Origin of the sequence: Brevibacillus sp. IT-7CA2, from assembly GCF_949767855.1 — a bacterium.
GTDB lineage: Bacteria > Bacillota > Bacilli > Brevibacillales > Brevibacillaceae > Brevibacillus.
In genome coordinates, this window is record NZ_CATKQT010000053.1 from 1 (window position 1) to 115343 (window position 115343).

Here is a 115343-nt window from a genome sequence, read left to right on the forward strand (position 1 = left end):
GTGTAATGATCCTGCGAGTCTAAGTGTTCAAAGAAAATAATGTTTTTGACTGAGAAAATATAGTATTAGACTGACTTTCGGACATTACGCTAACGGGAGTCAGTCTAAAACTCTATTATCAATGAACATCTGTCCGTTGATCTAAAAATGGATGCTAACAATACCAGGCCTGATCATGATTATGGCAAGCCTGGTACGATGATGACACTTAATTTTTGAATAGAATTTCGCCCACCTGTGTGGAAATGTTGAGCGTTGCATTCTCGGATTGAGCCTCACCCACATATCCATGGAGTTCTTTGGAAACAACTGATGTGGTATTTGTTGCTTTTTCAAGATTAACCTGATTATCAATATTTCCCATTTCTGTTGATAGATTTACATATATGGGTGCTAATTGATCCGGTATAGCGAATTCGACGTTTCCAAGGTTAGTAGATATGTTACTGCTTTCCTTGCCAATTACATCCGTTACGGTGATGTTGCCAGCATTGCTGCTCACATTTAAATGTTGGACCGACAATTCTGACTCAATGAATATGTTGCCAACTTCATTATCTATCTCAAGGGATTTGAAGTCTTTATAAGGAAGATGGATCGTTAAGGATGGCAATGGCTCCGTATTTATGAACTTCTTTTGTTCCTGTTTAAGCATAATCTGTAATGTTCCATCTTGGATCGACGTAGTCACGTTGGTATCCATTCCTTTTGAATTGCCCTTGGATAATTCCCATTCTGCTTGATTGATTTGTTTGTCTCCTATGACTTTAACTATAGCAGCGTTACTCTGAATTTTTAGGGAATGAATGTTAGTTACATCTATTTGAGAAATATCCCCTTTTACTGCATTCGAGACATTCTTAATGTCCGATGTTTCTGAATTTGCAATTGTGTTCGTCGGTATAGTAGCGTTTTGCTGGGACGAACTTTGTGTACTAGTGACGGAGGATTCCTTCGTACATCCAGCGATTCCGATACTGGCAGCGGCCAGGAGAATCATTGCTAACTTCATGTTGTTGTTCAAACGTTTATCTTCCTTTCTTCTGCATATGCTAAACAGATCGTCATTTCAAATTACGTGATCCGTTTGTGCATTAATCGTACAGTGGTCAGAAAGACTTGGTAACGGACTTTGGCTTGAATAAGAACTGGACTTAAGTCTAGAAAGAGCCTCCGTCTTTAAACCTAGAGGTACATGATGAATCGAATCCTTGATGTTGATAGAAATTAACCGTTTACTCGGTATACTCATAGAGTTATGCTATGAATTGCAACTTGTAAGACTAGGAACGGGTGAATTTACCGCCAAAAGGACAGCTCGTATGGCAATATGATTAATCATCGTATTTCTAACGATTCCCGTTAGCAACTTTAAGCAACTTCATGAGGTTAGCCAACAGAACGTTGTCTAAAATCGGCTACTGAATTAACTTAACGGCAGGTAACTATAAGCGCCATTAATAGTTCAATGGAGCAAGAAGGTTGAAGAGGAGTAGGAAATTGAATATGGAATATTTTAAATATTTCTTTCAGATTCTATGTATAGCCATTTTTAAAGATGTTTCAGGGGTAACGCTCAGAGAAATCGAGTCGCCCTGAAACAACTCACAGAGAAAAGAAAAGGAAGTCGCGCATATACGCCACTTCCTTTTAAATCGGGAGATCCCGCAGTGTGGTACACGCATAAAAAGGCAACATTAATAATTCCCCTTGCTTTTATTATAAAGTGCACAAAAAAATAATGAGTTTCGTTCAACCAACGGGATCGATAGCGTAATAAAACAGCGGCGAGTCTAAGACTTTTTTTCAGGTCTTAGGTCGCTGCTGTTTTATTATTCGGGTTCAGTGAGTCAACAACTCCAGTCTATTACATTATTTTCAACGAACACTAAGACTTTGAACACATCTCACCGTTGACAAAGATAATGATAATCATTATCATAATTAATGGTTGATTGGAAATCATGTCCATCATCCTTTCTCATTCGATGTAACACCTAGAAAAGTAAGGGGGAATTTTTTCATGCGTCTTATGAAACTACCAGTGATGCTTGTATTTATGTCTGCAATGCTGCTACTTGCTGCTTGCGGTAATGCGGGGTCAACTGCACAATCTGGTTCCAACCAAGCTGCTACAGCTCAGCCTGACGCGGCGAAGCCGGCTGAAGAGCAAGTGCGCACAGTGAAGCACATGATGGGAGAGGCGACTATCAAAGGCACTCCTAAGCGTATCGTTGCATTGGAATGGAGCTCAGCAGAGCATTTGTTGGCTCTTGGTATTCAGCCTGTAGGGATTGCAGATATTCCAAATATGAAAAAGTGGGTGAAACTCCCTGTGGAGATTGCTCCAGAAGTAGTGGATGTAGGGAGTCGTACTTCACCAAACCTGGAATCGATCATGATGTTGAAGCCAGATTTGATTATCGGTATTAAACGAAATGTAGAAGCGAATTACGACGAAATGAGCAAAATTGCCCCAACGATTGCTTTTGATACGAATCCTGCTGAAGGTCAGGGATCACAGTATGATCGAATGATTGAGATCTTCAAGCAAATTGCGGATATCACGGGTAAAAATGCGGAAGCCGAAGCCGCTTTGAAAGACCTCGACAAGACTTATACGGAAGCAAAAGAAAAGCTGACCAAAGCTGGTGCAGATAAAGTTCCATTCGTCCTTGCAATGGGCTACAGCAGTCAAAATGCGGTAGAATTCCGCCTGTCTACGGATAACTCTACAGCAGCAAGCATCTTGATTAATATTGGTCTGACAAATAAGTATAAGCCTAAGAAATTTGAGCAAACAGGAATGACACTTGCAGATGTGGAGGCACTTCCAGCGTTGCAGGATGCGAATTTCCTCCATATCATTCAAAATGATGACAACGTGATTGAGAATCAATTGAAGAACAATCCAGTTTGGAACGGTCTTACTTTTGTGAAAGAAAATCGCGTCTATGCTCTGGGCGGAGACCTGTGGCCATATGGTGGTACCATGTCTGCAAAGATTCTCGCGAATAAAGCTGTAGATCTGTTGGCAAAATAATGAGTTTAGCCAAAAATAAAATGTTTACACGAACTGACATCACTCCAGCCACTTCCTCACCAAGAGGGGGCTGGAGATTGTTCTTGATGTTAGGGAGTGGACTTGTCGCTCTGTTAGTGCTTACATTTGTCAGTTTGACACAGGGGATGGCAGACATTTCTCTGCGTTCTGTCGTACAGGCCATTATTGCTCCGCAAGACATTTCCGATCACCATATGATACAAGGTGTCAGGCTTCCAAGAACGGTCATGGGGCTTTTGTCTGGTGCAGCATTGGCTATTGCCGGAGCATTGATGCAGACGGTGACACGAAACCCGCTCGCTTCGGAAACGACACTGGGCGTAAATGCGGGTGCCTATTTCTTCGTGGTGTTCGGGATGGTTTTTTGGCCATCATTCTTGCATGAACACCCGCTTCCATTTGCAATGGCGGGCGGAATACTCGCAGCCGTTACCGTATATTTCATGTCTGGCGGACGCAAAGGTTCGCCAGTACGTGTGGCATTGTCCGGGATGATTGTCACCTTGGTGTACTCCTCCTTGACGAGTGCCATCATCTTGTTTAACGAAGAAACGACAAATGGCATTTTCCTCTGGGGCTCAGGCTCCTTGAAGCAAAATGACTGGTCGGGTGTAGAATTCAGTTGGCCTTGGATTGTAGTTGGGATTTTGGTCAGCTTTTTCATGGCCAGGCAACTGGATGTACTTAGTTTTAATGAAGAAACGGCGAAATCATTGGGGCAAAAGGTGGCAAAAACACGGCTTTTCACCATGTTTATTGCGATCTTTGTTACGTGCGTCAGTGTCAGTGTGGTCGGGCCAATCGGTTTCATCGGACTTGTGGCGCCGCATCTGGTGCGATTGTCCGGCATCACGCAGCATAGATGGCTGTTACCGCTCTGTGCCATCTGGGGGGCAGCGCTGCTTGTAGCTTCCGATACGATTGCACGTATGCTCATCAATCATTATGGTGAACTTCCGGCAGGAGCCATCACGGCAGCTATTGGCGGACCATGGTTGATCTGGCTGGCTTTGCGTGTCTCGCGCAGTATGAGTGCTGGAACTGGAGGCTCGATGAGCGTCGGAGGAGCACAACGTAAAGTTTCGTATCCGTTGATTGTGTGCACGCTTTCTGTGCTGCTCGTGGTCGTTTGGATGCTCAGCTTGTCTAGCGGAAACTTGTACCTGCCGTGGACAGAGATAATCGCTATTTTCATGGGACAAGGAAACGAGATGTACAGTCAATTGGTGTTTGAGCTTCGAATGCCGCGACTGTTAACAGCGATGTTGGCAGGTGTGGCACTCGCGATCAGCGGAAGTCTCATGCAGAGTGCAGTACGTAATCCGCTGGCTGATCCGCAGATTGTCGGTGTCACGAGCGGTGCGGGTGTAGGGGCGATTATCGTGCTCCTCGTGTTTCCTCAACTCTCGGCTTGGATGCCGCTTGGGGCCGTTGTAGGGGGCATCATCTCTGCTGCGATTGTGTACGCGGTCTCTTGGAGAAGAGGACTCAATCCAATCATCTTGACGCTAGTAGGTATTGCGGTTTCTGCCGCAGGTGCCGCTTTTATCAATATTTTGATCGTACATTCCATGATCTTGGCAGCCCCTGCACTCACTTGGCTGGCAGGAAGTACATATGGGCGGGGATGGATGGAAGTAGGTCGCCTGTTGCCTGCGATCCTCGTCTTAGCACCGATCGCGTGGTGGTTAGGACGTCGGGTGGACCTCTTGTCATTTAACGACGAGAGCTCGACGGGATTGGGGTTAAAGGTACGGATGACGAGGTTGTCTGTGGCAGTCATTGCAGTGCTGCTCGCTTCAGCGGCAGTTGCCAGTGTCGGAGCCGTAGGATTTATCGGTCTTCTCGCTCCGCATGCGGCACGTATGCTGGTTGGACCTCATCATCGCCGTGCAGTTGTCGTCTCAGCCATGCTTGGAGCTGTATTGCTGGTTGCTTCAGATTTGCTGGGAAGGATCGTCATGATCCCGAAAGATATTCCGGCGGGGGTCGTGGTGGCGTTGCTAGGCGCGCCATATCTGTTCTTGCTGATGTTCCGGTCGACTCGTTCCTCACAATAGACAGGCAGGTACTTGCCAAATAGAAAGATCTCCAACATGATGAAAGTAGAACAGGCTGATTCTGGTAATCAGCTTGTCTACTTTTTCTTGCTATTTCCGGTGATAGAAGGATGTGAATCTGTTGACGATTAATCAAGATTATCCTGGCTTTTTGATGACCGCCTTTCGCAAACAGCGATTGAAAAATTTTCACCTGCGTCAGGTGGAGGTAAACACCCATGTCCTTTGCTATGTGGCAGAAGGAAGTGCAGAGATTATGGTTGATGGTCAAAAGCAGGTGCTCGACGCCGGAAAGCTCTTGTTGTTGCGCCCGACGACGAAGATAGAAGAATTGCGGTGCCAATCAGGACCGTTGCACATATACAGGCTGCATTACGTGGAAGCGAGACACGATCAGCACGAGATCGCTCCCGAGAGGAAAGAAGTCAAGGTTTTGGCTGTCTCTACTCCCGCCTCATTTCTGACGGTATTGGATGAGCTCTCGCAATTGACACGGAAGCGGGACTACTCTTCTTTTTTGCGGAGCCAAGCGCTACTCTACGAGCTGCTTGGTGTTGTTCATGATGAACAGAAAAAGAAAGAGGAAAAGGGCATTGGATCGATTGAGGAGACTATCACCTACATGCAAAAACACTACCGCGAGTCACTGGAATTGGGAAGCTTGCCGAAACTGGCGGGGTTGACCCCCAGCTCATATTGCCGTGCTTTCAAACGTGCGACGGGAATGACACCCGGGGAGTATTTGACTGGGTTGCGGATGGAGCATGCCAAGGAGCTGCTTGCCCATTCTGGAGGAAGTGTGAAGGATGTGGCTCGTAACGTAGGTTATGCCGATGAGCTGTATTTTAGTAGACTGTTCAAAAAACGAGAAGGATTGTCGCCGCAAATTTATATGAAGCAAAGTGACCAGCGGGTAGTCGTGGTCAGCAAGCTGTTTTTGCAGGATCATTTTCTTGCGATGGGAATTCAGCCGATTGCTGCCCCCTCCTTCCCGAACTACTTTGAAACGAGGACGGGCTTTCCTTCTTATTTGCAGCAAAAGCTGCGCGGGACAAAAGCACTGAATGCAGAGCAGTTGATCGATCCGAAAGAGATTTTGACCTTGTCGCCTGATGTGATTGTCAGGATGAATTTTTTCCACAATCGGGAGGCAGGAGACTGGGAGAAAATAAAAGGAACGGTCTCCTTTGACGGCTATCCGAACTGGATTGACTACCAAACCAAATTGGCAACGCTCTTCCAGAAAGAGAGTCAGGCAGAGAAAATCATCAAGCACATCGACAAAGTGGAAAAACAAGCAAGAGATGCACTTTTGCCGGTTACACGCACGGGTGAATGGACGATGATTCGCGTGCTGAAGGATGAAGTGCGCCTGTATGGCGTAGAGGGGCACGCCCTCGCTGACTTGTTTTATTACAAGCTTGGATTTGCGCCTGACCCGAATGTGACCCACGCGGCCTATAAACCAAATGCGCTCAACGATCTGATCGAATTGAACCCGGAGCGAATCATCGTGTTCTGGAGTGAACGGGAGCATGTGGCAGCATTGTGGAACAACCCAATGTGGAGAGACTTGCGTGCGGTGCGGGAAAACAAAGTGTACCATCCCGCCAATCATGAATGGGACCCATGGGGACCGTATGGCAGAGAGCATACGATTCAAAGGAGCACAGCGTACTTTCTCCAGGTCGGACAGGGGTAATCTGGTCCATGGCAATTAGACAATCACGTCCATAGAAAAGTAAGAGGAGTCTCTATATACTATCAATTGATAATTGTTATCACTAAGTTGATAAGCAGAAGTGGGGGCATTCTCGATATGAAAAGTAAGACCAGTTTACGTACCATGCGCCACATCATGACCAGCTTCTTCGCGCTGTGCTTGCTGGTTGTCCTTGCCGGTTGCGGAGGCAATGCCAATCAAGCTCAACAAGCGCCAGCTGCATCGGGCACGACGACTGAGGCTACTCCAGCACCAGCCGATTCCAATGAAGTACGTGAAGTGAAACACGCAATGGGTACCACTCCGATTAAGGGAACACCAGAACGCGTGGTTATTTTAACAAATGAAGGTACTGAAGCCTTGCTTGCACTTGGCGTTAAGCCAATCGCTGCTGTACAGTCCTGGGATGAAGATCCTTGGTATCCTCACATCAAGGATGAAATGACAGGCGTAGAAGTGTTGGGCTTTGAAGACCAGCCGAATCTCGAAGCGATTGTAAGTCTGAGCCCTGATTTGATCATCGGAAACAAAGTACGTCATGAAAAGATTTACGATCAACTGTCCAAAATCGCTCCAACCGTATTCTCTGAAGAGCTGTCCGGAAGATGGAAAAGCAACTTCACGCTCTATGCAGAAGCCCTGAACAAGAAGGCGGAAGGCGAGCAAGTCCTGAAAGAATTCGACGACCGTGTAGCTGCTGCGAAAGCAAAGCTGGGTCCTAAAGCTTCTACTAAAGTATCCATAGCGAAATTCTCCAAAAAAGGCGTACAAATCTATCAAAAAGATACCTTTAGCGGTGTGCTGCTCGATCAGCTCGGACTCGCACGTCCAGCTTCCCAGGACGTAAACAACTTTGCAGAAATGATCAGCGAAGAAGGTATGTCCGCTATGGACGGGGACATCCTGTTCTACTGGGTAACGGAGCCAACGAAAGAATCTAAAGACATTGAGAACAACGCGAAAAAATGGATGGAAAGCCCAGTCTTCAAATCTCTGAATGTGGCGAAGACCAATCAAGTTTACCAAGTAGACGAAACGGTTTGGAACAAAGCAGGCGGCATCAAGGCAGCGAATTTGCTGCTCGATGACATCGTGAAGCGCCTCGATGTGAAGTAAATCAAAAAGCGTCAAAGCGAGAGACCTCATCCGAAGAAAGGATGGGGTCTCTTCGCACTCCCATCTTCCTTTAATACGGCCGCTCTCGTATTGCGGGCCTGTGAAAATCAACGAGACTACCCTTGAAGAGATCATAGAAGCTTTTCAAGATTTACAAACGAGGAAAATGGGGAATACTAATTTCTAAGAAACAATGAAATCAATCAAAGGAGCGGAGTTCAGCAATCCTTTATGCGCTGGTTTCTTCCTTTTTGCTGTAGTTTACTCGCCCCTTAATTTTCCAGATATATATTCAACCATGACATTTGTCATGTCCACGACTTGACGTTTATGACTACAGCGGTCAGACGCTATTTCCTACAATAAAGATAGAATATTGCGTCCGGCGAATTCACATGTCCCTGTGCGCATCAATCGAGGAGGAAACAATTGATGCATCAAGCCAACATTGCCCAATTGAAAAAGAATGTTGCCCCCTTTGAAAAAGCAGACTTGAAAAAGAGTATCCGACAGCTGATCAATACACTAGTTCCGCTGATTCTACTCTGGTACGGTGCTTATCTCAGCCTGTCTGTGTCTTATTGGCTCACGCTGCCTATCGTCATTGTCGCAGCCGGCTTTGTCATCCGTACATTCATCATTTGCCACGATTGCTGCCACCAATCCTTTTTCAAAAATCGTCTGGCGAATGACATCGTTGGTACGATTACCGGTGTGCTGACCCTCGTCCCTTATGAACAATGGAAAAACAGTCACAATATTCACCATGCAACGAGCAGCAACCTCGACAAACGAGGCGTAGGCGATTTGTGGATGATGACTGTCAATGAATATCTCGAGGCTTCTACTTGGCATAAAATCGCTTATCGGCTGTATCGCAATCCGATCGTGATGTTTGGTTTGGGACCTATTTTTGTCTTTTTGATTCAGTATCGTTTTAATGTGAAGCGAGCTCGCCGTAAAGAGCGGTTGAATACGTATTTGACGAATGTGCTGCTGGTCGGTCTTTATGCGCTTTTGATCTGGGCGGTTGGCTGGCAAGCATTCCTGTTGATTCAAGGTCCGATCTTTTTCGTCTCTGGCTTGTTTGGGATTTGGCTGTTTTATGTGCAGCATACGTATGAGGATTCGTACTTTGAGAACGATGAAGAGTGGAGCTACGTGAAAGCGGCAGTAGAAGGAAGCTCCTATTACAAGCTGCCGAAGGTTTTGCAATGGATCACAGGCAATATTGGCTTTCACCATGTCCATCATTTAAGCCCGCGCGTACCGAACTACAACCTGGAAAAAGCACATAACGACACACCGCCGCTTCAGATGGCAACGACGATTACACTGGCGTCCAGCGTGCAGTGCCTGCGTTTTCATTTGTGGGATGAGAGCAACAAGCGGTTTGTGAGCTTCAAAGGCTTCAAGCGGTTGGCTGCTGCTCAATCGGAAGCAATCATAGATGCACTCCAAGGCTCCAAACCGAGTTTGGAAGGAAAATAAGCCTGCCATAAACCTTTGAATTCCGATACACTTGAGAGAGTGGAAAAGAAAAAGGTGGGCAAGCATGCAAAAGCAGAAGTGGTATCACATTCTACAAAAAAATACGGGCTTGAGCCCTTATGTGTGGGTTGTCTTCTACATCCTGCCATTCTATTTCATCTTCCGGTCCTCTTCGACGTACGAAGCGGTGATCGGAATCATCATGATCATTCTGTTTTTCATTTGCTATGTATTCTCCTTCCTGTCAAAGGGCTGGCTGATTTACTTTTGGACCAGTGTGCAGATTATCATATCCGTCGCCATGACCTTGATGTTCGGCTATGTGTATTTCTCGCTCTTCCTGGCGTTTTTTATCGGGAATATCGAGAACAAGATCGGCTTTGTTACGCTGTACACGGTTCATTTGATTAGCACCACCATATCGGTCAACATCGGCTTTTTCACCAAAAACGTGCAATTGATTGGCCAGCTTCCGTTTGTTTTGGTTAGCATGATTGCTGTCATTCTCTTGCCTGTGACCACGTACAACTGGAATAAGCGAGAGAAGCTGCAGGGAGAGCTGGAGCATGCGAACAAGCGAATATCGGAGCTGGTCAAGCTCGAGGAACGCCAACGCATTGCCCGTGACTTGCACGATACGTTGGGGCAGAAGCTCTCCTTGATTGGGTTGAAGAGCGATTTGGCGAACAAGTTGATTAACAAAAATCCTGCTCTGGCAAGAACAGAGCTGGAAGAAATCAGGCAAACGGCCCGAATCGCGTTGAAAGAAGTACGGGAAATGGTCACGCAAATGCGTGGGACGCGGCTAGAAGATGAGATGTTTCGGATCAAGCAAATTTTCAAGGCGGCGGAAATTGAATTCGTGCTGGAAGGCGACACGAATCTGACCAATACTTCGCTGATGACAGAAAACGTGTTGTGCATGTGCCTGAAAGAAGCGGTCAACAATATTGTGAAACATAGCAATGCCAGCGCCTGCTCCATCGTCATCGAACCCACTCGTACCGATCTCGTCGTAAGTGTAACGGACAATGGGATTGGAATGGCGGAGGAATTGGTCTACCGAGGTAACGGTTTGCGTGGGATGAAGGAACGGCTGGAATTTGTCAACGGAAGTATGGAAATCCAGTCCTCGGTGTCTGGAACACAGCTAGTGATTCGGGTACCCAACGTCTTCAAACAACCGGAACAGGAGGCGGGAGGATGATTCGCATTGTCATTGCAGAGGATCAGCGGATGCTCTTGGGAGCCCTTGCTTCCCTGCTCGATTTGGAAGAGGATATGAAGGTCGTCGGAAAAGCAAGTAATGGTGAGGATGCCGTCAAGCTCGTGCATCAGCATCAACCCGACATTTGCATCATGGATATCGAAATGCCGGTCAAAAGCGGATTAGACGCTGCTGAGGAATTGAAAGGCAGCGGCTGCAAGGTGATGATTCTTACGACCTTTGCCCGCCCAGGCTACTTCGAACGAGCACTGAAGGCAGGTGCAAACGGCTACTTGCTCAAGGACAGCCCGAGCGAAGAACTGGCTAGTTCGATTCGTAGCATTATGGCAGGGCGACGGATCTATGCTCCTGAGTTGGTCGATGAAGCATACGGGCAGGAAAATCCACTGACGGAGCGGGAAAAGGAAGTCCTGGTCTTGATCGCAGACGGGAAGAACACCAAGGAGATTGCCAGCCAGCTGTACATTACGACAGGGACTGTGCGGAATTACATCTCCGTCATTCTCGACAAGCTCGGTGTGAGCAATCGGATCGAGGCGATTATGCATTCAAAGGAAAAAGGCTGGTTTAAGTAGCAGACCAGTTGGAGGAGGCCCTTTCTGTTTTGGCAGGAAGGGTTTTTTTATGTGGTATATAATACACATAATGAATGTAATGATTGATGATCTGGTATATTTAGTATGATTTCATCCACTATCGTATATGAAATGCTATTAGCATATTTTTTTATAGGTTCCATCGATATGGCAAAGGGAGGCTTAAAGTGAATCTAGAAACCGATGATCCCAAACAAGTTGTTTTACAGGTTGGAGGGGTATTAAAAAAAATTCGTAAAGAGAAACATTTGAGCCTTGAAGATTTATCAGAATTATCCGGTGTGAGCAAGCTGACACTTGGAAATATTGAACGTGGAGAAACCAACCCAACAATCGGGGTGTTGTGGAAAATTTCGAAATGCTTATCTATACCACTCTTGGCTTTATTCTCAACCGATAACAGTGTGAATGTGTCCAGAGCTGGGCAGGGACTCAGAATTGCTGGGGATAATAAAGATTGGGTAATTGAGCCAATCTTTCAGAACGTAAGTAATGAAATTGAAACGTATAGAGCTTATTTACAACCGAATAGCTCATACTATCCAGAGAAGCATCACCACAATACAACGGAAATTGCGACGGTAATGTCAGGAACCCTTTCCATCCATGTAAATAATGAGTCATACACCTTGAATCAATATGATTCGATTAGTTTTTGTGCAGATGGTACGCATTCATATATAAATCAATCCGACGATCTTGTTGTGATCCATATTATATTGAAATACGGGGTCTAAAAATCGATTCCCTGTATTCTCATAGACTACGACGACTATGACCCTTTATCGACCGAATGGTTGCTAGAGGGATATTTTTTGTTGTGATTTATAAGAGATGATAGATATTGGACAATTATTGTTCGTTATACTATAGTATACGTTATCTGTTATTAAATATATTATAATATGCTATTTTACTACGGTTACGAATTAACTTCTGTATCCACTCTAATAGACTAGGAGGGAAAATGATGAGCACGGAAGATATAAAATCAAATCCAAGTGTTACTAGATCAGCAGTTTGGGTGGTTATTGTAGGGATAATATTTATTGCAGCTAATTTACGGGCTCCTTTAACCTCGGTGGGGCCTCTAGTTGGTCTTATTAGGGACGATGTTCATATTTCGAATACGCTGGCAGGTATGATTACCACGTTGCCCCTACTAGCCTTTGCACTTTTTTCTCCTTTTGTTCCTAAATTAGGACGAAAGTTTGGAGTAGAAGTCATGATTCTAATTTCCATCATCCTTCTTACTTTTGGGGTTATTTTGCGTTCCCTCTCAGGAATCGCTACTTTATATATCGGTACTGCTGTTCTTGGATTGGCAATTTCCGTTTCTAATGTATTGTTGCCTAGTCTTATTAAACGAGAGTTTCCTGGACGCATTGGTTTAATGACTGGTGTATATTCCGTTTCTATGAATTTATTGGGAGCAATAGCATCTGGTATTAGTGTTCCCATTGCAGTTGGAATAGGAATTGGATGGCAAGGGGCATTGGGTATATGGGGCATTCTTAGTTTGGCTTCTGTATTATTTTGGTTACCTCAAATGAAACGCAGCAATAGGGAAACAGCCGCTGTTCAAAATCAATCGGTTGATAGCAGTGTGAATTTATGGCGTTCCGCACTAGCGTGGCAAGTCACCTTGTTTATGGGACTCCAATCTATGGTTTTCTATGTACTTATCACATGGCTACCTGAAATCTTAAAACAGCAAGGATCAAGTTCAGATCAATCTGGTTGGTTACTTTCCGTTATGCAGTTAGCCTTGCTTCCATTTACTTTTGTCGTTCCGATTATCGCAGGGCGTATGTCCAGTCAACGTTCATTAGTTACGATTACGACAATTTTGCTTTTAATGGGAACGCTTGGATTACTTTACGGAAGCTTGAATTTTATTGTTTGGTGGATCATCATGCTAGGAATTGGTGGAGGTTTTGCATTTAGTTTATCGATGATGTTTTTTGGCTTACGTACTGAGAATGCTCAACAGGCTGCAGAACTATCCGGTATGGCTCAATCAGTTGGATACCTACTTGCTGCAATAGGCCCGACCCTTTTCGGATATCTGCATGATGTAACGGATAGCTGGACTGTTCCACTTCTGCTTTTGGTTTGTGCGTCAATCTTACTCTTTATATTTGGTCTAGGTGCAGCTAGAAATCGTTCTATTGGTTCAAAGGCATCGATTCCACCGAGTACAATACCGCCAAAAGCGATGTAAGCAAACCATTTCACAGGTACGGGCATGCTATGGAAATCGGCGGATTTGCTCGGGAGTCCATCTTAGATCCGCTTACTTCTCCAACGAATAATAGCAGTCATTCACCTTCTTACCTGCAATTTCAGTGCTTTCGGGCACAATTTTATCCAGCTTCATTCCAGCCTTCTCCAAAACGCGTCGTGAAGCCACATGCTCTTCGGAACAAACAGCCGTAAATTTTTTGAATCCAAAAGTATCCACAGCAAAATCAAATACGCGTCTGATTGCTTCCGTTGCATAGCCCTTGCCCTTGAATCCGTCCAGTATGATGAAGCCTACTTCCGCAGTGAGAGTTTCTCGGTTACGGGTGCAGAAGCTAATCAAGCCAACGTCGTTACCTGAGTCGGTTTCACGTATGATCCAGGTTAGCCAGTGTGTCGATTCGAGGCTCCACGGAGCGAGTTCTTTCTCAAAGTTACGGCGGATATCTTCATCGCTCATGGTCGCTCCGATATGCTCCATCAGTGTCGGGTTGGAATAGATGGAGCGGATCAGATCCCAATCGGGTAATGCCACTTTGGTGAGAGTCAGGCGCGCACTGAGAATTTGATTGTTCATAGGGATTCTCCTTTGGCAATTGTAAGGAATATTTATAATAGTATACGCAGATGAATGAGAAGGAAAGGAGTCTATCACCAAGAGTGGGGCTGTTCATCAAAAAAGGCCGTCGACTTTCTCGACAGCCAAAAGAGTTCCTTGCATTGTCTTTTGTGTAGGCAATCAATGAGTTATCGACTATAGATGTTTCTAAGCTCATTGATGTCGTTTTGGGTAGGAGCAGTGATTCTCGTTAACCAAGAGTTATTCATGATCGAGTGATCCGACCTATGATTTAGCCGTAGTACATGTCCAATCTCATGAGTAGCCAAGGCTTCTAAATAAGCGGCGTTTCTGTTGCTCACTCTGTTCCATTGGATGACTGTGCCACCGGTAACTCTGGAACCATTCGATTGCCACCAGCCAAATCCATCATACCCCCTCGCATAGCCTTCACCTAAGGTAATGGGAGCATTTTGTGTTGGTGTTAATGAAACAATGCCTGTGTTGTTCCAATTTCGTATGGCATTTTCATAGGCCTGTCTGAGAGCAGGGATATTTGTCGTAATCGTTACCTGATACGAAACTAAGACCTTGTCTTGATCGGTTGCAGGTGGGTTTCCATTAATAAAAGCAGAAGCAACATAGTACTTCACGCCGTTTTTCTCGTAGAAGAACCATCTATTATCAGGGGCATTTGTCCAAAAGTCATTGAGCGAGGTACCTCGGGTCCAACCTGAAAATTGTACGCGGGTATTTGGTTGAAGCTTGTCGATGATAGTAGCAGAAGTAGTCGGTCCGGTACGGATATTGACAGGGATCGAAGCGGATACACCGCTAAAATCCACGCGATATTCGGATTGATCCTGTGCGTTTGTCGGCATAACAAAATATCCATTTACAAGAGTGACAAGAGTAATAGTGAACAATAAAAGTTTACCCAAAATTCTTTCTAACATCATGAGGCTCCTTTCCAAGCAAGAGTTTGTACAGTTCTCTGCGGACCTCCTTTTCATATGTTTTTGATTACAAAAACAATTTCATTCCTACTAGTCCATCTCTTTTAAATAGTTTGAAATTGTTTTTCTAATGGTAAAGTACATATCCAGTATTTTCAAGTTAACCACAAAGAATTTACAATATTGTCGTTTTTTACCGAATTTTTGATGAACGGTAGGAGTTGGAGTCCTCAGCCTGTGGCCAAAGAGAAAAGGAAACAAGCTGATGTCGATTGAGTTTCGACGTCAGCTTGTGGACGGGATGTATGCCATGTACCTAGCTATTGAGGATGCGGTTATCCAATGATTCTGATTAGCCTATAGACGCTTGATCAGGTTCATATTCCCCGAACTTCTGATCACAATCCATCCGTCAGGAATAGGCGAGCCTAGCATCACCCATACCTCCTGACCAGAAGAAACGTTGTTAAGATTTTTAATCAGGTTCATAGTCCCAGTACTTCTGATCACAACCCATCCGTCAGGCATAGGGGAGCCGAGCATGACCCAAACTTCCTGATTAGAAGAGGCGCTGTTAAGATTTTTAATCAGGTTCATAGTCCCAGTACTTCTGATCACAACCCATCCGTCAGGCATAGGGGAGCCGAGCATGACCCAAACCTCGTAGCCAGCAGGAGCATTGTTGATATCCTTAATCAGGTTCATATTGCCAGAAGATCTGATTACGACCCAACCGCTTGGAATAGGGGAGCCGAGCATGACCCAGACTTCCTGACCAAATGCGGCATTTTTGATTATTGTTTTTGCGGAGGCTGGCGCCTTCTCCTGTAGAGGCAGAGCTGCCCCTTGGGCTTGTGCGGCTACACTTGGTACAGCGACAACTGAGCTTAGTGTCAGGATGATCAAGGCTTTTTTTAACATGAACATCAACCTTTCATGATAGTGGTAAATGTAGCTCTGAACAGAATAATGAGATGGATATCATCGCTCCTCCCCAAAAACACCTATATATACCATTTTATAGGATATCTATTCCTTTTACTTTAGGAGATATTGTCGAATGGTAGACAAAGTAGTAAAGATATTGGTTCACTTAAAAAGAAAAAGAAAGCACCCAAAGAGGGTGCTTTCACAGGCTGTCGAGAAACCCCCAGTCTGGATTTCTCGGATTAAGATAAAAAATTTTGACCTTCTAGATTCGCTTCTAAGGCGTTTTACGAAGGTGGGGAGACATATTTGTACCCCCTAAAATGGCACAGAAAGTCCCCTTTTTTGCGAAAGGGGACTTTCTCAACACTCTGAGAAAGCACCCAAAGAGGGTGCTTTCACTTCACGGAAGATTTAACGCGGTCTGGATATTTTGCTGATCGAATTGAATCTGCTCGGTAACATTCCATGGATGGTACCAGCCACGCTCAATCATGTACAGGCTGATCTTTTCGTGCAAATCGATTGCTTCTTCCAATTGCTTGGTGAGTGTTGCCTTAATTTCTGGGGTGCCTGTTTCTGTCAGTGCCATCGCATAGTTTCGCACACCGCTCTTTGCGGAGATGAGAAAGTCCATGGCAAAAGTCATATCCGCTTTCTCCGGCATGTTTAGCGCATTAATGGGATCTTGATAATCGTTGTTCATCAGATTTTCACCTTCAGTTTATGATGGGGGTCGGACGAGTTTGCGGTATCGGTGCCTGGAAGGGTGCGTGCTTGTAAATAGCCTGAAGCTCCGCGATTGCTTGCAAGGATTGCTCTACATCTTTTTGCATCAACGCTCGTAAATCCTGATCAAATACGATGCCTTGCATCAGCTTGGATTTGGCGAGGCAGAGTGTTTTGAAGTTAAGTACTTCATGAATATCCAGTGATTCATGGGCAGCCAGCGTCTGTTTATTCATAGTACAATTCTCCTTTTGGACGTTTTAACAGTTCTATTCTGTCCTATGTACTACTTGATATTCGAAAGAAGTCTGCCGATGAAATTAAATTTTTCGAATAATCTGGACGAAAGGAGAGGGGTGTGCTACAAATAAAGCTAAGTTTAATTTGTAAATCCATTGGAGAAATTAACATCGCGTTTACGGTAAATAAAGGAGAGACGAGCATGGCAAAAGAAGAATATGCGATTGGGCTGGACCTGGGTGGGACCAAAATCTTGGCTGGTTTGGTTGATCGCACAGGAAGGATAATCGCACAAAAGCAGCTGCCGACCTTAGCGGAAGAGGGAGAAAAAGCAGTGGTCGAAAGGGTGTTGTCTGCTACTGATGATGTCCTATCAGCAAGCAGCATCGATCCCCAAAAAGTACGCGGCGTAGGAGTTGCTTCCGCTGGAGTGATTAACAGCGCGAACGGTGAAGTAGTATTTGCGAGCAATCTAGGCTGGAGAAATGTACCGATTGGCGCCCTGATCCAGCAGAGGTTCGGACTGCCCGTCCGGCTGTTCAATGATGCGAATGCAGCGGCAATCGCGGAGTGGCTATGGGGCGCAGGAGCTGGCATGCAAAACATGATCTATGTCACCGTCAGCACAGGCGTAGGGGCAGGAGTGATCAGCGACGGTCGATTGGTTTCAGGGCGGGATGGGAGTGCGGGTGAGTTCGGCCATATCTCGATCGATTGGAACGGACCGCCATGCCGCTGCGGCAATCGAGGCTGCCTGGAAAACTACGCATCGGGTACTGCCATTGAAAACGCAGCTCGCCACAAGCTGGCAACCACAAATGAGCCAGTCACGGCCAAAGCAATCAGTGAGGCTGCGCTAGCAGGAGATCCTTTCTCCAAGCAACTCCTCAAGCAAGCAGGGTATTACTTGGGAGTCGGAGCAGCCAATCTGATCTATTTGTTTAATCCGGAGGTAATTGTCTTCGGAGGTGGAGTGATGAACGCTTCTACCATACTCATACCGGAAATTGAGAAGAGCATGAGGGAGAGATGCATCCCTGGATTGGCGCAGGAGGTGCGTGTCGTTCTTAGCCAGATCGGGGTAGAAGCTGGAGTGATGGGAGCGGCAGGGGGGGTTTTGCGCTAGATCAACCAGGAGAGAAAACACCAAATTTTTAATCGAAAAATGTATTGCAAAAATTAAAACAATTTTGTATTATCTTATTAATTACTCCACTGAAAAAACTAATTAACAGATGAAAAGCAAGGAGGAAGACAACATCATGGCAAAAGTGAGAATTGCGGTGATTGGTGCAGGATCAATTTCAGACATGCACTTGCAATCGTACCAGCAAAACGAGCGTACAGAAATTCGGGCCGTCGTCGACTTCAACGAGGAGCGCGCTCGGGAAAAAGCACAGAAGTACAGGGCCGAAACCTACTACAGCAAGCTTGAGGATGTTTTCACAGATGAACAGGTAGACGCTGTGAGTATTTGTACGTGGAACAACACGCACGCAGATATTGCCATCGCTGCCCTTAGAGCGGGTAAGCACGTGCTTTTGGAAAAGCCTTTAAGTACAACAGTTGAAAGCGCTCTCCTGATAGAGGAGGCCGTAAAAGAGAGTGGCAAGCTGCTCCAGGTAGGTTTTGTGAGAAGGTACGATTCGAATGCGCAATTGCTCAAGCAGTTCATCGATGCGGGAGAGCTGGGGGAGATTTATTACGCGAAGGCATCCTGTCTGCGCCGTTTGGGCAATCCGGGAGGCTGGTTCGCTGACAAGGACAGATCTGGCGGAGGTCCACTCATCGATCTCGGCGTGCATGTCATTGATCTGTGCTGGTACTTGATGGGCTGCCCAAAAGTAACGACAGTCAGCGGCAATACATACAACAAGCTGGGCAATCGCGCCAACGTCAAAAATCTCTCTTTTTACAAAGCAGCTGATTACGATCCTTCCCAAAACACTGTCGAGGATATGGCCAATGCACTCATTCGCTTTGAAAACGGAGCGTCCCTTTTCGTGGATGTGAGCTATACACTGCATGCGAAAAAAGACGAGTTGGCCGTCAAGCTGTACGGGGACAAGGGAGGCGCAGAGGTGGAGCCAGAGCTGTCCATCATTGCAGAGAAGCATGACACGATCCTGAATGTCAGCCCGCAGATGGATAAATTATCATTTGATTTCAAGCGAGGCTTCCAAAATGAGATCGATCACTTCATCGCATGCATTTTGGGTGAAAAAGAAACACTTAGCCCAGTACAGGACGGCGTGGAGATGATGAAGATTCTGTGCGGCATATACGAATCAGCTGCTACCGGAAGAGAAATCGTATTTACCCGATAACCGGCAGGCTAGACCTATCCATGGACATCCAGATACCACCCATAGAGTAGATGAAGACAAGGGGGAAAAGAAATGAAAAAAGCATCGTTTTTCCGAACCGCATCCGTCTTACTTTTTTCAGTGGCTTTACTTTTCGGATGTTCCAGTGGCGGTGGCAGTGGTAGTGGAACTCCGGCAGCTTCCAATGGGGGGACAACGACGGGAGCGCCGCAAAAGGATCAGATGGTCATCGCCGTAAACGAAAACTTTATCACGATGGACCCGCAAAATACAGGGGATGCACTGTCATCAGGTGTCCAAAGCGCGATGTTTGAAGGGCTTCTGATTTATGACAAGGATTTGAAGCTCATGCCAGGTCTGTCAACTGAATATTCGGTGAATGAAGACGCGACAGAGTACACCTTCAAGCTCCGGCAAAACGTGAAGTTCCATGATGGCACACCATTCAATGCCGAAGCGGTCAAAATCAATTTCGACCGGATGAGTAACAAAGACAACAACTTGAGAGCTTATCGAAACTACAAATACATCAAGTCCACAGAGGTTGTCGACGAGCACACAGTGAAAGTGACGCTGAACCAGCCGTTTTCCGCGATGATCAACAAGTTCACGACCGGAATCATCAGCCCGGCGGCTCTGGAAAAATACGGTAAAGACATTACCAAAAATCCAGTCGGTACAGGTCCATATAAATTCGTGGAATGGGTACAGGGTGACCATTTGACGGTAGAGCTGAATCCAGATCACTGGAACAAGGGAGCAGCCAAGGTCGGTAAAATCGTCTACAAGCCCGTTCCTGAAAATGGCTCCCGCGTAGCCATGCTGAAGACGGGTGAAGCCGATGTCATCTATCCGTTACCTGAGCAGCAAGTAGAGACACTGAACGGAGCAGAGGGAGTAAAGGTAGAGCGCACACCTTCCACTATCACCCGCTATGTCTCGATCAATATGCTGAAAAAGCCGTTTGACGATCCACGCGTTCGCCAAGCCATCAACCATGCAGTGGACAAGGACGCGTTCATTAAAGTCGTGAAATCCGGGTATGGCGCACAGCTGGAATCCGTGATGTCCCCCACAATTGCCCACTATGCGAAGCAAGGCGCCTATGAATACAACATCGAAAAAGCGAAGCAGCTTTTGAAAGAAGCAGGCTACGAGAACGGCTTCACAACGGACATCTGGGGCAATACGAACTCAGATACGATGAAGGGCATGCAATTCATTCAGCAGCAATTGCAAAAGGTCGGCATCACCGTTGAAGTGAAATCGATGGAAGAAGCGACGCTGTCCGATGAAATCTACGGCATCAAGTCTCCAGAAGAAGCAAAAATGAACATGTGGTACGTAAGCTGGTCCTCTGCTGATCCAGACAATGCGATGCGTTCGTTGTTTAGCAGCGAGAACTTCCCGCCTGCGGGAGCGAACACGGCTTTCTACAAAAATGACCTTGTCGACCAAAGCATCAAGGAAGCAACACAATCATCAGACCAAGATAAGCAAAAGCAGCTGTATGGCGTCGTGCAAGAAAATGTGTTTAAAGAAGCACCATGGATTTTCCTCGCAGTCGATGAAATTTTGTACGGAAAACGCGCGAACGTGAACGGTGTTTATATCACACCAAGTGGCGGCATCTATGTAAGAGAAGCGACGTTCCAATAATACTTGAAGCAGCGTTCGGGCATTGTCTGCCGCTGGGCGCTGCTTTTCTTTTAGGAGGAACCGTACCATGTTCCGTTATATCGTGAAGAGACTCATCGAGATCATCCCGATTATTGTTGTCGTGTCGTTGCTCATTTTCTTCTTTATCCATCTGGTTCCGGGTGATCCTGTTCGCTTGGCGGCGGGAAAAGAAGCGACCTTGGAAGAGATCGAGCGGGTGCGTCAGGAGCTGGGCTTGGATAAGCCATTACTTACCCAGTACGTCAACTACATGCAAAACCTGCTGACAGGAAATTTGGGACACTCCCTGAAGACGGGGCTTCCCATTAGCGATATGTTTGAAAACCGTTTTTCTATGACGATGACGTTGACATTTATGAGCCTGGGCTGGGCCTTGGTGCTCGGACTGCTGATTGGGACGATCTCTGCTGTTTTCCGCAATAAATGGCCGGATTACGTAGGGATGCTGACGGCGATTTCTGGTATTTCCTTGCCTGGATTTTGGCTGGGGCTCATTCTCATACAGGTTTTTTCTGTCACGCTGGGCTGGTTTCCTACAGGTGGGGTCGAGAGCTGGAAAAGCTACGTGCTCCCCTCGTTAACCTTGGGAGCAGGAATCATGTCGATGCTGGCCCGATTTACACGGTCCTCCCTGCTCGAAACATTAAAGGAAGATTTTATCCGAACGGGTCGGGCAAAAGGGTTGAAGGAATCCGTAGTCGTTCGCAAGCACGCCTTGAAAAATTCGATGATTCCGGTCGTGACCATCGCCGGATTGCAATTCGGCTTTCTGTTGGGCGGATCGGTTGTCGTGGAGACGGTGTTTAGCATTCCGGGTATGGGGCGTCTGTTGATCGATTCCATTGCTTTTCGCGATTATCCGGTCGTACAGGCAGTCATCCTGTTGTTTTCACTGGAGTTCATTCTCGTGAATCTGCTGGTAGACATCTTGTACAAGGCACTGAATCCGAAAATCCGTTATGACAGCTAATGGCAAGGAGGTGACGTAAATGGAGGTAGTAAAAGAAATCGGGCATAACGTTGTAGTTCCCACGGAAAAGAAATCCCGAGCCCGCGAGTTTTGGAAGAAGTGGAAAAAGCAAAAGACAGCTTTCTGGGCTGGGTTTTTTATCTTGTTTTTGTTTGTGATAGCACTGTTTGGTCCGTGGATCGCGCCGTATGATCCGTACGAGCCGAACTATGATGTGACGTTGCAGACTCCTTCCATGGAGCATTGGGCAGGGACAGATGAATACGGACGAGATATTTTGAGCCGCATCATTGTAGGAACGGGTATCTCTCTTGGAGTCAGCTTTTCTTCTGTGGTGGTCGGCGCAGTGGTTGGAACGGTATTAGGTTTGATTAGCGGATATTACGGCGGGTGGCTGGATCGCCTCATCATGCGGTGGAGTGACGTCATGTTTGCTTTTCCCGACTTGCTGCTCGCAATCGCCATTGTTGCGATCCTCGGCCCGGGATTAACGAATGTCGTCGTAGCGGTCGCGGTGTTCAGTATCCCATCGTTTGCTCGTTTGATTCGCGGCAATACATTGGCTGCCAAGGAAGCGGTGTTTGTAGAAGCAGCGCGGTCCATGGGGGCCAAAAGCAGCCGGATTATTTTTCGACACATCTTTCCAGAGACCGTCTCCAGTATGATCGTCTTTTTTTCCATGCGGATCGGTACCTCGATCTTGGCAGCATCCAGTCTCAGCTTTCTCGGTCTGGGGGCAAAGCCCGAGAGTCCCGACTGGGGGGCGATGCTCAGTATGGGGCGTGATTATCTCGCCACTTCTCCTCATGTGGTCATCATTCCCGGGATTGCGATCTTTTTGACCGTGCTGGCGTTCAACCTGGTTGGGGATGGCTTGCGCGATATTTTGGACCCGAAAACGAAGAACTAAACGAGGGAGATGGGGCAGATGAGTGAGAACATCATTGAAGTAAAGCATCTGCAGACACAATTTACGAGAGACAACCAGAAGACAGTCGTCCTCGATCATGTGAGCTTTCATATAAAAAAAGGCGAGGTGCTTGGACTGGTTGGCGAATCGGGCTGTGGCAAGAGTGTGACCTCCTTGTCGATCATGCGCCTGTTCAAGGACACGACTGGTGAGATTACCAATGGCGAGATTGTTTACAACGGTACGAATTTGCTTTCGATTTCGGAGAGTGATATGCGCCGTATTCGCGGAAAAGAAATCTCGATGATTTTTCAGGAGCCGATGACCTCACTCAACCCGGTGATGAAAATCGGAGAGCAATTGATGGAAGCCATTCGTTTGCATCTCGGCTACTCCGACCAAAAGGCGCGAGAACAAGCAGTGAGCATGCTGACAAAGGTAGGCATTCCGCGACCAAGCGAAATAATGGGAGAGTATCCGCATCAGCTCTCTGGCGGTATGCGACAGCGCATCATGATTGCGATGGCGATGTCCTGCAATCCCAACCTGTTGATCGCCGATGAGCCAACGACTGCACTCGATGTTACGATACAAGCCCAAATCCTCGACGTCATGAAGCAGCTTCAGGCTGAAGAGCATATGTCGATGCTGTTGATCACGCATGATCTCGGCGTCGTGGCAGAGATGTGCAACCGTGTCGTGGTCATGTACGCAGGGCGTGTCGTGGAGGAAGCATCTGTTTACGACTTGTTCGACGAACCCAAGCATCCATATACCAAAGGCTTGATCGGCTCTGTCCCCAAAATCGGGCAGAAGCGCGCGCGGCTGGATTCGGTTCCGGGGAACGTACCGACACCAAACAATATGCCGAAGGGCTGCAAATTCGCTCCGCGCTGCAAGGATGTCATGCCTGTTTGTTGGGAAAAGGAGCCCGCCATTACGACGGTGGGAGAGGAACGTTCTTGCCGCTGCTGGCTCTATCAAGAGGAAGGTAGGGATGTTCATGTCTAAATCACTGGTCGTGGTAGACGGTATCAAAAAAACGTTCCCGATTGATAGCGGTCTATTAAGCAGCAAAAAAAGCGTAAAAGCCGTAAATCACGTTTCGTTCGAGATCAAGGAAGGCGAGACGTTCAGTCTGGTCGGAGAGAGTGGCTGTGGCAAGTCGACGACAGGGCGCTTGGTCACAAGGCTTTTGATGCCAGATGAGGGTAAGATTTGGATCAATGGAGAAGAAATCTCCAAGATGAACGAAACGAAGCTCCGGGAAGTGCGCAAGCAGGTACAGATGGTTTTTCAGGACCCATACGCCTCACTGAATCCACGGATGAAAATTCGCGATGTGGTAGCAGAGCCTCTTCTCATTCATACGAAGCTGTCTACTCAAGAACGGGATCGGATTGTCGCCGAAATGCTCGAGGTCGTTGGGCTCTCCAGCTATCATGCGGAGAAATTCGCCCATGAATTCAGCGGAGGGCAACGGCAGCGCATCGGAATCGCTCGCGCCTTGATTTTGAAGCCGAAGCTGATCGTCGCGGATGAGCCAGTCTCTGCTCTCGATGTGTCGATTCAATCGCAAATCTTGAATTTGCTAAAAGATTTGCAGGAAGAATTTCATTTGACCTATTTGTTTATTTCCCACGATTTGAGCGTGGTCGAGCATATTAGCGACAAGATCGGCGTGATGTATTTGGGGAGTCTCGTAGAATCCGGCCCGAAGGAAACGATTTTTGCCAATCCCCGGCATCCGTATACAAAAGCGCTGCTCTCTTCAGTTCCGATCCCTAATCCACGGGCGAAGCGGGATCGGATCATTTTGCAGGGAGATGTACCGAGCCCAGTGAATCCGCCGTCAGGCTGTCTGTTTCATACTCGCTGTCCGTTCGTGATGGACATATGCAAGACGACACCACCTGCATTGCGGGAAGCGGCAGATCGAGATCATTTTGTCGCCTGCCATTTGTAATTTGACATAAAAGGGATGGTTACATGCGTAGGACGGGTGATTTAAAGCTGATCCAAGAACTGAATCGCTCCATCATATTAGATACGATCCGTCATTACGGCCCCATTTCCCGGAGTGAAATAGCGAAGCGGAACAAACTGAGTCCTACTACCGTGACCTCGGCTGTCAGTGAGCTGATTCGTGACTCGTTCGTATGCGAGGTGGGAACAGGAGAGTCAAATGGCGGACGAAAACCGATATTAGTCCAGTTTTCTCCTGATAGTCGCTTTCTGATCGGCATTTCGATCTCTGGCTCGAAAATTACGATTGCCGAGATGAATCTGGAAGCTGTGGTGAAACGAAAGGAAGTTCACTCGATCAAGCCGTACCAAGGGGAGAGCGTTCTCGCTTATTTGATGGACATCATTGAGCAATTTTTGCGTGGAGCCGCGAGTCTGGAGACATGCATGGGAATCTCGATTGTCACACAAGGCATCGTGGACTCGGTCCATGGGGTGATTCGCTACAATCCAAAGCTTCGCTTGCAGAACGCCCCTGTTAAAGAAATGATCGAGCAGCGTTTCCAGATGAAAACCTGGCTGGATAACGACACGAATGCGTATTTGCTCGCCGAGAAGACTATCGGGGATTTCAGTCATTATCAAAACATGCTGTATGTCACGATTGGGGATGGATTGGGAGCCAGTATTTTGATGAACGGTGCCATCTACAGGGGCTTTAAAGGCGGGGCCGGTGAGTTCGGTCATACCACGATTGATCGGGCAGGTGTGCGGTGCGACTGCGGAAATGTTGGCTGTCTGGAAAATTACGTGAGCTGGCCAACGATTTACTCCAAGCTGGTCTCCTCGCTTGCGAAAGGAAAGACGAGCAGCATCTCGGATTTGGTGGAGCAGGATGTTGGCCGGATTACTCCTGCGGTGTTTCGTCAGGCTTTGGCAGAGCAGGACCCGCTTGCGGTCAGCATTTTGGAGGAAACCGCTTCTTATTTGGCTTCGGGGCTGGTCAATCTGATTCATTTGTTCAATCCGGAGGTCATTATTCTGGGCGGCGAGATTGCCTTCGAAAATGAGCTGTTGATTGCCAAAGTAAAAGACTACGTAGGGGAATACGCGCATGGAATCCTGACGGAGGAACTGGAGATTCGGCCGAATTCGTTGGGTGAAAATGTAGAGGTCGCAGGAGCTGCCGCTGTTTTATTGCAGGATACGTTTCAGTTTTCGCTATAAGAGGGTTGTGTCGAGCAGTCCACAAAGCTCGAGGAGAGGGGGAGCGGGATCATGGTAAAAGTTGTGGTCGCAGGGGAAGCGGGAACAAGCGTCAAAGAGTCGCAAGCTTGGTTTCGGATCACAGAGGCAGAGATTGTAGGTGTGGCGGACAGCTTATCTTCTTTGCGCGAAATCTTGCAGGGAACAGAAGTGGATATCGTGGATATTGGCTCGGTTACGGACAGCACTGACCCATGGGTGACGCTTGCTGCCCAGGCGGGAAAGCATATTTTATGCGCAGAAGGTTCTGCTCTAGGGCGTGAAGGAATCAGTTTGTGCGATCAGCATGATATCATGCTGCAATTCGCAAATACGCTGCGTTTTGCTCCAGAATACGAGCAAGCGCACGAGCAAATAAAGAATGGGGCCATAGGCAAAGCAGGTGTCATTCGTGTAAGAAGGGGCGCTCCAACATCGTCCCAGAATGCCGACAAATGCATTTTTCAAGCGCTTGGAATGCGTGAATTCGATTGGCTACGCTGGACGTTCGGCGAGGTTGAGCGAGTGATGGCGCGAGAGGTCAAGCACACGAATGAGCCAGGACAGATCGTCCATTATGCGCTGGTCATGCTCCGAATGGCAAGCGGGGCAATTGCTCATGTAGAGCTATCTTGGGCGGAGGGGACAGAACATACTTCCTTTGAGCTTACTGGTGATCAAGGAATGATTGCGCATGATAGCCGGGAAAGCACCCCTATTCGCTGGAGTCGGGGAGAGCAGTTACTTTCGACAACTTTCCAAGGGATGGACCTGATGCAGCGACAGCGGGAGCATTTTATTCGCTGTGTACAGAAACAGGAAGGGTCACGTCTGCATTCTCGTGATCTGCTTGCTGCTCTCGATATCGCTTCGGCGGCGAGAGAATCGGTCAAGACGGGACAACCTGTGAAGCTCATGCACGGAGGTGACGAGGGATGAAGGTAGGAATCATCAGCTTCGCCCATATGCATGCGCATAGCTACGCTACATATTTGCAAAAGCACCCCGATGCACAGCTGATAGCAGTCTGGGATGATGACTCGCGCCGTGGAGAGGAAATGGCGACTGCCTACCAGCTCGATTTTTACGAAGATCTGCAAGCCTTTTTGCGATCCAGTATCGACGCGGTCATTATTTGCTCGGAAAATGCCAAGCACAAGGATCACGTGATTGCGGCAGCGCGAGCGAAAAAGCACATTCTGTGCGAGAAACCAATTGCCACCGAGATTGCGGATGCACGCGAAATGATTCAGGTCTGCAAAGAGGAAGGTGTCATGCTTCAGGTTGCCTACCCTGTCCGTTTTGCACCCGTGATGGAAAGTGTCAAACAGATCGTTCAGTCAGGTGCTCTCGGAGACATTCTCGCCATCGATGGCACGAACCACGGACAAATGCCAGGTGGCTGGTTCATTGAAAAAGAGCTGTCTGGCGGTGGGGCAGCGACGGATCACATCGTCCATCTGATGGACCTCGTACGCTGGATGCTCCAAGACGAAGTAAAAAGCGTCTACGCTGAGCTGGACACACGCTTTTACGAGATTGAGGTAGAGGATTGTGGACTGGTTTCTGTGGAAATGGAGTCTGGAGTGATCGTTGGAATTGATCCGAGCTGGTCGCGGCCGAAGACGTTCCCGATGTGGGGAGATGTGACGATGCGGATTGTCGGCACCAAAGGCACGTTGGACGTCGATGTGTTCAAGCAACACGCGCTCTATTACAATGACCGCGATTCGAAGCTGCAAAATTTACCTTGGGCTGTGGATATGGATGAGCGGCTTATCGCCGACTTTGTGCAAAATGTCATAGAAGGCCGACCTCCGTCTATTACAGGAGAGGATGGACTGCGGACACTCGAAGTGGTGAAGGCAGCCTATGAATCCCATCGTCTCAAGCAAGTCGTGACTATCAACAAGGTGCATTTCTCATCATGATGAGCAGTAGCCTTTCTATACAATAAATCGAATGAGGTGGAACTGATGAAAATTGGATTGAGCACGTACAGTCTGCTGACAGCAATCCGAGCTGGTGAAATGGATGTACTGGATGTCGTGCAATGGATCGCGGATAACGGCGGCGAGCACATGGAAATCGTGCCGTACGGTTTTACATTGGTCGATAACTACGAATTGGCAGACGCTGTTCGGGATAAGGCAAAAGCGGTAGGGATTGAGCTGTCCAACTACTCGATGCCGACCAACTTTATTCAACCAGATGAAGAAGCCTTCGAAGCTGAAGTCGTACGTGTGAAAACACATGTCGATCTGCTGCACCACATGGGTATCAAGCATATGCGCCACGATGTGTCCGCCTTTACTGTTCCCGTAGAGGAGACGACGATAGAGTACTTCGAAAAGCATTTGGCTGAGATGGTCGAGGGAAGCAGCCGAATCGCTGATTATGCCGCGCAATTTGGAATAACGACGACAATCGAGAATCACGGCTGGCTCGTGCAGGCAAGTGATCGTGTGCAGCGCGTCCTGCATGAGGTCAACCGTCCGAATTTCAAAACGACGCTGGATATCGGAAACTTCATGTGCGTGGACGAGGCTTCCCTGGTCGGTGTGCAAAAAAATCTGCCATACGCTTCGCTCGTGCATTTCAAAGATTTTTACTTCCGTCCTTCTTACCATGATCCGGGCGCAGGCAAATGGTTCAAAACCGTCAACGGCAACTTCCTGCGTGGGGCGATAGTTGGACAAGGCGACATCAACATCCGGGAAGTCGTCAAGCTGGTCAAGCAATCCGGCTATGATGGCTATATCACAGTCGAATTCGAAGGCATGGAGGATTGCCGCGAAGGGTCCAAGATTGGGATGGACAACCTGCGACGTTTTTGGGACGAGGCGTAAAACGGTAGTGGAAAAACGGCATTTGGGGAGAGCCCCGAACTGCCGTTTTTTCTTTGGACCAAAAATAAAAAACCTCTCCCTTTGGGGAGAGGCGATGGAGACATTAGAAGGATTGCGAAGTTTTTGGATTCGCACCGTATTTGTTGTCTCCTTGGCTGTCTTGGCACAAGAATACGATCAAAATAATTGCACCGATAAAAGGAATAAACGTGAGAAGGATCCACCAACCGCTTCTTCCAGTATCGTGCAATCGGCGTGCAGTTACGCTCAAACTAGGCAGTAAAACAGCTAATGAATAGATCATGCCCAAAATTGATCCTGTACCAATTAAATAGTCTACGAGAGCAATTACCATAGATACGATGATGTTGAACAAAGTGAACATCCAATATTCTTGACGTCTAGCTCTTCCTTCAAATGCAACGTATTTCTTCAATACGCTTGTATACCAATGCATGATAATTTCCCCCTTTCTTCTAAAATTTGACACACTTCGATATTTTATCACTAAATCAAGGGGATTAGAACCATATTCTGTCAAGTTTCCCTAATGCTATTGAATCATTTTTAGGTAGGACAAAAGTAATGGGTATTTATGAACGAGGTGGAGGAAAAAGTAAGAGCAAACGAGTTTTGGATGCTATCACAGGGGGAAATGACGCTTGGAAAAAAATACAGAACAAAACGTTACGCTGCATGGCTTCAACAATTTGACCAAGTCACTCAGCTTCAACATGTACGACATCTGCTACACGAAAACAAAAGCGGAACGGGAAGCGTATATCGAATACATAGATGAACAATACAATGCAGAGCGATTGACAAATATCCTGAAAAACGTGTCGGATATTATCGGCGCACATGTACTAAATGTCGCTCAACAAGATTATGTACCACAAGGTGCGAGCGTCACTTTTCTTGTATCCGAGGGACCAATCGTAGAGGTCCCTACTGAATCTTATGAGGAATCCCCCGGACCTTTGCCTGAAAATGTGGTGCTGCAATTGGACAAGAGCCATATTACGGTGCATACGTACCCAGAGTACCATCCAACGGAGGGCATCAGTACATTCAGGGCCGATATCGACGTGTCGACTTGTGGCGAAATTTCTCCGCTCAAAGCACTCAATTATTTAATTCGTTCGTTTGATACAGACTTGATGACAATTGATTACAAGGTGCGTGGTTTTACCCGGGATATACATGGATACAAGCTGTTTATCGATCACGACATCAGTTCGATCCAAAATTATATTCCCGAGGAAATTAAGGAATTGTTCCACATGATTGATGTGAATGTGTACCAAGATAATATTTTCCATACCAAATGCAAGCGCAGGCAATTTGATCTGAACAATTATTTGTTCGGATATACGAAGGATAAGCTGACACCGGAGGAACAAGAGGATATTGCAAAGCAATTGCAAATAGAGATGGACGAGATTTACTATGGGAAAAATTTTGTGAATTAGTAGCTCTAGTGGGGGAAAGAAGCGCATTTCCAGTCTACGCTTCGGCCTACGCCCCGCTGTGGGTTAGACTGTCCACTCCGGGCTGAATGGCGGGAGCCGCTTCAAAAGTAGGAGTTTCGATGAGGTATTCGCAGAGTTGAAGCTAAAAGCACTCCCTCCATTCAGCCCTCCGCTTTGTCGTGCTCCAGAGGCGCTTGGACTGGAAATGCGCTTCTTTCCACGCAGCTTTTTGTACTTCTAGAACGCTGATCCAAGTTGTCTTTAAGCGAAATACTCCATGCAGATTACACAAGAAGATGAAACAAAAGATCATCTCTCTCAAAAGACTTCCAGACATAACTGCCAAAAAGATCTAATCCCCCGAAATTATTCACTGCTGTTCGAAAGTCATGTCACATGTTTGGAAGGAGACCGCCCGAACGAAGAGAGGATACAGGCGACTGGAAAACATGTGGCATGGCTTCTCCCGACCTCAACAGTTGGAGGTCATCGTTCTTTTATCTTCTCGAAGGGTTGGGTTAAGATAGTAGGCCCGAATCTCCTCCAGCGTTTTTCTAGCAGGCTGCACGAATTCGCGGTCCCAATCTTCCGGAGGAGAATCCAGCGAGATGCCCTTTTCCTGCAAGGTTCGAAACAGCTCCTTATCCGCTTGCGTAGGTATCCACCACGTGTAGACGGGATTCGTTTTGCCATTGAGCAACGATTCAAACATAAATTTCACATAGGTAGCTGTAGAGAGTTCGCCGTAATTGACATCGAATTCAGGCTCGGGTGCCGGATAATCCTCTGGATAGCGGAACGGGCCAAAGTGAATGGAAATACCCAGAAAGCCGACAGGTGGAATGTTGTTTCCATACCCCGGAAGAGAGAACGGCAGATCGGCTGCGAAGTGCAGGCGAATCATGACAGAGTTGATGAATTGCCGTTCGAAGAAACTTTCTTTTTGCCAAATGCCGAGTTCTCGTGAAAGAGTATCCCAGTGAATTATGGACGTATTGTGCGCGAGCCAGAAGGAGGACGACATCTGTTCAAACGTTTTGTAAAATTCCTCATCGTAATCGTGGAACGGATCGAGCATGTCGAACAGGCTGAAGCACCCATGTTTTCTCCGCCATTTTTGAGCGATGATCAGAAAATCAATCAATCGCTGGATTCGCAACTCCGGGCTACTCTCATTATTGGCAAACAGATACGTAGCTTCTATCAAATCGGCAGTGAAGTTGCCGTTAACAAAATCCCAGTAATTGATTTCACCAGCTTCTACGCGTTCTTCATTAATCCGCTTCGTATCCGTTTCCCATCGCGCAAAGGTGGTGACATCAATGCCGAAATAAAGCTCAGGCAAGAGGTCGCCAAAAATATGGAAGCGATAAGGGCTGGATTGCTGGAACCAAGATTTGATGAAGTCCAGGCGAGAAGAGGGAGACACGACTGCGGCCCGCTCCACATAGTTCGTTTTGGCAACGGTTGACTCGAATTCTTCAACGGATGAGGCGATCGCTACGAAAGGGGCTGCTGATGTCAGGAAGTCCACGCCATCTTCGTCGTTGTCGTATTGTACAATGATGTGCTGGAAGGTTGCCTCAGCCAAGGGAGATAACACGAGCTGATTCCAACGGTGTGCGGTTGCATCGTCAATGGCGCCGATGACGACGATGGGTTTGTCTGATTCTCCGCGAAAAGAAATAGAGGCACCGTTTTGGACGACGATCTTGTTTTGGCAGCGTACGTTGATAGATGTGCCTGCTTCAAAGCTGATTGAAGTCCCAGCAGCTATGATGACATCCTCTGGTCCGATCATGTACGGACCATTTTCTGCGGGAAATTCCTCCGATTGATTGATGATCCCCGATAGGCGCTTGTACTTATCTACGTGCAGTTGATAGGTGTGCTGCGGGTCTGGATCAGGCCCAATCGTCAGCTGCACGTAGTAAAGACCATCTTCCTCCGGAAAAAAGGGAAGGATGATGGGGGCGTTCGGACTATATTCAGCTTCTGCGAGTTTTGTTCGATGGATGTCATAAATTCTGATGGTAGTCAAAGGATGCGTCAGGTTATTCATGTGAATTTCAATAGCGTCTGTAGAAGCAAGAAAGAGCTTGTACATCTCCACCTTGGGTTCAAGGTTAGGAGAAGCTTTTCGGATTCGTTTGTCCGTTTCCAGAATAGATGTATACGAGCTGACGGTCATGTAAAACAGGCTCCTATCAAAAAGGTGTAGGTATATTGGAATAGTCCACTAGTGATAGACGCCTGAATATAGAAAAAGTTTTGAGTTTTGCAGGGTCTTTTGGTCTGGGAAATAAGAAAAAGGATAGGGGTCAGATGAGTTCTGACGATCCTATCCTTTGCTTCTTCAATTAGGTAGTTCAAAAATCGACTTTCGGGTATTTTCTTATTTACCGCCAGCCTGCGTGAGCATTTCAATCATTTCTTTGTAGCCATGTTTCTTCGCATGCCCCAGAGGCGTCACACCATCGTGATCAGCGAGATTGACATTGGCATTGTGCTCGATCAGGAGCTTCACGATTTCCTGATGCTTCTTGCCACCATCGCCCAAAATCACTGCTTCTAAGAGAGCGGTCCAGCCCAATCGGTTGACGTGATCAATGTTGACATCAGAGGTGGTGAGCAGTTCCTTGACGATCTCGATATGTCCACGATCAGCCGCAGGAATCAAGGCCGTTCCGCCAAAACGGTTCGTAATGGTAGTGTCGGCACCTGCTGCTATCGAAGCTTTTACGAATGCGAGCTGCCCTGCTGCGCTTGCGAAGAGCAGGGGATTGTCTAAGTTGTTGTCTCGGATGTTGATGTTGGCTCCGCGTTCAACCAGCAAGTTGAAAATGTCGAGTTGAGCAGTGTGGACCGCGATCATCGCAGAGGTGCGGCCTCTACTATCGGTAGCGTCAATATCCGCACCTTCTGCAAGCAGCCTCTCAATCGCTGCTTTGTCTCCTTGACTGGTTGCTGTCAATAAGGCTTGATTCAGCTTATCCATTTCAACTTTCACCGCCTGGGTTGCTTGCTGCTCGCCACTCGTCAAGAGGGTATTCCAATTCATCTCACACCCAGTCAGAGCGATGGCGGACGTCACGAGACAAACAAGCAGCACAATGAACCCACACCTTTCTTTTGATTTGGATACCTGCATCACACAAAGACTACTCGACTGTCAGCTCGGCAGAAGATTTGCCAGCCCAATCGCCGACAGGTGTTACCGTGTATGTGGTACCTGCTTTCAATTTACCATCTTGCTGGATGTCAAACACGCCTGTGGTACCTTTTCGGCTGGAATATTTGTACGTCGCCAGCAGTTTTTCTCCGTCTGCACTAGAAAGTTCTACGCTGCGTCCGGAGAACAGCTCGTCTCCCGGGTCCTCTGTCAGGGTAACGGTGATAGAAGTTTCACTAGCTGCTTTGGCTTCGCTGATTTCGAGCGGAGCGATTTCTTTTGCGACGAAGGTCGGATTCGCGATATTCGCCCAGTCGGACGTAATCGTGTACGTAACGCCTGGAGTCAGGACTTGGCCTTCTGGGAGACGGAATTTAATTTCTTGCTTGCCGTCTGTTGATTGTGTGAAAGGCACGTATTTCGCTACGATTGGTTGTCCGCCTTCCGGTGTAATGGTCACTTGTCTTGCTTGCATGGAAGGAATGATTTGATACGTTTTGCCGTCTGCACTGTTGTTTTGATCCAGCACCAATGCATTTGCTCCGCGTCCGCCGCTGTAGGCAGAGATGATGTATCCGTAATCAAGGACACCATTTGCACGCAAGGACTCCACTTCAAACGTGTCGTTTGTTACTTGTCGTACTTCCGTCATGTCGATCTTGGTTGCGTTGCCTTGGAATGTGCCCGCCTTTTTCCCTTTGTAAGTCAGCTCGTAGGTGGTTCCTGGTTTTTGAACCGAGGTCGGCACGATGTAAGTATTGGTAGAACCCGTTTTCAGACGTGGCATGTTGGTCAGTGTCAGACCTTCGCTGAAGACAAAGTCTTCTTTTGCTTTTGCAAATGCTTCGTTTTCTGCGGTTAACGGAGCGTCGAAGGTCACAATCAACGTGATTTCGTTCAATGCTTGTACGTTCGTGATGCTTGCTTTGTCAGAAGGCATCGCCTGACGAGCCGTATTCAACAGATAAGCGGCTTCGCCGCGAGTAGCGGTGCTGTCTGCTGAGAAGAAGCGTTCTGCCCAGTAGTTAACGGACTTCGCATCGCGCTTGAGCGCTTTTGCAACGACTTGAGTGAGCTCAGCATCCGTCACAGTTCCACGCGGATCGAACTTGCCATCTTTTGCTTGCATAATATCAAGAGATACCAGGTCAACCGCGTATTTGTAGAACCAATCATTTGTTTTCACATCCGTGAAGGTTACGGATTTATCTGTTTTGCCGCCTTGCAAACCAAATGTGTGAGAGACCATTTTTGCCAGTTCAGCGCGCGTAACTTGATTGTGAGTGTTGGAGTTGCTTTGCATCACTTGCAGCTTGGCGAGCTCACTAACCGCTTTTTGAATTTCTTGTGCACTCAGGGGGGTGGAAGCTGCTTGCACGTTCAGTACAGCGTAAGGAAGGGATGCAGTACCCAAAACAGTTGCGAGCATCATGATCGCGATTTTATTGGAAAACTTTCTCATCGTTTGGTCCTCCTTTAGAGTCAGTTGTTGCTTGATTACCTGTAGGATAGTCGAGAGACCTAAACTGCCAAGAAACAAGAGATTAAAAGAATCTAAAAAAGTTCTTAAAAAAAGATAAAAAAACCTCCAGCTTTGGCGTGGCGCCACAAGTGCGTCCGCGTATTAGCTGAAGGTTTTTGATGGTAGAAAAGCCTATGCTTAGACAGTAAATCGGTAACCGGCACCCCAGACCGTCTCGATATACTGTGGATTGGACGGATCGACTTCGATCTTTTCACGCAGCTTGCGAATGTGCACCGTTACGGTCGCGATATCTCCGCTAGAATCCATGCCCCAGATTCGTTCGAACAGCTCGTTTTTGTTAAAAACCCGATTCGGGTGAGTTGCTAAAAATTCAAGCAGATTGAATTCTCTTGTCGTGAAAATGACTTCCTGATTGCGTACGTAGACTCTTCGGGATACTTTGTCGATGACGAGACCACGAATATGAATCTCCGCGTTCGTTGGTTGAGGTTGTCGGGCTGTCAAACGCTCGTATCTTGTCAGATGGGCTTTGGCTCTGGCTACTAATTCGCTTGGGCTAAACGGCTTTGTAATATAGTCATCGGCACCGAGATTAAAGGCGCGGATTTTATCGATCTCTTCTTTTTTGGCGGAGACGATCAGGATTGGTACTTCCTTGGCTTGTCTGATCTGGCTGCACAATTCGAAGCCGTCCATGCCTGGAAGCTGCAAATCAACGATGATCAAACTGTAGTCGCCATTGATGGCAAGCGGCAATCCTTCGCTGCCAGAGTGGCATAAATCGACCTGAAAGCCGTTCAGTTCAAAATAATCCCGCTCCAGCTGAGCGATGGTCGTCTCATCTTCAATGATGAGGATGCGTGAAGACATGGGAATGTGCACCTCCTATTGTTTGTGGGTACGTTTTAACGTAAAGAACAGACTCGTGCCTACGCCTTGCTTGCTCTCCACCCAGATACTGCCGCCATGACCCTCGACGATCTGGCGTGCGATGGAGAGTCCGAGACCGCTACCGCCCGTGGAAGAATTACGGGATTGCTCCACCCGGTAAAAGCGTTCGAACAGGTGAGGAATGGCTTCTTGCGGGATACCGATGCCGTTGTCTTTTATTTCAATGGTGGCCCAATGAGCGTTCGCTTGAACCGAGACGCAGATGATTTTCTCAGGTTTATCCATGTATTTTTGCGAGTTGCCGATGATGTTTAAGACAGTGCGCTTGATTTTTTCCAGATCGGCGATGACCAGGGTGCCTTCAGCTGTGCGTTGATTCCACTGAATCGTGATGCCCTTCTTTTCCAGATCGTAGTGCAGCTCGTCGATACAATCATCCAAAAATTGCACGATATCTACATGTTCAAACGTAAAGGGTACTTGCTTCAGATCGAGCTTGGAGTAGAGGAACAGCTCATCCACGAGCATGTCGAGGTCTACTGCCTTGGAGTAAATGATGTTCACGTACTTGTCCATTTTCTCCGGAGTATCAGCCACGCCATCGCGGATTCCCTCGATGTAGCCCTTGATATTGGTAATCGGTGTACGCAAATCATGCGAGATGTTGGAAATCAATTCTTTGCGGCTTTCTTCGTCCGCAAGGCGTAGCTGCACTGATTCCTGTAATCGTCTGCGCATGTTCTCGAACGCTTCATTTAGTTGTCCAATCTCGTCTTTTGTGTGCAGATGGAGCTCAAAGTCCAGATTGCCTTCCTTGATGTATTCTGCCGAATTGCGCAGTAAATCGAGCGGCTTGACGACGCTGCGGGTAATCCAGCGGTACAACAAGACGTTTGCGATGACAATGACGCCGAGGAGGAGGAACACGAGCATCGGCAGCAGTTTGCGGATAACCTCACCAAATGGACTGCGCTCGCGGATCACAAAGACACTGCCTTTTGCGCCGTCTGAAAACTTGAAGTCAAACTTGGCATACGCATAAAATCTTTCGCCGATGTTGAACGTGTTGCGAATCTGGTTGTTGTTCAAATCATAGGGCGGCAAGCTGTTTTCCAGCTCGGGTTGATTGATGGTTGGGGAGGTAAAGACTTGATTGCTCTCTCTGCGGACATACAGGCCGGCTCGTACCGTTTTGAGCTTGAAATCGTAATCGGCAAGCAGCTCCTGGTTTTGCAGTTGATCCGGCTCATTCTTCGCGAGATATTTCAATTCAAGGAAAATATTCTCTTCCTGTTCAGTCAGCGGATTGAGCTGATAATGCACTTTATAAAAGTCGCGAAAGCTGTTGAAATCGCCTGTCGCCGCAATCGTAAATAGACTGGCGGCTACGAAAAACGTCAGCAAGCTGATTACTAGCATCCCTGTGTAAGAGAGTAGCAGCTTAATACGGATGGACATGGACTCACCTACTTTCGATAGGGTGAAAATTTATATGCAAGATGACAAGTCCATTATATACAAGACGTCCAGCTGGTAAAGCATAATTACTTGGAACTCGGTCAAAATCAGTTATACTAGCAAATAAGAAAACGAGAGCTTTGTATGAATGGGAAGGACGGGGATATTCATGAAAGTAGCCATTGCACAACTTACAGCGACGATGGATAAGACGCAAAATTTGCAAAAAGCAGCCGATTACATCGCAAAAGCAAAGGCAGCAGGGGCAGATTTTGTAATCTTGCCTGAAATGTACAGCGCACCTGCCACGCCAAAGTCGGGAGTAACGCCAGCAGAGGTAGCGGAAAAGCTGGATGGTCCATTTGTTTCCGGCCTGGCAGAGCTTGCTCGGGAGCATGGGGTTTATGTGGTTTGCGGTGTGTTTGAATCGATCGAGGGTGATGAAAACCGCGCATACAATACGACTGTTTTTCTAGGCCGTGAAGGACAGCTGCTGCATGCGTACCGCAAGACACATTTGTACGATGCCTTTTCCTACACAGAATCGGACTTCATCGCGCCTGGGGATAATCCGTATCAAGTGGTGGAAACGGAATTCGGCAAAATCGGGCTGATGGTTTGCTACGAGGTGCGCTTCCCGGAAATCGCGAGACAGTTTGCGCTCCAAGGTGCCGATATTTTGTTTGTCCCAGCAGGCTGGGTAGCCGGAGCGATGAAAGAGGATCACTGGGAGACACTGGTTCGTGCGCGTGCCATTGAAAACACGATGTTTGTATGTGCGGCTGATCAGGTTGGAAATATTTTTGCCGGACGGAGCATGTTCGTCGATCCGATGGGTGTCGTGATTGCAAGTGCAGGGGAAGAAGAAACGTTATTGATCACAGAACTGGATGTAAGTCGGATTGAACGAGTACGGGGCAAATTGCCAAGCGTAGCCAACCGCAGAGCGGAACTGTATACCAATTAAACGCCTATGCACACTTTCTCTTTTGTTCAATATGATGGTAACAGATAACCAGTCATTATTTTGGCCCTTATGTAAGCGTCGCCATCATGAGAGAGGGAGTGTGTACGAATGTTCTGGTTCGTATGGGCTGTCGTCGGTGTGGTCGTTTGGTGGGCAATGAGCTTGATCTGTACAGGAAAAGCGGCAGGATCAGGCTGGTGGGCTTCGCTCATTGCTGCTCTTTTGGGTAGCTGGCTGGGCGATTTGGTATTGGGTGATTGGCTGTGGATGTGGGCCGGCTTCAACGTCATTGCCGGAGCCATTGGTGCGGTCGTCCTCACCTGGCTGTGGTGTTTGGTAAGAAAACAACTGCAATAAGCGAAACGGTTTCGAATTACTAACTAACCAGGGATCGTCCAAATGGGCGGTTCCTGGTTTTTTTATTGGTCACTTTATATGTGGCTGCGGTGGGGAGAAGAATATTTCCAGTCTAGGCTCCAGGCTCCGTCCCACTGGAAGAATGCACTGTCCGCTCCGAAGGGATTCGCGGGGAAACGCAAAAGTGGTAGCCGCTACGTCTGGAAATATTCTTCACAAGCGTAACGAGAGTGCATTCTTCAATCATTTAAAGCATTAAAAATTCGTTTAGAACGGATAGCTCGCAGAGGAAACAGGAGAAAAAAGCGAAGATCTTTGGAACGCCGACCGAGACGCAATGCAAAAAGCGAAACATGCTCTTAAGCGTCCACCTCTGAAAAACTTCGAGGAAGAAACCACTTTGGACGCGGTTTCGCTTTTTGCATGGAGTCGGGCAGTCAATCTCACAGCGGGCGGGACAAGAAGCTGAGCGTTTTCTCCTGTTTCCGCCCCACCACTACAGCTCGATATTATGTACCTCTGTAAGACAGTTTGGAATAATACAAAAACAATTCATACTTGACCAGTAGGGATTGTTGGTAATATAACTATATCTATACCGAATACAATAATGAGAGGTACATAGAACGAAAGGGAGGGGAATATATGTCGACATTATTGATCATCGTAAACATTGTTTTGTTGCTCTTATTCATTGCTGGATTGTACGCCATGCAAAAGAAGCATATTTCTTTTTCCAAGCGGGTATTTGTCGGTCTCGGACTCGGGATTTTATTTGGACTCATTTTGCAATACGTATACGGAGCCAAATCGGATGTACTCAAATCCACCATCGAATGGTACAACATTGTAGGGAAAGGCTATGTGAAGCTGCTTCAAATGATCGTAATGCCACTGGTATTCATCTCTATTTTATCGGCTTTCACCAAAATGAAACTAACCAATAACATTGGGAAAATCAGTACGCTGATTATCGGACTTTTGGTAGGGACGACTGCTGTCGCGGCAGCAATCGGGATTTCGACTACTTTGGCATTTAACCTCGACGGGGCACAATTCCAGCAGGGGGATGCGGAATCCGCTCGGATTGAACAGGTAGAGCAGCGCTTGGGGGATATCGAGAACTTGAGCATGCCAGCCAAAATCCTGGAACTGCTTCCTGCGAATCCTTTCCTCGATCTGACTGGAGATCGTGCGACTTCTACGATTGCCGTTGTGATTTTCTCTGCGATTATCGGTGTTGCGTATTTAGGGATAAAACGCAAAAATCCGGAGCAAGCTGAATTGTTTGCGAAAATTGTGGACGCATTCCATACGATCACTATGCGTGTCGTGACTTTGATCCTGCGCCTGACGCCATATGGTGTATTGGCAATCATGATCAGAGTCGCAGCTACCAGCGATTACAATGCCATCTGGCAGCTGGGCAAGTTCGTTGTCGCTTCGTATGTGGCGATGATCATCATGTTTATCATCCATTTGTTGCTGTTGACGTTTGCAGGATTGAATCCAACCACCTATGTGAAAAAAGCATTCCCTGTCCTGACGTTCGCCTTCACTTCTCGTACGAGCGCGGGTGCTTTGCCGCTGAATGTAAAAACGCAACAAAGCATGGGTGTTCCTGAGGGAATTGCCAACTTCGCAGGCTCCTTTGGACTCTCCATCGGGCAAAACGGCTGCGCTGGTATTTATCCAGCTATGCTGGCCATCATGGTGGCTCCAGTCGCGGGAATTGATCCGCTGACACCATCGTTCATCCTGACGCTGATCGCAGTTGTGGCACTCAGCTCCTTCGGGGTTGCAGGCGTAGGGGGCGGAGCGACCTTTGCAGCACTGCTCGTCTTGTCCACGATGAATTTGCCGATTGCCATTGTCGGTCTGCTCATCTCCGTTGAGCCGTTGATTGACATGGGCCGCACCGCGCTAAACGTAAGCGGAAGCATGACGTCCGGACTCTTGACGAGCCGAGTGACAAAAGAGCTGGACACCAATGCCTACCACGGAAACGACCAAAAAACGCTGACTGTGTAAATGTAATAAAACAGGCTGTACCGTCTATTGTGACAGGTACAGCCTGTTTTTTGGGTTATGCTTTTTCACAAAGCTCGTGAATACAAAACGCTACGGAGAGGAAGAGAAAAACGGAGCGACCGCAGGCCTTGGCACGCCTACCCAGTCGGAACTTCAAAAAGCGGTACACGCTTGTCGACCAACCTCTTCGCTGAGAACCTTCCGCCCATCGGGTGGCTTTTGGTCGACGTACCGCTTTTTGGAGTGGAGACGGACATCCCCGCTTCCTTGTTGGCGTGCCACGAACGGAGGAAGCCCGTTTTTCTCTTCCAAACCACTATGTTCGCACAAACATAAATAATATCTTATTTCTTATGGATTAACCGAGGTGTACTTGAAGTACGCGCCTCCCAGCGGGAAGATGATGAAATCTTTCACCTTGTCGTTTTTCACATAAGGGCTTCCACGGAAGTTGATCGGAGCCAGCGGCATTTCCTCCATCAAAATCGTTTCCGCTTCTAGCAGGATTTTTTTGCGCTGGTCGAGATCAGGCTCGTTGTAGCTCTTGTCGATCAGCTCTTTGAACTTGGCATTTTCCCAATCCGGGTGGTTGTTTCCGCCCGTTTTGTCGCGGAACATCTCCAGGAAGTTGATCGGGTCGTTGAAGTCTGCACCCCATTGGAAGCGGATCATGTCAAAGTTCGCTTGCGATCTCATGTCGCGGTACACCTTCAGCTCTGCCGTGTACAGCTTCACGTCGACACCGAGTGCTTTTTTCCACTGATCTTGCAGGGCTTCTGCCAGCTTTTTGTTGGTATCATTCGAGTCAAAGGTGTAGGTAACAGTCGGGAAGGTCGAGAGTCCGAGCTCCTTCATACCTTCTTCCAGCAATGCTTTGGCTTTTGCCTGGTCTTCTTTAAAGTACCCGTCTGGTTTTAATCCCATGGAAGTCGGTACCCAACCGTAGGCGGCTGGAACACCCGTCTGCAAAATATTATCGATGATTTCCTGACGGTTGATGGCATAAGCGAACGCTTGGCGAATTTTTTTGTTGTTGAACGGTGGTTTGTTTGTATTAAAAACAACGGATTGTGTGCCCGGATTATCCGCGACCATCAGCTTGCCCGCATCTTTGAGTGTAGGGATTGCGTCGGTCGGAAGTGTTGAGGCAGGATAGCCGCCCCAGTCGATGTCGCCATTTTCGAACATCGAGAACGCTGTATTGTTGTCCTCGATCATAGCGATTTCAATCCGCTCGAGCTTGACGTTATCTTTATCCCAGTAGTTCGGGTTTTTCGTAAAGACGATTCTGCTTTTGTGCTCCCACGTGTCCATGATGAATGGACCATTTCCTACGATTGTTTTCGCTTCATCCGCCCATTTCGGGTTTCCTTCCAGCGTTTTTTGATGCAACGGGAAGAGGGTCGGGAAAAAGGTTAGCTCACGGAAAAATGGAGTCGGTGACTTCAGGTTGAATTCCACGGTATAGTCGTCTACAGCCTTGACGCCTACATCCTCTGCTTTGCCTTTCCCCGTATTGTACTCCTCTCCTCCTTTAATGTAGTAAAGCTGATAGGCGTACTCGGACGCTGTTTTCGGATCGAGGTTGCGCTTGATCGCATAGACGAAATCATGGGCGGTGACAGGGTCTCCGTTACTCCATTTGGCATCCTTGCGAATTTTGAAGGTGTAGTTCATGTAATCCGGCGAGTTGGTGAAGCTCTCAGCCGTAGCATTGACGAGTTGACCATTCAGGTCATAGCTGGTCAAACCTTCAAAGGCAGCGTAAATCATGTCAAAAGAATCCGCGTCGACGGCGATCCCAGGGTCCATCGAAGGCGGCTCGCTGTTGATGCTCCATTTTAACACCATCGGCTCTGTTTTTGTCGCTTCTGTAGGTGTAGTGGAGCCAGTGGGTTGAGCAGGTGCGGAAGAGTTCGAGCACCCCGCTAGTACCCCGAAAAGCAAGGTAAGACAGGTTGCAATTGCCAGTCCCTTTTTCATAAATACCCCCTTAAAAATGATAGAAACGTATATTCAGAATATTTGCTTGCGTTTTCGATAGCAAAGGAATTTTTTTAGTTTCTCGATAAAAAATATTTACTTAGGTCATTGAAAGATAGGAATAGTGGTATAAAGTTAATTGATTTTTCTCAAAAATTTACTCGTTTTGAAAGATATGGTATGTTTTGGTAAATATTAATGATAGGAGAGGTGGGAATCACTATGTTCAAGAAAATGGTTTTTTCAGCATTAAGTGTAGCCGTATTTTCTGCAGTGCTAACGTCTCCGATTCAAGCCACTAGTGTTGGTGGGCAGAAAGAACATTCATTAGCTTCTGCCAGATGGAGTTCAGATGAGGAATGGATTCGAAAATCTGCTGCTGTCCCAGCAGGTTGGGTCGTCATTCGTGAAGATCTAGGTTCCAAGCTCATTAAAAATACAGCAGGTGCTCCTTATGGTGAGGAATTACGAGTTAGCAAATATTCTCCTGTTCCAGCGGGATGGGTAGTTTTAAGAGATGAAGTAGCTGGTCGGGTGATAAAATATGTAATAGGAGCATCTTATCGTACGGAGTTCAATGTGACCAAGTTCTCCCCCATTCCAACTGGATGGGTTGTAGCTCGAGAAAATTATGATAGCAAAACGATCATGAATGTTGTTGGAGCTCCTTATGGCACGGTATTATTAGTAAGCAAATATTCACCTGTTCCACCAGGGTGGGTTTACGAGGGACAAGTGGCTGCTGGCAAGTACATTAAAAACTTGAATCGCTATTAGTCGTATAAAACATAAATCTTCGAACCCAACTTAAAAATGGAGAAGTTTTCATAGAGAAAGAACTGATGGATAAGGTGTATATAACCATCAGTTCTTTTTAATTACGATAAAAAGCGATCAAACCCGATTTTAGCGCTTTGCCCATTGACAAAAAAATACAGATGGATTACATTTCAAGTTGTTAAGTACTTAACTAAATAAGGGGGGAAGAGCATGGCAGATGATCTCGAAACGTATGTAAACCAGCCCCCTTTACGGACAAAAGCATTCTTTTCCTTGATAGATGCCACCGCAGATTTGGTGGGGCTCTCAGAAAAATATTGGTATGCAAAAGGCATGAACGGTGCAAGAATCCGAATATTGGTAGAGATCGCGAAGTATGGTGACAGTATCCTGCCTTCACGCTTGGCAGAGTGCATTGGAGTGACGAAGGCCAACATTAGTCTTTTGCTTGCACCACTGGAAACAGACGGTCTGATACACCGGGCTCCCCATCCCAAAGACGGCAGAAAATCCGTAATCTCACTGACGGAAGCAGGAAAACAGCTTCTTTTCGTGCACCTTCCCGGGAATCGCCAGGTAATTGCAGAGGGGCTAAAAGGACTGGAGGAGCAGGAGCTGCATCAACTGATATTTTTATTAGAGAAAATAAGGCAAAGTGTGAGATGAACTTTGAGCTGCAGGGGAAAAGGGGGCAAAAGCATGTCCATTCTCATCACAGGAGCAACAGGCAAACTAGGGAGCTTGATTATCGAACAGCTTTTGAAAAGGGTGGAAAGGGAACGCCTCATTGCCTGTGTACGCAGACTGGACAAAGCGACACGGTTAAGAGAGTTGGGAATCGAGGTAAGACAGGCGGATTATGATGACCTTCTGTCTCTGGAACGCTCTTTTGCGGACGGCACGAAGCTTTTGTTTATTTCCAGCCCGCACACTGATGATACCGTTCGTGTACGACAGCATAGTCATGTCATAGAAGCGGCGAAAAAAGCAAATATCACGCACATCGTGTATACCAGCTTTGCCTTTTTGGAAAAGGCAAATATCTCGCTCACGCATCTCCATTTGGCAACGGAACACGCCATTCGCACGACAGGGATACCGTATACGTTTCTGCGAAATGGACTTTACAGTGATGTGATTGCGGCATTTGGTATTCAGCAGGCAATCGAAACAGGAGAGCTCATTACTTACCCTGGCAAGTGGAGCTTTCACACAGTGACACGCGAGGATCTTTCATTGGCTGCTGCCACTGTCATCTGCACAGAGGGGCACGAAAATCAGACTTACGAGCTTACGGCTTCCCGAGCTTGGAATTTCGCAAAGCTGGCTGAAGTGTTGACGGCACAGACAGGCAAATCCATCAGGCATCGGGAGGACACTGTTGCAGAAAGCTGGCTGTATCGCTTCTTGATGCAAATTGATGCGAGCAGTACGACGACGGATTTGGAGAGAATCATCGGCAAGCCCACTGCTTCACTCGAACAAATGGTTATGCAAATCATGGAGCAAGCGTAGTACAGCATGCTTGGCATCCAGTAGACAAAGAGAACGGCACATGATATGAATGAGGAAAAGGTGTCGATCATGACTAGGTAGGAGATAACGCCCTTATGTATAGAATCGGTGTTGTAGGACCACGGCCTTCGGTGGAGCGGATACTGGCGGTTGCCAATGAGTTTGAGCATGAGATCGAATTTGTTCCTTTTCGTTATGAGGACGTTCGTGACGTGAGCAAAATCGTCCTGGAGCATCATCCGGAATTAAACGGATGGTTCTTCTCTGGACCGATTCCGTTTACCATCGCCAAAAACGTGCTCAGCCCGGATGCCAATCTCGTGTATTGCCCACCGAACGGTTCGAATCTGTATCGTTGCTTCATTCAGATGTCGATTGATCAAAAGACAGCCGTGAACCGTGTATCCATTGATATGATTGATTCGGAAGGAAAGCATTTGAGCGAGGCGATGTCGGAGCTGGACATACCTGAAGAGGGGATTTACGTCAGTATGTACGACGAAAATTTTGACCTCGATGCGATCACGCAGTTTCATATATCGCTGTGGCGTGAAGGCAAGACACAGGGAGCGTTCACCACATTTTCTGTGGTTGAACATGCGTTGCGCGAGGAAGGCATTCCTGTCTATCGTGTCCTGATGACGAAAATGGAGATTCGGCAAGCGATGAAAATCGTCATTGAAAAGGTGAAAAGCTCCTATTTTAAGGACACACAAATCGGGGTAGAGATCATTGAGTTGGAGCAGTTTGACAAGATTCCCGAGCGGGCGAGCACACGCTTTTACTTGCAGCATCTGGAGCTGAAGATCAGACAAATTCTGCTTGCGCTCTGCGATCGGCTGGACGGCTCTCTGCTGGCAAATGGCAACGGACGCTACCAGATTTTCAGCTCGCGTGGTGCGATTCAACGAGAGATTGAAATGTTACGACATACGGTGGAACAGCTCTCTTTGGAGGCAGAGGTTCCGGTTGCAGTAGGTGTAGGCTTTGGGGATACAGCTTTTTCTGCGGAAAACAATGCGCGAAAAGCAATCCAGCACGCAAAAGAACGACCGGGGGCGGGCATTGTTGTCGTACAGGATAATGGCGTCATGATGGAATCGGTAGGAGAAACAGAGGAGCTCGCCTATTCGTTCCGCTCCAGTGATCGCGAGCTGCTGGAAAAGCTGAACCGGGCCAATGTAAGTGTCAAATCGTATCACAAGCTGCGTGCGCTGGTTCAGCGTATGGGCTGGAAGACGTTTTCGACGACGGATATCGCTTCGCATTTGTCGATGACGGTACGGAATGCACAGCGGATCATGGGAAGCTTGTGCGAAGTGGATTTGGCCGAGTTTAGCGGGGAAGAGCAGCAAGCTGTACGTGGACGTCCGAAGAAGCTTTATCAGTTAAAGAAATGAAGGCACCCGACGAGATGTTCGGGTGTTTTTTTATTATGGGGCTGCGGTGAAGAGAAGAATATTTCCAGTCTAGGCTCCAGGCTCCGTCCTGCTTGGGTCAAGACTGCCCGCTCCGAAGGGATTCGCGGGGAAACGCAAAAGTGGTAGCCGCTACGTCGTATGGGCACGGTTGCGTTTCTTTTGCCCGCAAATCCCTTCTCCGCTAGGTAGGACTTCACAAGTCGCTACGTCTGGAAATATTCTTCTCTGTCGTAACTGCTGACATTCTTCAATCTTTTAGGGCTTTTAAAAATCGGATTCACACTGAAAGTTCGTAGAGGAAACAGGAGAAATAAGCGAAGATCTTAGGGACACCGACCGAGACTCCATGCAAAAAGCGAAACACGCCTTTAAGCGTCCACCTCTGAGACTCTTCCAGAAGAGACTACTTTGGACGCGGTTTCGCTTTTTGCATGGAGTCGTGCAGTCAATCCCCCAGGGGGTGGCCCTAGAATCTGAGCGTTTTCTCCTGTTTCCTCCCCACCACAATAGCGAGAAGAAGTTTTGTTATCTTTCAAGAAGTCTAACAACTTCTATTGAAAAAACGGAGAGGCAACTATATAATTCAATTAAGCGAAAATGTCTTTTATTATTCGTATATTGTAAGGGTTTACATTTGCCAGTCTTCTCATATTTCTAGAGCTTGCCTATCGGACCTGGACATGGAAAAAGACATGCTCCAGAGTTAACAGGAGGAATTGAACGATGTTGGATCTGGTTTCGTTGCGAAGAGATTTTCATAGACACCCAGAGGTAGGATTTACGGAGTTCCGTACCGCTTCCAAGGTAGTAGAGATTTTGACGTCCCTCGGCTATGAGGTCATATACGGACAAGAAGCAATCGATGGAGATTCCCGTCGGGGCTTGCCTTCCGAGGCGGTTCTCGAGGCAGCGTATGAAAGAGCTTTGCGTGACGGTGCAAACCCGGCGATCGTTGAAAAAATGCGCGGTGGCTATACAGCAGTGATCGGTGTGAAGAAAGGGAAGGCACCTGGACCAACGGTTGCTTTCCGTTTTGATATGGACGCACTGCCTGTATTGGAAAGTACGGAGCAAGACCATTTTCCACAAGCGAATGGCTTCCGCTCCCATTATGAAGGCAACATGCATGCCTGCGCTCACGACGGTCATACCACGATTGGCTTGGGATTGGCAGAAGCGCTTGCAGCAGGAGATTTTTCCGGTACGCTCAAACTGATTTTCCAACCAGCAGAAGAAGGCGTTCGCGGTGCATACGCGATCGTGGAAAAAGGCCATTTGGATGATGTTGACTATATTTTCTGCAACCATTTGGGTGTCAATGTGCCGCTAGGTGAGGTACACGGCGGTTCCTATGGTTTTTTGGCTACCACGAAAATGATGGCACATTTCTACGGTGTTTCTTCTCATGCTGGTGCGTCACCAGAGCAAGGGAAAAATGCATTGCTCGGAGCGGCTACCGCCCTGTTGAACATTCATGCGATTCCGCGCTTCAGCACTGGTGATACGAGGATCAATGTGGGTGTGCTAGAAGGCGGAACAGCAGCGAACATCATTCCGGCCTATGCCAAGATGGTTGTGGAGACTCGTTCCATTACCGAAGAAGTAAATGCAGAAGTAGAAAACCGCGTACGCAACATCATCGCGCACAGTGCCGCTATGCATGAGCTCGACTACAAGATCGAAGTTGTCGGGGGAGCCATCCCGATCAACTACGATGTGGAGATGGCAGAGCTGGCACTGGAAGAAGCCAAGCAAGTAGAAGGCTTCGATTCCTTTAAGCACGGCGATTACAACTCAATGGGCAGTGAAGATGCCAGCTTTATGATTAAACGCGTTCAGGATCGTGGCGGAAAAGGAACGTACATGGCAATTGGTACGGATATCCCGGCGCCTCACCACCATCCGAAATTCGATATACAAGAAGAGATTTTGCCACGCAGCGTAGCGCTTTTGAACCGAATTGCAAGGCGATTGCTGACGTAAAAAACGTTCCTAACTGAGCGAAAAAGCACGTGGGCAACTAGGGCGGAGAGGATGTTTGCGAAATGCATACCAAGCGAATTGCAGAAATGATTGAGAAAAAACGAGATACCTTCATCAAGGTGAGCGACCAGATTTGGGATTTCGCGGAGACGCGTTTTGAAGAGTACCAATCTGCTGAACTGCTGGCTCAAACACTCGAAGGAGAGGGCTTCAAGGTTGAGCGCGGAGTAGGCGGAATCCAAACGGCCTTCATCGGAAGTTTTGGTAGCGGCAATCCTGTTGTGGCGATTTTGGGTGAGTTCGACGCTCTGTCGGGCATGAGCCAGAAAAAAGGCCAAACTACAGAAGAGCCTCTCGTAGGAGGTGCAAACGGCCATGGCTGCGGGCACAACTTGCTCGGTACCGCTTCTCTTGCGGCAGCCGTTGCAGTGAAAGCGTACATGGAAGAGAACAACATGACGGGGACTGTTCGTTACTACGGCTGCCCAGGAGAAGAAGGTGGCTCCGGGAAAGCGTTCATGGCGCGAGCAGGATTGTTTGATGACGTGGACTTCGCACTTTGCTGGCACCCAATGGGCTACAACAGCATTATGTCCATCGATTCGCTCGCGAACTATCAAATCTACTTCAAGTTCAAAGGAAAGAGCGCCCATGCGGCAGCAAGTCCACATCTCGGTCGAAGCGCACTGGATGCGGTGGAATTGATGAACGTCGGCGTGAACTACTTGCGTGAGCACATCATCCCGGAAGCACGTGTGCACTATGCCATCACGAACTCCGGCGGCTTGTCGCCAAATGTGGTTCAACCAAAAGCAGAGGTATTGTACCTCGTACGTGCGCCAAAGGTTGATCAAGTACAGGAGATTTACGAGCGCGTATGCAAAATTGCGCAAGGCGCTGCGCTCATGACGGAAACTGAGGTAGAGATCGTATTCGACAAAGCGTGCTCAAACCTCGTACAAAACAAGCTGCTCGAAGAGGTCATGTACAAAAACTTCCAGGAGCTGGGCGTCCCTGTGCATGATGAAGCGGAACTGCAATTGGCAAAAGAAATGCGTGCGACGCTGTCCAAGCAGGAACTCGCTACTTCGGAAAAACAGTCACCGGACATGCCTGCCCCAGACATGGTGACATGGCTCAACCCATTCGACGGATCAAAAATCCCGCTGAACGGCTCCACGGATGTAGGGGATGTGAGCTGGATTACGCCGACCGCGCAATGCACGACTGCGTGTTATATTAACGGCTCCACGCTGCACTCCTGGCAATGGGTGTCTCTCGGGGCGACATCTATGGCACATAAAGGGATGCTACATGCGGGGAAAGTCATGGCTTCTACAGCGATTGACATGCTGAAAAAACCAGAGCTGATCGAACAGGCAAAAGCCGAGCTGAAACAGCGTCTGGGCGGTCAAACGTATGTGTGTCCGATTCCAGAGGGTGTCATGCCTTCTGTGAAAAAATAAGAGACACTCGGAAATAACAAGCGGACGACTTCTGAACGATCAGGGGTCGTCTTTTTTGTTGTAGCGTGAAAATCTCCTTGACGAATAATCGTGCTCGTTATATCTTTAATTCAAGATATATCACAACCACAGTTTTTTAGTCCGCCTTGTAATGAACGGAGCGTTTTCAATCGGTTCTAATATCTCTAATTTGAGATATAAGAGAGGGGCGCTTTCTACGGATTATTGGTAATGATGGGGTAATAATACGAGAGTAGCCAGTGTCTGGCTGGCAGAAGGAATCGTCATTTTTTCGAAGAGGAAAGGGGTACATCATTATGTACGATATCGTCATTATTGGAGCAGGACCTGCTGGATCAAGCGCGGCACTTTTTGCAGCAAAATCAGGCAAGAAAACGTTGCTTGTGGACAATGACAAGAGCGTAACAAAGCGGGCATTATTTTGGAATTACCTTGGCGTAATGGAAATGACAGGACCTGAGCTTGTGGAAACGGGGAAACAGCAGGCGGTCAAGTTTGGAGCAGAATTGGTGCAAGACAAAGTAACGAACATTGTGAAAAAGGAAAATGGCTTTGTCATTGAGACAGAGGACAAAGGGCAGTTTGAAGCCAATCAGATCATCCTGACGACGGGGATGCTGGTGGACTTGGCGGGACAATTGGGAATTGAAACAAAGCCAGGGACCGAACCTCGTGTCAAAACGGTTATTTCGGTAGATAACAGCGGTAAGACGAGCATGGAAGGCGTTTGGGCCGCAGGTGTTTGTGCTGGAGCCGGCTTCCATGCCATTATTACTGCCGGAGACGGTGCCAAAGTAGCGGTCAATGTCATTAGTGAGCTGAACGGTGAAAGATATATCGACCATGATGTACTGCCAGCAAAGTAAAGGGGTCCTGAACAATGACAGTCTTTCGTAAAATCGAGGGGGTTTACAAGGGAGCCCCCTTCCATATGGTCGGTGACGGTTTTCGCGTCTCCAACTACTTTCCGTCGGGAAATCGGTTTGGGCAACGACTTAGCCCCTTTATCTTGATGGATTACAACGCGCCCTTTGTATTTCCTCCCAGTGAGCAGGTCAGAGGCGTAGGAGCGCATCCCCATCGCGGATTTGAGACCGTCACCATTGCTTATGAGGGGTCCATTGAGCATCATGACAATCAAGGGAACCATGGCATCATTGGGCCAGGAGACGTACAGTGGATGACGGCAGGCTCGGGACTTTTACACAAGGAATATCATGAACGAGAGTTTGCCAAGCGCGGCGGACTGTTTCAAATGATTCAGCTCTGGGTGAACCTTCCCCGTGCAAACAAGATGCATTCCCCGAGATATCAGGAGCTGCTGTCTTCCCAAATGGGAAGAAGCGATTTACCCGATGGTGGTGGGAGCGTTCGCGTCATTGCTGGAGAATTCAACGGCATAAAGGGGCCAGCGCAAACATTTACGCCGATCCATTTGTTCGATATCGAGCTCAAAGTAGGTGGAAAAGCACAATGTAGCCTGCCAACGTCCTTTAATACCGCTGCTCTGATATTGCGAGGATCAGCCCGAATCAACGAAAGTCAGGTAGTCCATGAAGGGGATTTTGTCTTGTTTGAAAATGTTCCCGGTGAGATTCAGATAGAAGGACAAGAAGACCATACAATCATTCTTGTGCTCAGCGGGGAACCAATCGACGAGCCGATTGTCATGCATGGTCCATTTGTTATGAATAGCCCGGAGGAAATCGCTGAGGCCTTTAACGACTATCAGATGGGCAAGATGGGAAATCCAAATTTTTAGTGGAGTTTCAGCCACCATACTCCCGCGCATTCCGGCAATGTCACCAGTTTTTCCCGAGCGACTCTGTCTGCAAGCTCCTCTCCAAAGAAAAACCGTGAAAGCTGTTCTGCTTCCGCTATGTCTTTAAACTGATAGTCCAAGCGAATCCATTTGTGAGAGAAGCCGTATTTGTTTTCTAACAAAGAATAGTACTGTGTAAGAAATTCGGGTGGGTGCGGTGTTTCATATCCGGTCCCCATTGTCTCCATGATGACGATCGTGCCACCAGGACGAAGCACGCGTTTCATCTCTTGGATGATCTTTTCAAGATTGCGCTCGTTGTTGGGAACTTCTGAACTGGTGAGGTAACAAACCGTCCACCCCGCTACAATGACATCCGCGCTATTAGTGTCTGCGGGAAGTTCTCGATGATCCGCTACGTTGGTTTTCCAATTGGAAAGACCGGCTTGCGTCAGTTGTTGTGCATTCACTTCTAGCATGGCAGCGGAAGCATCGAGAGCCAGAATGGACTTGGCATGAGGGGCGAGCACAGACGTAAGTCTTCCTGAGCCAGCTCCCAGATCGATCACGTCCTGTCCTTTGATAGGGGTGATTTCTTCGATGGCAGCGAGCAGACTTGGTTGTCTGGAAATCATCAGATCGTACTGTTCCGCTTGATTTTTATAAATTTGTTCGTGGTTTGGCATCGTTCACCCTCCAGTTACTTGATCGTACTGGAAAATATCGTAAAGCTTTACGCCGCGTGAAGGTCAAGAGATAGAAAAAAGGATTCCGCCTAGCAGTCTTATGAGCTACAGGGGAATCCTTCTTTTTCATTTAGGAACGGACAGAAATGAAATCCTTCGCCAGCGCTACCATCTGATCATGAAGGGTAGGGTCCAGCTGATTGCTTCCAGTGTGGTACGCGAGATGATACAAAATTCCCTGATCAAAGAACTCCATCTCATGGGCGTTTGTGACGGTCAGATTTACTTCCTGATTTTTATCATCGTACTTGTAAAAGTTATACACATAAGAGCTGTTCGTTGTGATGATATGATGATAGAAAGTGATATCGTCGGTCAGTTGTTCAACGCGCATGACGTTCCCAAACGAGTCAAGTCCTGAAGCAGATGGCTTCACGTGGGCCAATGGGTTTTCATCTGTCTCTGTCATACGTACGATGAAGAAGTTTTCCGCAATAGGGACTTCGTTACCCTGCGCGTATGTCAGTTGTAGCTGGTGTCGTGTTACTTTTTCCAAGCCTGAGGAGAATGAGACGAGATAGGCCATCTCTTTTTCGACAGGAAAAGGTAGCTTCGTTTTATCCACTAGCTTGATTTTGCTTTGGAGAGACGAAGGCAATAGCGGTGTCATTTCCTGAATACTCATAGGCCGGTAATGCCTCACGTTTTCAGGATCTTGGGTCAGTCTGTGAATTTCGCTCTGGGCAAAAACATCTCCGCTAGCCTTTACGAGACCAGTGGAAGAGGAGCAACCGACAAGCAATAGAAACAGGCTCACTGCAAGGGAACACACAACTTTTGGTCGAAAATTTCTCAAGGCTTTCCTCCTCTTATGCCTCCGCCCCCTTCGTTTGATTGACGAGACGAAGCATCTTATTCCCGACGTTAATAGCTGCTTGAATAATGTAGCCTGTCGTAAAAGATAGCACGACTGTTCCGTAATAAATCGGGCCATCTAACAGGAAACTTGCGCTAAGAAACATGCACGCCAGCAAAATTTCTGTCCGTCTGAATGTCCACTTTAATCTTTTCGACATAACCAGTACAAATGCCTCTTGGGGAGCTGTGCACACTTGGGTACACACATACAACCCGATACCGCTGCCGATGCAAATGTTTCCGAGTGCCATGGTCAGAAGCGGCGGCAATGAACGGATAGCAGCCATGAGCGCATCAATGGACCCGATCAAATCGACAAAGATGGAGATCAGCATCATGACCAAAATGGCACCGACAGTAATATAACTGCGATCCATGAAAAGGACGATGATGACAAAGGTCAGGTTAATGGCAAACATCCAGAAGCCAATCGATATCCCGAAGTTTTGATACAGGGCAATAAACAGAGAATCATACGGGCTAAGACCAAAGGATGTAATGGTCGTCATCATGTTGATCCCGAGAGCCAAAATCAATAAGCCTGCGATAAACAAGAGATATTCAAATTTTAAGCGAATCACAAAACACGACTCCTTTCATTCTACATAAGGAGAGCATAATGTGTGGAACGCTTTTCAGAGCAAGCGGAATGTGCTTTGATGTATGTAATAATAACTGATCCGACTTAGAGGAGTAATCTGAGTGGCTAACATAAGAGAAATCGCGAAATTGGCAGGTGTATCCGTTTCAACCGTTTCCCGTGTGCTTAACAACCATCCGTACGTGAACGAGAAAAAACGCGCGGAGATTCTCAAGATTATTGAAGAACAAAACTATGTTCAAAACAGTAATGCGGTCCACCTCTCTACGGGAAAAACGATGGTCATCGGTGTGACATTGCCTCTCGTCAACAACCAATACTACAGCTCCATTATCGAAGGCATTGCAGCAGAAGCAGTCCAGCATCATTACAAGCTGATGGTGTGCCAAACAAATAACAACCCCGAGCAAGAACGCAGTGTCTTACACTTGCTCAAAAATAAAAAAATCGACGGGCTAATCATGTGCTCCAGGTCCAGCTCTTGCGAAACGCTGAATGAATATGCAGGATACGGACCTATCATCACGTGTGAAGCAAATGATACTACCTCTGTTTCGAGTGTTCATATCGACCACTATCAAACGTTTCTGATCGGGATGGAGTATCTGATGAAGAAGGGGTATCGCCGGATCGGGTATTGCATCGGCAGAAAAAACAGCTTTAACAGTCAGCATCGCAAACGTGCCTATTACGAAAAGCTGCGTTCGATTGACGTAACACCCTCTGCTGAGTGGTCGTTTGAAGAGTGTTTAACGATCCAAGACGGCAAGGATGTCGTGGGGAAATTGCTGCAAACAGAAGAGCGGCCGACAGCAATGATCGTATCGTGCAATCATATAGCGGCAGGGATCATCAAAGAAGCGAGCAGGTTGGGGATTCGCGTACCGGAAGACTTGGCCGTAGTCGGTTGCGATGATCAGCCAATCGGAGAACTGCTAGAGATCACCACTGTATCCAGCTCCAGTACGTTGATGGGAAAATACGCATTTGAGATGCTGCATGAGCGGATTTGGACACAGCAGCTGGATGGGAAAAAGGAAGAGAAGGAACTGTCGCCCGTATTGGTAGAGCGACTGACGACGTAACGCTTGAAAGATAGCACAGTTGATCAAAAAAATGCCAGTGATCTCCCGCATACTAAAGAAAAAATAGGTGAAGGAAGTCAAAGATGGACACGTACAAGCGGATTCAGGACGCGATTGATTTTGTGGAAGAGCATCTTCAGGAAGAAATGAACATCACAGAAATTGCTTCCAGGGCGCATTTCTCTGCGTTTCATTTTCAACGGCTGTTTCAGGCAATCTCAGGCTTCAGCGTACAGGAGTACATTCGTAAGCGCAGACTGTCGGAAGCTGCACTTGCGCTAAAACAGACAAGTGACAATGTACTCGAAATTGCGGTGGCCTATCAATACCAGTCGCAGGAAGCATTGACACGCGCTTTTGAGAAGCAATTCGGGATTACACCTGGAAGGTATCGTCGGGAAAATCATTCGCTGCCTTATCTCGCCAAGATGGACTTCTTGGCCTTTCGCCAAACGATCAAAGGAGAGATCACGATGAATAAACCAACCATCGCGACATTGGATGACATTTGTATCATTGGCCGCAGGTTCCGGACGAACTTACAGGATGAGCAGCATTTTAAAGACATTCCGGGCTTCTATTATGAATTTGGACGTAATCAAGACTATTTGCGGATTCCGAATAAAGCGGCGGAAGATATGTCGTACGGAATCGCCTGCGAATTTGAAGATGACGGAAGCTTTTCTTTTGTGATCGGGGAGGCTGTGAATCTTGTTCCTAATGAATTGCCTGAAGGTTTTATCTCACTCGTCTTGCCTGGCGGAAAATACGCGGAATTCAAAGTGACGGGTGACGCCGACCTTGTGCAAAACACTCGTCGCTACATTTACGGAACATGGTTGCCTCAATCGAATTATGAGAGAGGCGAGGGACCGGATTTTGAAGTGACAGACGTGAGGGGATCGAGCTTTCCTGTGGCGATGAAAATATCTATATACATCCCGCTTCTATAGACAATTGTTCAGCCGGACGCAATGAATTTTACAGTACTTTCACAAGCCATCCATTCTAGCTTTATACCCGTTTGCTACAGTGTAAATGTAAGAGCGAATGTACAGGAGGCGGGTAGGGTGGAAGTGCAGATTGAGCGCGTCGTAAGAGATGATTTTGCGGAAATGATCACGTTGGCGGATATGACATTACCCGATCGAATGAACTTGCATGAGCTGAAAAAGTATATGGAGCTGTTTCCTGAGCTGATTTTCAAGGCGACCTATAACGGCCAGCTCATTGGTTTTAGCTGCGCCGGAATTGATATGTATCAGACGACCGGCTGGCTTCTGTTCAGCAATGTGAGCAAGGAGTTTCAAGGTCAAGGCATCGGTAAGCGGCTAATCGAAGCCAGACTGCAAGCCCTGCGCCAGTTCCCGACACTTCGCACCGTGCAGGTTACGGTGAGTGAAACGAACGCATCTTCTATTCGCGCGCTGTCTGCCTATGGCTTCCGTCTGGCTCATGCAGAGCAGGATTACTACGGGCCGGGTAAGCATCGGAATTTGATGGAGCTGCCTATTTTGCCTATCATTCAACCAGAAAAAATAGAGTCGTCCATCGTGACTACTTAGGTGGATTCATGAAAAAAGCGGAGGAGCTAAAACCTTGCCGCTTTTTTTATATGCTGTATCGATGCTGTAGTGGAAGGAAGAAGTGCATTTCCAGTCTACGCTTCGGCCTACGCCCCGCAAGGTGATTGACTGGCCGCTCCGAAATGAATAGCGGGAGCGCTTCAAACCAGAAAATGCGAAAGCGTTTTTGTATGTAATAAAAGCTGAAATTCCCCGCTATTCATTTCTACGCTGGGGCGGGCTCCAGAGGCGCTTGGACTGGAAAACATGTGGCATTACTTCGGGCTCCACAATAGTTGGAAGACAACAGTGATTACCCCTTCGTTGCAATCAGCAAAGCCTCCAACACCTGCTGCCCAAACGCAGTAATCTGCGTCCCTTGCTTCTTGACCCCAATCGAGACACATCCAGCGCGGTCCAGCACGGTCAGCTTGTGCCTGATTTGGGCTTCAGTCATGGAGGGACTCTCCATTCTCGTGAGCAGGGCACTGCGTCCAATACGCTCCTGACGCTTGTAGCAATCGGACAGTACTTGCAGGATCGCTGCGTAATCTTCCGAGGAACCTTGCCTGGACAAATACCGGATTGTATCTTCCAACGTATCATCCCGGTGAGAGAGAAGTGGCGGAGTAGAGACACGCCCCGCAAAAAAACGCTCCGGCAAATGAGCCAGCTCCACCTGATTCCCCTCTGCGATGACGACTGCATAGTGAATGAAATTTTCCAGTTCGCGAATATTGCCTGGCCAATCGTAACGGAGTAGCTGTTCCGTCACTTCTCGTGAGAAGGACAGACGCTGCTTTTTTTTCTGCAAGAAATAATCAATCAGCACCAAGATATCATCTGGACGATCACGCAGGGGCTGGATGTGCAACGGCAGGACGTTCAGCCTGTAGTACAAATCCTCGCGAAATGTCCCATTTTTGACCATTTCCATCAGGTTGCAATTGGTAGCGGCGATGACGCGGACATTGACTGGAATGACGCGATAGCCCCCTACGCGCATGACCTGCTTTTCCTGGAGAACACGAAGCAGTGACGCCTGGATGCTAAGCGGGGCATCCCCAATCTCGTCCAGAAAAATGGTCCCGTTGTGAGCCAACTCGAATAGCCCCATCTTTCCGCCTTTTCGTGCTCCGGTAAAAGAACCTTCCTCGTACCCGAATAATTCGCTCTCTACCAAGCTCTCGGTCAGCCCTGCAAAATTGACGGGGACGAACGGACCGTCACGGCGCGTCGAGTGTTGATGGATGGCTTGGGCAAAAACTTCCTTCCCGGTTCCGTTTTCCCCTGTGATGAGAATCGTAAAGTCACTTTCGGCCAGCTTGGTCGCCACTCGCTTGTTGGCCTGAATAGACGGGCTTTTGCCGATAATATTGTCAAACGAATACTTGGTCATCAGTCCGAGATTGGCACTCTTCGTCCGTATTTCCTGTTCGATCTGCTGTACCTTCGTCACGTCCTGAAAGGTAATGACCGCGCCTAGAAACAGATCATCCAAGAACGTGGGAATCTTGGTCACCAAGAGGTACAAATCGCGGAATTCCAATACCTGCTTCGTTACTTCCGTGTGTGACTCTACTACTTCCAGAATAAGAAATTCGGGAATGACCTCCGCTACATTTCGCCCGATGCAAGTGGTTTCAGTCATATGCAAAATTTTCTCGGCTTCTTTGTTCAGTACAGTGATATTCCCTGTGGCATCTGTGCCAATGATGCCTTCATGGACGGCATTTAAAATGGAGCTCAGCTTTTCATTTAGCTTCCGTTCATTGTGTACCGAGTTTGTCAGCTTGCGCCCGATATGGACGAAATCACTGATGAAATCAGCCGTGTACAGGTTTGCCTTATCCGGAGACAGATCAAGCAGACGCGAAATATCAAAGATCGTCGTCAAATCCAAAGGTCGGTGGCCCAACTCAATGACGTTTTCAAAATGAGCAGGAATCAGCTCCCTGAGCCCATGACAGACAGCGACATCTATTTGATCTTTTTCAGGAAGCGGAGTCTCGGTATCGGGTACATACGGCACAAATGTCAGATGAGAGAATCCGAGATGAAACAATAGCTCAATCGCGCCTTCTACCATTTCGATGGAGTTGGAAACAAATAGACAGCGCGTTCCTGGCGGCAAGTCCATGAGTTGATCCAATTTGTTAATGTCAATCGTGCGCCTTGCTAGCAGTACGGGGATGTCTGACGGAGGAACTGGCTGATCGTGCAAGAGACTCATATCCGAAACGAGGATGAGATCAACTTCATCGTATACACTCGGGTGAAGCCGTTCTTGCATATGGTTTCGAATGATGTCCAAGCGGTTGCCGAAAAAAGACGTGAGCGTGTTTGCAAATAGCAGGCTGATCGTCTCCAGCCGGGTCATCAACAATATGCATGGGTTCTGTTTTATCATGATGCGACTCCTTTATATCTGCCGAATAGCTTTTAGATTTGGGTGGAAATATTGGATCGGATATCTGTAAAAAACAACCTATATTATAACCTAAAAATCTGAAATTGTTCAGAAATGCTTAACTTTTATAACAATATAGTTTTGGCACAAATCTTGCTGTACATCCGGTAGAGCCAAAAGAGATACTAGAGAAGACATCAAGGAGGATGATGTATCGGATGAATCCGTTCTTATACATGGACGAGCATCGCGACGAAATAGTGCGAACATACAAAGATTTGCATCAATTGGCGGAGCCGAGCTGGCACGAGGAGAAAACGGCAAGATATTTGCGGGAACGCTTGGAGGCGGCTGGTATTGCCGTCACACGCTTCGAGGGGCACCACGGCTTTTATGCAGAGATTCCTGGAGAGAGTGCTGAAATCGTGGCTTTGCGCGCGGATATGGATGCACTCGTGCAGGAAGTAGACGGCGTGGTGAGACCGAATCATTCATGCGGACACGATGCTCACTCGACACTGGCTCTCTACAGCGCCCTTTCTATTCAAGCAAGCGGAGTGGTACCGCCGAAAACGATGCGCTTTCTTTTCCAGCCTGCTGAGGAGAAGATGGGCGGAGCCCTGCAGATGATGAAGGATGGAGCCCTGGAAGGCGTGACAAAGCTGATCGGCGTTCACCTGCGACCGGAAATGGAAGTGCCGTATGGTAGCGCTGCTCCGGCGATTTTGCATGGATCGTCTAGCTCCGTCAGAGGGACGATTACAGGTCTGCAAGCACACGGAGCACGTCCGGCGCTCGGTAAAAATGTCATCGAAGCCGCTTCGTTTTTGGTTATTGCGTTGCAAAACATTCGTCTGCAAGACGGATGCTCTTTTTCCGTGAAGATGACCCAATTGCAAGCAGGGGGAGAAACAGTGAATGTCATCCCTGATCGCGCGACCTTTAGCCTTGATGTACGTGCCCAGTCCAATGAAGGCATGGCAGAATTGCGGAGAAAGACCGAGTATGCCATGAGTCAGACAGGGGCTTTGATGGGCATGGATGTAGAGTGGGAATGGTCGGGAGTCACACCGGCTGCGGTCGCCAATGCGAGCATGATCCACGTAGTCAAAAAGGCAATTGGGCAAATATTGGGTGAGGACAAAATTGCCGATATATGCGTGACACCAGGCGGAGAGGACTTCCATTTTTACGCGATTCACCGCCCTGAGCTGGCTACCACGATGATTGGTCTGGGATGTGGGCTCACACCTGTTCTGCATCATCCACAGATGACCTTTCAGACGGATGCCTTGATTTATGGGGCAAAAATCATGACAGCTGCGATTTATGAAGCAGCCCAACATTCTTAGAGAGCGCTACACACGCAGGGGGTTACCTTATGACAGAGAGCAAGCAACTAAAAAAGAAAAGCTTATTTCGGCTAGACGCCTACGTCCTTTTGTTTTGCATCTTACTTCTATGTGCTTTGGCTACCTATGTGGTCCCGACAGGAGAATTTGAACGTGTAAAAAACGGCAATGTGACGACGGTTGTCCCGGGCAGCTATCATGCGGTAGAGCCGAATCCTACGGGCTTTATCGAGTTTTTTACCGCGATCCAGACAGGGATGGTCAAAGGCGCGCCGATCATCTTCCTCGTTTTGTTCACAGGCGGTGCTTTAGCTGTATTGGATAAGACAGGTGCACTCAACGCAGCGATTCTGACCATGGTCCGAAAATTAGGAAATAGGGAGTGGCTGCTGGTTATTTTGATCACTTCCGTCTTTTCCGTATTGGGTACGTTGGGTGTCATCGTCAACTCCGTCATTGCATTCGTTCCGCTTGGCATCATGATTGCGAGAGCGATGAAAATGGATGCGATCTTCGGTGTGGCTCTAATTTATCTGGGTGTGTATGCCGGATTCAATACGACAATTGCCTTTCCAGGAACGCTGGGCTTGTCCCAAGAAATTGCGGAGCTGCCGCTGTTTTCAGGTATCGGCTACCGCACCATCATTTATGTTACGTTTGTGATCGTAACCATTCTGTACATCGGGCGTTACGCACGGAAGGTTCGTCAAAACAAGAGTATCTTGGGGGACGAGCTCTTTCCTTCAGATAGTGGTTCAAACACGATGGAAGTAGACACGAAAAATGTTGATTTTACAACCCGTCACAAATTGATCTTGGCGTTTACGGGGATCGTTCTGATTGGTTTTATCATCTGCACGATCTTGTTCAAATGGGACGTAAACGAGATGTCCGGAATCTTTATTTTCATTGCGATCGGAGTAGGCTTGCTCAACAAGATGAGCGGCAACGATATCGCCAAAACGTTCTTAAAAGGCTGTCAGGGACTGATTTATGGGGCTCTGATTGTCGGTATGGCACGTGCGGTCACAGTCATTTTGGAAGATGGGAAGTTCCTTGATACCATCGTGTACGGACTTGCTACCATTCTGGAGCCGCTCTCACCGATGGCAGGGGCGATTGGGATGTTCCTCGGAAGCGCCGGGCTGCACTTCTTGATTTCGTCCGGTTCAGGTGAAGCTGTTATGCTGATGCCGTTGTTGGCTCCATTGGCTGACCTGATGGGCATTACGCGCCAGGTAGCAGTAGAGGCTCTGATGCTCGGAGAAGGTGTGGTCAATTGCATTAACCCGACCTCAGGTGTTCTGATGAGCATTTTGGCGATGAGTGGCATTTCCTACGGCAAGTGGCTGAAGTTCATGCTTCCGCTCACAGCGGTATGGACAGTTCTCTCCATCGTGTTTATCGTTATCGGGGTCCTGATTAACTGGGGCCCGTATTAATCCGACATTCGATGACAAGGAAGGCTTCGCCAACATGACTTGGCGGAGCTTTTTTTCATTATAATTCTTCACGGGCATAAACTGTGCAACGACACATTCTCTTGCGCTAAAAAACATGTGATTCTCTACACGAAAAAATCCCCCAACGGCTACATAGCTCTGGGGGATTTCCTTTCCTCTATTGACCAATGATGATGCGTTCTTTCGGATAATGGTAGCGTACGATTCGGTCATTGCGCTTCAAGAAGAGGAGCAAATTGATAATCCCGATACGTCCGATCATCATCGTAATAATCAGGATGAGCTTGCCGCCTATGCCCATCTGAGCTGTAATCCCGCTAGACAATCCGGTCGTACCGAAAGCAGAGCAGACTTCGAACAAGACGTACTGAAAAGGTAAATCCTCCAGCCAGACGAGCAGCATGACCGCTGTGAACACCAGGATGATCGCGATGAAAAAGACGATGAAGGAGCGCTGAATGTCCTCATCAACCAGTTCTCTTCCGAACACCTTTACTTCCTTGTAGCCACGCATGTTGGCAAAAACAGAGGCAATCAGGACGAAGAACGTCGTGGTCCGTATCCCCCCGCCCACGCTACTCGGAGAAGCGCCAATGAACATCATCCCGGAGAGCATGATGAGTGTCGCGGTCGACAAGAGGCTGATATCCATCGTAGCGAGACCGCCGCTTCGTGAAGAGACGGAGTGGAACAACGAATAAAACAGCATTTCATGCCAGGTCTTATCGGCCAAAAACTGATTTCGTTCAAAAACGAAAATGAGCAGGGCGCCAATGACGATCAAGGAAAAGAAAGTCAGTGTCGTAATCTTGGTGAAGAGAGAAAAGGTGAAACGCACTTTTGCACGCCGATAGGAAAAGTACGTTCTCAGCTCCACGAGTACGGGAAACCCGATCGCTCCACAAATAATCAAGATCATCACGATAGTCTGAAACACGTAATCGTGGGTAAAGTCGAGCATGGAGTTTCCGTGCAGGTCAAACCCGGCATTCGTAAAAGCGCTGACAGACGCAAAGTAGCCATGGTAGAACGCGGTGTACCAATCGTCGTAGTAGCCAGCGTAAATAAAATGACTGCCTAACAGGATGGTTCCCACCAGCTCGATCAAGAGCGCAATCACGAGGATATTGCGCATCAGGTCGACCAGACCGGACAACGTGGAGCGGTTGTGGTCTGTCGCGATCCAGATGCGCTGTTCCAGACCGATTTTTTGACCCATGAGGATCCAGATGAACGTTCCGAGTGTCATGATTCCGACCCCGCCAACCTGGAAGAGCAACGTAAGAAAGAGAATCCCCCACTGGTTGAAAACCTCATGAATCGTAATGACAGTTAGCCCGGTAACGCTGATGGCACTCGCCGCGGTAAACAAAGAGTCAATAAAAGAAAGGGAGACTCCCGGCAAGTGAAAAAACGGCATTGACAGAAGAAACGCTGAGATCAGGATGAGCCCAACGTAGGCGAACACGATGATTTGAACAGATGTCAATCGACGTTTTTGATTGGATGATAACAAAATAAATGGCCTCCTGAATAAGCTTCATGAGGATAATCATACCAAATAAATGAAGGGAAGCAAAAGCGCGGAAAAGATCAGTTGACAATGTATCCGCAAGAATGGTAAAGTTCAGAATGTATTTATTGGAAATTCAAAATATTAATGGAAAGGTGGGCTAGTCATGAAAAGAATTGTACGCATGGGTCATTCAAACAAGGGCATACATGACGTAACCCCACCATTGATACGAGCGTAGTATCGTTTTTTTGATCTCGTTAACATGGCGTAGGTTACATTTTTCGTAACTTGCGCCTTTTCTATTTTTGTTGATGAAAAGGCATGTTGCTCACGGGCGATATGTCTTTTTTGTCCCTAAAAAAGGTCACCCAGCCAGCTAAAGAGAGGGGAGAAACACGGATGTTCTCGGTTTTGGCAAAGCTTGATTGGTTTTTCAAGGAGCATTGGAAACGTTATACGGTCGCTATTCTGCTATTGATTCTGGGCGGCTTACTGGAGATTATCCCTCCAAAAATTATCGGGGTGGCTATTGATGAGATTCACCTGGGGACGCTGACTGGCGAGCGGCTGGTATCCATTTTGCTGTTTTTCGGTGTATTGTCTGTCGCGATTTATTGGGTCAATTTTATCTGGATTCGCAAGCTGTTTGGGGGAGCGTTTCTGGCGGAGCGGACTTTACGGTCGAAGCTCATGACGCATTTTTTGCAGATGACGCCAACGTTTTATCAGCGCAATCGTACCGGTGATCTGATGGCCCGAGCGACAAATGACCTCAAGGCTGTTTCGATGACGACAGGCTTCGGAATTTTGACGATGGTGGACTCGCTATCCTTTACAGGGGCGATTGTGCTGACGATGGGCTTTTTGATCAGTTGGAAGCTAACCTTAGCGGCGATCCTTCCATTACCGTTTATGGCCTACATCATCAAGCAATATGGGAAAAAAATTCACGAGCGTTTTTCTACCGCACAAACATCGTTCGGCGAGCTGAACGACCGCGTGCTGGAATCCGTGTCTGGGGTTCGCGTGATTCGAGCTTACGTACAGGAGATGGCGGATCAGGAGCGCTTTCGCCAAAAAACGCATGAAGTGTATCAAAAAAATATCGATGTGGCGAGAATCGATTCGTTGATTGAACCAACCGTCAAAATATTGGTTGGAATCAGTTATATGATCGGCTTGATCTATGGTGGCTACCTCGTGTTCCAAAGAGAACTGACCCTAGGAGAACTAGTCTCGTTCAACGTCTATCTCGGGATGCTGATTTGGCCGATGTTTGCGATTGGCGAATTGATTAATGTGATGCAAAGAGGAAGTGCCTCGCTGGATCGGGTCACTGAAACCTTGGCTTACGAGGCCGATGTGAAGGATCACGACAGACCGCTTCATGTGGCAGTACCAGAAGTTATTCGGTTTGATTCTGTGACATTCCGCTATCCAACTGCGCAGGTTGACCAACTAAGTAATGTCTCCTTTACTCTTGGTCGGGGTCAGACGCTAGGAATCGTCGGGCGTACGGGAAGCGGGAAATCCACACTGGTGCGACAGTTGCTTCGCGAATTTCCGGTAGGACGAGGAGCCATCAGTGTTTCGGGAGAGGCGCTAGAACAGATCAGTCTGGATAACATCAAGAGCTGGATCGGCTATGTACCACAAGAGCAGATTCTGTTCTCGAAGACAGTCCGCGAAAACATCTTGTTCGGGAACAACGAGGCGACGGAAGAAGAATTACAGGAAGTGTTGAAGCAGGCCGCATTCGCTCGGGATGTGCAGCTATTGCCCGAAGGCTTGCAAACGCTCGTTGGTGAAAAAGGCGTAGCCCTTTCAGGCGGGCAAAAACAACGGGTCTCGATTGCTCGGGCTCTTTTGGTCAATCCGGAAATCTTGATTCTCGATGATGCCATGTCAGCGGTGGATGGCAAAACCGAAGCGGAGATGATCTCGAATATTCGCCGGGAGCGTGCAGGCAAAACAACACTGATCACCACACATCGCTTATCGGCGGTCCAGCATGCAGATTGGATTCTCGTCATAGACGAAGGACGAATCGTCGAGGAAGGTACACATGCACAGCTATTGGAGTTGGGCGGATGGTATAAAGAACAATTCGAGAAACAGCAGATTGAAGCGACGCTGACAGAAAGCGGGTGAATGAATGACGACGGGGAAAAGGCTAGTCCACTATGCAGCGTTTTTTAAAAAGACGATCCTCTTGGCGGTATTGATGCTGTCCATCTCGGTTGGGGCAGAACTGACGGGGCCGTTTTTGGCGAAAAAAATGATCGATACGCACATCATGGGTATTGAATTCCCATGGTATGAGACGGCACAGCGTGAGGATTCCGTGCTATACAAAGGGAAGTATTACACCAGACAGGATCACTTGGCAGCAGGGGAGAGCACAGGTGGGGAAGTTCGTGTTCTGCAGGTGGGGCGCGACTATTATTTCTTGAATCAGGCGATTTCGTATGATGGTCAGCGCTCCATTGAGGATGGGAAGCTCGTCATTGTCAAAGGTACGGATCGAGAGGAGTACCAGGCCACTCTCTTAAGCAATCAGGAGATATTCGAATTTTTCCGGCCAGAGACTAGGGGCTTGCTCACACTGGCTGCTCTCTATTTCGGATTATTGGTAGTTGCCTCGCTTTTCCATTATGGACAAAAGTTCTTATGGCAAAAATCAGCGAATCAGGTGATCGAGAGACTGCGTAATGATGTGTTCGCGCATACTCAACGATTACCCATTCAATATTTCGATCATCTCCCTGCCGGGAAGGTGGTTGCTCGTGTCACAAACGATACGGAGGCAATCCGTGAGCTGTTTACGAATGTACTCGGCAACTTCATTACGAGCGGGATTTATTTAATCGGTATTTTCGCAGCGCTGTTCTTGCTTGATGTACGACTCGCGCTCGTTTGTCTGGTCATTTTGCCAATCATGGTCGTGTGGATTTACTTGTACCGCAAGTACGCTTCAGCATTCAACCATGTCATTCGGGCACGCATCAGTGACATCAACGGGATGATTAACGAGTCGATCCAAGGGATGCCGATCATTCAGGCGTTTCGCAGAGAAAAGGAGACGATGCGGGAATTTGGCGAACTGAACGAAGAGCTGTTCACCTACCAAAATAAAATGCTACGGCTCAATGCGACCGCTTCGTTTAACCTGGTTCAGTTCATCCGCAATATCGCGTTTGTTTTGTTCATCTGGTATTTCGGTGGTGCTTCCCTCGGGATAGGTACACTGCTCTCGCTTGGTGTCCTCTACGCATTCGTCGATTATCTCAATCGCTTGTTCCAGCCGATGACACAGATCGTCAACCAATTGGCGAACCTGGAGCAATCTCTCGTCGCGGCGTCGCGAGTGTTTGAACTGCTGGATGAAGAGGGCATTGACGTTGATCCTGCAAAAGTGCCTTGCTATCAAGGGAATGTTCGCTTTGACGATGTTTCTTTTGCCTACAAAGACGACCAATACGTTCTGAAAAACATTTCATTCGAAGCATGGCCTGGAGAGACAGTGGCACTGGTTGGTCACACGGGTTCGGGAAAAAGCTCGATTATCAATCTGTTACTCCGCTTCTATGATGTAAACAGTGGAGCGATTATGATTGATGGGCGTAATGTGCAGGCGTTTTCCAAACAGCAGCTTCGCCAGCATATGGCTATTGTTTTACAGGACCCGTTTTTGTTTACAGGAACGATTCGTTCCAATGTGAGTCTGGATGATCCGTCGATTTCACCGGAAAAAGTGGAGAAAGCCTTGTGCGATGTAGGGGCAGACCAACTGTTCCGCAGTCTCTCGCAAGGATTCGATGAACCTGTGATCGAGAAGGGCAGCACGCTTTCACTCGGGCAGCGTCAATTGATTTCGTTTGCGCGTGCACTCGCGTTTGACCCGGCTATCCTCATTCTGGATGAAGCGACTGCCAGCATCGACACGGAAACAGAGGGCATTATTCAAAATGCACTTGAGGTGTTGAAAAAAGGAAGAACGACCTTCATCATTGCTCATCGCCTGTCTACGATCAAAAACGCAGATCAAATTCTCGTACTGGATCGAGGCAGAATTGTAGAGCGAGGAAAGCATGAAGACTTAATGGAGAAGCAAGGCAGGTACTATCAGATGTATCAATTGCAGCAAGGGAACAAAGAAGCGCGGGTGCAAGAGGCAGTTGGAAAGCACGGAAGCGCCGCGGCTTTGACCTAGTTTTTTCTACTCTTTTTGCCTCTTGAACGGTAAGATAGAGCATATGGACAATCAGGAGGGATCATCATGCCACATCTTATCGTTCGAGGCATTCAAGCTGAACAAATGGCCACGATTAGCGAACCGCTTGCAGTGGAGCTCGCTGCACTATGCCAATGCGGCACGGATAATTTCACGATCGAATGCTTGCATACAACAGGCGTTTTTGGCGGGAAGATCGTGGAGTCGTTTCCTTTTATCGAAGTAGCATGGTTTGAGCGGGGGCAAGAAGTTCGTGACCAGTTTGCCCAGATTGTAACGAAGCATGTCTTAGCTCTTGGCATCCCAGAAGTGGAAATGGCATTTGTCGCTTATCAAAAAGAAAGCTATTATGCCAACGGAGAGCATTTCTAAAGAGAAGCCGACAGGTGCTGTCGATTTCCCGGGAAAGTATCAAGACATTCGACAAGAGTACGGACAAATAAATGAATACAAGCATGGAATAAGGGTGTTCCTTCCGTAAGCGCGAGATTTTTCGTACGCGACGGGTGGAGCACCCTTTTTTATTTGGAGCGAATTTTTACTCGTGTAACCAAAAATTTCTAAAATAGGTGTCACAAATGAAAGTTCTCAATTGTTATTCATAGTGAGAGGAGGGCAAACCGTGGAGAAAACAGAGATAGAGCGTCTGCTAATCGAAATAAAAGCAGGTTCTCTTGAGCAATACGAAATCATTATCGATCACTATCAACAACCGATCTTTACATACTGCTATCACATGCTCGGTCACCGTCAAGATGCAGAAGACGCTGTCCAGGAAGTCCTGTTTCGTGCCTACGAGCATCTTGACCAGTATACGTACTCGCTATCATTTTCCGCATGGCTGTACCGGATCGCTTACAATCATTGTGCGAATGTGCTAAAGCGCAGGAAATTAAGCCGCGCGTTGCCCTTTTTGTACAACCGGGATCAGGATGGACGCAACTATGTCGAGGAGAGCATTGACAGCAATTATTTTGGGGAGCCGATCGAACGCATCTGGAAACGACTGTCCGCCGAAGAACGTACACTCATTTTCCTGCGTGTGCTAGAGGAAAGAGAGTACGAGGAAATCGCAGAGCTGATGGACAAAAAGCCTGCTGCCCTGCGCAAGCAATTTGAACGCGTTTTGAAAAAGTGCAAACGTTATTTGCCAACGATGGGAGGGGTGGGCGCTAATGGACAAAATTCCGTTTAATCGTATGCAAGACATGCTGAGAGCGAAGCCGATCCCGAAAGTCGATGTCAAACATAAAGTCATGGCAGCAATTCGTGCCAAGGAAAACAAGGAGGAAAAAGTCGTGAAAAAGAAAATAGGTTTGCTGGTCACCGTAGGTATGCTGGTAGGAGCGTCTTCCGTATGGGCGGGGATGGAAATGATCCAGTTGAAAAATGAGAAGGGTGAAGTAGTGTATGAAGTTTCCCAGCAAACAGATCAGGAACAACAAAAAATGCTGGAGCGCCTTTCTCCTGAGGAACGAGCTAAACTAGATGCGTTAAAAAAAGAAAGCCAGCAGAGGAGCAAAATCATTACAGATATTCAGAATGGCTTGAAGCCGGGAACCACTGTCGCTATTTACACGGTGCCCACAAAAGAAGAGGAAGAAAGATACAAGGACATGATATTTGTTAAGGGCAAACATCCGAATGTTGATGTTGTCACGAAACCAGTTGAATACAAAGGGTGGAAGGAAATGGAGCCTCTTGTTGGGGAGATGTTTAGGTTACCAACCGAGCTCGAGGGAGGCCTCCCCTTTGATTATGGAGTGATACATTATGAGGATAGCGACAAGTACGATGTAGAAGGGATGAAGGCTGAAGCAATCAAAGACAACAAAAAATACATCGTAAAGGAAATACCAGCAAGCAACAAATTTGACAGAGCAAGTGTCTACTATAAGTCACAGAAAGGGAATGTAGAGGTAGAAGTAAGCCTGCTCGAGGACGATAGCAATGGTATGGGAACAAACGCCCAGAAGATTGAAAAAGTCATGGTAGGTGAGAATGAGGCAGTGCTTGCCATACATACCTTTAAGGATGGTAGTGCCTCTCAATGGATCTCATGGGTGAAAAACGGTACCAAGCTGCAATATATGGTCTCTGCTTCACAGGAAGTGGCATCCAAAGACGAGTTGATCAAAATCGCCGAGCAAATCAACGATATGAAATAACCATCTTCCAAATAGAGGAGTACCACAAAGCGCGAGTTTTGTGGTACTCCTTTTCTATCTCTAATTGCTTATGTCACTTAGCTTGTTTGCCTTTTTGCCTATCAACTGCTTCAAGCCATCCATATTAATCAAGATAATCCCGACAATAATCGTGATTCCCCCTACTAACGACAGGAGATAAAGCGGCTCATTGTACAGGATAACGCCCAAGCTTAAGGCAATCAACGGAGAGATATACAGCCACGTGGAGGGAAACACAGGGTTGGTCTTGGCAACGAGCCAATAGAAAATGGTGTGCCCCATCATGGAACCAACGACGATTAAGTACAGGAGCGAGAGGATCGCATTAGCCGTTAGCGTCGATTCGATATGCACTTGCTCGGTGAACAGAGATAAAACAAGCAGCATTGCTCCTCCATACATCATCTGTGCTGCATTCAAAGCAATGGGTGAGGTATCTTGAAACCGTTGGATGACGCGGCGGGAGTAAACAGCACCACCAGAATAAAAGATTTGACCGAGTATGACTGCTACACATCCAGCGAGCCAAAGGAAGCTGAATGAGATGGTTGTCGCACCGGGTAAAATCAGCAAGACGACACCGACAAATCCAACGAGACAACCAGCCCACGATATGGCGGATAGCTTTTGCCGAGAAATGCCTGTCTGAAGCAGCATGACCATGAGCGGTGCTGTTGCTGATAAAATCGCAGCGATTCCTGAGCTTATATGTTGCTCCGCCCAATACAAGGTGGCAAATGTCCCAAACGTTAAACCAATTCCGGTCAGAAACATCTCTTTATGGAGCAGCAGCGATAGACGCGTCTGTTTTTTCCAGAGCATGAATGAAAACAAAATCACACCTGCCAGAAAGAACCGAAGTCCAGCTGAGAAAAACGGCGGCGCTCCCGCATCAATCCCGACTTTGATTGCCAGAAAAGTCGTTCCGAATATCAAGCACATGATCACATAATTGAGCAGTACCATTATGATTCCTCCCTTTTCCTTATCATAAAGGGAAGGGAATAGAACAGATGAAATCGAATAGAACAGATCTGAGGGTCAATGATCTATCATGGGGGAAAGGGGGGAGCTTGCATGAAAAGGGAGGCTCTTTCAAACAGCCATTCTGATAAGCTGTTCGAGCAAGTGTATGAATATCTTCTGGACCGGATCAGACGCGAAGAGTGGCGGGCACATGAGAAGCTTCCTTCTGTTCGCACATTGGCGTTGGAATTAAATGTGCATCGCCTGACGGTTTTTAAGGCGTATCAATTGCTGAAACAAAACAGCCACGTGTATGTGAAGGATAAGTCGGGGTATTATGTACAACCGAGTAGCCTGTTGCCAGTGGAGTCGATGGATGATCCAATCATTTCTGCCTATGTGCACAAGAGCCACCTTTCTGAAATTCATCAGGTGCAGGCGACCTATCAATTTTCCAAAGCATTGATCGAACCAAATTTATTACCGAATCTTTATTTTTCCGAGTATGTGAAGAAAGTGTTTGACCTGTATCCAAAAGTGCTGGGCACCTACTCAACTACACAAGGGGATCAGGAGTTGAGGGAAGCACTGTGCAGCTATTATATCAGCCGTTATCATTTTCACCTGTCACCCGATGAGCTGATGATCACATCAGGTTCGCAGGAAGCGATTGATTTGGTTGCCAGGGTCCTTGTAAAGCCGCGTGATGTCGTGTTGCTGGAGAGACCTACTTACAGTCCTGCCATCGATGTATTCAGAAGACAGGGCGCCAAAATAATTCCCATCGAGATTACGCCGCATGGGTATGATTTGGAGCAGGTTGAACTGTTGATGCAAAAAGAAAAACCGCGTCTGTTTTATCTCAATCCGACCTTTCACAATCCGACCGGCTATACGGTTCCCGCTGAACAACGGAAGAGACTGGTGGAGCTGGCTGCGAAGTATCAGTGCCTGATCGTAGAGGATGATCCGTGCCGCGATATTTACTTCGGCGATGAGCCTCCACTGCCGTTTTTTTCTTACGACACGGAGGGCTATGTCATCTATCTGCGCAGCTTTAGCAAGTACATCGCGCCGGGGTTGAGTATTGCGACTGTAGCATGCCGTCCATCTATTATGAAGTATTTGATTCAAGCGAAATCACTGTCCGACAGTGGAGCGCCCCTGTTGAATCAAAAGATTTTTTTGCATTACTTCTTCTCCGAACGGATGCAGCAGCATTTGGCAAAGCTGCGGATTGCATTGGCCATTCGCCGGGATATCATGGAGGAAGAGCTGTCTGTGACCGACTGGGAGTGGTCCAGCCCACCAGGAGGCTTTAATTTATGGGTGAAGCTTCCTGATTCCGTCCCGATGGAAAGCCTTTTGGGCAAATGCATAGAGCAATCGATTACGTTTGTGCCCGGCGCGATCTGTGACCCACAGCGAGAGTTAAGCTCTTGGATACGCATCAGTTATTCTTATTTGAATGAACAACAGCTGCGGGATGGATTGCAAAGGCTCGTCCGTACGGTTCGCCAGTTGAACATAGAGGAATAGGAATGAAGCAAGGCTGCCGACATGTTGGTCGACAGCCTTGTTTTTGGTTATTTTATGATTTGCTTACTTGATCGAGGTGATTCACCAGTTCTTCTGGTTTGGACAAGAAAGGTGCATGATCGGCTTCCATTGTAATGACTTTGCTGCAAGGTGTATCTGTATTCATTCTGCGTTGGAAATCGATTGGGATCGCATTGTCTAAAGTTGTTTCAATATAGACGCGATCGACACTTCCGAATTTCTCTTCAGTAATTTGCACTGGTTGTGTAAACGGAGCCAGCGCTTGCGGACGGCAACGTTTCATCGACGCCAGTCTCAGTGCCTCATCCTCAACTGCATTGAAAAATGTTTCTTCCACAGTCTCAAGCTTCGGAGCCAGCGTCATGTCGGCTTCATTCAATTCGAATTCCGGGCCTTTTTCTCCTTCAGACTTGCTTATGAGACTTTCCCCGTTTTTCGGCAAGAATGCGCAAAGGTAGACGAGCTTATCAATTTTATCATGTATTTTTTCAGCCGTTTGCGTAATGACGACACCACCCATGCTGTGTCCGACAAGGATTACTTTTTCGTTATGTTGCTTGATCAGGTCAGATACTTTCTCTACGTAGAGATCCAGTGTCACTTGCTCTGGAGGTGTCATGTCTTGTCCACTTCCAGGCAAGTCCAATGTCGCGACTTTGTGTCCCAATGCTTCCAGCTCAGGTTTTACTTTTTCCCATACCCATTCACCTTGGCATGCTCCATGAACCAATACATAAGTACTCATTTACAACATCTCCTTCGTTTCATGATGATCGTTCGTTAGTGTTAACGAAGCGATTTCTGATTAAACAGGGGTTCTTGTGTTCGTTCCTCTTGAGTGCAATAATAATAAAAATCTGTATCGGTAATCTGTGACTTTGTCACCAAGTTATTTTTTTCACAAGGAGGTTCTTCATCCATATGCAAAAGGAGCAGATTGCGGAGGTCCTTACACGTTTTCCAAGTCTGGCGGCACTTACTCCAGAAGAGTGGCAAGAGGAGGGAATCTCCATCACTACGGTTCCAGCCAACTTTACCATTGATGAAGGCGAGTTTTTGGAGAATGCGCCATTAATCTTGGATGGGCTGGTTCGCATTTTCAAACTGAGCAGCGATGGGAGAGAGGTTACGTTGTACAGGCTATCGGCTGGCGAGTGCTGCCCACTCATCGCGTCTAGTATACTGGGAGAAACGGTGTATGAAGCTTCGGCTTGCGTGGAGAAGCCGAGTATCGTCTTGAACGTCCCGACGAAGATTTATAAGAAATGGATCGAGAAGCATCAAGGCTTTCGCCAGTATATTTTTCAATCATTTGCGCGTCGATTGATTATCATGTCGAACTTGATTGACGACATTAACTTTAAATCCATTCGGGTTCGAATTTCCGAATATTTGATCGAGCATACAGGTGCGGAGAATAATTCGCTCGCCATTACACATGATCAGTTGGCAATTGAGCTGGGGACTGCTCGTGAAGTGATTAGCCGGACACTAAAGAAAATGGAAAAAGAAGGGCTGCTGCGTGTAGCGCGGGGGCAAATTACGGATATTCAACGTTCCAAACTACCTGTGTTTGAATAATCCGTATTTGAAAATACAAAAATTTTAAGAAGCACTATGTACTGTGTTATACTGAGTCTACCATTTACTGTTCTGTAGCATTCCCTACTCCATTTACGTGAGTAGGGTTTTTTATTTGTGTTTCAGACAACACAAAAAAAGACCCCCTTACAGGAGTCTGTTTTTTGTGTATGGCTTGATTAAACTTTTTGAACGTTAGTAGCTTGTGGTCCGCGTTGGCCTTGTTCTACGTCAAAAGTAACTTTTTGACCTTCGTCAAGGGATTTGAAACCGTCGCCTTGGATAGCAGAGAAGTGAACGAATACGTCTTCTTTACCTTCGCGCTCAATAAAACCAAAACCTTTTTCTGCGTTAAACCATTTTACTGTACCTTGTTCCATTGTTATTGCCTCCTAGTGTGTAACACACATATATTACTATCCTTGCTCTCAGGATCTCTAGACGAAAATTTGCTATCTACGCTATCCGTTTCTTCGAACAAAAATAATTCTTTACTAGCATAACAGGATATTGAAAGGATAGCAAATTATTCGCGCATATTGACTAAAAAAAAATACAGATGAGCTGTTACGATAGCATGGCGCCAATCTTTTTCAACGTAAGCTGTGCCGAGACAATTTTATTCGGATAGCTCGCTGACACCGATTCCCCCAAATGATACTCTTGCAGTGCATCAGTGTCCTTAAGCATGTTTCCTGTCAAAATGCACACGGCTGTTTCGTCCTTGTCGATCACTTGTCCTGCGATGAGCTTGCGCAATCCGGCAACCGTAGCAGCAGAGGCAGGCTCGCAGCCGATCCCGCTCTTATCCACCCATGCTTTGGCGTCGAGAATCTCTTGATCAGTCACGGAGCAGGTAACGCCGTTCGTTTCTTCTAATGTACGAAGCGCTTTTTTCCAGCTGGGCGGATTGCCGATGTTCAGCGCAGAGGCACGTGTATATGGATTGGGTTCGGGTGTCAGCTCGGTGTGTCCGTCTGCGACCATGCGATGGAATGGACTAGCACCTTCCGCCTGTACGAGCGCCACCCGAGGAACTTTCTCGATGAAGCCGAGATTTTTCAAATCCTGCAAGCCTTTTCCGAGAGCCGTCACATTGCTTAGCGCTCCTCCAGGGATGACCACCCAATCGGGGAGGTTCCAATTGAGGTACTGGGCAATTTCGTACACGATACTCTTCTGCCCTTCAATGCGGAATGGATTGATCGAATTGCAGATGTAGAGGCCGAGCTCTTTGCTGTATTGCTCGTAAAAGCGGATGCCATCATCGTAAGTGCCATCAAAGCTGATGACCTTTGCTCCGTAGGCGAGTGTTTGCATGACTTTATTCAAAGAAATGTTTTTGTTCGGGACAAACACGTACGCTTCGCCACGGGCGAGTGCAGCATACATGGCGAGAGAGGATGAGGTATTGCCAGTCGATGTGCAGGTGAAGCGTTGATAGCCTAGTGAACGCCCGTGTGATACGGCGACAGTCATCCCGTTGTCTTTGAATGAACCACTTGGATTCTCGCTTTGTGCCTTCAGCCATACCTTGCTGTTGCTTCCTACATACGATTGGATGAGTGCAGATGCGTACAGTCCTGTATTTCCTTCGTACTTGGTCGTGATGTACTCTTCAGGAAGCTCGGGGAAAATCAGCTCTTTGTAGCGCCATACCCCGCTCGCATAAGGTGTCATGCGCTCAGACAGCCGCTCGTGAAAGACGCGCTTCAGCTGTTCGGCATCGATGGCTGACGTATCGTGAATAATGTCAAACAAGCCACCGCACGTGCATTGATAGTCAAATAAATGAGCAGGTACTTCCTTGCTGCAATCGACACAAACCAGTTTCATCCTCGCAAGATTCACCCCGAAAAGTGTGTGGGGAGAATCTCTCCACCTCTTTTCTCTCGTATGATTTTCTATATGGTAAACGGACAAGGGGAGCGTGTAAATGAGAGTTTTCAGTAAAGATAAAATATTCACATGCAGATACGAAAGACGGGAAGGAGTCACTATACAGACTCCAACCCGTCTCTCTTTCACAAGCTTTTATTCAGATCAGTCAATTCCTTGGCCGTCAGATTGCGCCATTGCCCCAATTTCAAATTCCCCAGGGCAATGTTCATGATGCGTACCCGTTCAAGCTTTCGCACCTGATAACCAAAAGCTTGGCACATCCGTCTGATTTGTCGATTCAGCCCTTGCGTCAGCACGATATTGAAGACGCGGTCGCTGACTTTGGTTACTTCACAAGGCTTTGTGGTCGTTCCGAGAATGCGTACGCCGTTTGCCATTCCGTGCAAGAAATTCGCCGTGATGGGCTTATCTACGGTGACGATGTACTCTTTGTCATGATTGTTCTCCGCACGCAAAATTTTGTTTACGATATCTCCGTCATTGGTTAACAGGATGAGTCCTTGCGAATCCTTATCGAGTCGCCCGATAGGAAAAACCCGCTCCGGGTGATTGACGAAATCGATGATGTTGCCTTTGACGTGCAGTTCAGTGGTACACGTAATTCCGACTGGCTTGTTCAAGGCGATGTAGACATCTTTCTTTTTGACACCGAGCGGCTGCCCATCGATGCGCACGTCATCTCCTGACGCAACCGTACTTCCCAGTTCCGCGAGTTGGCCATTGATCGTCACGCGCTTGGCCTCGATTAATTTATCGGCTTCTCTTCGTGAGCAAATGCCGGTTTCACTGATGAACTTATTAATTCGCATGAGACGTTCCTTTCGCTATTGCTGCTGCTATTTCGATACGTGTTCAAAAGTCGACTTGTTGAACAACCTTTTCAAGTAGTTTTTTTCGCCAAGGTTGCGCCAATTCTTCCACCTCAAGCATACGCTGTATCGTCTCTTGGGATGGTGACTTGTCATGGAAGTATAAGTGGTGAATCGACGCTACCGTTACTTGTTTTGGATGTGCAGTGATGAGGGTAATCTTGGAGTCTGGCTTGATCGTCCCTTCCTGCAAGACGCGGAAAAAGTAGCCCGTATAGCCCATTTCCACCACCGCTTTGAGCAACTGGTTATTGTTGTTGCGCTTGTTGATCGTCGCGCAAGGAAATCTGCCTTGGGTCACTTGCAGGATTGTATCACCGAATTGATACACATCCCCGATGCAGACCTGCTCTTCGGTCATGCCAGCGAGCGTGAGATTTTCTCCGAATGCGGCATTGGTCAGAGGTTGGCCGAATAACTTCTCCCAATGGGCATAATGTTCAAAAGGATACGCACAGACGACGCGATCTGGGCCGCCGTGGTACTCTGGATTCGCGATATCGTCATCATCAATTTTCTCGGAACGGACAACGAGCTCGTCCGCTTCCTCCTTCCAAATGCCGGAGAGATATTCCTTGCCGTTGTACATATTATTTTTAGGCAAACCTTTACTAATTGTAACGATTTTTCTGTTCAACTTATGCTCACTCCCAGCCTGTACGATTGCTTCTCTTTTTATCCCCATACTATACCACATTCCCTAATATCCTCCACAGCGGATGGGCACCAGCGAAAGCTTCTGGTATGATGATAGAAAGGAATACACAGGAGGCCTCAGTGACATGCAATCATTTGGTGTGGCACTACACACAGATAAATATCAAATCAACATGATGTACGCCCATTGGGTGAACGGAACACACAATCAGAAGGTCGTTTTCGAAGCATTTTTCCGCAAGCTGCCTTTTGGAAACGGATACGCCGTATCTGCCGGATTGGAACGAATTGTTTCCTACATAAAAAATTTGAGTTTTGAAGAAAGCGATCTCAAGTATTTGAGTGAGCAGGAGGAGAACTACGATCCGAAGTTTTTGGAAGAGCTGCGCCAGCTTCGTTTTAAGGGCTCGCTCTACTCCGTGAAGGAAGGAACCGTGGTTTTCCCGAACGAGCCGCTGATTCGTGTAGAGGGGCGTGTCATGGAGGCACAGCTGGTTGAGACGGCCCTGTTGAACTACATGAACTATCAGACGCTGATTGCGACCAAAGCTTCACGGATTAAAAATGTGGCGGGCAATGATGTTCTTATGGAGTTCGGAACAAGAAGGGCGCAGGAGGCAGATGCTGCGCTGTGGGGGACGCGGGCAGCGTATTTGGCTGGCTTCGACGCGACCTCGAATATGCTGGCAGGGAAAATGTTTGGCATTCCGACAAAAGGGACGCACGCTCACTCATGGGTACAGAGCTTTGAGAGTGAGGAAGAAGCATTTGAGCGCTTCGCAGCAGCTCTACCAGGACAGGTAACCTTGCTGGTCGACACTTACGATACGCTCAAAAGTGGCGTGCCTAATGCAATTAAGGTCGGAAAACGTCTGGAGAAACAAGGCAAAAAGCTGATGGCGGTGCGCTTGGACAGTGGCGACTTGACGTATTTGTCCTGCAAGACGCGCGAAATGCTTGATAAGGCAGGCATGACCGATGTGCAAATTGTCGCTTCCAACGATCTCGATGAGCACACGATTATGAACCTGAAAGTACAAGGAGCACGCGTAAATAGCTGGGGAGTAGGAACGCAGCTCATCACGGCAGCGGATCAGCCGACACTCGGAGGCGTATACAAGCTGGTGGCGCGTGAAGGCGCGGACGGAGAATATCAGCCGACCATCAAAATCTCCGGGAATCCGGAAAAAGTCACAACGCCGGGCATCAAAGATATGTACCGATTGATTGATACGGAAACAGGCAAAGCGATTGCTGACTACATGTGTTTCCCACATGAAACAACAGTCGAAGAGGGAGCACCTCTCCATTTGTTCCATCCGAGCCATACGTATTTGAGCAAGCATTTGGAGAACTACCAGGCAGAGTCGCTGCTAATTCCAGTATTTGTAGATGGGGAACTGGTCTATGAACTGCCGACCCTCCAAGAGATTCGCAACTACCATCGTGAGCAACTCAAGCTGTTCTGGCCTGAATACTTGCGCATGCTGAATCCAGAGCATTACCGTCTGCACATCAGCGAAGAGATGTGGGAGACGAAAACAAAGCTGATGAAGGCGTATTTGAAAAAATAAGAGAAAAACGTCTGATGTTTCGCGAGGATGCATCGGGCGTTTTTTATTTGTTTACCAAAAATAACACAATAATGTGAAAACAAAGAAAATAAATTGTCTGAATTTACTTGCATCGTATATAATTACTCCATTCATCCTTTAGCTCTGCGCCAAGGTGATGTAGAAAACGCATGTGAAAAGTATTGGGGAGGAAGAGAGATGCTAAATACTGTAGAGAAAGAAAGCCTGAATCCATACGAAATTGTGCAGAAGCAGATTGATGCTGCAGCGGCATTGTTGGGATTGCGGAGCGATGCTGTAGAAATTTTAAAGCGACCCAAACGAGTACTGGCAGTTAGTTTTCCTGTCAAGATGGATGATGGCAGCGTACGTGTCTTTGAAGGCTACCGATCTCAGCATAATGATGCGGTAGGACCGACCAAGGGAGGGATTCGTTTTCATCCGGATGTGACAATGGATGAAGTCAAGGCGCTCTCCATGTGGATGTCATTCAAATGTGGCGTGGTTGGTCTTCCTTATGGCGGCGGAAAAGGTGGCGTCATATGTGATCCCCACGAATTCAGCAAAAATGAGCTGGAACGAGTCAGTCGCGGCTTCATGGAAGCCATCGCTGATATTGTCGGACCGGAGACAGATATACCTGCACCCGATGTGTATACGACCCCACAAATCATGGGCTGGATGATGGATACGTATAGTCGATTAAAAGGCACCTATTCTCCGGGAGTCATCACGGGAAAACCGCTGAGTGTCGGCGGCTCCAAAGGAAGAAATGAAGCGACTGCCCGCGGATGTGTCTTTACCATACTCGAGGCATTAAAAAATTCTGGACGCAAGCTGGAACAAACAACCGTCGCGATTCAAGGCTTTGGTAATGCGGGAAGAATAGCCGCGAGACTTTTGACGGAGTTGGGCTTCAAAATCGTAGCGGTCAGTGACTCACGCGGAGGTATTTATGATGCTGCTGGCTTGGACATCGAAAAGGTAGGTCAATTAAAAGACAACGCCACCATTTTGGAGTATGTAGGTGGTACGGTTATCTCCAATGAACAGCTGTTAGAGCTGGAAGTGGATATTCTGATCCCGGCCGCGTTGGAAAATGTCATCACAGCAGCGAATGCCCACAGTATTCAGGCCAAGTGGATTGCAGAAGCAGCAAATGGACCTACTACACCGGATGCTGACGCTATTTTGCGGGAAAAAGGAATCATCGTTATTCCTGATATTCTCGCCAATGCAGGTGGAGTAACGGTTTCCTATTTTGAATGGGTGCAAAACCTGATGAATTACTACTGGTCCGAGCAGGAGGTAAACGAAAAGCTGCAAACGACAATGATTAACGCCTATCGCGCCGTGAAAGAACTCTCTGATCAGTACAAGGTGGACTTGCGCACGGGAGCCTATATGATCTCGCTTTTGCGAATTACGGAGGCGATGGAAGCGCGCGGCTGGATTTAAGGGAAGAGACCTCTTGCAACTTGCTTGTAAGGGGATTTTTTCGTTTTCCCCTGTGTGATTAGCAGGAAGGCTAGTATTTTTGTCGAATTTGTCGGATTAATGTTTTTCTACCTGTGTTCAAAGGATGGAAAGGGGGATCTTTATGCCAATCAAATTGCCCGACGAATTGCCTGCAACGGAAATACTCGCCCAAGAAAATATTTTTGTGATGAAGGATAGCCGTGCCTTCACACAGGACATACGACCGCTCAGGATCGTCATTCTCAACCTCATGCCAGTGAAGGAAACAACGGAAACACAGTTGCTCCGCCTCCTGGGGAATACGCCGCTACAGGTGGAAATCGTGCTTTTGCACATGTCCAGTCATACGTCCAAAAATACGTCGGAAGAACATTTGTCGATGTTTTATAAAACGTTTGAGGAGATCTGTGACCAGCGATTTGATGGCATGATCATCACCGGAGCGCCAGTGGAACAGCTCGAGTTCACAGACGTCACGTATTGGCAGGAGCTGACTAGAATCCTCGATTGGAAAATGGAGAACGTCACTTCGACCTTGCATATTTGTTGGGGAGCACAAGCGGCTCTTTACCATCACTTCGGCGTTCCAAAGCATCCTTTGCCAGAAAAAATGTTCGGAATCTTCCCTCATACACTCAATAAGCAAAAGGTGAAGCTGTTCCGCGGATTTGATAACTACTTCCACATTCCGCATTCCAGGCATACCGAAAATCGCAGGGAAGACATCGAGCAAGTGTCAGAGCTGGAGATTTTGTCCGAGTCTGATGAAGCAGGGGTTTACATCGTAGCGACGAGGGATGGCAGACAAATTTTCGTGACAGGACATTCTGAGTATGATCCGACCACCCTGCAAGATGAGTATCAGCGGGATGTGAACAAAGGCTTGGACATTGCTGTTCCGCGTAATTACTATCCAAAGGACGATCCAAGCCGCAAGCCCATCGTCACCTGGCGCGCACATGCGAATTTGATGTTTTCCAACTGGTTAAACTATTACGTTTACCAAGAGACACCGTATGATTTGAACAACAACAAGCGATAGCAACGTAGAAACCATCCGAGGTGATTCGGATGGTTTTTGTTTGGCCCGGTTGACGTAATAAATGGCGACAGGTAGTGTGAGAATAATCGCGCAGGAATGCTACCGGGAATTCAAGCAAGATGGGAGTTTTGTATGATGAAAAAAATCATGAAGCAAGATCAGGACGTGACTAAGCAGCATAACAAGCAAATGATCCTCGATATTATCAAAAAGCAGAGACCGATATCGCGTGCAGAAATCGCCAAAATTACGCGGATGAGCGCCACCTCGATTGGCAGATTTGTCAGTGAGCTGTGCGAAGAAGGACTGATTCGAGAGACAGAGCTAACCTCATCAGGTGTGGGCAGGAAGGCAATCATGCTCGACATTGAGCCGGGGGCCATTTATACAATCGGCGTGGACATGGCAAAAAAGCGCATCAGCTTTGGGATCATGGACTTTAGCGAAGCGATTATTGCTCAGCACCGGATGGATCATAAAACACAGGATTCTACACCGGAAGAGACGGCAGAGCTGATTTGTAACGAGATCGAAGGGATGCTCAACCAGACAGGCATTCCGCTAGAAAAAGTGGTCGGGATCGGCATTGGGATGCCAGGGGTGATCAATTATGAGCGAGGGATTGTTCAGCTTTCCACTACGTTGGACTGGAAGGACGTAGCGTTCGCCAGCCTGATTGAAAAAAGGTTGAAAATCAAAACCGTTATCGACAACGATTTGAAGGTGAAAATCCTCTCGGAGTACTTGTACGGATCTGCCAAGGGCTCGAACAAGACAGCCTTGATTGGCATTGGCACGGGTATCGGTTCTGCGTTGATTATCAATGGCGAAGTGTTTCGCGGGGGCTCCAATAGCGCAGGAGAGCTGGGGCATACGACGCTCGATCCGAATGGGAATCTGTGCGAATGTGGAAAGCGCGGATGCCTGCAAACATACATAGACGAAAATTCTTTGATCATGGAAGCGCGTCGGGTGAAGGATGTCAGTGATGTCCGCCAGGTGTTCGCGGCAGCGAGAAACGAAGAGCGCTGGGCGAAGGAAATCGTCTCTCGTACTGCGTTGTACCTCGGAATCACGATTAACAATATTGTATGCATGTACAATCCAGATACCGTGATTGTAAGCGGTGATTTGGTGGAGAATTATCGCGAAATCATTGACTTGGTCGAGGAGCATAGCGATCAAGTGATCTGGGAGCCATTCAAGGGGAAATTTCGCGTCATTCCTTCCGAATTGAAGGGGGAGGCAATCGTGATGGGAGCAGGAGCTTTGGCGATGCAACACTTTGCTCCCTTGGCAGGGACATGGGCAGAAGAATCATGATTTTCTTTGCCATTTTGTATTCAACAAGTAAGGCTGTTTAGCCGATATAGAAAATGGTGGAAAAGTAGAGAGGAGAGGGATGTGAGCATGAAAAACTGGCAAAAAGGTATGCTCGCTACGGCTGTTACGATTGGGCTGATCTTTTCCAGTGTCGGCCAAGTACCGGCATTGGCAAATTCTGCGACGACAAGTACGCAGAAGAAGATTTCCAAGCTAGTGGTTGATACAAAGACAGTAAAATTGAAAAAAGCGGGGACGCAGCAGTTGAACGTCCGCGTGCAATACACGGATAAAACAACGGAAGACGTCACACAGCAAGCAGAGTGGACTTCCTCTGACAGTGACATCGCAAGCGTTGGAAAAGGCTTGGTAACCGCTATTAGTTCCGGTAAAACAAGAGTGAAAGCAAGCTTCGGGGGCAAAAGTGTGAATGTCCCTGTTGAGATCGATGTGATTTCCAAGCTCACTGCTGACCAGAAGAAACTGGCTCTCAGCGTGGGAGGCACGAAGCAGGTAAACGCAACAGCAACCTTCTCTGACAAGTCAACCACTGATGTCACTGCCAATGCAGAGTGGGAAAGCGATGATAAGGAAATCGTAACGGTAACGAATGGTTTGGTGACGGCAGTAGGCTCGGGCACAGCGAAGCTCAAAGTGAAGTACGGTGGAAAAAGCGTATCCATTCCAGTAGAGGTGGATGTCGTCTCCAAGCTGGACAGTGATAAGAAAAAGCTGTATCTGCGTCCAGACACTACCCAGTCGGTTACGCTGCTGGCTACCTTGTCTACCAAAGAAAAAGTCGATGTAACAAGCAAAGCCAAGTGGACATCCGACGATGCAAAAGTCGCCACAGTTGAGAACGGAGTCGTGACAACTGTAGGCTCTGGCAAAACGAGAATCAAAGCAACTTACGGTGGAAAGACGATCTCGATCCCTGTAGAGTCTGCTGTCATCTCCAAGCTGGAATTTGACACGAAAAAGGTCGCTCTCAAAGTCGGCGAATCAAAAGACTTGAAGGTATCTGCTATCTATACCGACAAAACCAAGGTCGATGTCACAGTCGATGCAGACTGGATCTCCACGAACAGTTCCGTTGTGACTGTAGCGGATGGCAAGATCACGGCTGTGAAAGCAGGGCGTGCAACGATTGCGGCTACGTATAATGGAAAAGCCGTAAAAATACAAGTAACCGTGGAGTAACTCACGCTGGAGGAAAAGCCAGGGCGCGACTGCGTACCTGGCTTTTTCGCATACTCTCGCCTGTGGTAAGCTGTAGCTAACGCTTTTGATTGGACGAAGACGGAGGGCATCATGGATATTCGACAGCTGCATTACTTTGTGGAAGTAGTCAAACATAAAAACTTTACGAAGGCCGCACAATCCCTCCACGTCTCCCAGCCTTCTATCAGCAAAATGATCAAGGCATTGGAAGAAGAGCTAGAGGTAGTTCTGCTGGATCGGACGGAGCGGAAAATGGATCTGACAGACGCAGGGGAAATGGTCTACAGCTATGCGACCAAAGTGTTGCAGCTGATGGAAGGCATGTCGTCGTCGATTGCAGAATTGCGAAATGTCGAGCGGGGGCGGGTCAAACTGGGCATGATGCCAACGGTGGGTTCTTTTCTCTTGCCGAATGTGATCGCCTTGTTTAAAAAGCAGTATCCAGGCATCGATATCGAGATGAAGGAATTCAGCGCCAAGCTGCTTGAAATCCAAATGGAGCAAGGAAGCATCGATGTGGCATTAACCGTTCTTCCAACGGATCAGGAAAAATTTGTGGCGGTTCCCTTGCTCGCAGAGGATCTGGTCGCGATCGTTCATCGGGAGCATTGGCTCGCGGGAGTCGATGAGGTGAGCTTGGAACAGCTCAAGGACGAGGCTTTCATTTTGTTTACCGAAGAGTACGCGATGCATGATGTGGTGCGCCAAGCGTGCAAGTTGTCCGGCTTTGAACCGAAAGTCGCTTACATGAGCTCTTTATGGGATTTTGTCGGAGAGATGGTGGCTACCCAACTGGGAATATCACTCATCCCACGCTCCATTGTGAGACGCTTGAATAACGGACAATTGCACACCGTCAACATTTCTTACCCGGTGATTGACTGGCAGTATGCCTTGATTTATCGAAAAGAAGGGTATTTATCGCATGCGACAAAGGCTTTCATATCGTTTGTAGAGAAAATGTACAGCCATAACCAAATGGAATAGAAATGATGATTTTTATGTATTGTACGAATGGAATCGAGACGGCTTAGAATGAAGGTAACTCGTTCAAAAGGTGACTTTTTGAACAACCTTTGTAAAGCAACTGGGGTGGTCTCGATGAAACGATGGTTTTCCATCATCGCACAAGTTTTGCTATTGTTCGGCTTCACCTGGCTTGGGAAATGGGTGAGCTCGTTTTTTCACCTTCCTGTTCCCGGCAGTCTGATCGGACTCGGGCTTTTGTTCATTTGTCTATATACCGGCTTGATTCGTCTACAGTGGGTGGAAGCAGGAGCGACTCTGTTATTCTCGCAAATGATCCTGTTTTTCGTACCATCGTTGGTCGGGATGATGCAGTATCCATGGTTATTAGGTATAAAAGGATTGCTGGTGCTTGTGGTCGTCGTAAGCGGTTGTGCACTAGTGATGATTTCGACAGGTGTTGTTGCTGAGCGCATGTTCAATCGTGGAGAGGTGAAACAGCATGATCCTGTGGAAAACGTCTAGCGTCCTCCTGACACTCATTTTCTTCTATGCAGCAAAACGGTTTAACAAGAAAAGACCGTCTCTGCTGTTTTCTCCGGCCTTATTGGCGCCGATCGGATTGATTGTGTTTTTACTTATCGCAGGCATTCCTTACCAGGTGTACAGTGAAGCGACCTCGCTCATTAGTGAGTTGATGAGCGTAGTCACAGTGGCGTTTGCGATTCCGCTTTACCGAAATTGGTCGGTGTTAATGGCGCATCGCCGGATGATTTTGACGAGTCTTGCTACGGGTTCCCTCATTGCCATCATTGCAGGTGTCTCCACGACGATGCTCGTCGGATTAGGAAAAGAAGCGGCGATTAGCGTCATTCCTCGCTCGATTACCCTGCCGATTGCGGTGAGCGTAACCGAGGCGATTGGCGGTTTGCCTACGATGACGGCGGTATTCGGTATGCTGACCAGCTTCGCAGGCGTTTTTTTGGCTCCCAAAATCATCAAGAGAATGAGGCTCCGTCATCCTGTTTCCATCGGCTTGATGTACGGAATGGGCGCACATGCGTTGGGGATGGTAAAAGCGTTTGAGCGTGGGGAAACAGAAGGAAGCAGTGCGACTTTGGCTGTGATTGCCGGAGCGATGATTACGGTGGTATGGGCGTTTACCTTGTTGCCGGTGATCATGTCGTGGCTGGCTGTGTGAAGGAAGGGGCTGTTAGATAGCCCCTTTTTTTATTTCACGAAAGTGCAACATGACCGCCCAAATGCTGGCGAAAGGTGTATGATAGAGGGCAAATAAAAGCTCCACACTCTTTCAACATGGCAGGAGGCATCATGAGACCGCTGTATATCGTCCTATTACTCTGTACCAGCTTCCTTTGGGGAGGAAATTTTGTTGTCGGTAAATTTCTTGTCGGGCACGCGTCTTCCTTGACGCTGACTAATTTGCGCTGGCTCATTGCTGTTGTTTGCTTGTTGCCGGTTGTTTGGATACGCGAAAAACGGATTTTTCCAACGCGAGAGGCACTCCTTCCTTTGATCGTGATGGGAGTAACTGGTGTAGCCCTCTTTAATTTATTTATGTTCTGGGCACTTGAGCGGACAGACGCGACCAATGTCGGGCTATTGTCCACGCTGAATCCGGTTTCGATCGCGATATTTTCCTTTTTGCTGATGGGCGATAAAATTCGACCGTTGCAGATTGTCGCGATGCTGGTCTCGTTTACAGGCGTGCTTGTGGTGATGACCAAAGGAGACTTCGCACACTTGGCCCAGTTGCATTTCAACACGGGTGATTTGTGGATGCTCGCCGCTGTCGCCATGTGGGGGATTTACTCCGTATGCGCGCGTTGGGCAATGAAGACGGTCTCGCCGATGATGTCCACACTGTATTCGGGGATTTTCGGTGTTGCGCTGATGCTGCCCTTTAATGTCACCACATTTACGATCAGCAACACAGACTGGACATTCTGGCTGTCGCTGTTTTACGTTGGTGTAATGGCAACTGTCGTCAGCATGGTGCTGTGGAATATTGGTGTACAAAAAGTTGGCGCAACCTCAGCAGGTATGTTCCTTAATTTCAATCCTATCTTTACGGCTATTCTCGCATTTCTATTGCTCGGGGAGCGTATGACCATCATCCAATTACTCGGCAGTATAATCGTCATTGTCGGATGCTATATGTTCTCACGCTTAAAGCACGTCTCGACCCCGACACCACATACAGTCAAGCAAGCACAAGGCTAAAAAGGAAATCCCTCGTCTGGTTAAAAAGGCGGGGGATTTTTTGGTAAATAGGCATTTATATAAAATAAATTTACCAGAGTACAAATTAGGCACTCTGCAATTGCCAAACCCCGCCACAAGCTCTATCAGAGTCGAGGCGGGGTTTACGGTATAACGTACTTTTTAACTTCTATGGTTCCTCATTTGCAAACATCTCCAACGTAGCTATAAGAATGTCTTTCTTTTCAATATAGTAGCCTGCATATGGAGAAGCTATTAGATTCATACCTTCAATCATTGAACAAAAATCAATAACAGGTATAGGGCGTCCGATTCCTAGGGCAGCACCTACTGTCGATAGTAATGCCAGCAAACGAACCGGGTTCCATTCCCATTCCAAGAGTTGAAGAAGTTGGATGGCACTAGAAGCTCTTTTCGTTTGCTCGAGCGTATATACTTCGGGGAATCGCCCATCCGTCTTGTAGGCATGGAAAAACTCGTTGTAGTAAGCTTCTGCTGCGAAATCGATATCGCGGTACATTTCTCCAAAATCCGTGTAAGGTTGACTTTCATTCTTCATTACTGCCACACCAACCTTTCTTATAGGATGAAGACATTGTATCAGAAAAAATTGATAGTAATAGAGTCAAAACAAACCTCAACCCTCACAATTATGTGAACGGAGAGGTTTGTTTCAGTTTTTACGAAATGAGAATATTCACTCGGGAGAGTAAGTAGACATCCTAATGGGTACGAGTCTAAATCTTATTCTGTGAGACTGAGGATTTTTCGTGAAAGAACTCCCGCCATATCAAGGATTCCAGTCTATTACTCTATTTTCAATGAGCACAACGTGCAAGTTTTAGAAGGTACCGATCAACGCAAAAGGCTAGTAAGAAGATAAAGCACAGGGCTCGTAGACCTTGACAACGCCTACCCAGTCGGAACTACAAAAAGGAGACCACGCTTGTCGAACACTTCTCCCCTGAGAATCTTCCGCCCGTAGGGTGGCTTTGGCTCGACGGTCCCCTTTTTGTAGTGGAGACGACCAGTGATTCCCCCCTGCTGGTGTGTCAGAGTCGAAGAGAACTGTGCTTTTTCTTCTCCACCACTATGTTGACTCATGGTTTTTTAGTCGATCACGTGGACATGGGCATTCGCATACAAATAAGAAGGACGGTGTGTGAAGGGGAGGTTGTATATGATCGTCATAGCGGGGAGACCAGCTAATCCCGCCTCGTTGGCAGCGGAATGGGGATTAAATCCGGTACAGCGTGAAACGGTAGCGATTATGGCACGTAGTGATGAAACATTTGAATATCCAACTCCTGAGCTCCTGCAATTTGAACTGAAAATGCGCGATCATCTGGTGAGGTCTGCCTTGGCACTGAACGAAAGCGGCCTGGCCTTTTCTACTTTTGAAGAATCTCGTGCCAATCCAGCATACTGGATTCGAACAGACCAGGGCGGATTCCGCTTGCGACCGGGAGTGCTGCCATCCAGCGGGATTATCAATATTTTTCGTGAGGGCCAAAAATACGCCACGGAGTGCGCTACGGCGATGGTCATTATTATTTATCATGCAGTCCTACAGTCCATTCGTTTACCCGATTTTGAGAGAATGTTTGCGGACATCTTGCTATATGACTGGCGGTACGATCAGGATCTGGACTTGCAAACAATAAGGACAAATACCTTCTTGCCTGGTGATGTGATTTATTTTGCCAATCCTGATTACGATCGCGCGACACCGCAGTGGCAAGGGGAAAATGCAGTAGTTCTCGGCAATGGCTTGTATTACGGGCATGGTGCGGGGATCAAACGAGCGAATGAGATGGTAGCTTTTTTGAATGAACAACGAAGAGAGGGAGCAATGAGGTCTGCCTATCGGGTCAATCAGGCGACTCGGCCTGGTTTCGCCTACCTGTTTCCCTACGACAATGGTCATTCTGTCATGCGAGTTTCCGGCCATCCCATACAAGCGAGCAGTCGAATTACAGCACAGATCGGTTCTTTGTCTTGGGAGTGGTAAAACGAACAAAAGCCTCCTACCATAAATACGGCGAGAGGCTTTTTTCAATCATGATGGACAGGAGAATCGCTTCCAAGAAAACATAGACAGGTCAAGGGGGGATGCTCCCTCTACCAGCAGTTGGCTGGTCGCTTCCCCGATCGCACTGGCGAATTTAAAACCGTGCCCGGAAAAGCCTGCTGCAAATACAAGCTGTGGATGTTCAGGATGACGGTCAATGACGAAATGCTCATCCGGTGTCATGGTGTAGATGCATACCTTGCCTTGGCGCAATGGTCCGGCTGCCCCAGGCATATACGCTTCCAAAAAAGAACGAACATCGCCTTCGTCTGACAAATAGGTGCCAAAAGTACGTTCCAGTTTGTCGGGATCGATGGCTAATCCTCCGTCATGGCGTCCGATTTTTACACCAGTGCCATCAAAGCTGGGAAATCCGTAGAACATGGAGTCATGAAGGCGAAAGATGAAAGCGGGAAAGCCATCCGCACTGTACTGGCTCTCATCTGCACCGAACCAGGCGACCGTTTTCCGTGTAGGGGTGAGCGGGATGGACAAGCCCAATGAGTCAAGGAGAGAGCCATTCCAAGCACCGGAGGATAGTAGGACTTTATCGCCGTGGTAGCTGGCAGATTCCGTATGCACGATGAACCCATTTCCTGCTGGCTCCAACTGCGTGACTGGCGTGTTCGTCAACAGCGTAGCTCCTGAGGCAAGGGCGAGCTCTCGATAGGCGCGAATACCGTTTTCAGAATAAAGCACACCTGAGGTAGGCTCCAGGCAACCGTAGTAATCAGCAGGAAGATTGATTCCTGGCCAGCGTTGCATGACCTCATCGGCACTGAGTACTTCCAACGGCAGGGAGTACTGCTCGGCGCTCTCCCGAATTTCATTCAGGAAAGTACAATTCAAGGGTCCAGTGTTCAAAACACCTGTTTTGGCGAAGATCGGCATGCCGGATGCTTGTTCCAATTCTGACCACAACTTTTGCGCTCGCAACGCAAGCGGGACGTACTGTTTTCCTTCTCCATACGCATGGCGAATGATACGGGTATCCCCATGATGGCTGCCCATCGTGTGTGGGGGATCAAAGGCATCGATCATGAGTGTACGCACGCCCTGCTTCGCCAGATAGTAGCCTGCTGCCATTCCCATCGATCCTGCTCCAACAATAATGACGTCGTAGTTTTGCATCATCAGTCCTCCATTCCGCTTTATTTTCATCTATCTTACAGGAGTTTTCTGAATTGTGGATTTTAATTTTTTGTGTAAAGATCCATTTTTTTGTGTGGAATAAGGTTTATTCCATCAGTTGGGAGGGAAAAGGAGATTACGCTATCATCATATGTCAAGAAAAGTGGTGTTTACGAAATGAAATGGACGATCGGAAAAAAATTGGGTAGTGCGTTCGCGCTGATCCTGGTCATCATGCTGTTTATGGGGATCACGACCATTGTCAAGATGGACCAGATGAATCAGAAGATGGTGGAAATGAATACGAATTGGCGCCCAGGTCTGGAAGATATTTTGAAGATCAACATGACACTGGAAACCGTTTACGGGCTTACGCAAACCATGCTTACGACAGAGAACATGGATGACAAGAACAAGTACGCAAAGCAAGTCGATGACCAATTTGCCTATATGGACGGCTTATTGACCAGCTATGAAAAAACGATTTTCAGTGAAGAGGACCGTAACAATTTTGAAGGATTGAAGCAGGCGCTGAAAAAATATGAGGAATACAGTCCGCAATACGTGGCCATCGCCAAAAAGGTCGATATCAGAAGGCCAGCTACCGATGCAGACATGGCCGAGCTGGATCGCATCAAGAAAAAAGGCAGTGAATTGTTTTTAGAACGTAAGAAATATTTGGATGCCATGATGACGAATAACAGTGAGGGAGCGCAACGCGCTGGCACAGAAAGTACGGAACTGTATGAGTCAGTCAAGCGGGACCTGAATATTATCTTGGTTATCTCTATCATTGCGTGTGTGGCGCTAGCTGTCGTACTGACGTCAAGCATCCGTCGACCGATCGTGCGTTTGATGGAAGAGATGAAGAAAGTGGCTGATGGTGATTTACGTGTGGAGCCATTGGTTGTCAAAAGTCGTGACGAGATTTTGGATCTGGCGAATTCGTTCAATGAGATGACTAGCAGTTTAACTACGGTCATTCGTCAGGTAGGCGGAACTTCCGAGCAGGTAGCCGCATCGGCTGAGCAATTGACGGCCAGTGCAGATCAGACGAGCAGGGCCACTGAACAGATTGCTGTTACTGTTCAAGAAGTGGCAGCAGGCGTTGATCGCCAGGTAGCGAGTGTAGACAATGGAGCGAAATCCATTGATGATATGTCACGAGGAATTCGTCAAATCGCAAATAACGCACAGCAAACATCCAATATGGTGAGCGAAGTCGCCAACATGGCAGGAGAAGGGAACCAGTCGATTCAGGCAGCGGTTCAACAAATGAATACGATTCACACCTCCATGCGTGAGCTCGCAGCCGTGGTAGACGGTCTGGGCAATCATTCTCAAGCAATCGGAGAGATCATCGAGGTCATTACAGGCATTGCAGATCAGACCAATCTGCTCGCCCTCAATGCAGCGATTGAAGCAGCACGCGCAGGAGAGCACGGCCGTGGATTCGCGGTTGTTGCAGATGAAGTACGGAAGCTCGCAGAGCAATCGGCACAGTCCGCCCAAAAAATTGCGCAGTTGATCAGTACGATCCAGACAGATACAAAAGTCGCGGTCGAATCGATGGAAACAGGCACACGGGAAGTGCAGGAAGGAATTCGCGTCGTTCATCGTGCAGGCGAAACTTTCGGTCAAATTCAGAACTCGATTGGCACAGTAGCCGACCAGATTCACGACGTGTCTGCATCTGCCCAGGAAGTGTCTGCCCATTCCGAACAAGTCGTACAAGCGATGGAGCTGGTCAGTGAAGTTTCCGACTTAACTGCTGATGGCACACAAAACGTTTCCGCTGCTACACAGCAGCAGCTCGCTTCTATGGAGGAAATCGCTTCGTCAGCGACAGCTCTTTCCAATATGGCAGAAGAGCTACAGCACATGATTCGCCGATTTAAGGTGTAGGCATATACTGTACAAACGAACGCAAAAACGCCAAAGTGATTGGCGTTTTTGTTTTTTCTTCTGTCCACTGTCATTTTTTTAGAAAAAGTTAATCTTTACGAAATAGTTCATTAAGAACAGGTTTAGTAGGAGTTTATCTCTACCGACTACGATAGATTCAGAGGGTTGATCCCCCATCGTAGACAAGGAGATGATCGTATGAAGAAAACGAAAAAGCACCTCTCACTACTTATACTCGCGTCGATGCTTGGAACAGGGGTAGCGGTTCCTTTCAACGTTCTGAACATGGATACAGTCGCGAGAGCAGCCTCTCATGAGAAGCAGGACGAAAGCGAACCTGTTGAGGTAACGAGCATCAAGTCTCTGAATTCCATTACACTAGAGATCACCTTTGCAGAGCCGCTCAGCTCAGAAGAAGTGGCACTCAATAACGCACAGAAAAACTTCGAATTTGATAACGACCTAGCCATTCGAAATGTTCCACAGCTAAAAACTGGATTCAAATCTACCTACATCGTACCTACTACCCCGCAAGAGGAAGGAACGACGTATACCTTTAGCTACAAAGGCGAGGAAGTAGGCACTTTCACAGCCAACACAGAACAAATCAATATGAGAGAGGCACGTCAAGTAGACAATGATACGATTGAGCTAGAGTCGCGCCTGAGTGACCGCGTAACAGATTACGGGAATGTAATCGAAGCATACGCAGGCAATCGAGGCGGTCTAGACTTTGAACTGGATGAGGACAACCGTTACAAAGGAAAGGAGTACCAAATCATTTCTTCCTTGCGCGGTACACAAGTAACTCTGACACCAAGAAACGGTGAGCCGATCATCGCTACTTACGTTCCGTTCACCCAGAATACGGATGGTCGTCAAGAACCGAAATTCCGTCTGCCAGAGGGAGAGCAGCTTGAGTCGGGTGTCACTTACACAGTTTCCGCTGACTGGGCTGATTTCCGTGACGCTACCTTTACGGCGAAAGAAATTGATCCACTTACCATCCAGTCTGTAGAAGCTACAAAGGAAACAACACTCGATGTCACACTGCGACGCGATCCGCGCGAAGAGATTTTTCCACTCCGCCGCATCACGTTGACAGCTCCAGATGGAACAGAGCTGGTTGCCCAATACAAATTTACGACGCGCAAAGGAGCAACGGGAACGTTTGAAATCATGAACGGCGAAGAGCTGGCTTCAAATGTAACCTATCAGGTGAGACCAGTAGGAGAATGGGCTACGGTGCGTAACGTGTCTGTTACAACGGATGCCCAACCAGATGAAAATGTAGAAGTACGTAGCATGAAGTCGCTCAATCCGATCACATTGGAAGTTACCTTCTCTGCTCCACTCGTAACAGAAGATCTGGCGCTTGCGCAAGCGCAGGAAAATTTCCAATTTGATAACGGTTTGACGATTCGCAATATCCCGCAGTTAAAAACAGGGACAACCGCTACCTACTTGGTTCCAACGACTCCTCAGGCTTCCGACATGACTTACACGTTGACATACAAAGACGATGAGGCAGGCACTTTTGAAACAAACAGCGATAGGCTGGACATGGTCGAAGCCCGTCAGGTAGCGTACGATACGATTGAGATCGAATCAAGCCTGCGCGCTGGCGTAACGGACTATGAAAATGTGATTGCGTCTAATGTCGGGAAACGAAATGGTCTGGATTTTGTATTGGATGAAAACAATCGCTACCGTGGAAAGAGCTATGAGATCATTTCATCTCTGAGAATGGCACAAGTGTACATCACACCAGAGGGTGGCGAGCCAATCGTAGCGACGTACGTTCCATTTACACAAGCCACAGATGGTCGACAGGAGCCAAAATTCCGTTTGCCAGCAGGGGAGACACTGATTCCAGGCGTAGAATACACCGTTACATCTGATTGGGCCGATATTAAAGATGCCAAGTTCACTGCAAAAGCGATCAACCCGCTTACGATTCGCTCTGTAAAAGAAGTAAACGAAACTACGCTGGAGGTAAGACTCAGCACAGACCCGCGTGATGAACTGTTTGCTTTCCGCCAAATCACACTTACAGCACCAGATGGGACAGAGCTTGTTGCCCAATACAAGGTAACAACACGCAAAGGTGCTACGGGAATCTTTGAGATCATGAACGGCGGCAAATTAGAACCAGACACCCTGTATTCCGTTACTCCTGTAGGGCAATGGGCAGGACTTACCTTCACGACAAAATAATCACGAACGAAACCCCTTAACAGGTACTCTAAGCTCGGTACGCAACCGGGCTTAGGGCTATATCTCAATGACATACGAAGGAGGAAGGTGCCAAATGTACAAACTCATTCTCACTGCAATCCCATTCGGAATGCTGTTGACTGGCTGCATGGATGAACCGTCCACAACAGCTCCGGCTGTAACGACCGCCCAGCAGCAACAACCAGTAACACCACAGCCACCGCAGCAACAGTCCCAACCAGGGAAAAAACCAACTCTATCTCAAGAAGAAGTAAAAGAACTGAACAAAAAACTGCTCTCCGCAGCAGCTGAGGGCAAAACCGATGAAGTCAAGGCGAGCCTGGCAGCAGGGGCTGAGATAAACGCACAGGATGATCGTGGTAGAACAGCGGCGATGGCGGCTACACATGGCAACCATGTAGAAACCGTTAAGGTCCTCATTGAAGCAGGCGCTGACATCAATATTCAGGACGACCGGCAAGATAATCCGTTCTTGTATGCGGGAGCAGAGGGATACTTAGAAATCTTGAAGCTGGTTATCGATGCAGGCCCAGATACGAAGATTTACAACCGTTTCGGAGGAACACCTTTGATTCCAGCGGGAGAACATGGGTATGTGGAAGTAGCAAAGGAGCTTCTTACCCGGACCGATGTAGACGTCAACCATGTGAACAATCCAGGCTGGACAGCACTGATGGAAGCAATCGTATTGAACGATGGAGGAAAAAAACAACAAGAGATGGTCCAATTGTTAATCGACCACGGCGCTGATGTGAACATCCCGGATAGCGAAGGAAAAACACCTCTGTATCGTGCAAAAGAACGAGGTTATCACGAGATAGTACAAATCCTGCAAAAAGCAGGAGCACGCTAATTTGCGGAGGTAAGCATACATTCATACTTCGAGCGCGATGGAAATAATCCTCGACTAGAATGAGTCATAGCAAGAGTAATTCTAGTCAAAGGAGGCTATGTTCATGACTAGCCATACGACCATCCAGCCGAAGATTTTGTATTACGGAACTCCCGTCGTCCTGTTGACGACTGAAAATGAAGATGGAACAACGAATATCAGTCCCATTTCATCGTCATGGGCGTTAGGAAATTATGTCATTCTGGGACTCGGGTTTGGCTCGCATGGATTGGATAATTTGCGTCAGCGGCCGGAGTGTGTCATCAATTTGCCGGATGCTTCCATGTGGCAGCAAGTAGAAGCATTGGCTCCGCTAACAGGCCGCAATCCCGTACCCGCCTATAAAAAGGAGCTGGGCTTCCGTTATGAAGCGGATAAGTTTCAGGCAGCCAAGCTGACTCCTGTTGAGTCTGATAGCGTTCGTCCAAAGCGAGTGGGAGAATGCCCGCTTCAACTCGAAGCAGTCGTCCGCACAATCCGTTTTCCGGAATATGCCGACATGTTTGCGATTGTGGAGACAGAGGTGCGTCACGTCCATGCAGACAAACAGATTGTCCAAAGTGCTCATCACGTGAATCCTCAAGCATGGAATCCGCTGATTTACAACTTCCGCCATTATTTTGGTCTGAGTGATCAGTTGGGAAAAACATATCGATCGGAAACGTAGAACGTCAAAAACGCCAAGTATTTGGCGTTTTTTTATTTCTGTATGAAAAATATGGTATATTAGGTGTTGCCTAATAAAATTAGTTAATGCCGAAAATTTTGAGGGGTGAAAAGATGCTTGTCTGGATGTTGCGAAAAGTAATGGCAGAAAGAGGAGTTTGGACGGGAGCCGCTTTAGCAAGGCTGTTGAAAGAGAAAGCAAATTACAGTCTGTCTCCAGCCTCCATCAGTGCTTTACTAACCAGTCAACCCAAACAAATGAAAGCCGAGACACTTGATGCACTCTGTACAGCTCTGGAGTGTACACCAAATGACTTGTGGGCATATACACCGCCTAATAGAGTGAAGGGAGCATAAAAAGATGGCAGTGAAACAGATTTTGCCTTTTGGAGACCCGATCTTGCGCAAAGTAGCCAAGCCAGTGGATGAGCTGAATGCAAAAACGTTCAAGCTACTGGATGAGATGGCTGAAACCTTATATGCCACGGACGGCCGTGCTGGCCTTGCCGCACCTCAAGTAGGCATTCTTCGCAGAGTGATTGTCATGGATTGTGGAGATGGATTAATTGAGCTCATTAATCCGGAAATCATAGAAAAGAGTGGCGAACAAATCGGAATGGAAGCTTGCTTATCTTTTCCGGGTTACTATGGCAATGTAAAGAGAGCCGAGCATGTAAAGGTAAAGACGTTGAACAGACAAGGTGAGGAAATGATCCTTACGGCAGACGGATTCCTTGCTGTTTGTATGCAGCATGAAATCGACCATTTAGACGGAATTTTATTTGTGGATCATGTTCAGGAAAAGTGGCTGTATCATGAAAAAACAAGACAAAAAATCGATTTGCTGGATGTGATCCGTTTAACAAAAAAGGCCTAACAAAAAGGCGTACCGTACCCATTCGGGAAATATGATAGTAGAAGGCCGTTTGTTCCGGATATCTTTACTGTGAACCAAAATGGTATCATCTGAAGAGCGGCATTATTACATGGAGGAACACACATGGAACAACTACTGATAGGTAGCTTTCTTTCTGCCATGGCTACTGGAGTGGGCGCCTTGCCTATCCTTTTTTTCAAGTCGGTATCACATCGATGGCGGGATATATTGCTGGCGTTTACGGCTGGAATTATGGTGGCTGCCTCGACATTCAGTCTGATCCCACAGGCACTTCATAGCGCACCATTTATTATCGTTTGTTTGGGAGTGCTTACCGGAACATTGATGCTTACGGTGTTGGAAAGCATCGTCCCGCATATCGATCTGGAGCATACGAGAATCAACATTTCGATGGATTCGCAATCGCTGCTGATTTTGTCAGCGATTACCTTGCACAATATTCCAGAGGGCTTGTCTGTTGGCGTGAGCTATTCGAGTGAACAGTCCGGCTTGGGTGGCCTGATTTCTTTTGCAATCGGTCTGCAAAATGCACCAGAAGGCTTCCTGGTCGCTCTCTTCCTGATTAATCAAAGGGTCAGTCGTCTCAAGGCGTTTATTTTGGCTACGATGACCGGAGCAGTCGAAATCGTCTCTGGGATCTGTGGCTATTATCTGACCTCTGTGGTTCAAGGGCTGGTGCCATATGGGCTTTCCTTTGCCGCAGGCGCGATGTTGTTTATCGTTTACAAGGAGCTCATCCCCGAAAGCCATGGAGATGGTCATGCCCGATCCGCGACTTTTTCGTTCATCCTAGGACTTTTGGTCATGATTGGACTAGTTCAGTCGTTCGGATGAGCGGTTTTTTTTAAAAAGCCTCACAAGTGAGAGCAAAAATTCCGAAACCATATATATAGATAGATTTCGATTATGGAAGTAGGGAGTGTCACGATGGAAAAGTCTACCTTGATAGGTATAGTTTTAGGTATTGTTGCAGTAGTGGTCGGGATGATCTTGAAGCATGCGAGTCCGATGGCATTACTGAATCCAGCAGCATTTATGATCATCATCGTAGGTACTGTTGCTGCTATCTGTAACGCATTTCCTATGTCGGAAATCAAACGTATTCCTGCTCTTTTCAAGATAATTTTTAAAGAAGAAAAGCTCCCTGAAAAAAAAGAATTGATTGGTCAGTTTATGAACTGGGCTTCCATCGCTCGTCGCGAAGGATTGCTTGCACTGGAAAACACTTCTGATGAGATTGAAGATCCATTTCTGCGTAACGGCATGAAGATGATCATTGATGGTGGGGAACCGGATTTTGTTCGCGATGTTCTGAATGAAGAGATTCACGCCATTGAAGAGCGCCATCAGGCAGGGGCACTCGTCTTTAGCCAAGCGGGAAGCTACGCTCCGACTCTCGGGGTATTGGGTGCGGTTGTCGGTCTGATTGCCGCCTTGGGTAACTTGAGTGACATCGATGCATTGGGTATATCGATTGCGGCGGCGTTCGTAGCTACCTTGCTCGGTATTTTCACGGGTTACGTATTATGGCACCCGTTCGCGACCAAGCTCAAACGGAAATCAAAGGCAGAAATCGAAATCAAAAAAATCATGGTCGAAGGATTGCTTTCCATTCAAGCGGGTGTATCCCCGACTGCGATTGAACAAAAGCTGCTGGTATACATCCCATACCAAGAGCGTGCAGAAATGAAAGAAGAAATGAAGGAAGAGAAGAGGGAGGAAGGAGCTGCGGTAAATGGCTAAGCGACCAAAGAGACATGCTCATCATGAAGAGCATATGGACGAGTCTTGGCTAATTCCATACGCGGATTTGCTCACCCTTCTGCTTGCTTTGTTTATCGTGTTGTTCGCCTCTAGCGAGATGGATGCGAAGAAGTTCGACCAAATGGTTCGGTCCTTCAGCGTTGCTATGAACGGCGGTGTGGGTGTCATGAACTATCCGAGTCCGGTGCCGCTAGACCCAGAACTTCAGCAACAAACCTTGCACAAAGGCGCACAGGAAGCAGAAAAACAGAAGACAGAAGAAGAAAAGCGTCTGGAAGAAGCGGTGCGCAAAGAGACAGAGGACTTGAAAAAGCTGCAGACAAAGCTGGACGGATATATTCAGCAAAACAAGCTGCAGGACAAGCTCCAGACCAAGCTGACCGAAGAAGGACTGCTGATCACCATTTTGGACAATGCGCTGTTTGACTCCGGTAAAGCTGATCTGAAACCGGAAGCGAGAAAGCTTGCGTCTGAAATGGCAGCGATGCTGGTGCCTCACCCGAAAAAAGTAACTGTAACTGGCCATACGGACAATGTGCCGATTCGCCGTGCAGAGTTCCCGTCCAACTGGGATCTCAGTGCCAAACGTTCGGTTAACTTCTTGAAGGTACTTCTGGAAAATAAGAACCTAGACCCGACGAAATTCAGCGCGACGGGCTTGGGAGAATACCATCCGGTAGCGCCGAATACAACGGCAGAAGGCAGAGCGAAAAACAGACGGGTAGAAGTAGCAATCCTGCGTGATCTGGCTTCTCCTCCGAAAAATAGTGTGAATCCGTAATAACAAAAAGGATAGCTTCCTCGGGAGGCTATCCTTTTGTGTTTTTGTTTATAGTAGCTGTGGTGGAGGGGAAGAAGCCCATTTCCAGTCTACGCTTCGGCCTACGCCCCGCACGGGGTTAGACTGTCCGCTCCGAAATGAATGTCGGGAGCGCTTCAAAAGTAGAGTTTCGAGGATGTATTCGCAGAGGTTGAAGCTGAAAACCCCCGCCATTCATTTCTCCGCTAGGTCGGGCTCCAGAGGCGCTAGGACTGGAAATGTGCTTCTTCCCACGCGGCTTCTTCCTACATCTTTGAAAGCAGCATTCATGTGGTCTATTTCTTCTGAAAAAAAGAAGGTGGAATCTCAACAGGTCGCAGAGGAAACAGGAGAAAAAAGCGAAGATATTTGGACACACCTACCGAGGCGCAGTGAAAAAAAGAGAAACTGCCTTTAGCGTCCACCTCTGAGACACATCCTGAACAGTCGACTTTGGACGCGGTTTCTCTTTTTTTCACGGAGCCGGGCACCCCATGCTCCCGCGCAGGTGTTCCAAGAATCTGAGCGTTTTCTCCTGTTTCCTCCCCACCACAACAGCTATACAGACGACTCCCCCAATTCCAGCTTCAACTGCCCCATCCGCATTTCGCCCCACTCATACATCATTTCCACAATAGGCAACAAAGTCATCCCCAGCTCCGTCATGGAATACTCCACGCGCGGGGGAACCTCCGGGTATACTTCCCGGTGAACAATCCCGTCTTCGATTAGTTCTTTTAACTGATTCGTCAGCATTTTATGTGTGATTTTTGGAAACAGCCGTTGCAGCTCGCTAAAGCGATGCGGGCCTTCTACTCCTAAATGCCACAGGATCACGACTTTCCATTTTCCGCTGAACATAGACAAGGTCAGCTCCTTGGAACAGTTGAAATCACCGTTTTTTATTTTTTCCAAGGTTTCTTTCCGCAAGTCGGACATAGTTTTCTCCTCACAATCCTATCTTCGGTGCAACAGCTTCAGCGATGCAAGCATTCTTATGTTGCGCCTCGTTCCCTCCATCATAAACGGTGCGGGATGATTTTTCATTGAGTTTTCTGGTTCATCTTGACAGCGTTCATGAAAATGAAGATAATAAGCATAATAACTAAGTAAACAACTCGGAATACTAAAAATAAAAGAGGTGAGTTCTTTGGAACGGATTTTGCAAATACCTAGCGACACGATTTCGTTGACAGCTACCCTGCATGAACCTACATGCACAACAGGTAAGACCAGAGTGAAATACCCATTGGTTGTCATTTGCCACGGCTTTATCGGCAGTCGAGTTGGAGTGAATCGCTTGTTTGTAAAAGCTGCCAGAGAATTGGCTTCACACGGTTTTGGCGTATTGCGCTTCGATTACGGAGGCTGCGGGGAAAGTGACGGCGATTATGGTGCAGGTGGTTTGGATGTCCTGCTTGCGCAAACACGTGATGTCCTCGACCATGTTTTCACGCTTGAACAGGTAGATCAGGAGCGTGTGTGCCTGTTAGGGCATAGTTTGGGTGGTGCGGTCAGTGTCCTGACAGCGAGCCAGGATAAACGAATACACTCACTCATCCTATGGGCACCGGTAGCACGACCCTTCGATGATATCGTTCGGATCGTGGGGGAGAAGGAATACAAGGAAGCACTTTCATACGGAGAAACGGATCATTTGGGCTACGGTTTGGAGAAGCGCTTTTTCCAGTCGCTAGGTGCCTCTCTTCCGCTGCGTCAAGCCAAGCAGTTTGAGGGAGATGTGTTAATCCTGCATGGCAACCGGGATGACATCATTGCGGTGGATGCCATGTTCCATTATGAGCGAGAGCTGCATCTGCGGAGATGGGGGAGCTGCGAAACAGAAGTAGTTGTAGGGGGAGACCATACCTTTTCCTCGGCGGACAGCTACAAACGCTTGATTGCGAGTACGAAGAGCTGGTTGAATCGCCTGCTTGAGAAGGAGACGGTTGCCGTATAAGAAAAAGGGATGGCCCCAATGACGGGCTATCCCTTTTTGGCGATATTCGTTTTGATTTCGTTCAGCAGTCCGCGGGAACCCGCATTCACCAGGTCATACACATAGGTGAATCGCCCCGTATAATAAGGGTCCTCTACATTTTGTTCCTGGGCAGAATCGGCAAAGTCGAGCAGGCGGTACACCTTTTTCCCTGACGGCGCCATTTGCTTGAGTGCGGACAAATTTTCCTCATCCATGCAGACGATGTAGTCGTACTCCGAGAAGTCCTGTGTGACAATTTGGCGAGCACGCAGTGTGTCATGCGCGATTCCATTCTCGTTCAATACCTTTTGTGTACCTTTGTGTGGAGGTTCACCTGCGTGCCAACCACCGATCCCTGCTGAATCGATGGAGATTTCCCCTGCCAATGCCTCCGCCTCTACGAGATGGCGAAATACGGCTTCGGCCATGGGCGAGCGACAAATATTGCCCAGACAAACGAACAACACTTTCGTCATACGTACGTTCCTCTCTTCCTTTGTATCATGCTTCTCTTTGTAGAATACCATAAGGTGGTCCTTTGCCGAACTGTCGCACGTTCATTGCCAAACGCGGCGTTTTTTGATATGATAAGGACAGTTACCCCAAGAAAAGAACTGCATATGTACTGAGTTTTCTAGGGTTCCGCGGTCAGTCATCTGGCCGGTCAGGACCGAGAGAAAACCCACGACCACGGTCGTGTACACGGAGGGATAAAAGCCCGGGAGGAATATCTGTGATGGTATTCACCCGAGGCTTTTTTTGCATTCGGAAAAAGCCTGAGCCATCTTGGATGAGTATGTATTTTGGGGAACGATAAAAACGGATATGTCCGTTGCTATGAGCGTAAAAGAAAGAGGAGGGAGCCAGAACATGGGGAAGTATTGGTTGATGGTTGTCGTAGCAGCAGTATTTGAAGTCATGTGGGTAGCGGGCTTGAAGCACGCCGACAGCTTTTGGTCATGGGCGTTGACCATCTTAGCGATTATTATCAGCTTTGGTGTTTTGATCTATTCAGGGAAAAAGCTGCCGACGAGTACGGTTTATGCGATCTTCGTCGGTTTGGGTACGGCCGGTACCGTTATTAGCGAAATGGTCCTGTTTGGAGAACCGTTCAGCTGGGCGAAAGTGGGCTTGATCGCGCTTCTTCTGGGGGGAATCCTTGGGTTGAAGCTGGTCACACCGGATCATGAAGAGAAGCCGAAGAGGGAGGGTGAAGTGGCATGACATGGTTATCCTTAATTTTTGCAGGGTTGTTTGAGGTCGTAGGCGTAATGGGGATTACACAGGTCAACCAAAAGCCTTCGTTCCGATCCTTTGCGGTTCTGATCGGTGGTTTTTCCCTCAGTTTCTTCCTCCTGTCCTTCGCCATGAGAGAAATCCCAATGGGAACGGCCTATGCGGTTTGGACAGGGATTGGTACGGTAGGTAGCGCTCTTGTCGGGATGATGTTTTATGGAGAAGCAAAAGACAAGATGCGGATCTTGTGCATCGCAGTGGTGATTATTGCAGTAGCAGGATTGAAATTAGTAGCATAAAGTAGCGGGGAAAGGCAGATATTCCACTTCGGATGTCTGCCTTTTCTTTGTGTATATGTTCCATTTCTCATAAGGAACACTCCTTGTGAATAGGGAATAGTAAAGAAAATCGTCTCGTTCAAGGAGGGAATGGCAGCACCATGAGCTCTTTCTGGGCAACGCTAAAAAAGGGAAATACGTCCTCGGCGACAGCGGCATTGGGGAACACTGGGCTTGCTATCGCAAAAGGCTTTGCGGCTGTCTATAGTGGGAGTGGAGCCATGTTTGCGTCGGCGATGCATTCGGTAGCCGATGCGGTCAACCAGTTCTTCGTTTTCTTTGGCAGCGTACTCGCAGAGAAAAAACCGACACCGAGGTTCCCTACAGGCTTTGGTCGTGTCATTAACATTTTCTGTATGGTCGCGGTGATCGTCGTAACCATCATGGCCTATGAAACCATTATCAAAGGCTTCCATCTTATTTCCGAACCCGTAGAATCCAGCCATTTTTGGTTGAATTTCATCATTTTGTCTCTAGCGGTCATCGTGGATGGGTATGTGCTGGTAAAAGTGATGTTCGAAATCGTTCATGAAGCTCGGGTGGAAGCGAAGGGCTTTGCTGTCATCCCTGCAGCTTTTCGGAATGTAGGACGTGCGGCTCCACCGACACGACTTGTCTTTTACGAAGATATCGTGGCAACGCTCGGTGCGTTATTGGCGCTGATTGCGGTTATCGTCACTACGTTTACTTCCTTTGCCTTGTTAGACGGGATTGCCACCATCCTGATCGGGATTCTCATGGTGGGTGTGGCATTCAAGGTAGGGTACGACAACATGGTCGGTCTAATTGGTATCGCAGCTCCCAAAGAAATTGAGGATCGGGTAGCCAAAGTCATTTTTGCAGACCCGGATGTGACGGACATTAACCGGATGCGGATTGTACAGGAAGGGCGTTTTTACCATGTGGAGTGCTATGTAGAGTTGCGGACAGGGCTGAGTCTTGCTGTGGCAGACGATATTAAATACCGCATTCGCGACAGCTTGCTCACCGACCCGGACATTAGCGATGTGACGATGGGAATTTTGGAGGACAACGGCGTGGACGACTGGAAGCTACCCACTGGCCAGGGGACCACGTAGACGAACGAGAGCGAAACTTATCTGCGAAATAAAAAAGCCCCGCACCCGCCAAGTAAGCAGGTGTGGGGCTATGGTTTGTGCTAGGTGTGATGATTAGGAGACGGTCAACAGTTCTTGTTGCTCCGATTCATCATTTTCCAAACGCGTAATCAGGACGCGTGTGACACGGTGATGGTCCATCTGCTTGACGGTGAACAGGTAGTTTTCCCATTCTACTGTCGCACCAACAGCGATGTCTTCCTCTAACTGGCTGTATAACCAACCACCGATTGTGTCTACATCTTCGGATTCGAGTTCGAACGGAAGATGGTCATTCAGGTCAGCCAACACGAGCATACCGGATACGGAGAGGCCATTGTCCAGCTTCTCAATCTCTGGTCTTTCCTCGTCAAACTCGTCTTGGATATCCCCAACGATTTCTTCCAGAATATCCTCCATCGTCACGAGACCGGCTGTTCCGCCGTATTCGTCGATGACAATCGCAAGCTGCGAACGATTTTTCTGCATCAGGCGCAATACCGTGCTGATTTCCATGGTTTCCGGTACGGTCAGGACAGGGCGGACCAACGAATCCAACTCCACGCTTCCGTCTTGCAAGGCAGAAAGGTAGAAGTCTGTCGCATGGACAAAACCGATGATGTTGTCTTTGTCCTCAGCTGCAACCGGAAAACGCGTGTGGCGCTGCGAGCGGATAATCTCCAGGTTTTCTTCAAAGGTATTCGTCGTATATAAGCAAACCATATCAATGCGCGGGATCATTGTTTCCCGAGCAACGGTTTCGGAGAAGTCAAAAACTTGTTCCACAAGAGCCAATTCGGTTTGGTCGATATGGCCACTTTGGTGACTTTGGTTGACCAGAATACGAATTTCTTCTTCTGTATGCGCTGCTTCATGTTCTGAGATGGCTTCGAGTCCAAGTCGCCTCATGAGAGCGTTGGCTGTTCCGTTCAAGAACCAGATAGCCGGGTAAAGCAATTTATAGAAAAACATCAATGGCGCGGCAACCCACAACGAGGTCATTTCTGCTTTTTGAATGGCCAATGATTTCGGAGCCAACTCACCCAAGACAATGTGGAGGAACGTAATAATCGCAAAGGCTACACCAAAAGAAATCGCGGAGATCGCATACTCAGGCAATCCTGAAGATCCAAGCAAAGGCTCCACAATCATATGGGCAATGGCCGGTTCCCCGACCCAACCCAGTCCCAGCGAGGCGAGAGTAATCCCGACCTGGCAGGCAGATAGGTAGGCGTCTAGCTTATGCGTTACTTTTTGGGCATAGACTGCGCGTCTGTTACCTTCATTCACCATCTGTGTCAGGCGCGTTTGCCGCACCTTCACGAGTGAGAACTCTGCGGCTACGAAAAAGCCGTTGAGAAAAACAAGAAATATAACAAGCAGTAGGTTGAGCACTATCGGGACGGTGTCCAAGTAAAAAGTCATCCTCTCTGGAATTTTATGAATGTACTATTTTCTATTTTACTCTGATTGGGTGGAACGCACAAAAGCGATATACCACCGTAGGGGGCGTTTCTGCCCTTTTGGTCGGGAAGAGCGACCCTCAGATAACCGTAGCGCACGTTTTTGCGCTCGGAGAAGGCCGCAGATAGGCATCCGTTTCTGTCAAGCGACGCAAAGTGCAAGCGGTTACCTGTGCAGAATTTGTTGGGCGTAGACAAAAAACGCTGACAGTACAGCAGCTAGACCAAGATAGGCAACTAACACCTTCCACTTCGTAGAGGCAGGTGCATCGTAGTACGTAGTGAGCTGGTGCATTTGCTCATCCAGTTCGGCTAATCTATCTTGCGCCGCACGTTCCCCATCACGAAGCGCATCTGATGGGATCGGTCGGTTCGGGTCCGAATCGTAATACAAAACAGGCTCTCGTTCCCACAGTCTGAACAGTTCCCATTTTCTGTTCAGATACACTTTATCGAGTCGCTTGAAGTCACGCTGAAGGCGTTGTTTGTCCTGCAAAAATGGGACATAAAATTTCTTCAAATCTTCCTGATTGATCGCATTTACCTCGTCATTCATTTGCGTGCGAATATCCCATGTCGATTCCAATGCGGGCCATTTTGCTATGCTTTGCTGAAAGTCTGCAATCCTTTCGCGCTCGTATTGCAGAAGCTTTTGTTGATAGCTACCACGTAGGCGGTTGTACCACGTAATCAAGCCGATAATGAAAATGAACACAGTAATCGGTCCTGGGTTGGCGAACAGCATAACACCCAGCCCAACTAACCCGATAAACCAAATTTTCGTCGACAATACCGAAACGATGCGGCCGCCATCCAGCGGGGAGATGGGCAGCAGGTTAAATAAATTGAGCATGGCACCCAAGTAGATAACCAACCCCCAGAAAGGGTCCTGCGTATACCAATACAGCGGGAGGGCAGGCAAGAAAGCAATCATCCCCGCCAAGGGCCCGCCGTAGGCTAAGTACGCCTCAGTTTTTGCATCACGCGGCATGTCTTTCATGGCGATGAAGGCCCCAGCAAAAGGAATAAAGACAGCGGGTGAAGTCGCGATTCCTTTTCGCTTGGCTGCAATCACATGGCCCATTTCGTGGACGAAGATCAGATAGACGAGGGCCACGGCGAATTTCCATCCGTAAAAAACGGCATACGCCCACAAGGTAATCCCCATGGATATAATGGTGGTCCCGAATTTCGAAAACTTCAGTATGCTAAGTATCCATTTTAAATTGGCAAGTAAGAAAGCACCGATCGCCAAAAGGACTGAACGGCTTTTTTTCATCGTTTTTCCTCCCAGAAGATATAGGCAGATATTCCTTCTTACGAATCAAGCCAAGAGAAGTTTCTGTTCTAGTTGCCATCCAGACGAGGATTGGTGAAGTGAAAGCCGTACTCGCCATAGAGCGGATTGTAGCTCAGGTGTCCCCCGTCGAAATACCAGAAATCAGTTGGACGAATGACAAATCGCAACCCCTCTACTTCAAACACAGCATCGTCGGTAAGGGCCTCATCTTTTTCAATCGCATAAAACATACCACCGGTCCCGGGGCCGCTTGTTCGTACATACAATCGAAGCGTATCCCCCGGTACAAAGCCGGCATAACGTTGATAGGCAAGGGAAAACGCTGGCTCTATCGCAAGTGTGATACTCATGGACTAGCTCCTTTCTGCTACTTGTCTTCCATTGTAACACAAGTCAGAGTAGTGTCCCGAAGCTCTAGGTGCAAGCGCAATCCAAAAACACCCGTCCGGTCAGAAGTGCTTCTGCCGAACGGGCTGCATGAAAAAGCTGGCATTAGTCCTTGCCTTTGCTCACATCAAAAGTCGGGTGCATAAAACGCGCTCCATCTTGTTCTTCTTGATCCTCGAGGAGCTCACGGTTTTCTATCGAGTTCCAGCCAATGTCATTGGTCGGATGTACCCACTGGTCCCCTGCCATGATGGAGGGATCGGTTTCTGTACTCCAGGTGTTTAAGGGAGATTCCTGGGACTCGTACAAGCTGTCACCGATGACGACTCCGAACTCATTGACGAATGGCTTTTGAATCGTACGGGACGAGTTTTTGAAGTCAGGAGCACTGATTTGATGCGGCAGCGTCCCATCGAGGGAAATATCCTTCGTCGTGTCGTTCTTTTGCTTATCGTTATCCATCATCTGGACCTCCTTTTATCCCATAGCATGCATCAGTCACTGACCCCTTATTCGGTTTCGGAGGGGAGCTCGCGCCCAGCCCAAATGAGACCCAGCCGCATATGCTAGAAAAAGGGGGAAGATCGGATGCTAACGAGTGTGATCATTCCCGTCAGAGATGGAGCTCATCAGCTACTGTATACCTTGATTAGCCTGAACTTGCAGTTTGCCGATTTTGATAAATATGAAGTGATCGTGCTGGATAACGGCTCCAGTTCTGATACCGTCTTGATTCGATTTGAGGGAGATGCGAGATGGCGTGGATTTGGCCTCTGAACGCTGTTATTTTCGATCTTACTGATGGTAGCATGAGAGTAATTCCGTGTTTCACTTTTTATGGTCTATCCATGATAGTTCTACTTACAGCTTCTGCCTCGGATGTTTGGTTTATATTTCCTTTTCCGGCATAATTAATTTCATTTAAGTGTACTTTCTTTTTACGTTGTCTATCAGCCACATATCCAAGAACAAGCACTGGTACAATAAAAGCCAATATTATTACCCAAAACATGCAATGACCTCCTTATTAACTGCTTCGCTTGTTCTATCAATTCTTAGCGTACAAAATCATGTTGGCGGTTGCCCAGCCAGCCTCCCAAGGGAGAGTGGGCTGCATTTTTTATTGTGGTCCGCTAATATCATTACGTATTTCGTTTAGATAGTTCTCTGTGTACACCATTTGGGAGCTGCTCAAGTTCTTGGGAGTCTTTCTCATTTTTCTTTTGTTGATCTGGTCATAAATTACACCAAATACGATCAAGCCACCAACAATGGTTAATAAGAACGCCCACATTGGCATAAAAATCCTCCTCACGAGATGCTCGATTTATATATTAGAATCATTTTTCTGTAATATGTTGCACCTTATTTTTCAAATTACTTCGCCCAATTATGTTATATTTGGGTCCCGATAATAGGTTTTATGTAAAACTTCGGTTTTTGGTGGAGTGGCCAATCATCTGAAGGCTCTAATGGGATAGCAGGTTGTAGAGGATACCATTTTATTAAAGGAAGCAGAGAAACGAAATTTGACTGTCTCAGAGGATGAAGCTAGGGAATTTGCTAAAAAGCAACGAGAGGAATTAGACAAAAGCTCAAATGCCGAAGAAATCCAAAAAGCAATTTATGATTTGATTCAAGCTCTGGGAATCTCTGAAGAGGAATATTGGACTGACTATGTCGTTAAAGGATACATGAAGCAAAACACGATCAGCAAGCTCCGTAGTGAGGTTTTAGAAGGCATTGAGGATCAGGCTAAGAGAAACGAAGCTTGTGAAGAATTTGTAAAAACATTAACAAAGTCATATTCAATCGATCTAAAATCGATTGAATAAATGAAAGTGGAAACCCGTCTAGTTTTCCTTATTTGTTTCACGGGTTTCATCCGAGCGTACTTTTCCAAACATTACATCATCGTAAGGGGTATAGTTAGGCGGATTTGGAAGTCTTTTCTCCTTGATTGAACGGAAAACAATTCGGGCAATCAGGGCAACAAAAGTAAATATAATTAGAACTACAATCACTTGTGTCATGGTACAATCCACCACCTATGAGTTTTTAGTCTTCACGACACTCACAAAGTTTCTCTCAGCTGATTGCTTATGCAATCGGCTTTTTGTATACAGTAACGCAGCCACCAGTGAGTGGCAAACCCTCATCTTCGTCTGTCACAACATTATGCAATTTCTGGTGTATTGTATGACGCTGGGTACATAGGGTGGTGCAGTAAGTTATACATTTCTATAAGAAATGTTCTTATATACCGCGTGCGCCAAGTTTCACTGGGCTTTTTTGCACTCACATGTCGTCCAATTATATTATATTTGGGTCCCGATAATAAACATTATGAAAACAAACACCCGAATCCTCAATTTCGAGCGTTTTTCGCAGATTAGCGTTTTGGGGATGGAGAAGATCAAGGCAAAATGTCCTCCCAACTTGGACAAACGGCATTTTTGGGGAAAAAACACGCTCTCGCTCTAGCTCCGTTTTTCTTAGCTTTTCGTCTCCCGAGTTTTTGGGATAAGAACCTCAAAAATACCTTAATCTAGCTTTATTATGTTCAAAGGACTTTTTCACGATTTGATGAAGATCATCCTTAGGCTTTTGTCTTAGCACTTCGGAAATTTCTTCGCATAGCTCTCCAATGAACAGTTTCCGCTTTTCCAAATTGATTTTGTTTCATTCTCATGAGATTACACTCCCTGTAGACTCATCAAACTTTAGAAAGAGTAAAAATCGCCGAGCATAATGGCTGCCCGGCGGTTTTTTTGTTAGCGGTTTTCTTTTAGCCTTTCTTGTGGTTCACTATTAATGGAGCCGTCAGAACGGACAGCCTCAGATTGGGCTTTGGGTCCTCGGATTTCAGCGGTTTTTCCAAAATCTTTTTCTTTGTTGCGAACCATGTGATGTCCTCCTCTTTGTGAAAGATGTAGATAGTATGACCCGGATGGGGCCAGAGAATGAGGACAGAATGAGGATAGGGAAAGGGTGGCAATTCAAATGGCGAAAAAACAACGAAAACCACAACATCAAGCAGCGACAACAACTACGACAGACGCGAAAAGCGGATTGAACAGTTTGAAGGATATGCTGAATTCAGATGCGCTCGGGGCACTCAAGCAGCTTGAAAAAGACATGAAGACAGAAGGCGAGCGCAAAGAGAAGGAAGCAGCCGAACAAAAGCGCCGGGAACAGGAAGAACGCGAGCGCAACAAGAGCTTTGGTGAGCTTTTGGACGATTACGAGAAAAAAGGCGGAGGCAAGTACAGCTAATGCGAGATGGACGGCAAACGGACCGACCGGATACTTCCAAAAACGGTTTGATGAAAAAGCGGCAACAAGATATCAAGGACGAGTCCATCAAGGAACGGGGCCGGATGATCCTCGGCCGATTGGGCAAAAAGGACCCGAAGAAGTGATTTTTTCCCTCTCATCCCCATATAGCTAGGAGTGAGGGGAGGGAGGTCATGGGGACAATCCTGCTCCTGTTTAGCCTCTTGTGCGTGGCGGTGGGTACCTGGAAGTTAATTGGGATCTACAAGGCAGAAAAGGCTGACAGCAAGCCGCTCTGGTGGACAGTCGCGAGCGTGGGGATTGCGCTTTTTTTTCTTTTGAAGCTGGTAACAGATACGTTGCCAACATAAACAAGCACCTGTAGCCAGAGAGCTTACAGGTGCTTGTTTTTTCTTCAAGGAAAGAAAAAATGGCTAGCCATTTTTCATTATTCGTAACGCAGTGCTTCGATTGGATCGAGCTTGGCTGCCTTGTTGGCCGGATAGAGGCCAAAGAAAATACCGATGGCACTGGAGAAGCCGAATGCGATAAACACGCTGTTCCAGGACATAAGCGGCGGCAACTGTGCAAAATAGGCGATGATCGAAGCGATACCAAGGCCGAACAACACCCCGATCAATCCACCGATCAAGCAGACGATGACCGATTCAATCAAAAACTGAATCAAAATATCTCGTCGGCGTGCCCCTAATGCTTTGCGAATCCCGATTTCCCGAGTACGCTCTGTCACGGATACAAGCATGATGTTCATTACGCCGACTCCGCCAACCACGAGGGAGATACCTGCGATGATACTGAAGATCAGCGTCAAGGTACCCGTCATTTGATTAAACTGATCCATTGATTCTTGCATACTGCGAACTCTGTAATGGTCTTCCTTTTGATGCTTGCGGCTCAAGTACTGTTTGACCTGCTGCATGGCTGGTTCGACAGAGGCTTTGTCGATCGCTTTTCCCATGATCATTTGGACAGAAGGCTCTTCCTGCAGGCTCATTTCGTAACGGATGGGAATAATCGCTCCATAGCTCGTTGCCATATCGAACTTGAACTTCTCTTCCGTGTACGTCCCGATTACGACGAGAGATTGATTCCCCCAACGAACACGCTGACCAATCGGGCTCATTTGGCCGAACAGCTTTTGAGCAAGAGCTTCCTCCAGGACGATGACAGCGCGTTGTTCTTTGTCATCGATTTCGTTGAAAAGTCGCCCTTTTGCTACCTTCAATGTTGATTGCATCGAAAAATAATCAGCAGTGGAGGCAGTGAGGTTGACGCGCTCTTCTTTTTTCGGACCCTTCAAATCAATCGTACTGGAGTTGGAAGGCACGATGTATTCGATGGCAGGACTAATTCTGCCGAGCACCTCGGTATCTTCCACGGTCATATCTTCTGAGGCTATCTCTTCTTTTGTCTCCCAATTGATGAAGACGTTAAACGTGTTTTGCCCGAACTTTTCCATCTCTTCGTTGATGGCTCTCTGTCCACCTTCACCGAGTGCCGTGACGACAATGACAGAGGTAATCCCGATGATAATCCCGAGCATGGTCAAGATCGAGCGCATTTTATTCGCCCAGATACCCTCCACGGCGGTGTTAAAGCTTTCCATAAAATTCATGTGACAATCACCTCGTCAGACGGCTTGGAGAATATTCGCTCCGTAACCTTTTCATCGCGAATGATAACGCCATCCTTGAAAGTCACAATTCGCTCAGCATGCTGGGCGATATCCAATTCGTGGGTAACGAGAATGATCGTAACGCCCTGCGCATGCAGTTCCTGAAACATGGCCATGATTTCTACTCCGGAGCGGCTGTCCAGATTTCCCGTCGGTTCGTCTGCCAACAGGATGGCAGGCTTATTGACCAGTGCTCTAGCAATCGCTACACGCTGTTTTTGACCACCGGATAGCTGGGTTGGTTTATGGTCCATGCGTTCAGCCAATCCCACTCGTTTGAGTGCTTCTGTTGCCCGCTTGCGCCGTTCTGAGCGGCTGACATTCGCGTACATCATCGGCAGCTCTACATTGTGCAAGGAGGAAGAGCGGGCGAGTAGATTAAACGATTGGAACACAAAGCCGATTTTTTGGTTGCGAACAACGGCTAACTCCGTATCCTTCAAGCTGCTAACCTCAATGCCATCTAGCATGTACGAACCCGAATCTGGACGATCCAGACAGCCAAGCATGTTCATAAACGTCGATTTCCCTGAGCCTGATGGCCCCATGATGGCAACGAATTCGCCTTGTTCCACCAGCAGGGAGACACCTTTTAAGATGGGCAGTACGGTATCACCCGTCTTGTATGCTTTCGTCAAGCCTTCTACATGAAGCATCGTCGGCTGACCTCCTTCTTTACGTGTTACATACCCATTGGTGCGCCGCCGCCACTCATCGGCATGATAGGTGCTCCTTCAGTCAGGGATTCGACAGGGCCTAGAATCACTTGCTCATCACCGTTAAGTCCAGACTTGACATGAGAGAACAACTCATTTTCCATACCGGTTTGGACCTTCTGCTTTTTCGCCACACCATTAGCAGATACCCAAACAAAGGTGCTGCCGTCAGCATCTTGCTGCACAGCTTCGATTGGCACTTGCAAGGCATTATCGATTTTTTCTACGGAGATGTTGATGTCCACGTGGAAGCCAGGCTTCAAAGTAGATAGATCTCCAGATGGCTTGAGGGTGACTTTGACGCGTGTTTTTTCACCTTGCCCCGACTTGGTGGCAGTAGTGGTCGCGGTTGGAGAGATGCGCGCTACTTCCGCATTCAGCTTTTTCTTTCCGAGCGTCACGCCTTCAATCGTGGCAGACTGACCGATTTTGAGCTTGTTGACATCAGATTCGTTAATATCTGCTTCAATCAACAGATTGTTCAGATTGGCAAGGGTCAAGATTTCTGTTCCCTTGTTGACGTATTGACCGTTATCAGCTGCAACGCCAATGACGGTTCCATCCATAGGTGCGACGACAACGCTCTGGACACGTTCTTTATTCAGCTGTGCTTTATCTACATTCAGCTTGTTGATTTGGGCTTGCTGAGCGGCAATGTCTTCCTTGCGCGGCCCCTTTTGCTTGAGAGCGAGCTGTTGCTTGGCGACATTCAGCGTAGATAGAGCGCTATCCATTTGTGATTTCAACTTGTCCAGCTCTTGCTGGGTAGAAGCGCCAGAAGTGAATAATTGATTCATCCGATCGTATTCTCGCTTTGCCGCGTCGTATTCACGCTGGGCTTGGGAGACGCGTTCTTGGTCTTGTGCGACTTCTTCCGGCTCGTTGCCGATTTGTGCCTTGGCGAGGTTGGCTTTGGCCAATTCCATTTGCGCTTCCAGCTCGAGGATTCGGCTATCGACATCGGACGTGTCGATTTTCGCGATCACTTGTCCCTTTTTCACCTTGTCGCCTTCTTTGACGACAAACTCACGTAAGGTTCCAGTGACGTTGGCGTACTGTTTGAGCTTGTCTTCTACGGTGACGAGCCCTGATGTCAAAACCTTGCTTTCCAAAGCTGATTTCGTTGGTGCGCCGATGTTGACAGGCATTCCCATAGCTTGTTGCGATCCCATCATGGAAAACGCAACGCCCCCGATGCCCAGGAGGACTACGACGGAACCGATGATCCACCATCGTTTTTTCATGTTCATTCTCCTTGCTTTGGTAAGAACCATATTATTTCATTGCTCGAAAGGTTTTTACGGTAGTACTGGAAAAAGGTAACATGAAATGACGAATGTTCACATTTTGGACATAATTAAACGCATTTTGATACGTTTTGTGGGAAGGTTCTTTGCTGCCAATTGCCGTGATATCATAGATAAAGATGAGATGACGTTCCTCGGAGGGGAGCTATGAACAAAACGATTCGCTTTGATTACGCCAACGCTCGAGCCTTTGTCAAACAGCATGAGTGGGAGCAGCTTTCTCCAGCGATCGAAATTGCGCATCAAATGCTTCATTCAAGGACTGGACCAGGCAAGGATTATCTTGGTTGGGTCGATTGGCCGGAACAATACGACCGGGACGAGTATGAACGAATTCGCCAAGCGTCAGCCCGGATTCAATCGGATTCGGATGTGCTTCTGGTGATTGGCATCGGGGGCTCGTATCTAGGGGCAAAAGCGGTGCTTGACATTTTGGGCCACAGCTTCTACAATTTGCTGCCGAAGTCCAAGCGACATTCTCCAGAGATTTATTTTGTGGGAAACAATATTAGTCCGATTTATATCTCTCATCTGATGGACGTATTAGAAGGAAAAAATGTGTCCATCAACGTCATCTCAAAATCGGGCACGACGACAGAGCCAGCTATCGCGTTTCGGCTTTTTCGGGAATGGCTGGAAAAGAAATACGGACGTGAAGAGGCCAAAAAACGAATTTACATTACGACCGATAAACAGCGGGGAGCCCTGAAAAAGCTGGCGGATGACGAGGGCTATGAGTGCTTTGTCATTCCAGATGATATCGGTGGGAGATATTCAGTCCTGACCGCGGTTGGATTGTTGCCGATCGCTGTAAGCGGGGCGAACATGGATGCTCTCATGCAAGGGGCAAAGGATGCACGAGAACGCTACATGGTCATGGATTTGCGCGATAATCCGTGCTATCAGTATGCGGCTATTCGCAATGCACTCTATCGAAAAGGCAAGACAGTGGAGCTCTTGGTCAGCTATGAACCGCAGTTTCGTTACTTTGCTGAGTGGTGGAAGCAGCTCTTCGGAGAATCGGAGGGCAAGGATGGCAAAGGGATTTTTCCGGCTTCTGCCGAGTTCTCAACGGACTTGCATTCGTTGGGCCAATACATACAGGACGGCATGAGGCATTTGTTTGAGACCGTTG

General features: G+C 47.6%; 113 protein-coding genes, 1 pseudogene and 1 riboswitch (1 of these 115 running past the window's edge). Of the genes and pseudogenes, 74 read left to right on the top strand and 40 right to left on the bottom strand.

Translation table 11 applies throughout. The features are described 5' to 3' along the window. Window positions 1-208: 208 nt before the first annotated feature. Window positions 209-1024, bottom strand: coding sequence for a hypothetical protein (locus ACM6JA_RS27380; RefSeq protein WP_414854928.1), 816 nt, complete (start codon window positions 1022-1024; stop codon window positions 209-211). A 999-nt stretch (window positions 1025-2023) separates the two neighbouring features. Here ACM6JA_RS27380 and ACM6JA_RS27385 point away from each other — a divergent pair. The 9 genes from ACM6JA_RS27385 (at window position 2024) to ACM6JA_RS27425 (ending at window position 13502) form a co-directional block, all read left to right on the top strand. Further along, on the top strand, window positions 2024-3043 hold the full coding sequence (locus ACM6JA_RS27385) for an ABC transporter substrate-binding protein (RefSeq protein WP_414854929.1): 1020 nt from the start codon (window positions 2024-2026) through the stop codon (window positions 3041-3043). 20 nt (window positions 3044-3063) lie between these two features. Beyond that, a complete protein-coding gene (gene fhuB, locus ACM6JA_RS27390; RefSeq protein ID WP_414854930.1) occupies window positions 3064-5124 on the top strand; it encodes a Fe(3+)-hydroxamate ABC transporter permease FhuB in 2061 nt (686 codons plus the stop codon). A gap of 112 nt (window positions 5125-5236) precedes the next feature. After that, complete coding sequence (locus ACM6JA_RS27395) at window positions 5237-6826, top strand: helix-turn-helix domain-containing protein (protein WP_414854931.1); 1590 nt, start codon at window positions 5237-5239, stop codon at window positions 6824-6826. 117 nt (window positions 6827-6943) lie between these two features. Next, on the top strand, window positions 6944-7963 hold the full coding sequence (locus ACM6JA_RS27400) for an ABC transporter substrate-binding protein (RefSeq protein WP_414854932.1): 1020 nt from the start codon (window positions 6944-6946) through the stop codon (window positions 7961-7963). 432 nt (window positions 7964-8395) lie between these two features. After that, a complete protein-coding gene (locus ACM6JA_RS27405) occupies window positions 8396-9454 on the top strand; it encodes a fatty acid desaturase (protein WP_007722591.1) in 1059 nt (352 codons plus the stop codon). A 64-nt stretch (window positions 9455-9518) separates the two neighbouring features. Next, entirely contained in the window at window positions 9519-10661 is a 1143-nt protein-coding gene (locus ACM6JA_RS27410) for a histidine kinase (RefSeq protein WP_414854933.1), read from the top strand. Then, window positions 10658-11257, top strand: a complete 600-nt coding sequence (locus ACM6JA_RS27415; protein WP_390304834.1) for a response regulator — start codon at window positions 10658-10660, stop codon at window positions 11255-11257. Before ACM6JA_RS27410 ends, ACM6JA_RS27415 begins: the two co-directional genes overlap by 4 nt. Window positions 11258-11445: 188 nt before the next feature. Then, window positions 11446-12015: a helix-turn-helix domain-containing protein gene (locus tag ACM6JA_RS27420; protein ID WP_414854934.1), complete on the top strand. Its 570-nt coding sequence runs from the start codon at window positions 11446-11448 to the stop codon at window positions 12013-12015. Between the two features lie 233 nt (window positions 12016-12248). Next, window positions 12249-13502 carry a CynX/NimT family MFS transporter gene (locus ACM6JA_RS27425; RefSeq protein WP_414854935.1) on the top strand — a complete coding sequence of 418 codons (1254 nt, stop codon included), beginning with the start codon at window positions 12249-12251 and terminating at the stop codon, window positions 13500-13502. A gap of 72 nt (window positions 13503-13574) precedes the next feature. On the opposite strand, the gene ACM6JA_RS27430 is transcribed toward ACM6JA_RS27425, so the two are convergent. The 5 genes from ACM6JA_RS27430 to ACM6JA_RS27450 all read right to left on the bottom strand — a co-directional run bounded on the left by ACM6JA_RS27430 (window position 13575) and on the right by ACM6JA_RS27450 (window position 16929). Continuing rightward, entirely contained in the window at window positions 13575-14099 is a 525-nt protein-coding gene (locus tag ACM6JA_RS27430) for a GNAT family N-acetyltransferase (protein ID WP_414854936.1), read from the bottom strand. A 170-nt stretch (window positions 14100-14269) separates the two neighbouring features. Continuing rightward, window positions 14270-14962 carry a matrixin family metalloprotease gene (locus ACM6JA_RS27435; protein WP_414854937.1) on the bottom strand — a complete coding sequence of 231 codons (693 nt, stop codon included), beginning with the start codon at window positions 14960-14962 and terminating at the stop codon, window positions 14270-14272. Between the two features lie 432 nt (window positions 14963-15394). After that, entirely contained in the window at window positions 15395-15958 is a 564-nt protein-coding gene (locus tag ACM6JA_RS27440; protein ID WP_414855163.1) for a hypothetical protein, read from the bottom strand. Between the two features lie 409 nt (window positions 15959-16367). Further along, window positions 16368-16631 (bottom strand): spore coat protein, encoded by a 264-nt coding sequence (locus ACM6JA_RS27445; protein WP_414855164.1) that lies wholly within the window; start codon window positions 16629-16631, stop codon window positions 16368-16370. Between the two features lie 52 nt (window positions 16632-16683). Further along, window positions 16684-16929: a spore gernimation protein GerQ gene (locus tag ACM6JA_RS27450; protein WP_414854938.1), complete on the bottom strand. Its 246-nt coding sequence runs from the start codon at window positions 16927-16929 to the stop codon at window positions 16684-16686. Window positions 16930-17135: 206 nt separating this feature from the next. Here ACM6JA_RS27450 and ACM6JA_RS27455 point away from each other — a divergent pair, with 206 nt between their 5' ends. From ACM6JA_RS27455 to ACM6JA_RS27505, 11 genes are all read left to right on the top strand, one after another. Next, complete coding sequence (locus ACM6JA_RS27455; protein ID WP_414854939.1) at window positions 17136-18059, top strand: ROK family protein; 924 nt, start codon at window positions 17136-17138, stop codon at window positions 18057-18059. Window positions 18060-18195: 136 nt separating this feature from the next. Further along, window positions 18196-19260 carry a Gfo/Idh/MocA family protein gene (locus ACM6JA_RS27460; RefSeq protein ID WP_414854940.1) on the top strand — a complete coding sequence of 355 codons (1065 nt, stop codon included), beginning with the start codon at window positions 18196-18198 and terminating at the stop codon, window positions 19258-19260. 72 nt (window positions 19261-19332) lie between these two features. Further along, complete coding sequence (locus tag ACM6JA_RS27465; protein ID WP_414854941.1) at window positions 19333-20919, top strand: glutathione ABC transporter substrate-binding protein; 1587 nt, start codon at window positions 19333-19335, stop codon at window positions 20917-20919. A gap of 67 nt (window positions 20920-20986) precedes the next feature. After that, on the top strand, window positions 20987-21910 hold the full coding sequence (gene nikB / locus ACM6JA_RS27470) for a nickel ABC transporter permease (RefSeq protein ID WP_414854942.1): 924 nt from the start codon (window positions 20987-20989) through the stop codon (window positions 21908-21910). Window positions 21911-21929: 19 nt separating this feature from the next. Then, the gene (locus ACM6JA_RS27475) at window positions 21930-22820 is read left to right on the top strand and encodes an ABC transporter permease subunit (protein ID WP_173618213.1); all 891 of its coding nucleotides are present in this window, start codon (window positions 21930-21932) and stop codon (window positions 22818-22820) included. Between the two features lie 18 nt (window positions 22821-22838). After that, the gene (locus ACM6JA_RS27480) at window positions 22839-23831 is read left to right on the top strand and encodes an ABC transporter ATP-binding protein (RefSeq protein ID WP_414854943.1); all 993 of its coding nucleotides are present in this window, start codon (window positions 22839-22841) and stop codon (window positions 23829-23831) included. Further along, window positions 23824-24786, top strand: coding sequence for an ABC transporter ATP-binding protein (locus ACM6JA_RS27485; RefSeq protein WP_414854945.1), 963 nt, complete (start codon window positions 23824-23826; stop codon window positions 24784-24786). Before ACM6JA_RS27480 ends, ACM6JA_RS27485 begins: the two co-directional genes overlap by 8 nt. Before the next feature lie 23 nt (window positions 24787-24809). Then, the gene (locus ACM6JA_RS27490) at window positions 24810-26012 is read left to right on the top strand and encodes an ROK family transcriptional regulator (protein WP_414854946.1); all 1203 of its coding nucleotides are present in this window, start codon (window positions 24810-24812) and stop codon (window positions 26010-26012) included. Window positions 26013-26063: 51 nt separating this feature from the next. Further along, the gene (locus ACM6JA_RS27495; protein WP_414854947.1) at window positions 26064-26969 is read left to right on the top strand and encodes a Gfo/Idh/MocA family protein; all 906 of its coding nucleotides are present in this window, start codon (window positions 26064-26066) and stop codon (window positions 26967-26969) included. Next, entirely contained in the window at window positions 26966-27961 is a 996-nt protein-coding gene (locus ACM6JA_RS27500; RefSeq protein ID WP_414854948.1) for a Gfo/Idh/MocA family protein, read from the top strand. Before ACM6JA_RS27495 ends, ACM6JA_RS27500 begins: the two co-directional genes overlap by 4 nt. Before the next feature lie 45 nt (window positions 27962-28006). Continuing rightward, window positions 28007-28879 (top strand): sugar phosphate isomerase/epimerase family protein, encoded by an 873-nt coding sequence (locus ACM6JA_RS27505; protein ID WP_414854949.1) that lies wholly within the window; start codon window positions 28007-28009, stop codon window positions 28877-28879. A gap of 103 nt (window positions 28880-28982) precedes the next feature. Here ACM6JA_RS27505 and ACM6JA_RS27510 read toward each other — a convergent pair whose 3' ends face one another. Next, on the bottom strand, window positions 28983-29336 hold the full coding sequence (locus ACM6JA_RS27510; protein ID WP_414854950.1) for a DUF805 domain-containing protein: 354 nt from the start codon (window positions 29334-29336) through the stop codon (window positions 28983-28985). 205 nt (window positions 29337-29541) lie between these two features. Here ACM6JA_RS27510 and speD point away from each other — a divergent pair, with 205 nt between their 5' ends. Further along, on the top strand, window positions 29542-30351 hold the full coding sequence (gene speD / locus ACM6JA_RS27515; RefSeq protein ID WP_414854951.1) for an adenosylmethionine decarboxylase: 810 nt from the start codon (window positions 29542-29544) through the stop codon (window positions 30349-30351). A 472-nt stretch (window positions 30352-30823) separates the two neighbouring features. On the opposite strand, the gene ACM6JA_RS27520 is transcribed toward speD, so the two are convergent. From ACM6JA_RS27520 to ACM6JA_RS27540, 5 genes are all read right to left on the bottom strand, one after another. Continuing rightward, complete coding sequence (locus ACM6JA_RS27520) at window positions 30824-32542, bottom strand: hypothetical protein (protein WP_414854952.1); 1719 nt, start codon at window positions 32540-32542, stop codon at window positions 30824-30826. 204 nt (window positions 32543-32746) lie between these two features. Further along, window positions 32747-33412 (bottom strand): ankyrin repeat domain-containing protein, encoded by a 666-nt coding sequence (locus ACM6JA_RS27525; protein ID WP_414855165.1) that lies wholly within the window; start codon window positions 33410-33412, stop codon window positions 32747-32749. A gap of 100 nt (window positions 33413-33512) precedes the next feature. Then, complete coding sequence (locus ACM6JA_RS27530) at window positions 33513-34985, bottom strand: S-layer homology domain-containing protein (protein WP_414854953.1); 1473 nt, start codon at window positions 34983-34985, stop codon at window positions 33513-33515. 198 nt (window positions 34986-35183) lie between these two features. Next, window positions 35184-35879, bottom strand: a complete 696-nt coding sequence (locus ACM6JA_RS27535; RefSeq protein ID WP_007722650.1) for a response regulator transcription factor — start codon at window positions 35877-35879, stop codon at window positions 35184-35186. 15 nt (window positions 35880-35894) lie between these two features. Further along, window positions 35895-37358 (bottom strand): ATP-binding protein, encoded by a 1464-nt coding sequence (locus ACM6JA_RS27540; RefSeq protein WP_414854954.1) that lies wholly within the window; start codon window positions 37356-37358, stop codon window positions 35895-35897. Window positions 37359-37527: 169 nt separating this feature from the next. Between ACM6JA_RS27540 and ACM6JA_RS27545 the strand changes: the two genes are divergently transcribed. From ACM6JA_RS27545 to ACM6JA_RS27560, 4 genes are all read left to right on the top strand, one after another. Further along, entirely contained in the window at window positions 37528-38325 is a 798-nt protein-coding gene (locus tag ACM6JA_RS27545; protein ID WP_106652410.1) for a carbon-nitrogen hydrolase family protein, read from the top strand. Window positions 38326-38433: 108 nt separating this feature from the next. Beyond that, on the top strand, window positions 38434-38682 hold the full coding sequence (locus ACM6JA_RS27550; RefSeq protein ID WP_414854955.1) for a hypothetical protein: 249 nt from the start codon (window positions 38434-38436) through the stop codon (window positions 38680-38682). A 337-nt stretch (window positions 38683-39019) separates the two neighbouring features. After that, a complete protein-coding gene (locus tag ACM6JA_RS27555; protein ID WP_414854956.1) occupies window positions 39020-39151 on the top strand; it encodes a hypothetical protein in 132 nt (43 codons plus the stop codon). Between the two features lie 176 nt (window positions 39152-39327). Then, window positions 39328-40713, top strand: coding sequence for an L-cystine transporter (locus ACM6JA_RS27560; protein ID WP_414854957.1), 1386 nt, complete (start codon window positions 39328-39330; stop codon window positions 40711-40713). Window positions 40714-40850: 137 nt separating this feature from the next. On the opposite strand, the gene ACM6JA_RS27565 is transcribed toward ACM6JA_RS27560, so the two are convergent. Both ACM6JA_RS27565 and ACM6JA_RS27570 read right to left on the bottom strand, forming a co-directional pair. Beyond that, entirely contained in the window at window positions 40851-41030 is a 180-nt protein-coding gene (locus ACM6JA_RS27565; RefSeq protein WP_414854958.1) for a hypothetical protein, read from the bottom strand. Window positions 41031-41064: 34 nt separating this feature from the next. After that, window positions 41065-42696, bottom strand: a complete 1632-nt coding sequence (locus ACM6JA_RS27570) for a peptide ABC transporter substrate-binding protein (protein WP_414854959.1) — start codon at window positions 42694-42696, stop codon at window positions 41065-41067. 222 nt (window positions 42697-42918) lie between these two features. Between ACM6JA_RS27570 and ACM6JA_RS27575 the strand changes: the two genes are divergently transcribed. From ACM6JA_RS27575 to ACM6JA_RS27610, 8 genes are all read left to right on the top strand, one after another. Next, complete coding sequence (locus ACM6JA_RS27575) at window positions 42919-43473, top strand: hypothetical protein (RefSeq protein ID WP_414854960.1); 555 nt, start codon at window positions 42919-42921, stop codon at window positions 43471-43473. A gap of 213 nt (window positions 43474-43686) precedes the next feature. After that, window positions 43687-44142 (top strand): MarR family winged helix-turn-helix transcriptional regulator, encoded by a 456-nt coding sequence (locus ACM6JA_RS27580; protein WP_414854961.1) that lies wholly within the window; start codon window positions 43687-43689, stop codon window positions 44140-44142. Between the two features lie 33 nt (window positions 44143-44175). Next, on the top strand, window positions 44176-44991 hold the full coding sequence (locus ACM6JA_RS27585; RefSeq protein WP_414854962.1) for an SDR family oxidoreductase: 816 nt from the start codon (window positions 44176-44178) through the stop codon (window positions 44989-44991). A gap of 95 nt (window positions 44992-45086) precedes the next feature. Next, entirely contained in the window at window positions 45087-46391 is a 1305-nt protein-coding gene (locus ACM6JA_RS27590; RefSeq protein ID WP_414854963.1) for a hypothetical protein, read from the top strand. A 744-nt stretch (window positions 46392-47135) separates the two neighbouring features. Next, a complete protein-coding gene (locus ACM6JA_RS27595; protein WP_007721891.1) occupies window positions 47136-48395 on the top strand; it encodes an amidohydrolase in 1260 nt (419 codons plus the stop codon). 62 nt (window positions 48396-48457) lie between these two features. Further along, window positions 48458-49861, top strand: coding sequence for a M20 family metallopeptidase (locus ACM6JA_RS27600; protein ID WP_414854964.1), 1404 nt, complete (start codon window positions 48458-48460; stop codon window positions 49859-49861). Between the two features lie 317 nt (window positions 49862-50178). Beyond that, the gene (locus ACM6JA_RS27605) at window positions 50179-50748 is read left to right on the top strand and encodes an FAD-dependent oxidoreductase (RefSeq protein WP_414854965.1); all 570 of its coding nucleotides are present in this window, start codon (window positions 50179-50181) and stop codon (window positions 50746-50748) included. Between the two features lie 14 nt (window positions 50749-50762). Then, window positions 50763-51644 carry a pirin family protein gene (locus ACM6JA_RS27610; RefSeq protein ID WP_414854966.1) on the top strand — a complete coding sequence of 294 codons (882 nt, stop codon included), beginning with the start codon at window positions 50763-50765 and terminating at the stop codon, window positions 51642-51644. Here ACM6JA_RS27610 and ACM6JA_RS27615 read toward each other — a convergent pair. From ACM6JA_RS27615 to ACM6JA_RS27625, 3 genes are all read right to left on the bottom strand, one after another. Next, a complete protein-coding gene (locus tag ACM6JA_RS27615) occupies window positions 51641-52330 on the bottom strand; it encodes a class I SAM-dependent methyltransferase (protein ID WP_414854967.1) in 690 nt (229 codons plus the stop codon). The genes ACM6JA_RS27610 and ACM6JA_RS27615 overlap by 4 nt on opposite strands. A gap of 130 nt (window positions 52331-52460) precedes the next feature. Continuing rightward, window positions 52461-53186: a hypothetical protein gene (locus tag ACM6JA_RS27620; RefSeq protein WP_414854968.1), complete on the bottom strand. Its 726-nt coding sequence runs from the start codon at window positions 53184-53186 to the stop codon at window positions 52461-52463. A 13-nt stretch (window positions 53187-53199) separates the two neighbouring features. Further along, entirely contained in the window at window positions 53200-53829 is a 630-nt protein-coding gene (locus ACM6JA_RS27625) for a YczE/YyaS/YitT family protein (RefSeq protein ID WP_414854969.1), read from the bottom strand. A gap of 121 nt (window positions 53830-53950) precedes the next feature. On the opposite strand from ACM6JA_RS27625, the gene ACM6JA_RS27630 reads away from it, so the two are divergent. From ACM6JA_RS27630 to ACM6JA_RS27640, 3 genes are all read left to right on the top strand, one after another. After that, window positions 53951-54934 (top strand): LacI family DNA-binding transcriptional regulator, encoded by a 984-nt coding sequence (locus ACM6JA_RS27630; RefSeq protein WP_414854970.1) that lies wholly within the window; start codon window positions 53951-53953, stop codon window positions 54932-54934. A gap of 83 nt (window positions 54935-55017) precedes the next feature. Continuing rightward, window positions 55018-55887: an AraC family transcriptional regulator gene (locus ACM6JA_RS27635; protein ID WP_414854971.1), complete on the top strand. Its 870-nt coding sequence runs from the start codon at window positions 55018-55020 to the stop codon at window positions 55885-55887. Window positions 55888-56004: 117 nt separating this feature from the next. Continuing rightward, window positions 56005-56499, top strand: coding sequence for a GNAT family N-acetyltransferase (locus ACM6JA_RS27640; RefSeq protein WP_035291419.1), 495 nt, complete (start codon window positions 56005-56007; stop codon window positions 56497-56499). Window positions 56500-56812: 313 nt separating this feature from the next. Here the strand turns inward: ACM6JA_RS27640 and ACM6JA_RS27645 are convergent, their stop codons facing one another. Continuing rightward, complete coding sequence (locus ACM6JA_RS27645; protein ID WP_414854972.1) at window positions 56813-58909, bottom strand: sigma-54 interaction domain-containing protein; 2097 nt, start codon at window positions 58907-58909, stop codon at window positions 56813-56815. 218 nt (window positions 58910-59127) lie between these two features. Here ACM6JA_RS27645 and ACM6JA_RS27650 point away from each other — a divergent pair, with 218 nt between their 5' ends. Together ACM6JA_RS27650 and ACM6JA_RS27655 are read left to right on the top strand one after the other, a co-directional pair. Continuing rightward, complete coding sequence (locus ACM6JA_RS27650; RefSeq protein ID WP_414854973.1) at window positions 59128-60261, top strand: M20 peptidase aminoacylase family protein; 1134 nt, start codon at window positions 59128-59130, stop codon at window positions 60259-60261. A 29-nt stretch (window positions 60262-60290) separates the two neighbouring features. Further along, the gene (locus ACM6JA_RS27655) at window positions 60291-61703 is read left to right on the top strand and encodes a YfcC family protein (RefSeq protein WP_414854974.1); all 1413 of its coding nucleotides are present in this window, start codon (window positions 60291-60293) and stop codon (window positions 61701-61703) included. 178 nt (window positions 61704-61881) lie between these two features. Here the strand turns inward: ACM6JA_RS27655 and ACM6JA_RS27660 are convergent, their stop codons facing one another. Beyond that, on the bottom strand, window positions 61882-63240 hold the full coding sequence (locus tag ACM6JA_RS27660) for a TrkH family potassium uptake protein (RefSeq protein ID WP_414854975.1): 1359 nt from the start codon (window positions 63238-63240) through the stop codon (window positions 61882-61884). 399 nt (window positions 63241-63639) lie between these two features. Between ACM6JA_RS27660 and ACM6JA_RS27665 the strand changes: the two genes are divergently transcribed. From ACM6JA_RS27665 to ACM6JA_RS27685, 5 genes are all read left to right on the top strand, one after another. Beyond that, a complete protein-coding gene (locus ACM6JA_RS27665) occupies window positions 63640-65391 on the top strand; it encodes an ABC transporter ATP-binding protein (RefSeq protein ID WP_414854976.1) in 1752 nt (583 codons plus the stop codon). Between the two features lie 4 nt (window positions 65392-65395). Then, complete coding sequence (locus ACM6JA_RS27670; RefSeq protein ID WP_414854977.1) at window positions 65396-67453, top strand: ABC transporter ATP-binding protein; 2058 nt, start codon at window positions 65396-65398, stop codon at window positions 67451-67453. Window positions 67454-67519: 66 nt separating this feature from the next. Next, the gene (locus ACM6JA_RS27675) at window positions 67520-67846 is read left to right on the top strand and encodes a DUF1904 family protein (RefSeq protein ID WP_016740630.1); all 327 of its coding nucleotides are present in this window, start codon (window positions 67520-67522) and stop codon (window positions 67844-67846) included. Window positions 67847-68096: 250 nt separating this feature from the next. Further along, entirely contained in the window at window positions 68097-68669 is a 573-nt protein-coding gene (locus tag ACM6JA_RS27680) for an RNA polymerase sigma factor (RefSeq protein WP_414854978.1), read from the top strand. Beyond that, window positions 68650-69642, top strand: coding sequence for a hypothetical protein (locus ACM6JA_RS27685; protein ID WP_414854979.1), 993 nt, complete (start codon window positions 68650-68652; stop codon window positions 69640-69642). The genes ACM6JA_RS27680 and ACM6JA_RS27685 overlap by 20 nt, the downstream gene beginning before the upstream one ends. A 60-nt stretch (window positions 69643-69702) precedes the next feature. Here ACM6JA_RS27685 and ACM6JA_RS27690 read toward each other — a convergent pair whose 3' ends face one another. Continuing rightward, window positions 69703-70629, bottom strand: a complete 927-nt coding sequence (locus tag ACM6JA_RS27690) for a DMT family transporter (RefSeq protein ID WP_414854980.1) — start codon at window positions 70627-70629, stop codon at window positions 69703-69705. Window positions 70630-70740: 111 nt separating this feature from the next. Between ACM6JA_RS27690 and ACM6JA_RS27695 the strand changes: the two genes are divergently transcribed. Next, entirely contained in the window at window positions 70741-72168 is a 1428-nt protein-coding gene (locus tag ACM6JA_RS27695; RefSeq protein WP_414854981.1) for a PLP-dependent aminotransferase family protein, read from the top strand. A gap of 52 nt (window positions 72169-72220) precedes the next feature. Here the strand turns inward: ACM6JA_RS27695 and ACM6JA_RS27700 are convergent, their stop codons facing one another. Next, complete coding sequence (locus tag ACM6JA_RS27700; RefSeq protein ID WP_414854982.1) at window positions 72221-72934, bottom strand: alpha/beta fold hydrolase; 714 nt, start codon at window positions 72932-72934, stop codon at window positions 72221-72223. A 176-nt stretch (window positions 72935-73110) separates the two neighbouring features. On the opposite strand from ACM6JA_RS27700, the gene ACM6JA_RS27705 reads away from it, so the two are divergent. After that, the gene (locus tag ACM6JA_RS27705) at window positions 73111-73770 is read left to right on the top strand and encodes a Crp/Fnr family transcriptional regulator (protein WP_414854983.1); all 660 of its coding nucleotides are present in this window, start codon (window positions 73111-73113) and stop codon (window positions 73768-73770) included. 179 nt (window positions 73771-73949) lie between these two features. Here ACM6JA_RS27705 and ACM6JA_RS27710 read toward each other — a convergent pair whose 3' ends face one another. The 4 genes from ACM6JA_RS27710 to ACM6JA_RS27725 all read right to left on the bottom strand — a co-directional run bounded on the left by ACM6JA_RS27710 (window position 73950) and on the right by ACM6JA_RS27725 (window position 77178). Beyond that, on the bottom strand, window positions 73950-74150 hold the full coding sequence (locus ACM6JA_RS27710; RefSeq protein ID WP_007721941.1) for a cold-shock protein: 201 nt from the start codon (window positions 74148-74150) through the stop codon (window positions 73950-73952). Window positions 74151-74337: 187 nt separating this feature from the next. Further along, complete coding sequence (thrC, locus tag ACM6JA_RS27715; protein WP_414854984.1) at window positions 74338-75606, bottom strand: threonine synthase; 1269 nt, start codon at window positions 75604-75606, stop codon at window positions 74338-74340. A 188-nt stretch (window positions 75607-75794) separates the two neighbouring features. Then, window positions 75795-76481: a 23S rRNA pseudouridine(2604) synthase RluF gene (gene rluF, locus ACM6JA_RS27720; RefSeq protein WP_173618169.1), complete on the bottom strand. Its 687-nt coding sequence runs from the start codon at window positions 76479-76481 to the stop codon at window positions 75795-75797. Window positions 76482-76524: 43 nt separating this feature from the next. Further along, on the bottom strand, window positions 76525-77178 hold the full coding sequence (locus tag ACM6JA_RS27725) for an MOSC domain-containing protein (RefSeq protein ID WP_414854985.1): 654 nt from the start codon (window positions 77176-77178) through the stop codon (window positions 76525-76527). A gap of 145 nt (window positions 77179-77323) precedes the next feature. Here ACM6JA_RS27725 and ACM6JA_RS27730 point away from each other — a divergent pair, with 145 nt between their 5' ends. From ACM6JA_RS27730 to ACM6JA_RS27770, 9 genes are all read left to right on the top strand, one after another. Continuing rightward, complete coding sequence (locus ACM6JA_RS27730) at window positions 77324-78772, top strand: nicotinate phosphoribosyltransferase (RefSeq protein WP_414854986.1); 1449 nt, start codon at window positions 77324-77326, stop codon at window positions 78770-78772. Window positions 78773-78970: 198 nt separating this feature from the next. Next, window positions 78971-80230: a Glu/Leu/Phe/Val family dehydrogenase gene (locus tag ACM6JA_RS27735; RefSeq protein ID WP_414854987.1), complete on the top strand. Its 1260-nt coding sequence runs from the start codon at window positions 78971-78973 to the stop codon at window positions 80228-80230. Between the two features lie 142 nt (window positions 80231-80372). Then, on the top strand, window positions 80373-81293 hold the full coding sequence (gene metA, locus ACM6JA_RS27740) for a homoserine O-acetyltransferase MetA (protein ID WP_414854988.1): 921 nt from the start codon (window positions 80373-80375) through the stop codon (window positions 81291-81293). A 135-nt stretch (window positions 81294-81428) separates the two neighbouring features. Then, a complete protein-coding gene (locus tag ACM6JA_RS27745; protein ID WP_414854989.1) occupies window positions 81429-82616 on the top strand; it encodes an ROK family protein in 1188 nt (395 codons plus the stop codon). Window positions 82617-82703: 87 nt separating this feature from the next. Continuing rightward, complete coding sequence (locus ACM6JA_RS27750) at window positions 82704-83816, top strand: Ig-like domain-containing protein (protein ID WP_414854990.1); 1113 nt, start codon at window positions 82704-82706, stop codon at window positions 83814-83816. Window positions 83817-83927: 111 nt separating this feature from the next. Continuing rightward, the gene (locus ACM6JA_RS27755) at window positions 83928-84824 is read left to right on the top strand and encodes a LysR family transcriptional regulator (RefSeq protein WP_414854991.1); all 897 of its coding nucleotides are present in this window, start codon (window positions 83928-83930) and stop codon (window positions 84822-84824) included. A 114-nt stretch (window positions 84825-84938) separates the two neighbouring features. Then, window positions 84939-85328, top strand: coding sequence for a CidA/LrgA family protein (locus ACM6JA_RS27760; protein ID WP_414854992.1), 390 nt, complete (start codon window positions 84939-84941; stop codon window positions 85326-85328). After that, window positions 85306-86004 (top strand): LrgB family protein, encoded by a 699-nt coding sequence (locus ACM6JA_RS27765; protein ID WP_414854993.1) that lies wholly within the window; start codon window positions 85306-85308, stop codon window positions 86002-86004. Before ACM6JA_RS27760 ends, ACM6JA_RS27765 begins: the two co-directional genes overlap by 23 nt. Window positions 86005-86120: 116 nt before the next feature. Beyond that, window positions 86121-87047 (top strand): DMT family transporter, encoded by a 927-nt coding sequence (locus ACM6JA_RS27770; RefSeq protein WP_414854994.1) that lies wholly within the window; start codon window positions 86121-86123, stop codon window positions 87045-87047. Between the two features lie 169 nt (window positions 87048-87216). Here ACM6JA_RS27770 and ACM6JA_RS27775 read toward each other — a convergent pair whose 3' ends face one another. After that, window positions 87217-87606 (bottom strand): hypothetical protein, encoded by a 390-nt coding sequence (locus ACM6JA_RS27775; RefSeq protein ID WP_414854995.1) that lies wholly within the window; start codon window positions 87604-87606, stop codon window positions 87217-87219. 621 nt (window positions 87607-88227) lie between these two features. Here ACM6JA_RS27775 and ACM6JA_RS27780 point away from each other — a divergent pair. Continuing rightward, on the top strand, window positions 88228-89058 hold the full coding sequence (locus ACM6JA_RS27780; protein WP_414854996.1) for a protein-glutamine gamma-glutamyltransferase: 831 nt from the start codon (window positions 88228-88230) through the stop codon (window positions 89056-89058). A gap of 48 nt (window positions 89059-89106) precedes the next feature. On the opposite strand, the gene solA is transcribed toward ACM6JA_RS27780, so the two are convergent. Further along, entirely contained in the window at window positions 89107-90249 is a 1143-nt protein-coding gene (solA, locus tag ACM6JA_RS27785) for an N-methyl-L-tryptophan oxidase (RefSeq protein WP_414854997.1), read from the bottom strand. A gap of 177 nt (window positions 90250-90426) precedes the next feature. Here solA and ACM6JA_RS27790 point away from each other — a divergent pair, with 177 nt between their 5' ends. From ACM6JA_RS27790 to motB, 9 genes are all read left to right on the top strand, one after another. Further along, window positions 90427-92154, top strand: a complete 1728-nt coding sequence (locus ACM6JA_RS27790; protein WP_414854998.1) for a methyl-accepting chemotaxis protein — start codon at window positions 90427-90429, stop codon at window positions 92152-92154. A gap of 198 nt (window positions 92155-92352) precedes the next feature. After that, entirely contained in the window at window positions 92353-94371 is a 2019-nt protein-coding gene (locus ACM6JA_RS27795; protein ID WP_414854999.1) for a hypothetical protein, read from the top strand. Between the two features lie 94 nt (window positions 94372-94465). After that, a complete protein-coding gene (locus ACM6JA_RS27800; protein WP_414855000.1) occupies window positions 94466-95245 on the top strand; it encodes an ankyrin repeat domain-containing protein in 780 nt (259 codons plus the stop codon). A 103-nt stretch (window positions 95246-95348) separates the two neighbouring features. Continuing rightward, window positions 95349-95951, top strand: a complete 603-nt coding sequence (locus ACM6JA_RS27805; RefSeq protein ID WP_414855001.1) for a flavin reductase family protein — start codon at window positions 95349-95351, stop codon at window positions 95949-95951. A gap of 113 nt (window positions 95952-96064) precedes the next feature. Beyond that, on the top strand, window positions 96065-96307 hold the full coding sequence (locus ACM6JA_RS27810; protein ID WP_007722000.1) for a helix-turn-helix domain-containing protein: 243 nt from the start codon (window positions 96065-96067) through the stop codon (window positions 96305-96307). 4 nt (window positions 96308-96311) lie between these two features. Further along, on the top strand, window positions 96312-96827 hold the full coding sequence (def, locus tag ACM6JA_RS27815) for a peptide deformylase (RefSeq protein WP_414855002.1): 516 nt from the start codon (window positions 96312-96314) through the stop codon (window positions 96825-96827). A gap of 123 nt (window positions 96828-96950) precedes the next feature. Then, on the top strand, window positions 96951-97682 hold the full coding sequence (locus ACM6JA_RS27820; RefSeq protein WP_007722004.1) for a ZIP family metal transporter: 732 nt from the start codon (window positions 96951-96953) through the stop codon (window positions 97680-97682). A gap of 93 nt (window positions 97683-97775) precedes the next feature. Continuing rightward, entirely contained in the window at window positions 97776-98591 is an 816-nt protein-coding gene (gene motA / locus ACM6JA_RS27825; RefSeq protein ID WP_007722005.1) for a flagellar motor stator protein MotA, read from the top strand. Further along, on the top strand, window positions 98584-99393 hold the full coding sequence (gene motB, locus ACM6JA_RS27830) for a flagellar motor protein MotB (protein ID WP_414855003.1): 810 nt from the start codon (window positions 98584-98586) through the stop codon (window positions 99391-99393). Before motA ends, motB begins: the two co-directional genes overlap by 8 nt. Window positions 99394-99969: 576 nt before the next feature. On the opposite strand, the gene ACM6JA_RS27835 is transcribed toward motB, so the two are convergent. Further along, on the bottom strand, window positions 99970-100350 hold the full coding sequence (locus ACM6JA_RS27835; protein WP_173618153.1) for a winged helix-turn-helix transcriptional regulator: 381 nt from the start codon (window positions 100348-100350) through the stop codon (window positions 99970-99972). A gap of 202 nt (window positions 100351-100552) precedes the next feature. Between ACM6JA_RS27835 and ACM6JA_RS27840 the strand changes: the two genes are divergently transcribed. Beyond that, window positions 100553-101371, top strand: a complete 819-nt coding sequence (locus ACM6JA_RS27840; RefSeq protein WP_414855004.1) for an alpha/beta hydrolase family protein — start codon at window positions 100553-100555, stop codon at window positions 101369-101371. A 26-nt stretch (window positions 101372-101397) separates the two neighbouring features. Here the strand turns inward: ACM6JA_RS27840 and ACM6JA_RS27845 are convergent, their stop codons facing one another. Continuing rightward, on the bottom strand, window positions 101398-101868 hold the full coding sequence (locus ACM6JA_RS27845) for a low molecular weight protein-tyrosine-phosphatase (protein WP_414855005.1): 471 nt from the start codon (window positions 101866-101868) through the stop codon (window positions 101398-101400). A gap of 147 nt (window positions 101869-102015) precedes the next feature. Then, window positions 102016-102119: riboswitch (guanidine-I (ykkC/yxkD leader) on the top strand. A gap of 143 nt (window positions 102120-102262) precedes the next feature. On the opposite strand from ACM6JA_RS27845, the gene ACM6JA_RS27850 reads away from it, so the two are divergent. From ACM6JA_RS27850 to ACM6JA_RS27860, 3 genes are all read left to right on the top strand, one after another. Next, complete coding sequence (locus ACM6JA_RS27850) at window positions 102263-102616, top strand: DMT family transporter (RefSeq protein ID WP_007724759.1); 354 nt, start codon at window positions 102263-102265, stop codon at window positions 102614-102616. Next, entirely contained in the window at window positions 102613-102927 is a 315-nt protein-coding gene (locus ACM6JA_RS27855; protein WP_414855006.1) for a DMT family transporter, read from the top strand. Before ACM6JA_RS27850 ends, ACM6JA_RS27855 begins: the two co-directional genes overlap by 4 nt. 140 nt (window positions 102928-103067) lie before the next feature. Beyond that, a complete protein-coding gene (locus tag ACM6JA_RS27860) occupies window positions 103068-104045 on the top strand; it encodes a cation diffusion facilitator family transporter (RefSeq protein WP_414855007.1) in 978 nt (325 codons plus the stop codon). 93 nt (window positions 104046-104138) lie between these two features. Here ACM6JA_RS27860 and ACM6JA_RS27865 read toward each other — a convergent pair whose 3' ends face one another. The 4 genes from ACM6JA_RS27865 to ACM6JA_RS27880 all read right to left on the bottom strand — a co-directional run bounded on the left by ACM6JA_RS27865 (window position 104139) and on the right by ACM6JA_RS27880 (window position 107675). Next, window positions 104139-105476, bottom strand: coding sequence for a hemolysin family protein (locus ACM6JA_RS27865; protein ID WP_007724753.1), 1338 nt, complete (start codon window positions 105474-105476; stop codon window positions 104139-104141). A 216-nt stretch (window positions 105477-105692) separates the two neighbouring features. Then, entirely contained in the window at window positions 105693-106805 is a 1113-nt protein-coding gene (locus ACM6JA_RS27870) for a site-2 protease family protein (protein WP_414855008.1), read from the bottom strand. A 68-nt stretch (window positions 106806-106873) separates the two neighbouring features. Further along, complete coding sequence (locus ACM6JA_RS27875) at window positions 106874-107176, bottom strand: iron-sulfur cluster biosynthesis family protein (RefSeq protein ID WP_007724750.1); 303 nt, start codon at window positions 107174-107176, stop codon at window positions 106874-106876. A gap of 142 nt (window positions 107177-107318) precedes the next feature. Next, window positions 107319-107675, bottom strand: a complete 357-nt coding sequence (locus tag ACM6JA_RS27880) for a DUF3905 domain-containing protein (protein WP_414855009.1) — start codon at window positions 107673-107675, stop codon at window positions 107319-107321. Window positions 107676-107801: 126 nt separating this feature from the next. Here ACM6JA_RS27880 and ACM6JA_RS27885 point away from each other — a divergent pair, with 126 nt between their 5' ends. Further along, the gene (locus tag ACM6JA_RS27885; RefSeq protein WP_414855010.1) at window positions 107802-107990 is read left to right on the top strand and encodes a glycosyltransferase family A protein; all 189 of its coding nucleotides are present in this window, start codon (window positions 107802-107804) and stop codon (window positions 107988-107990) included. A 58-nt stretch (window positions 107991-108048) separates the two neighbouring features. On the opposite strand, the gene ACM6JA_RS27890 is transcribed toward ACM6JA_RS27885, so the two are convergent. Beyond that, window positions 108049-108225 (bottom strand): hypothetical protein, encoded by a 177-nt coding sequence (locus tag ACM6JA_RS27890; RefSeq protein WP_414855011.1) that lies wholly within the window; start codon window positions 108223-108225, stop codon window positions 108049-108051. A 108-nt stretch (window positions 108226-108333) separates the two neighbouring features. After that, window positions 108334-108513, bottom strand: coding sequence for a hypothetical protein (locus tag ACM6JA_RS27895; protein WP_414855012.1), 180 nt, complete (start codon window positions 108511-108513; stop codon window positions 108334-108336). A 229-nt stretch (window positions 108514-108742) separates the two neighbouring features. Between ACM6JA_RS27895 and ACM6JA_RS27900 the strand changes: the two genes are divergently transcribed. Continuing rightward, window positions 108743-109048: a hypothetical protein gene (locus ACM6JA_RS27900; protein WP_414855013.1), complete on the top strand. Its 306-nt coding sequence runs from the start codon at window positions 108743-108745 to the stop codon at window positions 109046-109048. 18 nt (window positions 109049-109066) lie between these two features. Here the strand turns inward: ACM6JA_RS27900 and ACM6JA_RS27905 are convergent, their stop codons facing one another. Together ACM6JA_RS27905 and sspK are read right to left on the bottom strand one after the other, a co-directional pair. Then, window positions 109067-109246: a hypothetical protein gene (locus ACM6JA_RS27905; RefSeq protein WP_414855014.1), complete on the bottom strand. Its 180-nt coding sequence runs from the start codon at window positions 109244-109246 to the stop codon at window positions 109067-109069. Window positions 109247-109987: 741 nt separating this feature from the next. After that, window positions 109988-110119, bottom strand: a complete 132-nt coding sequence (gene sspK / locus ACM6JA_RS27910) for a small acid-soluble spore protein K (protein WP_007724732.1) — start codon at window positions 110117-110119, stop codon at window positions 109988-109990. A gap of 97 nt (window positions 110120-110216) precedes the next feature. Between sspK and ACM6JA_RS27915 the strand changes: the two genes are divergently transcribed. The 3 genes from ACM6JA_RS27915 to ACM6JA_RS27925 are packed head-to-tail and all read left to right on the top strand — an operon-like array spanning window position 110217 to window position 110860. Next, complete coding sequence (locus ACM6JA_RS27915; protein WP_414855015.1) at window positions 110217-110489, top strand: DUF3886 domain-containing protein; 273 nt, start codon at window positions 110217-110219, stop codon at window positions 110487-110489. Continuing rightward, window positions 110489-110635, top strand: a complete 147-nt coding sequence (locus ACM6JA_RS27920; RefSeq protein WP_414855016.1) for a hypothetical protein — start codon at window positions 110489-110491, stop codon at window positions 110633-110635. Before ACM6JA_RS27915 ends, ACM6JA_RS27920 begins: the two co-directional genes overlap by 1 nt. 48 nt (window positions 110636-110683) lie before the next feature. Next, window positions 110684-110860, top strand: coding sequence for a hypothetical protein (locus ACM6JA_RS27925; RefSeq protein ID WP_007724726.1), 177 nt, complete (start codon window positions 110684-110686; stop codon window positions 110858-110860). Between the two features lie 77 nt (window positions 110861-110937). Here the strand turns inward: ACM6JA_RS27925 and ACM6JA_RS27930 are convergent, their stop codons facing one another. From ACM6JA_RS27930 to ACM6JA_RS27940, 3 genes are read right to left on the bottom strand one after another with little or no spacing between them, the layout of a single operon-like run. Beyond that, on the bottom strand, window positions 110938-112125 hold the full coding sequence (locus tag ACM6JA_RS27930; RefSeq protein ID WP_414855017.1) for an ABC transporter permease: 1188 nt from the start codon (window positions 112123-112125) through the stop codon (window positions 110938-110940). Continuing rightward, window positions 112122-112841, bottom strand: coding sequence for an ABC transporter ATP-binding protein (locus tag ACM6JA_RS27935; RefSeq protein ID WP_007724719.1), 720 nt, complete (start codon window positions 112839-112841; stop codon window positions 112122-112124). The genes ACM6JA_RS27930 and ACM6JA_RS27935 overlap by 4 nt, the downstream gene beginning before the upstream one ends. Window positions 112842-112867: 26 nt before the next feature. Further along, the gene (locus ACM6JA_RS27940; protein WP_414855018.1) at window positions 112868-114145 is read right to left on the bottom strand and encodes an efflux RND transporter periplasmic adaptor subunit; all 1278 of its coding nucleotides are present in this window, start codon (window positions 114143-114145) and stop codon (window positions 112868-112870) included. A gap of 210 nt (window positions 114146-114355) precedes the next feature. On the opposite strand from ACM6JA_RS27940, the pseudogene ACM6JA_RS27945 reads away from it, so the two are divergent. Then, a pseudogene (locus tag ACM6JA_RS27945) lies at window positions 114356-115343 on the top strand (glucose-6-phosphate isomerase); its annotated part runs 362 nt beyond the window's last position; the annotation flags it as partial.

Bases quoted from the DNA above. Each gene is read 5' to 3' on its own strand.
- ACM6JA_RS27575 (WP_414854960.1), top strand. From the start codon at position 42,919: ATGTTCAAGAAAATGGTTTTTTCAGCATTAAGTGTAGCCGTATTTTCT.
- ACM6JA_RS27450 (WP_414854938.1), bottom strand. From the start codon at position 16,929: ATGAATAAACAGACGCTGGCTGCCCATGAATCACTGGATATTCATGAA.
- ACM6JA_RS27465 (WP_414854941.1), top strand. From the start codon at position 19,333: ATGAAAAAAGCATCGTTTTTCCGAACCGCATCCGTCTTACTTTTTTCA.
- ACM6JA_RS27905 (WP_414855014.1), bottom strand. From the start codon at position 109,246: ATGACACAAGTGATTGTAGTTCTAATTATATTTACTTTTGTTGCCCTG.
- ACM6JA_RS27610 (WP_414854966.1), top strand. From the start codon at position 50,763: ATGACAGTCTTTCGTAAAATCGAGGGGGTTTACAAGGGAGCCCCCTTC.
- ACM6JA_RS27615 (WP_414854967.1), bottom strand. From the start codon at position 52,330: ATGCCAAACCACGAACAAATTTATAAAAATCAAGCGGAACAGTACGAT.
- ACM6JA_RS27940 (WP_414855018.1), bottom strand. From the start codon at position 114,145: ATGAAAAAACGATGGTGGATCATCGGTTCCGTCGTAGTCCTCCTGGGC.
- ACM6JA_RS27770 (WP_414854994.1), top strand. From the start codon at position 86,121: ATGGCAGGAGGCATCATGAGACCGCTGTATATCGTCCTATTACTCTGT.
- ACM6JA_RS27930 (WP_414855017.1), bottom strand. From the start codon at position 112,125: ATGAATTTTATGGAAAGCTTTAACACCGCCGTGGAGGGTATCTGGGCG.
- ACM6JA_RS27695 (WP_414854981.1), top strand. From the start codon at position 70,741: ATGAAAAGGGAGGCTCTTTCAAACAGCCATTCTGATAAGCTGTTCGAG.
- ACM6JA_RS27730 (WP_414854986.1), top strand. From the start codon at position 77,324: ATGCAATCATTTGGTGTGGCACTACACACAGATAAATATCAAATCAAC.
- ACM6JA_RS27400 (WP_414854932.1), top strand. From the start codon at position 6,944: ATGAAAAGTAAGACCAGTTTACGTACCATGCGCCACATCATGACCAGC.
- ACM6JA_RS27655 (WP_414854974.1), top strand. From the start codon at position 60,291: ATGACAGAGAGCAAGCAACTAAAAAAGAAAAGCTTATTTCGGCTAGAC.
- ACM6JA_RS27850 (WP_007724759.1), top strand. From the start codon at position 102,263: ATGGGGAAGTATTGGTTGATGGTTGTCGTAGCAGCAGTATTTGAAGTC.
- ACM6JA_RS27485 (WP_414854945.1), top strand. From the start codon at position 23,824: ATGTCTAAATCACTGGTCGTGGTAGACGGTATCAAAAAAACGTTCCCG.
- ACM6JA_RS27665 (WP_414854976.1), top strand. From the start codon at position 63,640: ATGTTCTCGGTTTTGGCAAAGCTTGATTGGTTTTTCAAGGAGCATTGG.
- ACM6JA_RS27425 (WP_414854935.1), top strand. From the start codon at position 12,249: ATGAGCACGGAAGATATAAAATCAAATCCAAGTGTTACTAGATCAGCA.
- ACM6JA_RS27440 (WP_414855163.1), bottom strand. From the start codon at position 15,958: ATGTTAAAAAAAGCCTTGATCATCCTGACACTAAGCTCAGTTGTCGCT.
- metA (WP_414854988.1), top strand. From the start codon at position 80,373: ATGCCAATCAAATTGCCCGACGAATTGCCTGCAACGGAAATACTCGCC.
- ACM6JA_RS27805 (WP_414855001.1), top strand. From the start codon at position 95,349: ATGACTAGCCATACGACCATCCAGCCGAAGATTTTGTATTACGGAACT.
- ACM6JA_RS27595 (WP_007721891.1), top strand. From the start codon at position 47,136: ATGTTGGATCTGGTTTCGTTGCGAAGAGATTTTCATAGACACCCAGAG.
- ACM6JA_RS27495 (WP_414854947.1), top strand. From the start codon at position 26,064: ATGGTAAAAGTTGTGGTCGCAGGGGAAGCGGGAACAAGCGTCAAAGAG.
- ACM6JA_RS27835 (WP_173618153.1), bottom strand. From the start codon at position 100,350: ATGTCCGACTTGCGGAAAGAAACCTTGGAAAAAATAAAAAACGGTGAT.
- ACM6JA_RS27845 (WP_414855005.1), bottom strand. From the start codon at position 101,868: ATGACGAAAGTGTTGTTCGTTTGTCTGGGCAATATTTGTCGCTCGCCC.
- ACM6JA_RS27460 (WP_414854940.1), top strand. From the start codon at position 18,196: ATGGCAAAAGTGAGAATTGCGGTGATTGGTGCAGGATCAATTTCAGAC.
- ACM6JA_RS27760 (WP_414854992.1), top strand. From the start codon at position 84,939: ATGAAACGATGGTTTTCCATCATCGCACAAGTTTTGCTATTGTTCGGC.
- ACM6JA_RS27765 (WP_414854993.1), top strand. From the start codon at position 85,306: ATGATCCTGTGGAAAACGTCTAGCGTCCTCCTGACACTCATTTTCTTC.
- ACM6JA_RS27410 (WP_414854933.1), top strand. From the start codon at position 9,519: ATGCAAAAGCAGAAGTGGTATCACATTCTACAAAAAAATACGGGCTTG.
- ACM6JA_RS27675 (WP_016740630.1), top strand. From the start codon at position 67,520: ATGCCACATCTTATCGTTCGAGGCATTCAAGCTGAACAAATGGCCACG.
- ACM6JA_RS27475 (WP_173618213.1), top strand. From the start codon at position 21,930: ATGGAGGTAGTAAAAGAAATCGGGCATAACGTTGTAGTTCCCACGGAA.
- ACM6JA_RS27430 (WP_414854936.1), bottom strand. From the start codon at position 14,099: ATGAACAATCAAATTCTCAGTGCGCGCCTGACTCTCACCAAAGTGGCA.
- ACM6JA_RS27650 (WP_414854973.1), top strand. From the start codon at position 59,128: ATGAATCCGTTCTTATACATGGACGAGCATCGCGACGAAATAGTGCGA.
- ACM6JA_RS27570 (WP_414854959.1), bottom strand. From the start codon at position 42,696: ATGAAAAAGGGACTGGCAATTGCAACCTGTCTTACCTTGCTTTTCGGG.
- sspK (WP_007724732.1), bottom strand. From the start codon at position 110,119: ATGGTTCGCAACAAAGAAAAAGATTTTGGAAAAACCGCTGAAATCCGA.
- ACM6JA_RS27555 (WP_414854956.1), top strand. From the start codon at position 39,020: ATGCAAAAAGCGAAACATGCTCTTAAGCGTCCACCTCTGAAAAACTTC.
- ACM6JA_RS27545 (WP_106652410.1), top strand. From the start codon at position 37,528: ATGAAAGTAGCCATTGCACAACTTACAGCGACGATGGATAAGACGCAA.
- ACM6JA_RS27705 (WP_414854983.1), top strand. From the start codon at position 73,111: ATGCAAAAGGAGCAGATTGCGGAGGTCCTTACACGTTTTCCAAGTCTG.
- ACM6JA_RS27530 (WP_414854953.1), bottom strand. From the start codon at position 34,985: ATGAGAAAGTTTTCCAATAAAATCGCGATCATGATGCTCGCAACTGTT.
- ACM6JA_RS27405 (WP_007722591.1), top strand. From the start codon at position 8,396: ATGCATCAAGCCAACATTGCCCAATTGAAAAAGAATGTTGCCCCCTTT.
- ACM6JA_RS27580 (WP_414854961.1), top strand. From the start codon at position 43,687: ATGGCAGATGATCTCGAAACGTATGTAAACCAGCCCCCTTTACGGACA.
- ACM6JA_RS27870 (WP_414855008.1), bottom strand. From the start codon at position 106,805: ATGAAAAAAAGCCGTTCAGTCCTTTTGGCGATCGGTGCTTTCTTACTT.
- ACM6JA_RS27755 (WP_414854991.1), top strand. From the start codon at position 83,928: ATGGATATTCGACAGCTGCATTACTTTGTGGAAGTAGTCAAACATAAA.
- ACM6JA_RS27510 (WP_414854950.1), bottom strand. From the start codon at position 29,336: ATGCATTGGTATACAAGCGTATTGAAGAAATACGTTGCATTTGAAGGA.
- ACM6JA_RS27670 (WP_414854977.1), top strand. From the start codon at position 65,396: ATGACGACGGGGAAAAGGCTAGTCCACTATGCAGCGTTTTTTAAAAAG.
- ACM6JA_RS27690 (WP_414854980.1), bottom strand. From the start codon at position 70,629: ATGGTACTGCTCAATTATGTGATCATGTGCTTGATATTCGGAACGACT.
- ACM6JA_RS27535 (WP_007722650.1), bottom strand. From the start codon at position 35,879: ATGTCTTCACGCATCCTCATCATTGAAGATGAGACGACCATCGCTCAG.
- fhuB (WP_414854930.1), top strand. From the start codon at position 3,064: ATGTTTACACGAACTGACATCACTCCAGCCACTTCCTCACCAAGAGGG.
- ACM6JA_RS27435 (WP_414854937.1), bottom strand. From the start codon at position 14,962: ATGCCGACAAACGCACAGGATCAATCCGAATATCGCGTGGATTTTAGC.
- motB (WP_414855003.1), top strand. From the start codon at position 98,584: ATGGCTAAGCGACCAAAGAGACATGCTCATCATGAAGAGCATATGGAC.
- ACM6JA_RS27445 (WP_414855164.1), bottom strand. From the start codon at position 16,631: ATGCCGGAGAAAGCGGATATGACTTTTGCCATGGACTTTCTCATCTCC.
- ACM6JA_RS27875 (WP_007724750.1), bottom strand. From the start codon at position 107,176: ATGAGTATCACACTTGCGATAGAGCCAGCGTTTTCCCTTGCCTATCAA.
- ACM6JA_RS27710 (WP_007721941.1), bottom strand. From the start codon at position 74,150: ATGGAACAAGGTACAGTAAAATGGTTTAACGCAGAAAAAGGTTTTGGT.
- ACM6JA_RS27915 (WP_414855015.1), top strand. From the start codon at position 110,217: ATGGCGAAAAAACAACGAAAACCACAACATCAAGCAGCGACAACAACT.
- ACM6JA_RS27895 (WP_414855012.1), bottom strand. From the start codon at position 108,513: ATGCCAATGTGGGCGTTCTTATTAACCATTGTTGGTGGCTTGATCGTA.
- ACM6JA_RS27500 (WP_414854948.1), top strand. From the start codon at position 26,966: ATGAAGGTAGGAATCATCAGCTTCGCCCATATGCATGCGCATAGCTAC.
- ACM6JA_RS27585 (WP_414854962.1), top strand. From the start codon at position 44,176: ATGTCCATTCTCATCACAGGAGCAACAGGCAAACTAGGGAGCTTGATT.
- ACM6JA_RS27685 (WP_414854979.1), top strand. From the start codon at position 68,650: ATGGACAAAATTCCGTTTAATCGTATGCAAGACATGCTGAGAGCGAAG.
- ACM6JA_RS27920 (WP_414855016.1), top strand. From the start codon at position 110,489: ATGCGAGATGGACGGCAAACGGACCGACCGGATACTTCCAAAAACGGT.
- ACM6JA_RS27645 (WP_414854972.1), bottom strand. From the start codon at position 58,909: ATGATAAAACAGAACCCATGCATATTGTTGATGACCCGGCTGGAGACG.
- ACM6JA_RS27775 (WP_414854995.1), bottom strand. From the start codon at position 87,606: ATGAAGAATGAAAGTCAACCTTACACGGATTTTGGAGAAATGTACCGC.
- ACM6JA_RS27810 (WP_007722000.1), top strand. From the start codon at position 96,065: ATGCTTGTCTGGATGTTGCGAAAAGTAATGGCAGAAAGAGGAGTTTGG.
- ACM6JA_RS27735 (WP_414854987.1), top strand. From the start codon at position 78,971: ATGCTAAATACTGTAGAGAAAGAAAGCCTGAATCCATACGAAATTGTG.
- rluF (WP_173618169.1), bottom strand. From the start codon at position 76,481: ATGCGAATTAATAAGTTCATCAGTGAAACCGGCATTTGCTCACGAAGA.
- motA (WP_007722005.1), top strand. From the start codon at position 97,776: ATGGAAAAGTCTACCTTGATAGGTATAGTTTTAGGTATTGTTGCAGTA.
- ACM6JA_RS27885 (WP_414855010.1), top strand. From the start codon at position 107,802: ATGCTAACGAGTGTGATCATTCCCGTCAGAGATGGAGCTCATCAGCTA.
- nikB (WP_414854942.1), top strand. From the start codon at position 20,987: ATGTTCCGTTATATCGTGAAGAGACTCATCGAGATCATCCCGATTATT.
- ACM6JA_RS27550 (WP_414854955.1), top strand. From the start codon at position 38,434: ATGTTCTGGTTCGTATGGGCTGTCGTCGGTGTGGTCGTTTGGTGGGCA.
- ACM6JA_RS27600 (WP_414854964.1), top strand. From the start codon at position 48,458: ATGCATACCAAGCGAATTGCAGAAATGATTGAGAAAAAACGAGATACC.
- ACM6JA_RS27800 (WP_414855000.1), top strand. From the start codon at position 94,466: ATGTACAAACTCATTCTCACTGCAATCCCATTCGGAATGCTGTTGACT.
- ACM6JA_RS27520 (WP_414854952.1), bottom strand. From the start codon at position 32,542: ATGACCGTCAGCTCGTATACATCTATTCTGGAAACGGACAAACGAATC.
- ACM6JA_RS27855 (WP_414855006.1), top strand. From the start codon at position 102,613: ATGACATGGTTATCCTTAATTTTTGCAGGGTTGTTTGAGGTCGTAGGC.
- ACM6JA_RS27540 (WP_414854954.1), bottom strand. From the start codon at position 37,358: ATGTCCATCCGTATTAAGCTGCTACTCTCTTACACAGGGATGCTAGTA.
- ACM6JA_RS27860 (WP_414855007.1), top strand. From the start codon at position 103,068: ATGAGCTCTTTCTGGGCAACGCTAAAAAAGGGAAATACGTCCTCGGCG.
- ACM6JA_RS27935 (WP_007724719.1), bottom strand. From the start codon at position 112,841: ATGCTTCATGTAGAAGGCTTGACGAAAGCATACAAGACGGGTGATACC.
- ACM6JA_RS27455 (WP_414854939.1), top strand. From the start codon at position 17,136: ATGGCAAAAGAAGAATATGCGATTGGGCTGGACCTGGGTGGGACCAAA.
- thrC (WP_414854984.1), bottom strand. From the start codon at position 75,606: ATGAAACTGGTTTGTGTCGATTGCAGCAAGGAAGTACCTGCTCATTTA.
- ACM6JA_RS27890 (WP_414855011.1), bottom strand. From the start codon at position 108,225: ATGTTTTGGGTAATAATATTGGCTTTTATTGTACCAGTGCTTGTTCTT.
- ACM6JA_RS27505 (WP_414854949.1), top strand. From the start codon at position 28,007: ATGAAAATTGGATTGAGCACGTACAGTCTGCTGACAGCAATCCGAGCT.
- ACM6JA_RS27745 (WP_414854989.1), top strand. From the start codon at position 81,429: ATGAAAAAAATCATGAAGCAAGATCAGGACGTGACTAAGCAGCATAAC.
- ACM6JA_RS27590 (WP_414854963.1), top strand. From the start codon at position 45,087: ATGTATAGAATCGGTGTTGTAGGACCACGGCCTTCGGTGGAGCGGATA.
- ACM6JA_RS27780 (WP_414854996.1), top strand. From the start codon at position 88,228: ATGATCGTCATAGCGGGGAGACCAGCTAATCCCGCCTCGTTGGCAGCG.
- ACM6JA_RS27790 (WP_414854998.1), top strand. From the start codon at position 90,427: ATGAAATGGACGATCGGAAAAAAATTGGGTAGTGCGTTCGCGCTGATC.
- ACM6JA_RS27925 (WP_007724726.1), top strand. From the start codon at position 110,684: ATGGGGACAATCCTGCTCCTGTTTAGCCTCTTGTGCGTGGCGGTGGGT.
- ACM6JA_RS27795 (WP_414854999.1), top strand. From the start codon at position 92,353: ATGAAGAAAACGAAAAAGCACCTCTCACTACTTATACTCGCGTCGATG.
- ACM6JA_RS27635 (WP_414854971.1), top strand. From the start codon at position 55,018: ATGGACACGTACAAGCGGATTCAGGACGCGATTGATTTTGTGGAAGAG.
- ACM6JA_RS27385 (WP_414854929.1), top strand. From the start codon at position 2,024: ATGCGTCTTATGAAACTACCAGTGATGCTTGTATTTATGTCTGCAATG.
- ACM6JA_RS27820 (WP_007722004.1), top strand. From the start codon at position 96,951: ATGGAACAACTACTGATAGGTAGCTTTCTTTCTGCCATGGCTACTGGA.
- ACM6JA_RS27750 (WP_414854990.1), top strand. From the start codon at position 82,704: ATGAAAAACTGGCAAAAAGGTATGCTCGCTACGGCTGTTACGATTGGG.
- ACM6JA_RS27560 (WP_414854957.1), top strand. From the start codon at position 39,328: ATGTCGACATTATTGATCATCGTAAACATTGTTTTGTTGCTCTTATTC.
- ACM6JA_RS27490 (WP_414854946.1), top strand. From the start codon at position 24,810: ATGCGTAGGACGGGTGATTTAAAGCTGATCCAAGAACTGAATCGCTCC.
- solA (WP_414854997.1), bottom strand. From the start codon at position 90,249: ATGCAAAACTACGACGTCATTATTGTTGGAGCAGGATCGATGGGAATG.
- ACM6JA_RS27605 (WP_414854965.1), top strand. From the start codon at position 50,179: ATGTACGATATCGTCATTATTGGAGCAGGACCTGCTGGATCAAGCGCG.
- ACM6JA_RS27700 (WP_414854982.1), bottom strand. From the start codon at position 72,934: ATGAGTACTTATGTATTGGTTCATGGAGCATGCCAAGGTGAATGGGTA.
- ACM6JA_RS27480 (WP_414854943.1), top strand. From the start codon at position 22,839: ATGAGTGAGAACATCATTGAAGTAAAGCATCTGCAGACACAATTTACG.
- ACM6JA_RS27415 (WP_390304834.1), top strand. From the start codon at position 10,658: ATGATTCGCATTGTCATTGCAGAGGATCAGCGGATGCTCTTGGGAGCC.
- def (WP_414855002.1), top strand. From the start codon at position 96,312: ATGGCAGTGAAACAGATTTTGCCTTTTGGAGACCCGATCTTGCGCAAA.
- ACM6JA_RS27880 (WP_414855009.1), bottom strand. From the start codon at position 107,675: ATGGATAACGATAAGCAAAAGAACGACACGACGAAGGATATTTCCCTC.
- ACM6JA_RS27525 (WP_414855165.1), bottom strand. From the start codon at position 33,412: ATGAATTGGAATACCCTCTTGACGAGTGGCGAGCAGCAAGCAACCCAG.